The 113,774-nt window shown below is 64.0% G+C and carries 100 protein-coding genes, 7 tRNA genes, 1 other RNA gene, 2 pseudogenes and 1 riboswitch (1 of these 111 running past the window's edge); of the genes and pseudogenes, 37 read left to right on the top strand and 73 right to left on the bottom strand.

From position 1 onward, the window contains the following. The 3 genes from ACIP90_RS00550 to ACIP90_RS00540 all read left to right on the top strand — a co-directional run. Nucleotides 1-233: the final stretch of a haloacid dehalogenase type II gene (locus tag ACIP90_RS00550; protein WP_400575807.1), read on the top strand. It extends 442 nt beyond the left edge of the window; 233 of the gene's 675 nt are visible here — the last part of the coding sequence; its start codon lies off the left edge, out of view; it ends in the stop codon at nt 231-233. Between the two features lie 406 nt (nt 234-639). Further along, nucleotides 640-927, top strand: coding sequence for a hypothetical protein (locus ACIP90_RS00545; RefSeq protein WP_400575806.1), 288 nt, complete (start codon nt 640-642; stop codon nt 925-927). Nucleotides 928-938: 11 nt separating this feature from the next. Next, on the top strand, nt 939-1,865 hold the full coding sequence (locus ACIP90_RS00540) for an ABC transporter substrate-binding protein (RefSeq protein WP_400575804.1): 927 nt from the start codon (nt 939-941) through the stop codon (nt 1,863-1,865). Nucleotides 1,866-2,124: 259 nt separating this feature from the next. Here ACIP90_RS00540 and ACIP90_RS00535 read toward each other — a convergent pair whose 3' ends face one another. Further along, nucleotides 2,125-3,471: an aspartate aminotransferase family protein gene (locus tag ACIP90_RS00535; protein WP_400575802.1), complete on the bottom strand. Its 1,347-nt coding sequence runs from the start codon at nt 3,469-3,471 to the stop codon at nt 2,125-2,127. 128 nt (nt 3,472-3,599) lie between these two features. Between ACIP90_RS00535 and ACIP90_RS00530 the strand changes: the two genes are divergently transcribed. After that, complete coding sequence (locus tag ACIP90_RS00530; protein ID WP_400575800.1) at nt 3,600-5,180, top strand: PucR family transcriptional regulator; 1,581 nt, start codon at nt 3,600-3,602, stop codon at nt 5,178-5,180. A gap of 66 nt (nt 5,181-5,246) precedes the next feature. On the opposite strand, the gene ACIP90_RS00525 is transcribed toward ACIP90_RS00530, so the two are convergent. Beyond that, a complete protein-coding gene (locus ACIP90_RS00525; RefSeq protein ID WP_400575799.1) occupies nt 5,247-6,752 on the bottom strand; it encodes a CoA-acylating methylmalonate-semialdehyde dehydrogenase in 1,506 nt (501 codons plus the stop codon). A 572-nt stretch (nt 6,753-7,324) separates the two neighbouring features. Between ACIP90_RS00525 and ACIP90_RS00520 the strand changes: the two genes are divergently transcribed. Continuing rightward, the gene (locus ACIP90_RS00520; RefSeq protein WP_400575797.1) at nt 7,325-8,200 is read left to right on the top strand and encodes an ATP-dependent DNA ligase; all 876 of its coding nucleotides are present in this window, start codon (nt 7,325-7,327) and stop codon (nt 8,198-8,200) included. 730 nt (nt 8,201-8,930) lie between these two features. Here ACIP90_RS00520 and ACIP90_RS00515 read toward each other — a convergent pair. The 4 genes from ACIP90_RS00515 to ACIP90_RS00500 form a co-directional block, all read right to left on the bottom strand. Next, entirely contained in the window at nt 8,931-10,310 is a 1,380-nt protein-coding gene (locus ACIP90_RS00515) for a zinc-ribbon domain-containing protein (RefSeq protein WP_400576754.1), read from the bottom strand. 785 nt (nt 10,311-11,095) lie between these two features. Then, nucleotides 11,096-12,148 carry a TniB family NTP-binding protein gene (locus tag ACIP90_RS00510; protein ID WP_400575796.1) on the bottom strand — a complete coding sequence of 351 codons (1,053 nt, stop codon included), beginning with the start codon at nt 12,146-12,148 and terminating at the stop codon, nt 11,096-11,098. Further along, nucleotides 12,148-14,166: a Mu transposase C-terminal domain-containing protein gene (locus tag ACIP90_RS00505; protein WP_400575795.1), complete on the bottom strand. Its 2,019-nt coding sequence runs from the start codon at nt 14,164-14,166 to the stop codon at nt 12,148-12,150. Before ACIP90_RS00505 ends, ACIP90_RS00510 begins: the two co-directional genes overlap by 1 nt. Continuing rightward, nucleotides 14,159-14,929, bottom strand: coding sequence for a TnsA-like heteromeric transposase endonuclease subunit (locus ACIP90_RS00500; protein WP_400575793.1), 771 nt, complete (start codon nt 14,927-14,929; stop codon nt 14,159-14,161). Before ACIP90_RS00500 ends, ACIP90_RS00505 begins: the two co-directional genes overlap by 8 nt. Before the next feature lie 517 nt (nt 14,930-15,446). Here ACIP90_RS00500 and ACIP90_RS00495 point away from each other — a divergent pair. From ACIP90_RS00495 to ACIP90_RS00480, 4 genes are all read left to right on the top strand, one after another. Further along, entirely contained in the window at nt 15,447-15,938 is a 492-nt protein-coding gene (locus tag ACIP90_RS00495) for a helix-turn-helix domain-containing protein (RefSeq protein WP_400575791.1), read from the top strand. Nucleotides 15,939-16,216: 278 nt separating this feature from the next. Next, entirely contained in the window at nt 16,217-16,990 is a 774-nt protein-coding gene (locus tag ACIP90_RS00490; RefSeq protein WP_400575789.1) for a metallophosphoesterase, read from the top strand. Between the two features lie 694 nt (nt 16,991-17,684). Further along, nucleotides 17,685-18,149 carry a hypothetical protein gene (locus ACIP90_RS00485; protein ID WP_400575787.1) on the top strand — a complete coding sequence of 155 codons (465 nt, stop codon included), beginning with the start codon at nt 17,685-17,687 and terminating at the stop codon, nt 18,147-18,149. After that, a complete protein-coding gene (locus ACIP90_RS00480; RefSeq protein ID WP_400575785.1) occupies nt 18,150-18,530 on the top strand; it encodes a hypothetical protein in 381 nt (126 codons plus the stop codon). Nucleotides 18,531-19,770: 1,240 nt separating this feature from the next. On the opposite strand, the gene ACIP90_RS00475 is transcribed toward ACIP90_RS00480, so the two are convergent. Further along, on the bottom strand, nt 19,771-21,459 hold the full coding sequence (locus tag ACIP90_RS00475) for a UvrD-helicase domain-containing protein (RefSeq protein WP_400575783.1): 1,689 nt from the start codon (nt 21,457-21,459) through the stop codon (nt 19,771-19,773). Then, the gene (locus ACIP90_RS00470; protein WP_400575781.1) at nt 21,456-23,063 is read right to left on the bottom strand and encodes an ATP-dependent nuclease; all 1,608 of its coding nucleotides are present in this window, start codon (nt 23,061-23,063) and stop codon (nt 21,456-21,458) included. The genes ACIP90_RS00475 and ACIP90_RS00470 overlap by 4 nt, the downstream gene beginning before the upstream one ends. A gap of 160 nt (nt 23,064-23,223) precedes the next feature. On the opposite strand from ACIP90_RS00470, the gene ACIP90_RS00465 reads away from it, so the two are divergent. Together ACIP90_RS00465 and ACIP90_RS00460 are read left to right on the top strand one after the other, a co-directional pair. Further along, complete coding sequence (locus ACIP90_RS00465) at nt 23,224-24,441, top strand: ATP-binding protein (protein WP_400575779.1); 1,218 nt, start codon at nt 23,224-23,226, stop codon at nt 24,439-24,441. 81 nt (nt 24,442-24,522) lie between these two features. Continuing rightward, nucleotides 24,523-24,831: a hypothetical protein gene (locus ACIP90_RS00460; protein WP_400575777.1), complete on the top strand. Its 309-nt coding sequence runs from the start codon at nt 24,523-24,525 to the stop codon at nt 24,829-24,831. A 228-nt stretch (nt 24,832-25,059) separates the two neighbouring features. Here ACIP90_RS00460 and ACIP90_RS00455 read toward each other — a convergent pair whose 3' ends face one another. The 7 genes and pseudogenes from ACIP90_RS00455 to ACIP90_RS00425 all read right to left on the bottom strand — a co-directional run. Continuing rightward, complete coding sequence (locus ACIP90_RS00455) at nt 25,060-25,479, bottom strand: hypothetical protein (RefSeq protein WP_400575775.1); 420 nt, start codon at nt 25,477-25,479, stop codon at nt 25,060-25,062. Beyond that, nucleotides 25,469-26,296, bottom strand: a complete 828-nt coding sequence (locus ACIP90_RS00450) for a toll/interleukin-1 receptor domain-containing protein (RefSeq protein ID WP_400575773.1) — start codon at nt 26,294-26,296, stop codon at nt 25,469-25,471. Before ACIP90_RS00450 ends, ACIP90_RS00455 begins: the two co-directional genes overlap by 11 nt. A 339-nt stretch (nt 26,297-26,635) precedes the next feature. Beyond that, on the bottom strand, nt 26,636-27,610 hold the full coding sequence (gene nrdF / locus ACIP90_RS00445) for a class 1b ribonucleoside-diphosphate reductase subunit beta (RefSeq protein ID WP_400575771.1): 975 nt from the start codon (nt 27,608-27,610) through the stop codon (nt 26,636-26,638). A 91-nt stretch (nt 27,611-27,701) separates the two neighbouring features. Continuing rightward, nucleotides 27,702-29,858, bottom strand: a complete 2,157-nt coding sequence (nrdE, locus tag ACIP90_RS00440; RefSeq protein ID WP_400575769.1) for a class 1b ribonucleoside-diphosphate reductase subunit alpha — start codon at nt 29,856-29,858, stop codon at nt 27,702-27,704. 26 nt (nt 29,859-29,884) lie between these two features. Next, on the bottom strand, nt 29,885-30,403 hold the full coding sequence (gene nrdI, locus ACIP90_RS00435; RefSeq protein ID WP_400576752.1) for a class Ib ribonucleoside-diphosphate reductase assembly flavoprotein NrdI: 519 nt from the start codon (nt 30,401-30,403) through the stop codon (nt 29,885-29,887). A gap of 77 nt (nt 30,404-30,480) precedes the next feature. Further along, complete coding sequence (gene nrdH, locus ACIP90_RS00430; RefSeq protein WP_056625338.1) at nt 30,481-30,726, bottom strand: glutaredoxin-like protein NrdH; 246 nt, start codon at nt 30,724-30,726, stop codon at nt 30,481-30,483. Nucleotides 30,727-31,192: 466 nt separating this feature from the next. Then, nucleotides 31,193-31,330: pseudogene (locus ACIP90_RS00425) on the bottom strand (SAM-dependent methyltransferase); the annotation flags it as partial. A gap of 87 nt (nt 31,331-31,417) precedes the next feature. Between ACIP90_RS00425 and ACIP90_RS00420 the strand changes: the two are divergent. Next, complete coding sequence (locus tag ACIP90_RS00420; protein ID WP_400575768.1) at nt 31,418-32,335, top strand: LysR family transcriptional regulator; 918 nt, start codon at nt 31,418-31,420, stop codon at nt 32,333-32,335. A gap of 45 nt (nt 32,336-32,380) precedes the next feature. Further along, nucleotides 32,381-32,887 (top strand): DUF2004 domain-containing protein, encoded by a 507-nt coding sequence (locus tag ACIP90_RS00415; RefSeq protein WP_400575766.1) that lies wholly within the window; start codon nt 32,381-32,383, stop codon nt 32,885-32,887. A 105-nt stretch (nt 32,888-32,992) separates the two neighbouring features. Here ACIP90_RS00415 and metE read toward each other — a convergent pair whose 3' ends face one another. Continuing rightward, the gene (gene metE / locus ACIP90_RS00410; RefSeq protein ID WP_400575765.1) at nt 32,993-35,323 is read right to left on the bottom strand and encodes a 5-methyltetrahydropteroyltriglutamate--homocysteine S-methyltransferase; all 2,331 of its coding nucleotides are present in this window, start codon (nt 35,321-35,323) and stop codon (nt 32,993-32,995) included. A gap of 106 nt (nt 35,324-35,429) precedes the next feature. Further along, on the bottom strand, nt 35,430-36,395 hold the full coding sequence (locus tag ACIP90_RS00405; RefSeq protein ID WP_400575763.1) for a methylenetetrahydrofolate reductase: 966 nt from the start codon (nt 36,393-36,395) through the stop codon (nt 35,430-35,432). A 407-nt stretch (nt 36,396-36,802) separates the two neighbouring features. Here ACIP90_RS00405 and ACIP90_RS00400 point away from each other — a divergent pair, with 407 nt between their 5' ends. Then, nucleotides 36,803-37,000, top strand: a complete 198-nt coding sequence (locus ACIP90_RS00400; protein ID WP_400575762.1) for a hypothetical protein — start codon at nt 36,803-36,805, stop codon at nt 36,998-37,000. A 1-nt stretch (nt 37,001) separates the two neighbouring features. Here ACIP90_RS00400 and ACIP90_RS00395 read toward each other — a convergent pair whose 3' ends face one another. The 3 genes from ACIP90_RS00395 to ACIP90_RS00385 all read right to left on the bottom strand — a co-directional run bounded on the left by ACIP90_RS00395 (nt 37,002) and on the right by ACIP90_RS00385 (nt 39,712). Continuing rightward, nucleotides 37,002-38,204: an ROK family transcriptional regulator gene (locus ACIP90_RS00395; RefSeq protein WP_400575761.1), complete on the bottom strand. Its 1,203-nt coding sequence runs from the start codon at nt 38,202-38,204 to the stop codon at nt 37,002-37,004. 173 nt (nt 38,205-38,377) lie between these two features. Beyond that, a complete protein-coding gene (locus ACIP90_RS00390) occupies nt 38,378-39,493 on the bottom strand; it encodes a class I SAM-dependent methyltransferase (protein WP_400575759.1) in 1,116 nt (371 codons plus the stop codon). Between the two features lie 146 nt (nt 39,494-39,639). Next, a tRNA-Ala gene (locus ACIP90_RS00385) sits at nt 39,640-39,712 on the bottom strand. 248 nt (nt 39,713-39,960) lie between these two features. Here ACIP90_RS00385 and ACIP90_RS00380 point away from each other — a divergent pair. Beyond that, on the top strand, nt 39,961-40,350 hold the full coding sequence (locus tag ACIP90_RS00380; protein ID WP_400575758.1) for a hypothetical protein: 390 nt from the start codon (nt 39,961-39,963) through the stop codon (nt 40,348-40,350). 90 nt (nt 40,351-40,440) lie between these two features. Here ACIP90_RS00380 and ACIP90_RS00375 read toward each other — a convergent pair. From ACIP90_RS00375 to ACIP90_RS00320, 12 genes are all read right to left on the bottom strand, one after another. Beyond that, nucleotides 40,441-40,516 (bottom strand) — tRNA-Ala (locus tag ACIP90_RS00375). Nucleotides 40,517-40,670: 154 nt separating this feature from the next. Continuing rightward, entirely contained in the window at nt 40,671-41,072 is a 402-nt protein-coding gene (gene rsfS / locus ACIP90_RS00370; RefSeq protein WP_400575756.1) for a ribosome silencing factor, read from the bottom strand. Nucleotides 41,073-41,115: 43 nt separating this feature from the next. Then, nucleotides 41,116-42,483, bottom strand: coding sequence for a hypothetical protein (locus tag ACIP90_RS00365; RefSeq protein ID WP_400575754.1), 1,368 nt, complete (start codon nt 42,481-42,483; stop codon nt 41,116-41,118). Between the two features lie 7 nt (nt 42,484-42,490). Further along, a complete protein-coding gene (gene nadD / locus ACIP90_RS00360) occupies nt 42,491-43,219 on the bottom strand; it encodes a nicotinate-nucleotide adenylyltransferase (RefSeq protein ID WP_400575752.1) in 729 nt (242 codons plus the stop codon). Then, entirely contained in the window at nt 43,164-43,388 is a 225-nt protein-coding gene (locus ACIP90_RS00355; protein WP_400575750.1) for a hypothetical protein, read from the bottom strand. Before ACIP90_RS00355 ends, nadD begins: the two co-directional genes overlap by 56 nt. Before the next feature lie 99 nt (nt 43,389-43,487). Further along, entirely contained in the window at nt 43,488-44,837 is a 1,350-nt protein-coding gene (locus ACIP90_RS00350; RefSeq protein ID WP_400575749.1) for a glutamate-5-semialdehyde dehydrogenase, read from the bottom strand. 26 nt (nt 44,838-44,863) lie between these two features. Beyond that, on the bottom strand, nt 44,864-45,961 hold the full coding sequence (proB, locus tag ACIP90_RS00345) for a glutamate 5-kinase (protein WP_400576749.1): 1,098 nt from the start codon (nt 45,959-45,961) through the stop codon (nt 44,864-44,866). A gap of 64 nt (nt 45,962-46,025) precedes the next feature. Beyond that, nucleotides 46,026-47,615, bottom strand: a complete 1,590-nt coding sequence (gene obgE, locus ACIP90_RS00340) for a GTPase ObgE (RefSeq protein WP_400575747.1) — start codon at nt 47,613-47,615, stop codon at nt 46,026-46,028. Between the two features lie 117 nt (nt 47,616-47,732). Beyond that, nucleotides 47,733-47,996 carry a 50S ribosomal protein L27 gene (gene rpmA / locus ACIP90_RS00335; protein ID WP_003803426.1) on the bottom strand — a complete coding sequence of 88 codons (264 nt, stop codon included), beginning with the start codon at nt 47,994-47,996 and terminating at the stop codon, nt 47,733-47,735. A gap of 60 nt (nt 47,997-48,056) precedes the next feature. After that, nucleotides 48,057-48,365, bottom strand: a complete 309-nt coding sequence (gene rplU, locus ACIP90_RS00330; protein ID WP_003803420.1) for a 50S ribosomal protein L21 — start codon at nt 48,363-48,365, stop codon at nt 48,057-48,059. 344 nt (nt 48,366-48,709) lie between these two features. Further along, a complete protein-coding gene (gene thiD / locus ACIP90_RS00325) occupies nt 48,710-50,260 on the bottom strand; it encodes a bifunctional hydroxymethylpyrimidine kinase/phosphomethylpyrimidine kinase (protein ID WP_400575745.1) in 1,551 nt (516 codons plus the stop codon). After that, a riboswitch (TPP riboswitch) is annotated at nt 50,243-50,340 on the bottom strand. Its footprint overlaps the gene before it by 18 nt. A gap of 176 nt (nt 50,341-50,516) precedes the next feature. Beyond that, entirely contained in the window at nt 50,517-53,945 is a 3,429-nt protein-coding gene (locus ACIP90_RS00320) for an Rne/Rng family ribonuclease (RefSeq protein WP_400575743.1), read from the bottom strand. A 461-nt stretch (nt 53,946-54,406) separates the two neighbouring features. On the opposite strand from ACIP90_RS00320, the gene ACIP90_RS00315 reads away from it, so the two are divergent. After that, nucleotides 54,407-55,090 carry a vitamin K epoxide reductase family protein gene (locus ACIP90_RS00315; RefSeq protein ID WP_400575741.1) on the top strand — a complete coding sequence of 228 codons (684 nt, stop codon included), beginning with the start codon at nt 54,407-54,409 and terminating at the stop codon, nt 55,088-55,090. 88 nt (nt 55,091-55,178) lie between these two features. Here the strand turns inward: ACIP90_RS00315 and ndk are convergent, their stop codons facing one another. From ndk to ileS, 4 genes are read right to left on the bottom strand one after another with little or no spacing between them, the layout of a single operon-like run. Then, a complete protein-coding gene (gene ndk, locus ACIP90_RS00310) occupies nt 55,179-55,598 on the bottom strand; it encodes a nucleoside-diphosphate kinase (RefSeq protein ID WP_400575739.1) in 420 nt (139 codons plus the stop codon). A 40-nt stretch (nt 55,599-55,638) separates the two neighbouring features. Then, nucleotides 55,639-56,103, bottom strand: a complete 465-nt coding sequence (locus ACIP90_RS00305; protein ID WP_400575737.1) for a DUF4233 domain-containing protein — start codon at nt 56,101-56,103, stop codon at nt 55,639-55,641. Then, nucleotides 56,103-57,464, bottom strand: coding sequence for a bifunctional folylpolyglutamate synthase/dihydrofolate synthase (locus tag ACIP90_RS00300; protein ID WP_400575735.1), 1,362 nt, complete (start codon nt 57,462-57,464; stop codon nt 56,103-56,105). Before ACIP90_RS00300 ends, ACIP90_RS00305 begins: the two co-directional genes overlap by 1 nt. A 5-nt stretch (nt 57,465-57,469) precedes the next feature. Continuing rightward, entirely contained in the window at nt 57,470-60,823 is a 3,354-nt protein-coding gene (gene ileS, locus ACIP90_RS00295; protein ID WP_400575733.1) for an isoleucine--tRNA ligase, read from the bottom strand. Nucleotides 60,824-61,211: 388 nt separating this feature from the next. Here ileS and ACIP90_RS00290 point away from each other — a divergent pair, with 388 nt between their 5' ends. Then, nucleotides 61,212-62,339: an endonuclease/exonuclease/phosphatase family protein gene (locus ACIP90_RS00290; protein WP_400575732.1), complete on the top strand. Its 1,128-nt coding sequence runs from the start codon at nt 61,212-61,214 to the stop codon at nt 62,337-62,339. A gap of 16 nt (nt 62,340-62,355) precedes the next feature. Here ACIP90_RS00290 and ACIP90_RS00285 read toward each other — a convergent pair whose 3' ends face one another. Further along, nucleotides 62,356-63,117, bottom strand: a complete 762-nt coding sequence (locus ACIP90_RS00285; protein WP_400575730.1) for an SDR family oxidoreductase — start codon at nt 63,115-63,117, stop codon at nt 62,356-62,358. Between the two features lie 30 nt (nt 63,118-63,147). Continuing rightward, entirely contained in the window at nt 63,148-63,516 is a 369-nt protein-coding gene (locus ACIP90_RS00280; protein ID WP_400575729.1) for a DUF488 domain-containing protein, read from the bottom strand. Nucleotides 63,517-63,591: 75 nt separating this feature from the next. Between ACIP90_RS00280 and valS the strand changes: the two genes are divergently transcribed. After that, entirely contained in the window at nt 63,592-66,213 is a 2,622-nt protein-coding gene (valS, locus tag ACIP90_RS00275; RefSeq protein WP_400575727.1) for a valine--tRNA ligase, read from the top strand. Between the two features lie 436 nt (nt 66,214-66,649). On the opposite strand, the gene ACIP90_RS00270 is transcribed toward valS, so the two are convergent. The 6 genes from ACIP90_RS00270 to ACIP90_RS00245 all read right to left on the bottom strand — a co-directional run bounded on the left by ACIP90_RS00270 (nt 66,650) and on the right by ACIP90_RS00245 (nt 71,966). Next, entirely contained in the window at nt 66,650-67,264 is a 615-nt protein-coding gene (locus ACIP90_RS00270; RefSeq protein WP_400575725.1) for a disulfide bond formation protein DsbA, read from the bottom strand. Nucleotides 67,265-67,391: 127 nt separating this feature from the next. Then, on the bottom strand, nt 67,392-68,681 hold the full coding sequence (gene clpX / locus ACIP90_RS00265; protein WP_400575723.1) for an ATP-dependent Clp protease ATP-binding subunit ClpX: 1,290 nt from the start codon (nt 68,679-68,681) through the stop codon (nt 67,392-67,394). A gap of 183 nt (nt 68,682-68,864) precedes the next feature. Next, nucleotides 68,865-69,524 (bottom strand): ATP-dependent Clp protease proteolytic subunit, encoded by a 660-nt coding sequence (locus ACIP90_RS00260; RefSeq protein WP_400575721.1) that lies wholly within the window; start codon nt 69,522-69,524, stop codon nt 68,865-68,867. 39 nt (nt 69,525-69,563) lie between these two features. Further along, complete coding sequence (locus ACIP90_RS00255; RefSeq protein ID WP_230119726.1) at nt 69,564-70,160, bottom strand: ATP-dependent Clp protease proteolytic subunit; 597 nt, start codon at nt 70,158-70,160, stop codon at nt 69,564-69,566. Nucleotides 70,161-70,428: 268 nt separating this feature from the next. Continuing rightward, a complete protein-coding gene (tig, locus tag ACIP90_RS00250) occupies nt 70,429-71,811 on the bottom strand; it encodes a trigger factor (RefSeq protein ID WP_400575720.1) in 1,383 nt (460 codons plus the stop codon). 80 nt (nt 71,812-71,891) lie between these two features. Next, nucleotides 71,892-71,966: transfer RNA gene (locus ACIP90_RS00245), tRNA-Pro, on the bottom strand. A 132-nt stretch (nt 71,967-72,098) separates the two neighbouring features. On the opposite strand from ACIP90_RS00245, the gene ACIP90_RS00240 reads away from it, so the two are divergent. Then, nucleotides 72,099-72,169: transfer RNA gene (locus ACIP90_RS00240), tRNA-Gly, on the top strand. An 85-nt stretch (nt 72,170-72,254) separates the two neighbouring features. Here ACIP90_RS00240 and ACIP90_RS00235 read toward each other — a convergent pair. The 3 genes from ACIP90_RS00235 to ACIP90_RS00225 all read right to left on the bottom strand — a co-directional run bounded on the left by ACIP90_RS00235 (nt 72,255) and on the right by ACIP90_RS00225 (nt 74,772). Continuing rightward, nucleotides 72,255-73,157 (bottom strand): Fpg/Nei family DNA glycosylase, encoded by a 903-nt coding sequence (locus ACIP90_RS00235; protein WP_400575718.1) that lies wholly within the window; start codon nt 73,155-73,157, stop codon nt 72,255-72,257. After that, on the bottom strand, nt 73,157-73,651 hold the full coding sequence (locus ACIP90_RS00230) for a ribose-5-phosphate isomerase (RefSeq protein WP_400575716.1): 495 nt from the start codon (nt 73,649-73,651) through the stop codon (nt 73,157-73,159). The genes ACIP90_RS00235 and ACIP90_RS00230 overlap by 1 nt, the downstream gene beginning before the upstream one ends. A gap of 104 nt (nt 73,652-73,755) precedes the next feature. Next, nucleotides 73,756-74,772 carry a hypothetical protein gene (locus ACIP90_RS00225; RefSeq protein ID WP_400575715.1) on the bottom strand — a complete coding sequence of 339 codons (1,017 nt, stop codon included), beginning with the start codon at nt 74,770-74,772 and terminating at the stop codon, nt 73,756-73,758. Nucleotides 74,773-74,906: 134 nt separating this feature from the next. On the opposite strand from ACIP90_RS00225, the gene pepN reads away from it, so the two are divergent. The 4 genes from pepN (at nt 74,907) to ACIP90_RS00205 (ending at nt 79,247) form a co-directional block, all read left to right on the top strand. After that, nucleotides 74,907-77,459: an aminopeptidase N gene (gene pepN / locus ACIP90_RS00220; RefSeq protein WP_400575713.1), complete on the top strand. Its 2,553-nt coding sequence runs from the start codon at nt 74,907-74,909 to the stop codon at nt 77,457-77,459. Between the two features lie 22 nt (nt 77,460-77,481). Further along, entirely contained in the window at nt 77,482-77,982 is a 501-nt protein-coding gene (locus ACIP90_RS00215) for an OsmC family protein (protein WP_400575711.1), read from the top strand. 129 nt (nt 77,983-78,111) lie between these two features. Further along, nucleotides 78,112-78,783, top strand: coding sequence for a mechanosensitive ion channel family protein (locus tag ACIP90_RS00210; RefSeq protein ID WP_400575709.1), 672 nt, complete (start codon nt 78,112-78,114; stop codon nt 78,781-78,783). Nucleotides 78,784-78,785: 2 nt separating this feature from the next. Continuing rightward, nucleotides 78,786-79,247, top strand: a complete 462-nt coding sequence (locus ACIP90_RS00205; protein ID WP_400575707.1) for a globin — start codon at nt 78,786-78,788, stop codon at nt 79,245-79,247. A gap of 50 nt (nt 79,248-79,297) precedes the next feature. On the opposite strand, the gene ACIP90_RS00200 is transcribed toward ACIP90_RS00205, so the two are convergent. Further along, nucleotides 79,298-79,960, bottom strand: coding sequence for a hypothetical protein (locus ACIP90_RS00200; protein ID WP_400575705.1), 663 nt, complete (start codon nt 79,958-79,960; stop codon nt 79,298-79,300). Between the two features lie 62 nt (nt 79,961-80,022). Here ACIP90_RS00200 and ACIP90_RS00195 point away from each other — a divergent pair, with 62 nt between their 5' ends. Further along, nucleotides 80,023-80,994, top strand: coding sequence for an acyl-CoA thioesterase (locus ACIP90_RS00195; protein ID WP_400575704.1), 972 nt, complete (start codon nt 80,023-80,025; stop codon nt 80,992-80,994). A gap of 74 nt (nt 80,995-81,068) precedes the next feature. On the opposite strand, the gene ettA is transcribed toward ACIP90_RS00195, so the two are convergent. From ettA to ACIP90_RS00180, 3 genes are read right to left on the bottom strand one after another with little or no spacing between them, the layout of a single operon-like run. Continuing rightward, nucleotides 81,069-82,751, bottom strand: a complete 1,683-nt coding sequence (gene ettA / locus ACIP90_RS00190) for an energy-dependent translational throttle protein EttA (RefSeq protein ID WP_400479930.1) — start codon at nt 82,749-82,751, stop codon at nt 81,069-81,071. A gap of 46 nt (nt 82,752-82,797) precedes the next feature. Then, complete coding sequence (locus ACIP90_RS00185) at nt 82,798-83,316, bottom strand: DUF6993 domain-containing protein (protein ID WP_400575702.1); 519 nt, start codon at nt 83,314-83,316, stop codon at nt 82,798-82,800. Between the two features lie 58 nt (nt 83,317-83,374). Next, complete coding sequence (locus ACIP90_RS00180) at nt 83,375-83,947, bottom strand: single-stranded DNA-binding protein (protein WP_400575700.1); 573 nt, start codon at nt 83,945-83,947, stop codon at nt 83,375-83,377. A gap of 216 nt (nt 83,948-84,163) precedes the next feature. Here ACIP90_RS00180 and ACIP90_RS00175 point away from each other — a divergent pair. After that, nucleotides 84,164-84,236 (top strand) — tRNA-Arg (locus tag ACIP90_RS00175). A 1,443-nt stretch (nt 84,237-85,679) separates the two neighbouring features. Beyond that, nucleotides 85,680-86,150 (top strand): lipopolysaccharide assembly LapA domain-containing protein, encoded by a 471-nt coding sequence (locus tag ACIP90_RS00170; RefSeq protein WP_400575699.1) that lies wholly within the window; start codon nt 85,680-85,682, stop codon nt 86,148-86,150. Nucleotides 86,151-86,208: 58 nt separating this feature from the next. On the opposite strand, the gene ACIP90_RS00165 is transcribed toward ACIP90_RS00170, so the two are convergent. Together ACIP90_RS00165 and map are read right to left on the bottom strand one after the other, a co-directional pair. After that, entirely contained in the window at nt 86,209-86,640 is a 432-nt protein-coding gene (locus tag ACIP90_RS00165; RefSeq protein ID WP_400575698.1) for an SRPBCC domain-containing protein, read from the bottom strand. Between the two features lie 127 nt (nt 86,641-86,767). Then, a complete protein-coding gene (gene map, locus ACIP90_RS00160; protein WP_400575696.1) occupies nt 86,768-87,535 on the bottom strand; it encodes a type I methionyl aminopeptidase in 768 nt (255 codons plus the stop codon). 192 nt (nt 87,536-87,727) lie between these two features. Between map and ACIP90_RS00155 the strand changes: the two genes are divergently transcribed. Continuing rightward, nucleotides 87,728-88,414, top strand: coding sequence for a DNA alkylation repair protein (locus ACIP90_RS00155; protein ID WP_400575694.1), 687 nt, complete (start codon nt 87,728-87,730; stop codon nt 88,412-88,414). On the opposite strand, the gene mptB is transcribed toward ACIP90_RS00155, so the two are convergent. Next, entirely contained in the window at nt 88,407-89,963 is a 1,557-nt protein-coding gene (mptB, locus tag ACIP90_RS00150; RefSeq protein ID WP_400575693.1) for a polyprenol phosphomannose-dependent alpha 1,6 mannosyltransferase MptB, read from the bottom strand. The genes ACIP90_RS00155 and mptB overlap by 8 nt on opposite strands. A 156-nt stretch (nt 89,964-90,119) precedes the next feature. On the opposite strand from mptB, the gene orn reads away from it, so the two are divergent. The 3 genes from orn to def all read left to right on the top strand — a co-directional run bounded on the left by orn (nt 90,120) and on the right by def (nt 91,757). Continuing rightward, nucleotides 90,120-90,830 (top strand): oligoribonuclease, encoded by a 711-nt coding sequence (gene orn, locus ACIP90_RS00145; RefSeq protein ID WP_400575691.1) that lies wholly within the window; start codon nt 90,120-90,122, stop codon nt 90,828-90,830. 137 nt (nt 90,831-90,967) lie between these two features. After that, nucleotides 90,968-91,040, top strand: a tRNA-His gene (locus ACIP90_RS00140). A gap of 144 nt (nt 91,041-91,184) precedes the next feature. Beyond that, nucleotides 91,185-91,757 carry a peptide deformylase gene (def, locus tag ACIP90_RS00135; RefSeq protein WP_400575689.1) on the top strand — a complete coding sequence of 191 codons (573 nt, stop codon included), beginning with the start codon at nt 91,185-91,187 and terminating at the stop codon, nt 91,755-91,757. Nucleotides 91,758-91,788: 31 nt separating this feature from the next. Here def and ACIP90_RS00130 read toward each other — a convergent pair whose 3' ends face one another. From ACIP90_RS00130 to rnpB, 4 genes are all read right to left on the bottom strand, one after another. Next, complete coding sequence (locus ACIP90_RS00130; RefSeq protein WP_400576745.1) at nt 91,789-92,586, bottom strand: HNH endonuclease family protein; 798 nt, start codon at nt 92,584-92,586, stop codon at nt 91,789-91,791. Between the two features lie 121 nt (nt 92,587-92,707). Further along, nucleotides 92,708-92,929: a hypothetical protein gene (locus ACIP90_RS00125; RefSeq protein WP_400575687.1), complete on the bottom strand. Its 222-nt coding sequence runs from the start codon at nt 92,927-92,929 to the stop codon at nt 92,708-92,710. Between the two features lie 107 nt (nt 92,930-93,036). Then, nucleotides 93,037-94,530, bottom strand: coding sequence for a glyceraldehyde-3-phosphate dehydrogenase (locus ACIP90_RS00120; protein ID WP_400575685.1), 1,494 nt, complete (start codon nt 94,528-94,530; stop codon nt 93,037-93,039). A 292-nt stretch (nt 94,531-94,822) separates the two neighbouring features. Further along, an RNA gene (rnpB, locus tag ACIP90_RS00115) (RNase P RNA component class A) lies at nt 94,823-95,214 on the bottom strand. 86 nt (nt 95,215-95,300) lie between these two features. On the opposite strand from rnpB, the gene ACIP90_RS00110 reads away from it, so the two are divergent. Together ACIP90_RS00110 and ACIP90_RS00105 are read left to right on the top strand one after the other, a co-directional pair. Continuing rightward, nucleotides 95,301-96,158: an alpha/beta hydrolase gene (locus ACIP90_RS00110; RefSeq protein ID WP_400575684.1), complete on the top strand. Its 858-nt coding sequence runs from the start codon at nt 95,301-95,303 to the stop codon at nt 96,156-96,158. 50 nt (nt 96,159-96,208) lie between these two features. Continuing rightward, nucleotides 96,209-96,973, top strand: a complete 765-nt coding sequence (locus tag ACIP90_RS00105; protein ID WP_400575682.1) for a YaaA family protein — start codon at nt 96,209-96,211, stop codon at nt 96,971-96,973. Nucleotides 96,974-97,001: 28 nt separating this feature from the next. On the opposite strand, the gene ACIP90_RS00100 is transcribed toward ACIP90_RS00105, so the two are convergent. Next, on the bottom strand, nt 97,002-97,739 hold the full coding sequence (locus ACIP90_RS00100) for a zinc ribbon domain-containing protein (RefSeq protein ID WP_400575680.1): 738 nt from the start codon (nt 97,737-97,739) through the stop codon (nt 97,002-97,004). A gap of 62 nt (nt 97,740-97,801) precedes the next feature. Beyond that, nucleotides 97,802-98,719, bottom strand: coding sequence for a Nif3-like dinuclear metal center hexameric protein (locus ACIP90_RS00095; protein WP_400576742.1), 918 nt, complete (start codon nt 98,717-98,719; stop codon nt 97,802-97,804). A 100-nt stretch (nt 98,720-98,819) separates the two neighbouring features. Between ACIP90_RS00095 and msrA the strand changes: the two genes are divergently transcribed. From msrA to epsC, 3 genes are all read left to right on the top strand, one after another. After that, the gene (gene msrA / locus ACIP90_RS00090; RefSeq protein ID WP_400575679.1) at nt 98,820-99,344 is read left to right on the top strand and encodes a peptide-methionine (S)-S-oxide reductase MsrA; all 525 of its coding nucleotides are present in this window, start codon (nt 98,820-98,822) and stop codon (nt 99,342-99,344) included. 65 nt (nt 99,345-99,409) lie between these two features. After that, nucleotides 99,410-100,345, top strand: a complete 936-nt coding sequence (gene cysK / locus ACIP90_RS00085; protein WP_400575677.1) for a cysteine synthase A — start codon at nt 99,410-99,412, stop codon at nt 100,343-100,345. 41 nt (nt 100,346-100,386) lie between these two features. Continuing rightward, nucleotides 100,387-100,971, top strand: a complete 585-nt coding sequence (epsC, locus tag ACIP90_RS00080; protein ID WP_400575675.1) for a serine O-acetyltransferase EpsC — start codon at nt 100,387-100,389, stop codon at nt 100,969-100,971. Nucleotides 100,972-101,078: 107 nt separating this feature from the next. Here the strand turns inward: epsC and ACIP90_RS00075 are convergent. Together ACIP90_RS00075 and gndA are read right to left on the bottom strand one after the other, a co-directional pair. Further along, a pseudogene (locus tag ACIP90_RS00075) lies at nt 101,079-101,338 on the bottom strand (SDR family NAD(P)-dependent oxidoreductase); the annotation flags it as partial. A gap of 146 nt (nt 101,339-101,484) precedes the next feature. Continuing rightward, entirely contained in the window at nt 101,485-102,921 is a 1,437-nt protein-coding gene (gene gndA / locus ACIP90_RS00070; protein WP_400575674.1) for an NADP-dependent phosphogluconate dehydrogenase, read from the bottom strand. 231 nt (nt 102,922-103,152) lie between these two features. Here gndA and ACIP90_RS00065 point away from each other — a divergent pair, with 231 nt between their 5' ends. Next, the gene (locus ACIP90_RS00065) at nt 103,153-103,893 is read left to right on the top strand and encodes a FadR/GntR family transcriptional regulator (RefSeq protein ID WP_400575672.1); all 741 of its coding nucleotides are present in this window, start codon (nt 103,153-103,155) and stop codon (nt 103,891-103,893) included. On the opposite strand, the gene ACIP90_RS00060 is transcribed toward ACIP90_RS00065, so the two are convergent. From ACIP90_RS00060 to ACIP90_RS00050, 3 genes are read right to left on the bottom strand one after another with little or no spacing between them, the layout of a single operon-like run. Further along, entirely contained in the window at nt 103,890-104,999 is a 1,110-nt protein-coding gene (locus tag ACIP90_RS00060; protein ID WP_400576739.1) for an L-idonate 5-dehydrogenase, read from the bottom strand. The two genes, ACIP90_RS00065 and ACIP90_RS00060, sit on opposite strands and share 4 nt — an antisense overlap. A gap of 8 nt (nt 105,000-105,007) precedes the next feature. Then, entirely contained in the window at nt 105,008-105,778 is a 771-nt protein-coding gene (locus ACIP90_RS00055) for an SDR family oxidoreductase (RefSeq protein ID WP_400575670.1), read from the bottom strand. After that, nucleotides 105,775-106,707, bottom strand: a complete 933-nt coding sequence (locus tag ACIP90_RS00050; RefSeq protein WP_400575669.1) for an NAD(P)-dependent oxidoreductase — start codon at nt 106,705-106,707, stop codon at nt 105,775-105,777. The genes ACIP90_RS00055 and ACIP90_RS00050 overlap by 4 nt, the downstream gene beginning before the upstream one ends. A 70-nt stretch (nt 106,708-106,777) precedes the next feature. Between ACIP90_RS00050 and ACIP90_RS00045 the strand changes: the two genes are divergently transcribed. Beyond that, nucleotides 106,778-107,842 carry a D-2-hydroxyacid dehydrogenase gene (locus ACIP90_RS00045; protein ID WP_400575667.1) on the top strand — a complete coding sequence of 355 codons (1,065 nt, stop codon included), beginning with the start codon at nt 106,778-106,780 and terminating at the stop codon, nt 107,840-107,842. A 144-nt stretch (nt 107,843-107,986) separates the two neighbouring features. Here the strand turns inward: ACIP90_RS00045 and ACIP90_RS00040 are convergent, their stop codons facing one another. The 8 genes from ACIP90_RS00040 to ACIP90_RS00005 form a co-directional block, all read right to left on the bottom strand. Next, the gene (locus ACIP90_RS00040) at nt 107,987-108,196 is read right to left on the bottom strand and encodes a hypothetical protein (protein ID WP_400575665.1); all 210 of its coding nucleotides are present in this window, start codon (nt 108,194-108,196) and stop codon (nt 107,987-107,989) included. A gap of 151 nt (nt 108,197-108,347) precedes the next feature. Beyond that, nucleotides 108,348-109,697: an MFS transporter gene (locus ACIP90_RS00035; RefSeq protein ID WP_400575663.1), complete on the bottom strand. Its 1,350-nt coding sequence runs from the start codon at nt 109,695-109,697 to the stop codon at nt 108,348-108,350. A 168-nt stretch (nt 109,698-109,865) separates the two neighbouring features. Then, nucleotides 109,866-110,663: an IclR family transcriptional regulator gene (locus ACIP90_RS00030; protein ID WP_400575661.1), complete on the bottom strand. Its 798-nt coding sequence runs from the start codon at nt 110,661-110,663 to the stop codon at nt 109,866-109,868. Between the two features lie 209 nt (nt 110,664-110,872). Beyond that, nucleotides 110,873-111,163: a hypothetical protein gene (locus tag ACIP90_RS00025; RefSeq protein ID WP_400575660.1), complete on the bottom strand. Its 291-nt coding sequence runs from the start codon at nt 111,161-111,163 to the stop codon at nt 110,873-110,875. A 143-nt stretch (nt 111,164-111,306) separates the two neighbouring features. Next, a tRNA-Val gene (locus ACIP90_RS00020) sits at nt 111,307-111,379 on the bottom strand. A gap of 81 nt (nt 111,380-111,460) precedes the next feature. Next, nucleotides 111,461-112,390, bottom strand: a complete 930-nt coding sequence (locus tag ACIP90_RS00015) for an NAD-dependent protein deacetylase (protein WP_400575659.1) — start codon at nt 112,388-112,390, stop codon at nt 111,461-111,463. A gap of 4 nt (nt 112,391-112,394) precedes the next feature. Continuing rightward, complete coding sequence (locus ACIP90_RS00010; RefSeq protein WP_400576738.1) at nt 112,395-112,892, bottom strand: peroxiredoxin; 498 nt, start codon at nt 112,890-112,892, stop codon at nt 112,395-112,397. 2 nt (nt 112,893-112,894) lie between these two features. Further along, on the bottom strand, nt 112,895-113,314 hold the full coding sequence (locus ACIP90_RS00005) for a DUF3052 domain-containing protein (RefSeq protein ID WP_400575657.1): 420 nt from the start codon (nt 113,312-113,314) through the stop codon (nt 112,895-112,897). Nucleotides 113,315-113,774 lie beyond the last annotated feature (460 nt).

Below are 113,774 nucleotides of genomic sequence, written 5' to 3'. Positions count from 1 at the left end.
GGGCCTACAAGCCGCGCTACCAGGCGTTTGAGTACATGCTGGACACCCTGAACGCCAACCCGGAGGACTTCCTGCACGTCTCCTCGCACACCAGGTACGACCACATGCCGATGCACGACATGGGATTCCGGAACCTCATCCTGCTGGACCGTGGCTTCGACCCCATTACCGATGGCTACGACTACGTCACTATGAACTCCCTGGATGAGCTCAACAAGCACCTCGGTCTCTAAACCGGTTCCTGAGGCGAAGCGTCTTTGAACATGAAAAGGTGATCCACATGACCGATGGCAGACTCGCCGTTATTGGATGGGGCAGCATCGGCAGCAGGGCGTTGTGGCAGGCATCGTGCCTGTCCGGCCGTCACCGGGTTCGAAGCCGCCTTTCCCGCCCACGGCCGTAGCGCCGTGGGCGGGAACACCCGCCTTATCCGCATGCTCAACCGGCTACCCCGACTACTAGCCCGCCCTGGAAGGCTTCCGCAGCCTCTGGGCCGAACTCAAAGCCCAAACGGGCCAGAACATCCTCACCCGCAGCGGCCGACTCTCCATCCACACAGCCAACAACCCCTGCATCCCCAGCCTCCTGGTCACCATCGGCATCAACGGGCCCAGGCGCGTAATCCTCAGCGACTAGGAAATGGCCGAATGGCCACCCCCTCCCAGCGCAACCTCCGCCTCGACGACAACGCCATCTACGACCGGCAGGACAGTGCTCCGCGCACCGACCAGGCAGCTACAGCCGCAGCCCAGGCCCAACTGCGCAACCATCCACACCAACACACCCATCGACAGCATCAACGAAACCAGCGACAGCGTCGTCGTCACCTCCTGCGAGAAGTCTCGGACTTTCGAGGACGCCATCATCTCCTCCGGCGGCTGGTCCCAGCGGCATATGGCCCGGACCATTCCAGCTGAAACCATTTGAAAGGAAGCACCATGAAGACCAGAAACAAGATCCAGACCGCCGCTGCGGGGGTTGCCGTCCTGCTGGCCCTGACCGCTTGCGGCGGCACGGCAGCGGGCACTCAAGCGACGGAAATCCCCAAGACACAGAACACCCGTGACATCTCAGAGGGCATCCAGCCGGATCCCGCCGCGGTGGCACTGCTGCCGCAGTCCTTCAAGGACAAGGGTGAATTGACCGTGGCGATGGATCTGAGCTCCCCGCCGACCACGTTCCTTGCCGAGGACAACGTCACGCCGATCGGCGTGAACCCGGACCTCGCCCGCCTGGTGGCCAAGAAACTGGGCCTGAAGCTGAAGTTCGAGAACACGGCGTTCGACACAATCGTTCCCGGAATCGACGGCGGCCGGTACGACTTCACCGCCACCACCATGTGGGCCACGCCCGAGCGGCTGAAGGTTCTGGACATGATCGACTACCTTAAGGACGGTTCATCCGTGTTGGTAGCCGCAGGAAATCCGCTCAATCTGACCAATGACACGCTGTGCGGCAAAAATATTGCCGTGACCAAGGGCTCCGCGCAGCAACTGGAGTACCTGCCGAACGTCTCGAAGTGGACTTGCACCTCCCAAGGCAAGCCGGCCATTAACGGCGTGACCCTTCCCAACGTCCAGGATGCCCTGACCCAGCTGCACTCCAAGCGGGTCGACGGTGTCTTCTATGACGCCGGTGCTCTGGCCTGGGCCCAGATCCAGCAGCCCAACTCCTTCACCGTCCTGACCCCACAGGTGGATACGCGCACGAACACCAACGCCGCCATGGGTCTGAAGAAGGGATCACCCTTGACCCCGGCCCTGCAGAAGGCCATCCAGTCCGTTCTGGAAACCCCGGAATACAAGAAGTCCCTGGACTACTGGGGCCTGGGAGCATCAGCCATCACTACTGCTACGATCCGCTAGCACCAGTCGGTACGCCAATGCACCAAACGACGCCCCAAGGGAGTAGAAGCGCGCTGCACGATATCTATTCGAGACCCTGGCCAAGGCTGCGACGGCCACAGTCCAATTGACCAGCCCGCCCCGGCAGCTTGATGCCCTGCCGGGGCGGGCTATCTGGGTGGACCATGGTGAATTGGGACCGGGCGGCCGCTGGATCTGCCGGTACTAGGGGACAGCCACGCGAGGGGGCTCTTCGTCTCTTTGCCTGTGGAACCTGTATTCAGATAGTCATTGCGGTGAGGGCCTGGTCATAGATGGACAGTGCCTGCTCCACCTCTTCGGCGGTAACGACGGCGGGCGGCACCACGTGGATGCGGTTGTCCGCAATAAACGGCAACAGCCCGCGTTGGAGCAGTTCGATTTTGAGCCGACCCATGTACTCCGGGGCGACAGGTGTGCGGGTGGTGCGGTCCTGGACGAGTTCGAGCGCCCAGAACACGCCGCGGCCCCGGACTTCGCCGATGACACTGTGCTTCTCAGCCAGCGCCCGCAGGCCCGGTTCGAGGTGGTCGCTGCCGATCCGGGCAGCGTTGCCCACGATGTCCTCTTCCTCGAAGGCTTCGATGGAAGCGACGACGGAGGCGGCGGCAAGCGGGTGGCCGGAGTAGGTCAGGCCGCCGGGGAAGACGCGCTCGTCGAAGGTGGCGGCGATCTCGTCGGAGATGATGACGCCGCCGACGGGGACGTAGCCGGAGTTCACGCCCTTAGCGAAGGTGACCAGGTCCGGGGTGACGTTGAATGCGTCGAGGGCGAACCAGTCGCCGGTGCGTCCGAAGCCGGCCATGACCTCGTCAAGGATCATCACGATGCCGTATTCGTCGCACAGCGCGCGGACGCCTTCGAGGTAGCCGGGCGTCGGGACCAGGATGCCTGCGGTGCCGGGGACGGTTTCGAGCAGGACGGCGGCGACCGTTTGGGGCCCTTCGGCCTGGATGACGCGGCGTAGGTGGTGCAGGGCGCGCTCGGTCTCCTGCTGCGGGCTCTGCGACCAGAACTCGGAGCGGTAGAGGTACGGTCCGAACACGTGGACGTGGCCGCGGGCGTATTCGTTGGAGATGCGGCGCCAGTCGCCGGTGGCCGCAATCGCGGCGCCGGTGTTGCCGTGGTACGAGCGGTAGCGCGAGATGACCTTGTCCCGGCCGGTGTGCAGGCGGGCCATGCGGATGGCGTTTTCGTTCGCGTCCGCGCCGCCGTTGGTGAAGAACACCTTCTCCATGTTCGCGGGGGCGTGGGACAGAATCTTGGCAGCAGCCGTGCCGCGGACGTGGTTGGCGTGCGCCGGAGCCACGGTGGCCAGGCTGGTTGCCTGCTGCGCGATCGCCGCGATGACCTTCGGGTGCTGATGGCCGATGTTGGTGTTCACCAGCTGACTGGAAAAGTCCAGGAACGTGTTGCCGTCGTGGTCCCACACCGTGCTGCCTGAGCCGCCGGCGATCGCCAGGGGGTTGAGGGACTTTTGCGCCGACCAGGAATGGAAGACGTTCGCCCGGTCCAGGGCAACGACGTCGGCGTTGCTAGGGTTTGCGCGGGTGGCTGCGGCGTCCAGGATTGCCCGGCTGGCGACCATGTCGGTTCCTCTCGTTGGATGGATTGGTACGTTCCTTCATCATCCGGTTCCGAGGGGTTGTAGCACCGTATACGTTTGTACAATTAGTCTATTTCTGTTCGACGTTTTTACATCCTTAGGGCCCCGCCATGCCTCCCAGCCTGAACGTCCTCCTCCGCAGCCGCTCGCTAAAGCTCCGGCTCGTTGTGCCCGATCTTGGTGCGCCGCAGCTTGAGAAACCCATCGGCTGGGTACACAGCTCGGACCTGGAGGACCCCACCCCGTTCTTGGACGCGGGCCAGCTGCTGCTCACCGATGGCACCCAGTTTCCGGTGGACGCAGGGTCTGTAACGACGACCACGGACCCGGCCACGCAGCGCCAGGCGCCGGAGGGGCCGCACGGCCAAGGGTATGAAGAGTATGTGCGCCGGCTGGTTGATCACGGCATCGCAGGTCTTGGCTTCGCGACGCAGGTGATCCACGGGACGTTGCCGAGGGGGCTGGAGGAGGCCTGTCGGCAGCAGGGTTTGCCGTTGCTGGAAGTGCCGGACCGCACGCCTTTCATCGCGATCATTCGCATGGTGGCGGACTACCTTGCCAGGGAAGAGCACGCCCGCGCCGAATGGTCCCTGCAGGCACAGCGTGCCATTTCCCGGGCGGCGCTCCGTCCCGACGGTCTGACCTCGATCCTGGGGGAACTTGAGCGGCAATTGCACAGCTGGGTGGCACTTTATGATGCGGCGGGCAACTACGTCCGCATGCCCCGGAACCGCCCGGTTCCCTCCAATATCGCAGGGGAAGTCACGCAACGGGTACGGGACGCGCTGCACCTGGGCACCCGCTCTGCCTCGCACCTGGACATCGGCGGCCAAGCGGTGACGCTGCAGACCCTGGGCCGGAAGGGCAATCTCCGCGGCGCACTGATCCTGGGCGCCATCGAGCCCTTGGACCCTGCCCGGACGGATATCGTCAACAGCGTGATCGGCCTGGCAAGCCTGGCATTGGAACAGGCCCGCAGCCTGGATACCGCACGGCGGCACCTCCGTAGCGGTGTCTTCGAACAGCTGCTGGCAGGCAGCACCGACGTCGCCGTCAGGACAGCGCGGCAGGTCTGGGGCCAGCTCCCCCGCGAACCGCTGCTGGTGACGGCGTCGCGTCAAGAAATTCCAGCACCGAACCTGCTCGAGGCGCTGGAGCTCCTGGCCGACGACCACCACGGCGCGGTGTTCTACGCCCTGCGGGGCGAACTGCTGATAGTTCTGGCAGGACCGGCGCATCAGGACAAGGTCCTGGAACTCCTCCGGCGGCACGGCGCGGTCTGCGGCATTTCGGCTGAGACAGGAATGAGCAGTCTGCCCAATGCCCTTGAAGAAGCCAACCGCGCCCTCCGCCATGCCGTAGAACTCGACCGGGCCGTGGTCGGATTCTCCGAACTGTCCGAGGGCGGAATGCTCGGTCTGCTGAAGGGAGCAGCGGCAGGACCGGTTGCCCGGGGACTGCTGCAGCCGCTGATCGCGCATGACGCGGCGGAGCACACGGAACTGCTGGAGACAATCCGGGAATGGTTTGCCAACAACTGCGTGTGGGATAAGACGGCCCGCAGCCTGGGGGTGCACCGGCATACCCTGCGCAACCGGATCGACGCCGCCGGCCGGATTCTTGGACTCAACCTTGACCGGATCGGGGACCGGTTGGAGCTCTTCGCGGCTGTCCAGTTCCTGGAGGAATAGCAGGACAAGGACAGACAGCAGGCCTCCGGCGAAGGGTCCGGAGGCCTGCTGTCCTGTGCTGGGTCCCTAGTTTTGTGGGAAGCCCAGGTTTATGCCGCCGTGGCTCGGATCGAGCCAGCGGGAGGTGATGGCCTTCTCGCGGGTGAAGAACTGGAAGCCCTGGAGGCCGTAGGCTTTGGAGCTGCCGAAGATGGAGCTCTTGAATCCGCCGAAGGAGTAGTAGCCGACCGGGACCGGGATGGGCACGTTGATGCCCACCATGCCCACCTCAACCTCATTTTGGAAGCGGCGCGCCGCGCCTCCGTCGTTTGTGAAGATGGCCGTGCCGTTGCCGAATGCGCCGGAGTTGATCAGGTCCAGGCCTTCTTCGTAGCTGCGGACGCGGACCACGGACAGCACCGGGCCGAAGATCTCTTCGGAATAGACACGGGACGTGACCGGAACTTCGTCGATCAGAGTGGGGCCCAGCCAGAAGCCGTTCTCGTCCCCGTCGACGTTGATGCCGCGCCCGTCCACTACCACCTTGGCGCCGTCTTCGATGGCCACGTCGATGTAGGAAGCCACTTTGTCACGGTGCTGCCGGGTGACCAGCGGGCCCATGTCGCAGTTACGGCGGCCGTCGCCGATCTTTAGCGTGGCCATGCGGGCGGTGATCTTCTCGATCAGCTCGTCGGCGACGGGCTCGACGGCGACCAGGACGCTGATGGCCATGCAGCGTTCACCGGCGGAACCGAAGCCGGCATTGATGGCGGCGTCGGCGGTCAGTTCAAGATCGGCGTCGGGGAGGACCAGCATGTGGTTCTTGGCGCCGCCCAGGGCCTGGACGCGCTTGCCGTTCCGGGCAGCTGTCTCATAGATGTACTGGGCAATAGGCGTTGATCCGACGAAGGAAATCGCCTTGACGTCCGGGTGTTCCAGCAGGCCGTCCACGGCCTCCTTGTCGCCGTGAAGCACGTTGAGTACGCCGGCGGGCAGGCCTGCCTCGGTGAACAGCTCTGCGAGCCAGTTGGCCGCCGTCGGGTCCTTCTCGCTGGGCTTCAGCACCACGGTGTTGCCGGCGGCTATGGCGATCGGGAAGAACCAAAGCGGGACCATTGCCGGGAAGTTGAAGGGGCTGATGATGCCGACGACCCCCAATGGCGACTTGGTGGAGTAGACGTCCACGCCGCTGGAGACGTTCTCCGAGTGCTCGCCCTTGATCAAGTGCGGGAACCCTGTGGCCAGTTCGACAATTTCCTGGCCTCGGGTGATTTCGCCCAGCGCATCGGAGAGCACTTTGCCGTGTTCGGCCGTGATGATCTGGGCGAGTTCGCCCTTTCGCTCGTTCAGCAGCTCGCGGAAGCGGAAGAGGATTTGCTGGCGCTTGGTGATGGAGAGGTCGCGCCAGGCCGGGAACGCCTTCTGCGCCGAGGAGATGGCGGCTTCGATATCCGCAGGGTTGGCCTGTGCCACGCGTTTGGTTTCGATTCCACGTGCTGGGTCGAAGACAGGTGCTGTGCGGTCACCGGCGGAAGGTGCTTCTTCTCCCCCGATGTAATGGGGCAGCACGGGAAGTTCCTGGTTCGTTGACACGATTCTTCTCGCTTTCGGGTTGTTGATTCCGCTTTGCCTGAAGTGGCCTGCCAGCAACGGTAGCCGGAGGGCGACCCGGAAGGCTCCTGACATGTGTAGCGAAGTTTCGTGGCTGATCGACATATGTACAGGCCCCAGAGGCGCACTGTCTCGAATAACGTTTGGCAATGACCTCACCCCAGGAGTTCTCATGAAAAAGCGCAGGCCAGCCTCCACGTACCATGCCCAGGCGCACACCCTCGCCGTCCGTACCGGCGATCATTGCCCTCAAACCGGCTGGTGGCAGCCTATCCAGCAGCAGGCCTCTGGCGCCACGACGGCTTCACGGTTTGTCGGTCAGGGAAGCGTCATGCCCGCTATAGGAGGCTCACCCTCGCTCTGGGTGCCGAGCCCAAGCCCTGATTGGGTAGGTCCCAGGGCTGATTGAGTGACCTGAACGTCGCCACGGCCAGATCACCCCCGCACCTCATCCCAGAGATGATGCTCATGCGAAGGATGTTCGAATTCGCGACGTGAAGGACGTGCCCGACACACCGACAGTTGCTGTGCCGGACACATATGGCAGTACAGAAATGCGACGTCCGCGACAACCTTTTAAGACCCAACAGAACCGGTACTTCCCCGAATTGGCCGAAGCCATCGCGGCCGCCGTCCCGCCTGGGTGCGTGGTCGACGGCGAAGCCGTGATCTGGTCGGATGACCGGCTGAACTTCTCCGCCTTGCAGCAACGTCTGGGAGCCAGCCCGAATTCACTTCCCGGACTGGTCCGGGAGGTGCCTGCGAACTACGTCGCGTTCGACGTCCTGGCTGTGGCCGGGCACGATGCCCGGGACCTGCCGCTGCACCAGCGGCGGGCGCTGCTGGAAAGACTGGCAACGGGCTGGGAGCCTCCGCTGTCCCTCTCCCCCACCACCACCGACCCCGAAGTGGCCGCACAGTGGTTTGTTGAGCTGCCGCACACAGGGATAGAAGGGCTGATCATCAAAGGCACAGACCAGCCATACACCCCAGGGGTCCGCTCGTGGCTGAAGCTGAAGCACAGGGAAACCGTGGAGGTCGTCTGCGGGGCCGTGATCGGACCAATCACCCGACCCTCAGAGGTCGTGGCCGGGTTGGTCCTGGACGGTGAGCTGCGGATCGTCGGCCGCTCCAGCCCACTGAAGACGGCTGATGCCCGAGAACTAGCCCGATGGCTCAAGCTGCCCCGGGGCGAACATCCTTGGCCCGCCACCGTGAAGGGCACGACCCTGGACAGGTTCAACCGGGACAAGGAACCTGTCGCCCTCACACTCGTCGAACCGGTGGTCGTGGAAGTCTCGGCCGACACGGCCTGGTCAGGCCGGTCGTTTCGGCACGCACTCCGCCTGCTCCGGGCAAGGCCAGAACTCTCCCCCGCCGAGGTTGTCCTCCCGGAGCGACTGACAACACGCCCCGACCTCCGATCGTAGGCGGAGTTGCGGCCACAAAGCAGGACCCGGTTCTTTCGACGCGGTGAAAGTAGCGATATTTCCGGACCTCACGCTGGCACACGAACGAGCTATGTAATCCCTAACCAGGGTCAGGACCGGTGAATTCATGCAGAATCGTGCAACGGCGGTCGCGGCCAGCTCTCTGCGGTGCCCGTCGGGAACATGAGCGCGCAGCCGCTCCATGCGTCGTACCAGGGGCGTGAACGCTGCCACCGCTATTTGGGCTTCTCCACAGATCCGTTACTCTCCGAACTGACGGATGGGGGACGGCGTTGGGATGCTGCAGCCAGCAGGTCTCGATCTTCTTTGTTCAGCCGAAGCCGTGACAGGGAATCTATTGCGAGCCGCCCCATTCTTGCCCTTTGCGGGTCGTTGGACACAGAGGAGTCAAGAGCCCACTGCAGGTGCTCCCAGTCAACTTCGCTGCCCTGCCCGGCCTGGAAGCCTCCATGCCTTCCCCGGAAGCTACGCAGAACCAAGAGGACGATCAGTACTAATTCGATTATTAGGATGAGGACGATGGGGCCCACAGCGGCCACTATCTGCCACCACGGTGCGGGGCCGGTGTGTATCACTACGTCGATCGTCTGAGCTGGGCTCGGATACATGTCATACCACTCCTACTTAAGCGGGCGTTCGGGCTGTCCCCACTGCCAGGACAGATATTTGGACTGGCTCAATCATGGGAAGAACGAGGAACTGCATGCTGTCAGCCGTTTAGCCCGTTCGGGGCTGCGCGCAGGTGCACGGGGCAGTCCGTGCATCCCCCGGCTCGGAGCCGGTTTCGGAACATCATGTGCTGTTCGTGTCCGAAGGGGCACCGCCACCCTCGAAGGCAGCTGCCAGGAAGGACTTCGGAAGCTGTCAGCCCGTCGTTCAGGTCAGGCGCCCAGTCTCGGGCAAGGTCAGGGTACTGAGTGGCGAGGTCGTTATATCCGGGCCAGAGTTTGCGGTGCGAGCAGTAGGGGCAACCGGCTTTTTTGGACCCGGTGCGGTTCATTACCGGAGCTGGATAGTCGTGGCCTTTGGGGCACAGCCAATAGACGAGCATCTCGCTCCCGAACGTCACCTGTTCGGGCGTTGCTTCCCCGTTCTTAGTAGGATGCCATTCAGCCGCGATCGCGGGGTGCGTCGTCCCGAGGTCATTGATTCCTGCTACAACACGCCGGCCCGAGCAGATGGAACACCCCTGGCCGATTTTTCGCTTCTGGATCTTTTTCCAGTAGGTATGGCCGTTGGGGCACAACCAAGCAAACTTATAGCCTGATCCGCTGATGACGTTGTCGGGCCGGACGTCTCCGTTCAGGTCCGGGTGCCATTCCGCGGCCAAGGCAGGGTGGGTCGTTGCTAGATCGTTCGTGCCCGCCAGCACAGCGAAGTTTGCGCACACTGCACAGCCGGACCCGTTGTAGGCACGGTTAGCGACCGTGGCGGGATAGCGATGTCCCTTACGGCAGATCCAGTGCACCATCTTGCCGCTACCGGAAACCACGTCACCTGGTTTCAGTACATTTCGCGTCAGGTCCCATTCGGCGGCCAATCGGGGGTGGGTCTCCGCGAGGGAGTTGTACCCGGCTAACGCCGTCTGCCCTGAACATATTGAACACAGTTCCTTACCAAGGGCAAAGGCGTGGGCCACCTTCGAACAGTGGCGCCTGATGACGTGCCCCGCTGGGCAGATTAGTAGCGCCGGTTGATGGGGGCTTCGGATTGCTGTTCGGGGTGTCGAGAAGCTTCCTGCCACAACATATAGCTCCGAAAGTTCTGGCCATGACGTTCCCCTCGGCAACTCAAGTTGGTCCAGGTATCGGCTGAACGGCTCCAAGGGGCGCTGTATTGGCCGTCCATTTGCCGGGTCCCAGGAGTCAACATGAATGAGCGGGTGAAATTCTCGACCCAGGCGTTCGCCTTGGACCTGCTGCCGAACCCACAAGAAAGTGGGTCGCAGCAGGAGCCACAGCGAGTCTCTGAGACTGGCCTCGGCAGCAGGTACTGCTCGCTGGAGATGGGCGTTCAAGAAGTTGCGGGCTTGGGCATAGGTCCGCCGGGGATTGAGTAGTGCCTGCAGGTATGCAGGTTGGCTCAGCATCCAGGCAATGGACACTACTGCCGGGTAGTTCTCCGCAGTGACGCGGCCAGTGACCGTCCCCGGTATTTGACGACTCACGAGTTCAACAAGTTCGGCCACAAGCGCCGGTGGCGCCGCTCCGCGACGGAGGAGTTCCCGGTAGCGGCGTTCGGCGGCGAGTACTTCGTCCGAGACGTAAACCAGCGGAAGCGGCAGCCGCGGACCGACTTTTCCGCCTTCAGGGCGCCGAAGTGTTACTGCCCCTGTGCCGGGTCCTGTCCAGAGGCGGTGCTTGAGGCAGCAATAATCCAATGCATGTGGACTTTGTTCCACGGCCCAGCCTTGAGCGCAGAAAGGACAAAGGAATCGCGGGGAGTCGGCGTGGCTACCCGCCAGGTCCCTTTGTCGTTCGAAGAAGCCTGATGGCACGCCTGCGCGAGTCTCCAGGAAGACCTCAAGTGCGTTTCTTACGTCCCGGCGTCTTATTGTCCTGGCTTGGGTTCGGGGTGCGAAGGACATTGCGAGTTCTCTTATTGTTCCGGTGCCAAGGAAGTTAGTTTCCTCCAGTCGAGCCGTAAAACTAGCTGCCGTTTCCAGCCGGCGGATCCGTGCGCGGAGAGGCAATCTGCCCCTCATGTCCCCGATCGTCGGGTGGGTCTTTGCCACGTCCAGCGAGGTAGGTATTCCCCCGTCGTCCATTGCGCCGGTCTTTGCCGGTTCTTGCCGATTCCCTGGTCCGGATGCAAGGTGAGTCTCCTCTACGTGACTGTCGGCGTCCTTCGCCTGCAGGCTTCGTTCGATGGACGTCATTTCCCGTCGTCCATGTGGGCGAGATCGGATTGAAGCCAGTTTTCGCTTGCGTCGATGTCCAGGGGGATACTCTCGAGAACCTCACGTGTAATGGTTTCGTCTTCGGAGTCCGCATCGCTCGAGATCAGCCACTGCGCGGCCCCTGTCAGAAGGCGTCCGAGGCTACCGATGGAGCCGCGGGTCCGGTCATGGAGGTATTGCTCGTGCGCGGCAAGGTCCCCTTCGTGGTGGTTGAAGAGAAGCAAATGGTGTTCAAAGGACTGAATGATCCCCTTCCAGAGTGCCTTCTCAGTTGTTGTGGCTCTCATGTACCTGTGCAGCACTTCGGAGGTGAACCGTCCTCGTATCTGCTGTCCACGGTCGCCTGTGAGCAAGGGCCCAAGATGGATGTTGATGCCGGCATACAGGAAGGTTGCCGGAACTCTGTTCGAAAGGGATTTCAGAACGTCGACACTCTCTCCGTTGCCGTTGTTGAGCGTGCTGAGGTTGTGAATTTCGTCAACGACCACCAGGACCGTTCTGCTCTTTTGGAGTTGACCTACAACTGTTGTCAGCAGCGATTCAAGGGTGTCCCGGCTCCTGATGGGCAGCCCGAGGAACTGTGCGAATCGTCCCACGACCGCTTTGCCGGTGCAGCCTGCTGGTACTTCTATGTAGATGACCGGTTTCTGGTCGAGTTCCATGAACTGGGGGTACTGACGGGCATAACGTTCGTAGATCGTCTTCATTGCCGCAAGGCACGCAGTCGTTTTGCCCATGGTCGACTCGCCCGAGACGAGGACCCCGAGGCGCCCTGCCACACGGGATCGGTTTTGCAGGACGGCAAGCTGGGTCTTTCGCACCACGGCTTTGAGCTGAGGCGTTGAAATGACGAGGTCGGCACCCAGATAGTCGAGCCGTCGGTTGTTGAACGCCTCCCGCTCCGTTGGTCCCATCCCAGCCCACGTTGAGGGGTCGGGCAATTCCGGCAATTCACCGGGTTGGCTCAATACGTTGGTGAGTCCTTCCCATTGATCAAGGACCTCAGGAGGGCGTTCGGAGAAAAACATCAGAGGTACTCCTGATTTGGGTCAAAAATACCCACTGTCGGAACTTCGATGTCGGGGCTTTCGGACGGTGCGAGCAGGTCAGGCCGCCGTACAACAAGGTCAGGCATCCCGGCGTCGTGAGCAAGCTTTTGCGCCGCTGCCTGCCGTTGCTCGGCAGCCCTTGTTTTCGCCTTTTCAGTCCGCGTGGCCCTCAGGACCTTTTCGATCACACGCCCGGATTGCAGGTCCCCCTTGACACCCAGTTCCGCGGCGACATCTCGGGCTTTTTGCCTGAATTCAGCGGAGAAGGGCTTTCCGAACGCGTCCTGGTTCATCCAGTCGCACTGAATCCACGACTGGTCCTCGGGGTCCTGAACCCAGACAGCCGCGGGATTGTTCGGATCCGTCCGCACGGCCCATTTGCGCTTATGGCCCGTCACATAGGACGGCGAAAGCCGATAGCGCTGCAGATCCGGGGAGTCGTATCGCCGATATTGAATCTGGATACCATCCATCTGGATGGTCCGGTATTCAATCGGCATCATCGCTATGTAGTCAGCCGCCGTCAACGGGATCGGTACAAATCCCGTGGCGTCGAACATTGCCATGTACATCGAGTTTGGCGTGTGGACGACACCCGGGCATAGGGGGTCCCGGAGTCCATCCTGCGGTCTGTTCTGCCAGATCACCGTGACCCACCGTTCAAAAAGCTCTGCCAGCGTATAGATGTCCAGAAGCCCGGCATCTTTCTCAGGCGATTTGCCGCGCCGGCTGACCTCTCCGCCGGTGTATCCGGGCAGGTACTGGGCGAAGAGGGTTTTGATGGCGTCGAATGCCCGTTCTACGTTCGGCTTGTCCGTCGGCGTCCGGATGGAGCACTCCGTGATGCTGATTCCCAGTCCCTGGCAAGCGGAGCGGAACGTTGTCGAGAGGTAATCCGACCCGTTATCCGTCACGATCCGCGCCGGAACAATGAACGGCCTGGTCGTGTCGTACTTTCCGACCTCCTCGGAGCTCAGGCCGGCTGCCCATGGCATCTCCGCGAGCTCAAATTCATTGAATGCCGCGACCGCGGGGCGCAACGGGCGTGGAACTACGCACTGGGCCAACATGCACGAGAGGTCAAAGCCCTTGGTCGCAACGCGTCTGATGCCGGTCGAGATGATGCTTCGCGTGGCCTTATCCAGGAAGATGACCAGCTTCACCCTTTGCGACTTCCCATCGTCGTCGAGCACAAGGATGTCGAAATCAGACGTGTCGACCTGCACTTCATGGCCAGGCATGATTGGCGGGCGGGAACTGTACATGCGGGCAGGAGCATTGGCGGCGCTGCGCCTGTTCGCAGCATTGCCGAATGCGTATTTGTTCTTCCCAAGAAACGCCTCATATCGCCACAGACTTGTGCGCGGCGGGACCTTGACGTCCTGGCCCGGATAGTCCCTCAGGAGGCGCTTTTCCAGCCGCAGCGAAAACCGCTCGCCTGAACCCGTCGACGAATCCCGCTCGGCGGCAATAACACTGATCAGCGCATCTCTGACTCGCGGATCCAGCTTCCTGAATGGGTCATCGCGGCGTGAGCCGCGGCGGTCGATCAACCCTGCCTCCCCTGCTTCACGGTAGGCGTCGAGTTTTCGCCGAAGCGTCCGCGCAGAACAGGAACAGCCAAGACTGTTCAGTTCCTTAACCTTCAGATCGATACGCTCGGCCAGGGAAAATCGTGCGGGATCATACTCGGGACGGGGTTCCGTGTCGGGGGTGGGGGGCGTGCCGTCGATCAGCTCCCGGAGGTGGAGCGCCAGCAGGTCGATGTGCTTGCGTTCTTTGTCCGAGATTGTGTCCAGTATCGCCGGATCGGCGTAGTCCGTGGTGCCTGCTCCCCCGGGGATGTCCGTCATCCTTTGGACCAGTTCAGTGATGTGGAGTACGCAGTATTCCCGATCATCCACATTCTTCAGTTTCAGATTCCCGCGGTTCAGGCCGGTGATGACGTAGTTTCCGTCATCGAGCCTGATCTCCTGGCCAATTCGGACGCTATACATTTTCGTTCTTTCGGAGAATAGTGTTCCAGGACAACGGGCGTGCTAAGTCAGCGCGGATCTCTCGTGTCCATAAGAGGTTGTAGATAAAGTGGATGCTGAAGGCAGGAGCTGATGAACTTATTGCCCGAGCTACGTCCAGCAACCGGGCGGGCTCGGACAGGAAGTCAACCACGAGTTCCTGAATCTCGTTGGGTGCTTTGTACCGGGGGGGCCGGTAGGCTGCTAGCCATTCCAAGTTGTGGCGCATGGGCAATCCAAGTTCGCCCAGGATCTGATATGGCCAGCCGATGCGCTGGCAAAGGTCTCTGGTCTTGGTGAATGTTTCCGTTGCTTTGGCATCGATGAGATTCTGCGGCCGAACGTCACAAAGGGTTTGAGTCCCGTCCCTTTGAACAGTGAAGAAGTCGGGATAGTGGCTTGTTCCGTCGGCAAAGTAAATACACATCGGCTGGGTAGATATGCCTACGATGTCCTGTGAGAAGTCCAGCCACATCAGTGCTGAGTACTCCGTGAGGGATTCGTACCAGAGATGCTGGCCCGTGCGGGAAAACCAGTAATAGCCTTCATAATTACGCCGGCGGGGATATTTGATGCCTTGCCGGAACACTGCAGCTTTATGAAGCTCCAAACCAGTGGCCCTGCTGTCCGCCAGAGCCATATGTCCGATGCCCTCGGCGTCGATCCAATGAAGGACGTCGCGGCCGTATGTTTCCCTTGGTCCTTGCTGACGGTCTGACCGCCGCCTTTTTTCTAGGAGGCTCATTTCCAGCACTCGCCATACGGAAGGACGGCTGCATGTGATCTCGTTACGCGCGCTGTCGCGGTTCTTTTCTTGGTTGGCTTCATCAAACCACCGCAGATCTTCTCGATCCAGGCGCCCTATTCAAGGAGGACGGCATCGCGGGCGGGCGAACCGCACGAGCAGACACACTCCTGCGCCTACATGGCCTGAATCTGCCGCGTCGAGGTCTTGGATGAACCATCGAGAATCGACCGTCTGAAACGAGTGTAGGCAACACAGGAGGCTTGCCGGCAATCACGACGTCTTGGAACGGATAGGCAGTCATGGCTGCCAGCTTCATCACCCTCAAGGACAGAGGATGCTGGTGTAGAGAGCTGAAGTTATCCGTACGACAAATAAATTATACGGCCCACCACAAAGATTTGTACCGCCCTGCGTTAGAAAAAGATCGTTTCCCGCGTACGGGAGTATGTTCGTTGTCATGGTAGAACCCCGCCGAGAGAGGCCCAGGACGGGTCCGAGGTATGAGCCGCGCGCCATGCTCATCAACCCCCGGGAGTTTGGCAGGAAGCTGCGTCCGGAGTTCGTAAAGGAGACCGAGGCGAACGTTACCCAGGTTTCCGGCGCGATGATCCAGCACGTGTTTGCCAAAGGGATACGCGAGGCCCTTATGGAGCGCGGCATGAGCGTGGTGACGTTGTCCGAAATGACGGGCTTGAACTACCAGAGGCTTACGCGCATGCTGCGCGGGTCCGTCCTCATGCGCTTGGACGACATTGGAATGATTGCGCGCGCATTACCGGAGGCATTCGACTCCGTCGTCGGCAGATACGACCCGCGAGACCGTTTCGACGCCGATAAGAAGTCACGACTGGCACGGATTTACGAAGCAGCTCGACCGATGGGCTACTCACCGACCGAGGAACCCGTTACGCGGAAGTCGAGCCAAGCAACAGACCAGACGCAGACCGCAGAGTCGCTGCCGCCGCCCAGCGCGTTCCGCCCGCCAAGCTACTCGCCTCTCATCTGACGCCCTGCCACTCCCCTGCGCCAGACCCGGAGCTACACTCGTCTTCTTCGGTCCGCCCCGCGCAAGTCCCAGTCACCAATGGCGCGGTTCTCGGACCTCCGCAAACGCTATGTCCCACGGCAAAGTGTCCCGCCAACTTGCTGAGCCGACCACGTCTGCTGCTCTAAGCTTGACCACTGCCTTGCTGCTCTTCCAGACTTGGGGGCCGAAATCGACTGATGGGGTTGCCGCAAACCCGGATTGAACACAGTACTCCGGCATCTCCGTATGCTGGACGGATGTCTTGCTCCTACCCTCTCGCAGTCTTCGGTGACTGGCATGGCAACGCCGGCTGGGCGCTGACCTCCGTCAGGTCAGCTGCCCGCCAAGGTGTCCGAACCGCCATTCACGTTGGAGACTTCGGTCTTGATTGGCCCGGTGCTAAGCGTGGACGTTATGAAGCCAAACTGAACAACTACCTGACGGACGTAGGGATCACGCTTGTCGTCTCCGGGGGAAATCACGACAACTGGGACACTTTGGCAAAGCTCCACGTCGAGGACGACGGCTTGGCCACCATTCGGTCCAATATCCGGGTCCTGCCGAGAGGCGGTCGGACCATCATTGAGGGCCTTGCCATTGGCGGCTTAGGCGGCGCGTTCAGCGTCGACTACGAGCACCGGACCGAGGGGAAGGACTGGTGGCCCAATGAAGAACCCACTCGAGAGGAAGCCGAAGCCCTCATCGCCGGCGGTCCCCTGGACGTCTTGATTACCCACGACGCGCCGGCAGGCGTCCCGCTGACGGGAGACTTCCGGCTCAGCCCAGATTTTATGGATAAAGCGAACAAAACCAGGGCCCTACTCAGAGAGGTGGTAGATGCGATGGCCGTTCCTCATCTCTTCTGTGGCCACTGGCATCAGCGGCGCATACACGAGCTGGAACATTCGAACGGAATGGTCACGAGAGTGGACGTGCTCAATATGGAAAACTCCCGTCACGGGAACGGCGTCCTCGTGTGGCCTGGCCAAGTTCCTCTGCGGATTGACCCGCTTGAAATTCGGAACACATAGATAAGTGCTTCCTCGCATCTATGACTTGCCTGCTAGCAGCAGGTCCGGTGCAAGTAGCGACCGTCAGCAAGGACGGTGCTCCGGGCCCAACGGCAAGGGAGTAAGCCAGCTCGGGCGCCCACTCGGCAGCATCCACGCTTCCTACTCTAGGTCGGCGACTGGAACGGCCAGACGGGTAGTCGGCGAGGCGTCACTCGGCCCGGCTTAGAAAGCCCAGGCCGGGATGTCGACGCAGAGCTTTGATTCCGGCGGGAGACCCTACGATGAGCAGACCGACGGGAAGGTTTCGGCGGATATGCAGTTGGTGGGCGCCGATGAGAACTGGCACCGACGGGGATAACGGTTGGCGAACGTCGCGAAGAATCAGGAAGCCGTTCTCACGCAGGAGGGACGGATCTGGGGCCACCTCGCGGGCGACCAGCTCATAGACGGGCCATCCCGTGGGTGGTACAGAACTAGCGAGAAGGCGTCCGGTACAAACCAACGCTCTTGCCCTCGGATTATGGTCTACCCGCCATCAGATCCGGGCACGGTTATACGCGTCGCATGTGAGGCGCGGAACTACGTCCCAGGCCGCAGCTAGGTACGGTGTTGTGTTACGTGGCCTGGAAAACGCCCAATTACGTGCTGGTCCACGCCTAAAATTAGCGAAGGAACAAACCGGTTGGTTTAGACTGCGGTGGGCTACTGGGTTATGATCGAAAATCGTACAGTCGGTTCCTCCTCGCCTAAAGCGAATGCCCTTAGGGCGGCAAAAGGTATGTCAGAAAATATTCAAAGTTCGGCACCCGCCGACACACCCGTGGTTACTCATGTGAGGCAGTCAAAGGTGATGCGCCGCAGACGACGCATGATGGCGCTGCTGTTAACCCTAAGTGTATTTGTGACTGCTGTATTCGTCGGTGCGCAGTTCCTGAAACCGCTACTCGGAGGAACCCCGAAGGTCGTAGACACTAGCGGATTTCTCATCACGACATTTGTCGGTTTCGCAGTTACAACACTCTTAATCGGCGCTTTCTCCCTTTTCTGGACCAAGACCAAAAGAAAATCAAACCAAGATTCCTCTGCAGCGTGGGCGGCGAAGCTCACTGAAGACGTTTGGGACGAAGAGATGACAGGAAATGCTGGACCAGCTGGAGCCAAAAGAGAAGGGCTTTAGATGGCCACGAGAACCACAGTTGATTGGACCCCCGATGCGGAGCTGGCAGCCAAAAAACACCTTGCAGTACATGTTGAAAACCTTCGCCAAGAGGCGGAAAACGTAGCCCGAAGAAGTGATTCGGTCAGTGTCTCAGAGAGTTATGTGACCTCTGCCGCGACGCACCTGCGACTAGCACCGAAATCTCACAAAGCAGCGGATCTGATGCAAGGTGTCGGCACGACTTTTTTTGGCATCGGCGGCGGTGCGATCATAAACGCCTTCCAAGCCAGTTCCCCCAATCCCGTTCCTTTCGATTCAGCTATGTTGCTCTACGTTCTCTTGAGCGTTTGCGGAGCGGTGTCGGCAGGAGTGGGCTATGCCCTTAAATATGGGAAGTAAGTCCTTTTTCGGCGGTCGTTTTTTCTAAACGTCCCAGCCCCCGTTTTCTGTGTTGATCCGGTCAAGAGTTTCATTACCTTTCCTGATCGGCAGGGAGATCGCGCCTACTTTTCGCTTCCCGATCGGCCAAGCGAACGGTACAAGGCTACGTGGATCGTCGTAGCTTCCGTCGATCACTCGGCAAAGACGAATCTCCTGCCCGGCGGCATGGCAGCCTGCAAAGACGATTAGGACGGCAACATCAGGGATTTCACGAAACGGGCCGGGCCAACTTCTTCTCGGAGTGTCTTGCGGATGCGTCAAGACTTCAACTACAGCAGTTCAGGGAAGAAATTCGACAGCATCAGGCTGCATCTTCCCGGTCCATGCACTCTTGGCCTCGAAATCGGTGCACCTCGTCGCAGTGGAGGTATGCCTGCGGAATCAACGTGGCAAGTCGAATCCATGGGATCCGTAGAGGTTGCAGTATTGCTTGAACAGGAATTCCTCTGCGCCATTCCCGCCCAGCGAAGCTAAAAGCCGATGGTAAAGCGAGTTGGTGGTGGAACGCAACGCATCGGTGCCGCCTGATCGTTGGACCCTGCGGTCTCGGTGACGCACGCTAACTTCGCCCAAGCCGTCATAGGTCGCGGTAAAGGAAAGAGCTGTGCGCGATTGCGGATTGACGTAGACGTAGACGTCGTGCCGGACGAGCGTGCGAATTGCGCTTCGTGGAGCGATCCGCACGTCGGCCAGGTGCGGATGATACGTGTCCAGGGCCGCTGCATCGATGGAACCAGAGACAACGGCGTTAGCGGTAACAAGGGTTGCCCTGAGCTTTTCCTTGGCCCTGCAAGGTCGCCGTCCAGCCAGACAAGGGCGTGCTCGATGGGTCGTCCCCGACGAACGACCGTGCAAGCCTTGTCGGTGACGGTCGAAACTGAGCCATTGTGACGCCCGCGAAATGGCTCACTTTTCGACCATCGCTGACAAAGCCTGACAGCAAGGACCACTGAGGCCTTGTCGCCTGAGAGTATGATCCTTGCCCGTCACTGTTGGCCTGTTGGAGGCGTTCCTTGATGGCATCCCACGTTCCGGTGACAAAGAATATCCCCCATTCGATCGGTGGCAGCCCTATGCCGCGCACATAACTCGAAAAAGACAGCGGCGCCCTGACATTTCCGTTACACACACAGAAACGACAGGGAAGATTTCGTCCCGGCCGGAGCACATCTCTCTCCGCGCCTGTGACTTATCAGGCTCAGCGGGTGGCGATTTCAGCCCAGGAAGCAGTCTGAAACCACTGCACAAGGCCGGCGGTATCCGTCAGCGTTGCCCTTAGTCCGGCTGTCAGGAACCGAGAGGGATCTTTTGCGAAAACGCGCCCGTTCAGCGCGGGGACTTCGGCTGCGTAGGTCAGGACGAGCCCGTGCCGCGCACGCGACATCATGACGGACAGGACTCGTGCCTCTTCCAGAAGCGCTTCCTCACTTTTTGCCTCAAAGAAGGGGACATTTCCTTCTTCGAGGCCGACGACGACAACCCAATCAAACTGCTGCCCCTTGCCGGCGTGGCCCGAGAGCAGATGCACCCCCGCCTTGGTCAACAGCGTCGAATTGTCACCGACTCGAATCCGCTTCGAGATCTCGACCGGTGTCAGCCCCTGAGTGAGCAACTCGAGCACCCAGCCCAATGCATCGGCAAGCGCCATACGATCTGCTGGGTCTTGAATCTGGTGGAATTCGGCGAAATCCCTTAGAAACTCGATCGAGTCATCCGCGGCCAGCACGGCGCGCACATCCATGCTGGCTAAGACTGCCTTAACCCGGCGGGCCGTGGCGGTATCGAGCACGCCATCATCCCACCGGTGGATCTCGAGGCCAGATTCCGCGGCGAAGGCGGCGTCCAGGAAGCGGCGCCGAGAGCCGATACGAGAGATGACTCCGATCCGCTGAGTGGGTGCGTACGAGAGAATCGCCTTCGCTAGTTTCACAACCCAGGCTGCTTCTGAGGCTGCAGTCCGGTGTCCAGCCTTGGCTGCCAGACCACCGGAAGGCCAGGTATGGGGCGCCGCGCAAGTCAGGACAGTGCCCTTGGTAAGCGGCACTAACGCGTTCACCGCGGCGAGCACGGTCGGGGACGAACGATGCGACTCAGTCAGCTCGACGACATCGCCTACTTCATTGGCGATGCGGGCATACACCTCCTCGGGCTTGGCGCCAGTGAAGCCGTAGATGCCTTGGGCGAGATCACCAGCGTAGGTGGTGCGGCCATCACCAATTTGGTTGATGATTCGGAGCTGCTGCGGCGTAAGATCCTGGAACTCGTCAACAACTACCGCGGCGAAGTGGGAGCGGTAAAGGTCGGCTACTTGCTTCCGCGCCAGGATCAGTTCAGCAGCGCGGGGAAGATCGTCGTAAGTGAGTTGTTTCTCCCGCACCCGGAGCTTCTCGATTTCGAGGGCGTCGGGATTCCCGTCTGCCTCGACCAGGCGAAGTACCTCGGCGTCATTCACCGGGTCCTGTTTGATGCGCTGGAGCACTTTGTCGACAGCGGCACTCTGCCCGAAGTTAAGTCCTGAGCGCTGACATTGTTCCCTCACCCAGTCGTTCTCGGGCAAGGTCCACGCGGGGTCGAGACCGATGGCCGCGGCGTGCGACCGATACAGCCGGGCGGAAAGACCGTGGAAGTTAATGACGGTCACCTTGTCCCGCAACTCTGCGGTCGTCAGATAGCTGCGTAGCCGCTCTCGGATGTTGTCTTTTGCACGGTTTGAGAAGGTTGCAACCAGAATACGTCGGGCGCCGGAGGCCACGCCGCGGCGGAGCATCCCCTGCACGCGCAGGGCCAGCGCTTCGCTCTTGCCGCACCCTGCCGGCGCGACGACAAGCATACCCATCTGGTCGCTGTCGCGAATTTGGAGCTGGCCCTTCGAGGGTTCGATCGTCACAGCGAGGCCTCGACCTGGCTAAGCATGCCGTCGATACTGGCAATCGCCCGCGCGGAGGCCTCGTCCAGGAGCGACACCGCAACCAGTGCGGCATTGACTTTGTAACTGCGGCAGAAAGTGGCCAGGTCAGTATCGGTGAACGTACCACTTGGGCTGGTGGGTACCAGCCTGCGCAGATGGTTGGGCCTGAACAGGGTCGAAGCGACGAGCGCCGACTGGAGCTTGGTGGCTCCGATCGCGGCGACGTACTCGTCTTCGAGATCCGCACGCGAAACCCACACGAAGTTGCTGTTGAGGTCCGCAGGCTGCACACCGAGCTTCGCTGCAGTCTCAACTTCGGCATCAGCGTCAATCAGCATGGAAAGCGGCACATTAAATCCGCGGGAGCCGAAGAGGGTGTCGATAGCCCCCATGTCTCCCGCGCCGTTCGTTTCGATGAGCGATACGCCGAGCCGATCGAGCGTCCTATTGGTGAGCTCGGCAGCCCGCTCAACGATGATTCGATCTGCGATTCCCTCAACAGCTATCACGCGGCGAGCGGTCAGTGGCTCAAGCCGGTCACGGACCCACCAGCGGACCGTCAGCCGCTCGTCGCTCGTGAGGAAGCCTGCCTGGGGCTGGACCATGTTGCCCCCTAGCTTGACGACGACGATTGAGTCTGGGTCAAACGCGCTGACGATGTCCGGTGAGTGCGTGGCGATGATTTTCTGGTTGCTGCTGGTTTTGAGCAGTCGCGCGAGGCTCCGTTGGCTCGTTGGGTGGAGGTGGATCTCAGGCTCATCGATTCCGACAACGTTGGCGCCCGAGCTCGTCAGATCGTAGAGCGCAATGGCGTAGAGTGCCCGCATGCCGTCGGACTGTGCGGTGAGATCTCGGAGCTCGCCGTCCTTCTGGATCTGGAGGCGGACATCGTTCAGGAGGTCCTGTTCCGCAGACGAGCCAGGCACAAAAGCTAGGTCGTCGGTGCCGATGACTGACGGCAGCGCCTTGGTCAGTTGTGCGGCCAGATCCGTCCGAACTCCTTTCATGACGGTCGATTCGGAGAGCACTGTTGCAAGCTGCTGCACTGCGTCGTCGAAGTCAGCCCTCTCAGCGCCAAGCTCGACGGCGTCGAGGAGGTCTCGGAGGGCAGAGCGGCGGTCTTCACGGAGCTCACGCGCTTGGCTCGTAGCGCTGAGGAACCGCCAGCCGATCGCTTCGAGCTGGGGTCTCGACAGCTGACGTCGGGTACCGGCGCCGACAGCGATTCGCTCAACGTTCAATGTCTCGTTGCTATCGACGGTTGCGCTAAGGCGAAGGGTCAGGGTTGTGCGACCTGTGGCGGCATTGACATCGATCTCGTCCGGAAACGCGGCCTTCTCGTCGTCCGAAAAGTCGGCGAGCTCGACCTGGACGACGAACTCACTCTCGGCATCGCGGAAGTCTTCGGCCGTGATCTGTGCGTATAGCTGGGCCGTGGACGCTCCGAGAATGAGCTGAAGGCACCGTAGGATGGAGCTCTTCCCGACGTCGTTGGATCCGACCAGTACTAGGTGGTCACGAACCTCGATCTCCACATCGACGATGCGGCTGTGGTTCTGAATGAGGAGGCGCGTGAGCTTCATGGGTTCCTGTTTCCGTTAGCGCGATCGGGCTCTTCGTGCTGTGTGCCAGCTCGTTCTCGTCTTCGTTCGGTCTGGCGTCACCAAATCGTCATCGCTAAATCCGTCGATGAGCGCTGGGCGTCCTGAATGGTTATATCACAAATTATCCGGCAGCATCCCAATGTTTGAAATGCTGCCCGATAATTCGGTTAGGATGAAAGGCATGGAACCTGCCCTCAATCCGTTCTCTCCTGGCTCCGGGGTCAAACCTCCTGCCCTTGTTGGGAGGCAGACGGAGATTGACGCCTTCGACCTTCTGGTGGCCCGGGCAAAAGCCAATGCCGCGGGCGACCGCGGAATTCTGCTTACCGGGCTCAGGGGTGTGGGCAAGACAGTCCTTTTGAACGAGTTCTCTGAAATGGCCCGCCGCAATGGTTGGTTGGTGGTGCAATTCGAGGCCCAGCCCGGAGATGGCGGACCTGAAGCCGTGCGCAAAAAGCTCGCCCGCGAACTACAGCTAGGAGCGCGCCGACTTCGCCAGACACCCGCTTGGTCACATCTTCGTAGTCAAGGCTTGGGAAGCATCTCTAACATCTCCGTTTCCCTCGGGATGCAGGGACTTACCGCCGATCTTAAGTTCGATGCCGGACGTGCAGATTCACGAAACCTAGAGATCGATTTGGAAGAGATGGTTGAGGACGTCTCGGCGTCGATGAGAAAAGCCAGGGCAGGCTTCGCGCTGGTAATCGACGAAATGCAGGACCTCGAGTCCGACCTGCTGGGAGCGCTGCTGACCGTCCAGCACGCCGCTGGCCAAAGGGGCTGGCCGTTCTACATTATCGGCGGAGGGTTGCCGTCGCTGCCGGGCCGGCTCAGCGAGAGCCGATCCTACGCCGAACGGCTCTTCCACTACCGCATGGTCGGCAAGCTCAGCCCGGAGGCGGCAGCTGAAGCGCTCACCGTTCCCATTGGCAGACTCGGGGCATTGCTCGAAGGAGAGGCCCTAACCACCGTGCTGGAAGCAGCTGGCGGCTACGCGTATTTCCTCCAGGCCTACGGGCGCACGCTATGGGAGACAGCGTCCGACAAGGTCATCACGGTCGGCGACGCCCGCCTCGCCGTCGAACTCGGAACAGCCGACCTGGACCATGGTTTCTTCGTGGCACGCTGGCAACGAGCAACACCCGCCGAAAGAAACTACTTGCGTGCGATGAGCCAAGACGGCGAAGGGCCCTCCGCCACAGCGGACCTGAGTGGTCGCCTCGGGAAGGACCATAGTTCCCTTACCAGCCAACGGGCCCGCCTGATCGAGAAGGGCATCATCTTCGCACCCGAACACGGGTATGTGCAGTTCACCGTCCCTGGCATGGGCGCTTTCATTCACCGGCAAAAAGACTGACCCTGTTGGGCGCCCGCTCCCCGCCCTACTTGCATCTTCTACATAGGCGGACCCCTATACAGTTCGGCCTATGCTGGTCACGTGAACCCTGTTCCGTCACCCAGCCGTATCGACGTCATCATTCATACTGGGGATACCGAGTGGCGGCAGATCGTTGCTGGACTCGGGCCGCTCGTCGTGCTCCTTGTTGCAGCATGGTGGTCACGGGCACGATGGGCGCTGGAAGCGACCCTGGATGATGATCCGGTGAGACGTGAGGTGGGCTTCGCTGCTCTGGACCGCCTGGCCACCAGCAATCTCACCGGCACGGAGGAGACACGTTTCATTGCCGAAGCCTGGAAGAGTGCGCTCCACGGCAGAGACAGAACAGGTGCCTTGTCCGAAACATAGTCCACTGTTGACAGCGCTTCACAGACCCGCATCAGCCGCAAGGAAGAGCGTGTGATCGTTCGCGCCGCCCGCCTTCGGCTCTCGACTGACAAGAAGCAAGGCATGCCGAGCCCTCCATGGGTGGAGGAAATCGCCAAGCGGCCTATTTAGACGGTGTCCGCCCTTATGTCGGCTCCTGTCAGGCAGGAGCCGACATAAGAGAAGAGAACGGCACGACAGTTCTAGTTGCTAGTCGTTCCGGACGGGATCTTGTTTGAACAGCGCGAGCTCGGATCGCCATGCTGCTACCGATACGGCGTCGCGCCGACCCTTCTCATAATGAACAAGGCGCGTTGACAACTGATCGACCCACAAGTTGAAGCGTGCGACGATCTGCGCCCGCTCCTGTCGTCCAGCAAGGGTCGCCTTGCCATGCTGCTCGTGGCTCCAGTTCACCTTGGCGGCCGCGAAGAGAACGGAGCCCTTATAGTGCTCGTCGGCCAGCCATTCCAGCAGCCAGGGCTCAAGATCTGTCTTGATGCCATCGATGGCGACCTTGAGTTCTGCTAAGCGCTCCACTACAGCGTCACCTACCTGAAAGTCGCTCTCAAGGAGGGCGAGTGGTCGGAGAACTTCGCGGATCGGCTGCAATTCTGGGCTATCCGTCATCGCCCTCACCTTCAATCTCCTTGTCGGCGGGGAGCACTGCCGCGGCGATCTTCTCAGCGATCGTTCTGATGTCGTCGCGAGCCGTCTCAAACCCGGCAAGGTCAGGAAGGATGCCGCTGTAGTCCGCCACCTCTTGGAACGTGGTTCCATGGAGGACGGGGACTAAAGTGCTCTTGTGAAGAAGCGCGCCGAGCTCTCGTTCTGTCCAAAAGCGGCCTACTAAGTAGGCTGGTGTCAAGAGTACGATCCCAGCTCGTGCCTTCCGGAGTCCCTGATCCATCTGCAGCGACTGGCTCTTGCCAGGAATAATGGCGATCTCGTCGAACCAGACGCGAACGTTGAGCGCCTCCAAGGCATCACGCAGGCTCTCCGCGGTCTGCGCCCCATCTATTCGCGCGTAGCTGAGAAACACATCCCACTCTCGCTCGTCTCGCGAAACAAGTGCATCTTGGACCCGATCTGCCAGCGCCTGCTCTGCAGGCGTGTATCGGGGCCCGCTATCAGCGGAGCGCAGTTGCCTTTGCAAGTCAGCGATGACTCGACCGTTGCGTGTGTTTACCGCGCTCACTTCCCGGTTATGTGCATCAACCCGCCGGTTGAACTGGTTGACGACCTGTTGGTTATGAGCTCGGGCTTTGCGATTATAGTCATCGACCGCCCGTTGATTCTTCCTATTAATTTCGTCAAGCTGTCGCTTCACCTGAGCTTCGGCTTTGCGCTGGGCGGACTGCAAATCGCGTCTCAGCTTGCCAGCATCGAACCTTGCCACTGAATTCCCCCTAAAAAATTTCATTTCGGATGAAAAGTTGTAGTGCACGATCGAAGTCGAGACGTTGCCTGCGGCATTTGAATCTCAGAGCCCGGTACACGTCCTCCAACGAGCGGACGACCGCTACTACGAAGGCCTGAAACTCCGAGGCCGTGCTCCCTTCGAGCTCTCGGCTGGAACCCTTGCTTAAGTACTTTCGAGTGGCCGACGATTTACAATCTGCCCCGACCTCCCACATCCGTCATTCCGCATGGCAGTTAGCAGTTTGTGGCCAGCTACTGAGAAACGTGGCCATCTATAGCCCTGATTTGGCCATGCTCCACGGAACATGGCCATCTAAATTGGAAAATGGCCATGTCCCGTGGAACCTCACACTTCTACAAAGAACTAGAAGTCCCAGTCCTCGTCCTCGGTGTTAACGGCCTTTCCGATGACATAAGAAGACCCGGAACCCGAGAAGAAGTCGTGGTTCTCGTCCGCGTTCGGCGACAGGGCCGACAGGATGGCCGGGTTCACGTCGGTGACCGAAGCCGGGAACATGGCCTCGTAGCCCAGGTTCATCAGAGCTTTGTTGGCGTTGTAGTGCAGGAACTTTTTGACGTCCTCGGCCAGGCCGACGCCGTCGTAGAGGTCGTGCGTGTACTGGACTTCGTTTTCGTACAGCTCAAAGAGCAGCTCGAACGTGTAGTCCTTGATCTCCTGGCGGCGCTCCTCGGAAACCTTCTCCAGGCCCTTCTGGAACTTGTAGCCGATGTAGTAACCGTGCACGGCTTCATCGCGGATGATCAGGCGGATCAGGTCGGCCGTGTTCGTCAGCTTAGCCCGTGAAGACCAGTACATGGGCAGGTAGAAGCCCGAGTAGAACAGGAAGCTCTCCAGGAGAGTCGAGGCCACCTTGCGCTTCAGGGGGTCGTCTCCCTGGTAATAGTCCATGACGATCTGCGCCTTCTTCTGAAGGTTCTCGTTCTCCGTGGACCAGCGGAACGCGTCGTCGATCTCCTTGGTGGAGCACAGCGTCGAGAAGATCGACGAGTAGCTCTTCGCGTGCACAGCCTCCATGAAGGCGATGTTGGTGTACACGGCTTCTTCGTGCGGCGTGAGCGCATCAGGGATCAACGAAACGGCGCCGACTGTGCCCTGGATGGTGTCCAGCAGCGTCAGTCCGGTGAACACCCGCATGGTGAGCTGCTGCTCCGCCGGCGTCAGCGTCGCCCACGACTGGACGTCGTTGGACAGCGGCACCTTCTCCGGCAGCCAGAAGTTGTTGACCAGGCGGTTCCAGACCTCCACGTCCTTGTCGTCCTGGATCCGGTTCCAGTTGATCGCCTCGACGTGCGTCAGCAGCTTGACCCTCTCGGTCATGTCTTCCCCTAAAAAGTTTGGGTTGGTTCTTGGTTAAAGCGTACGACGGCGGGCGGTTGCCCGCCGTCGTACAGGTACGATTTAGTTGAAGCTACAACATGCAGCTGACGCAGCCCTCAACCTCGGTCCCTTCCAGCGCAAGCTGGCGGAGACGGATGTAGTAGATGGTCTTGATGCCCTTGCGCCAGGCGTAGATCTGGGCCTTGTTGATGTCGCGGGTGGTGGCGGTGTCCTTGAAGAACAGCGTCAGCGACAGGCCCTGGTCCACGTGCTGCGTGGCCGCGGCATACGTGTCGATGATCTTCTCGTAGCCGATCTCGTATGCGTCCTGGTAGTACTCCAGGTTGTCGTTGGTCAGGTACGGCGCCGGGTAGTAGACGCGGCCGATCTTGCCTTCCTTGCGGATCTCGATCTTGGACGCCACCGGGTGGATCGAGGAGGTGGAGTTGTTGATGTAGGAGATCGAGCCGGTGGGCGGGACCGCCTGCAGGTTCTGGTTGTAGATGCCGTGCTCCATGACGGAAGCCTTCAGCTCGCGCCAGTCATCCTGTGTGGGGATGTGGACGTTCTTGAACAGTTCCTTGACCTTCTCGGTTTCCGGCACCCACTCCTGCTCCGTGTACTTGTCGAAGAACTCGCCCGAGGCGTATTTGGACTTCTCGAAGCCGCCGAAGGTCTGGCCCGTCTCGATGGCCAGCAGGTTCGAGGCGCGGATGGCGTGGTACACCACGGAGTAGAAGTAGATGTTGGTGAAGTCCAGGCCCTCTTCGGAACCGTAGTGGACCCGCTCACGGGCCAGGTAGCCATGCAGGTTCATCTGGCCGAGGCCGATGGCGTGGCTCTGGTCATTGCCCTTGGCGATAGACGGCACCGAGGTGATGTTGGACATGTCCGAGACTGCCGAGAGCGAACGGATGGCCGTCTCGATGGTCAGGCCGAAGTCCGGCGAATCCATGGTCTTGGCGATGTTCAGCGAGCCCAGGTTGCAGGAGATGTCCTTGCCGGTCTCGTCGTAGGACAGATCGTCGTGGTACGTCGTGGGCTGGGAGACCTGGAGGATCTCGGAGCACAGGTTGGACATGATGATCTTGCCGTCAATCGGGTTGGCCCGGTTCACCGTGTCCTCGAACATGATGTACGGGTAACCGGATTCAAACTGGATCTCGGCGAGGGTCTGGAAGAACTCGCGCGCCTTGATCTTGGTCTTCTTGATCCGGGAATCGTCCACCATCTCGTAGTACTTCTCGGTGACCGAGACGTCGGAGAACGGCATCCCGTAGACGCGTTCAACGTCGTACGGCGAGAACAGGTACATGTCCTCGTCCTTCTTGGCCAGCTCGAAGGTGATGTCCGGGATCACGACGCCGAGGGACAGGGTCTTGATGCGGACCTTCTCGTCCGCGTTCTCCCGCTTGGTGTCCAGGAACCGGTAGATGTCCGGGTGGTGGGCATGCAGGTACACGGCACCGGCGCCCTGGCGGGCACCGAGCTGGTTGGCGTACGAGAAGCTGTCTTCGAGCAGCTTCATCACAGGGATGACGCCGGAGGACTGGTTCTCGATCTGCTTGATCGGCGCGCCGACCTCGCGGATGTTGGTCAGCGCGAACGCCACGCCGCCGCCTCGCTTGGACAGCTGCAGCGCAGAGTTGATGGAGCGGCCGATCGACTCCATGTTGTCCTCGATGCGGAGCAGGAAGCAGGAGACCAGCTCGCCGCGCTGCTTCTTGCCGGCGTTCAGGAACGTCGGGGTGGCGGGCTGGAAGCGGCCCTCGATGATCTCATCCACCATCTGGGTGGCCAGCTGCTCGTTGCCGCGCGCCAGATGCAGGGCAACCATGCAGACCCGGTCTTCATAGCGCTCCAGGAAGCGGTTGCCGTCGAAGGTCTTCAGCGTGTAGGACGTGTAGAACTTGAAGGCGCCCAGGAAGGTCTCAAAGCGGAACTTCTTCTTGTACGCGCGCCTGAAGAGCTCGCGGATGAAGTTCATCGTGTACTGGTCGAGGGTTTCGCGCTCGTAGTACTGGTTCTTCACCAGGTAGTCGAGCTTCTCCTCGAGGTCATGGAAGAAGACCGTGTTGTTGTTCACGTGCTGCAGGAAGTACTGGTGTGCGGCCTCGCGGTCCGCCTCGAACTGGATCTCGCCGTTGGGGCCATACAGGTTCAGCATGGCGTTCAGCTCGTGGTAGCCCAGGCCCTTGTACGCGGCAGGGAGCGCCGGCTTCTCCTGCTTTTCAACAGCCGTGTCCATGGGCTTGTCCCTTCCTTCCGGCCTGGTTACTTCTGTGTCTGCGACAGTCGTGTCCAAAATTCTTCCAATCCTTTTTGTACACGGTCGACGTCTTCCGGCGTCCCCATGAGTTCGAAACGGTATAGATGGGGAACACCGCACTTGGCGGCGATGATGTCCCCCGCCATGCAGTAGTTGTCCCCGAAGTTCGTGTTCCCCGCCCCGATGACGCCCCTGAGCAGGCGGCGGTTCTGCGGGTTGTTCAGGAACCGGATGACCTGTTTGGGCACGGAGCCCTCACCCCCGGTTCCGCCATACGTCGGCACCACCAGCACATACGGTTCGGAGGCAGTGAGTGGCTGGTCCTTCGGATGCAGCGGAATCCGTGCGGCGTCCGTGCCCAGCTTGTCGATGAAGCGCCTGGTGTTCTCGGAGGCCGAAGAAAAATAGATGAGGTGACTGTGTGTCCGATCACCGGGTGTCCTGTCCTCGGATGCCCGGTCCCTCGGCGTCGTGTTGTCAGCTTGCGCTGCAACCGGCACATCGGCAAAAGCCGCCGCGGCCATGGGAGTCACCTCACCTACCTGGTATTCATCGGCCGGAACGGCATTCGGCCCTGCTGCAGGCCTTCGGGCTGCGAAGCCTAGGCCACCGAAGCAGCGGCGCTCAGCGCCAGCTCTTCGATCTTGTCCGGACGGAAGCCGGACCAATGGTCCTGATCCGTGACGACAACCGGAGCCTGCATGTACCCCAGTGACTTCAGGCGCTCAAGGGCGTCCGCGTCTTGGGAGATGTCCACGCTCTGGTAGGTGATGCCTTTCTTGTCCAGCGCGCGGTAGGTTGCGTTGCACTGAACACAGGCCGGCTTCGTGTAAACCGTAACGGTCATGGTCCCTGTCCCCTTTGTTGAAGTCACTGCTTCTGTACTCCTGAAGACTCTGCTTGAAGTCTCTGCGTCTAATTTCACCGATGCGATGGAGACCCTGCCTGGAACTGCAGTCAAACCAGAACCCTACTGCCCGGTACTGGCTTCACCGGTCTCCCGCTCAATCTGTATGTCGATACTACATGTAGTGCAAGGCCCCCAGCGGAACCCCTAGATGATGTATTACAAGTATGTCATTTAATGCACTTTTAATCCACAGGCGGGGGTCCCCAAAATGTCCGGATTTCCGGCATTTCCGCGGACGAAATCCACACCCTGTGGAGTAGTTAGACACATTTAAAGCCCAGCGTGTCGCGCGGAAGACGGCGTGTCGCACCTCCCCGGAGAGGTCCGCGGACGTGGCCCGGGACACGAAGCACGGGCCAGGAAGCATGCTTCAGCACCCCTTCATGTGATTAAGGAAACGTGGCTACAGCTGCGCCTCCCGGCGGTCCAGCACGATCTGCTGCACATCTAGGTAACCTGACCGGAAGCCGGCCCGGGAGTAGCAGAGGTAGAACAGCCACATCCGCTGGAAGACCTCATCGAATCCGAGTTCCCGCACCTGAATACTCACGGGCTATTCGCAACAGGAGAGAGCCCGGATGGGTACCGCTGTTTTCTTGCGGCTGAGCAGCGGGAGTAATGTGGGCTGGTGGTCAATCCCGTACATCTCAGGACCCTGCTGGAAGTGACCAGGCTGGGGTCGTTTGCGGCCGCTGCGAGCCGCCTGGGCTACACCGCCTCCGCCGTGTCCCAGCAGATGTCGGCGCTGGAGCGTGACACTGGCGTCCATCTGTTCACCCGGTCGGCGCGGAGCGTGGTGCCCACTGATGCCGCCGTGGTGATGGCCCGCCATGCGGCCAAGGTGCTGACGGACATCGAGGCGCTGATGGCCGCCGCGTCAAAGACCCAGGACGCCACGAGCCAGGAGCTGAGGCTGGGCATCTTCCCCAGCCTCGCCACCTATGTCCTGCCGAAGATTCTGAAGAACCCGGCCTGGAAGGATCTGGGCATCGACCTCCGTGTTTCCGTTGCCGAGCCGGCCCAGACCATCCAGGGGCTCCGCACCGGCGGAGACGTGGATGTGGCTCTGGTGTACCAGGTAGGCCAGTCAGGGCTCGCCTGGCCGCACACGATCAACCGGCAGTGGATCGGCGACGACAATTTCCGCGTGGTCCTGCCCAGCGGCTGGGGTTTCCGCTCCGAGGCGAAGGTGGCTGCGGACCATCTTTCGGACATGCCCTGGATCATGCACCACCCCGGCACGAGCGACGCCACCGTGATCGAGCGGCTCTTTGCCAGCTGCAACCTCCATCCCCGCGTTGTGGCGTACAGCGACGACTTTCACGCCAGTCTGGAGATGGCCGCTGCGGGCCTGGGCGCCGCACTGGTACCCGAGCTTGCGTTGCTTCACCGGCCGTCCGGCGTCGTGGTGCTGGATGTGCCGGAGATCAGGCTGGCCCGCAACGTCTTTGCGCTGCTGATCAATGAGAAGAAGACCGCCCGCGTACAGCTCTTCGTGGACCTGCTGGCTGACACGTTCGGCAGCCTGGGGTCTTCAGATAAATAATCGCCGAAGCTGGAATGAGCCGCTTTTCGGGTCTATGTTGAAGATATGACCAAGGTAGCGAGTCAGCACTTCGGAGTAATCGAGCTCAACCACGGCCGGGACCGTAACATCGCCACGGAACATGAGCTTGCCGGACAGCGCCTTGAGCTGGACCTGAACATCAACGCGCACGACCACTTCGATGAAGCAGCAATGCACAAGGTGGACTACCGGCTGCGCTACCTGCCCGAGCTCGTGGACGAGGTCCGCGAAATGATCGCTGAAGAGCTGGAGCAGGAAGGCACCAGCCCGCAGGAGTATCTCCGCTTCCACTGCAACGCCATAAAGGACGAGCATCTGCAGAAGGTCTTTGGCGTCCAGGACAAGAGCCAGCTGACGAACGCTGTGTTCCTGAAGGCCCTGAAGCTAGGCCATGTGGGCATCTACCCCGGCCAGCCGGAACGCTACTTTGTCATGGATTTCACCCTCGGCGAGCACTTCACCGATGAGGTGCTCGTGGCCTCCGCGGACGAAGACGGCGTCGTGGACGACGAAATCCTCTGGGAGTCGTGAGGATTCGACGGGTTCAACCACCGGAGCATTAAACGCCGACGGCGGGCGGTCACCCTGAGGTGACCGCCCGCCGTCGCGTCTCAAGCTCGATCAGCGGCTATATTCTTATTTTGCGCTTTCCAGCAGTTCTGCGCGAACCGTCTTGGTGGCCTCGACAAGGTTACGCAGGGACTCTTCGGTCTCGGTGTAGCCGCGGGTCTTCAGGCCGCAGTCCGGGTTGACCCAGAGCTGGCGGGACGGTACGTGCTTGACGGCGGTGCTGAGCAGCTCGGTGACTTCCTGCTCGCCCGGAACGCGCGGCGAGTGGATGTCGTAGACGCCCGGTCCAACGCCGCGGCCGAAGCCGTGGGACTCGAGGTCGTGGACAACCTCCATGCGCGAGCGGGCTGCCTCGATCGAGGTCACGTCGGCGTCCAGTCCGTCGATGGCGTCGATGATGGCGCCAAACTCTGAGTAGCACAGGTGCGTGTGGATCTGGGTTTCGTCAGCAACGCCGGCGGTGGACAGGCGGAAGGAGTTCACGGACCAGTCCAGGTACGCGGGCTGGTCCGCCTTGCGCAGCGGCAGGAGTTCGCGCAGTGCGGGCTCGTCCACCTGGATGATCTTGATGCCGGCAGCCTCGAGGTCGGCGATCTCGTCGCGCAGCGCCAGGGCAACCTGGTTGGCGGTCTCGCCCAGCGGCTGGTCGTCGCGGACGAAGGACCAGGCGAGGATGGTGACCGGGCCGGTGAGCATGCCCTTCATCGGCTTGCTGGTGAGGGACTGGGCGTACTTGGCCCATTCCACCGTGATGGGGGCGCTGCGGGTGACGTCGCCCCAGAGGATGGAGGGACGGGTGCAGCGTGAGCCGTAGGACTGGACCCAGCCGTGGACGGTGACGTCGAAGCCTTCGAGGTTCTCCGCGAAGTACTGGACCATGTCGTTGCGCTCGGGCTCACCGTGCACGAGGACATCGAAGCCGAGCCCTTCCTGGAGCTCCACAACGCGCTTGATCTCGTCTTTCATGAGCTGCTCGTACTGCTCCGTGGTGAGGTCGCCCTTGTTGGCGCGGGCACGGGCGGTGCGGATCTCGGACGTCTGCGGGAACGAACCGATGGTCGTGGTCGGCAGCGGCGGCAGGGCCAGGGCCTGCTCCTGGGCGGCTTCACGGACCGAGTACTCGGAGCGGTTGAAGTCGGCGGGGGTCAGGGCGGCGGTGCGGGCACGGACGTCGGCGCGCTGCACTCCCTCGGCGGCGGCGCGGGACGCGATGATCCGCGTGGCTTCGTCGATGGCCGGCTGCACGGCGACGGCATCGGTCAGCAGACCCGCCAGAGTGACGACCTCGACGGCCTTCTGGTCGGCAAATGCCAGCCAGCTGCGGAGCTGCTCGGACAGCTGGGTCTCTTCCTCGACGTCGTGCGGGACGTGCTGGGTGGAGGTGGAGGTGCTGATGGCCAGCTTGGCGACAGACTTCTGAAGTTCGGCGATTTTGTCCGCCGAAGCCTGCAGGTCGTTGCGCCAGATGTTGTGGCCGTCAACGACACCGGCAACGAGGGTCTTCCCGCCCAGGGCGGCCAGTGCAGCGGCGGAGGGAACGGCACCCTTAAAGACGTCGATGTGCAGGGCGTCGATGTTGGTGGCGGCGAGGGTGCCGAGCTGGCCGTTCAGCGCGCCGTACGGAGTGGAGACGAACAGCTGCGGGCGCTGGCCAACAGCCGAGAGCACCTCGTAGGAGCGGGCAACGGCTGCCTGGATCTCCTGTTCCGGGATGTCCTGGTCAACCACCAGGGCGGGCTCGTCGAGCTGGACCCAGCTGGCGCCGGCAGCGGCCAGCTTCTCGAGCAGCGCGGTGTAGACCGGGAGGACGTCCTCAAGGCGGGACAGCGGGCTGAAGTCTGCCGGGGCGTCGTCGGAAGCCTTGCTCAGGAGCAGGAAGGTGACCGGGCCAACGATGTACGGGCGGGTCTCCACACCGTTGGCGAGGGCGTATTCGAATTCCTCAACGATCCGGTTGGAGGTCAGCGCGAAGTTGGTCTCCGGGCCGATCTCCGGTACGAGGTAGTGGTAGTTGGTGTCGAACCACTTCGTCATCTCCAGCGGCTGCTGTTCCTTGTTGCCGCGGGCCAGGGTGAAGTAACCGTCGATGTCCAGCTGTCCCTCACCATTGAGGAGGTTGCCGAAACGGGCGGGAACGGCGCCGATGTGGGCTGCGGCGTCGAGCACCTGGTCGTAGAAGGAGAAGGTGCCGGGAACGGCGGCAGCCTCGGTCAGGCCCAGGCCCTGCAGGCGCTTCGCGGTGCCCAGCTGGATTTCCTTGGCGGCCGCGTCGAGGGCGGCGGCGTCGATCTTGCCGGCCCAGTAGGCTTCGACGGCCTTCTTCAGTTCGCGGCGGCGGCCGATGCGGGGGTAGCCCAGGATCGAGGCGGACGGGAACGCGGTGTTCTGTTCAGTCATGTGAGATTCCTTGAATGGTTGAGAAAGCGTGAGGGTCGTGGTTGCCTGCCGCGCAATGTCAGCTGACCATGTTGTCAGCTGGCCGTGTTGTTAACCGACCGTGTTGTCAGCTGGCCAGTTGCCGGCGGGCGAGCGCGTTCAGGCGGCTGGCGGAGCGTGTGGGCCTCGCAAGCGACAGCTTGTCGAGGACGTCCATCGCACTCTGGTGTTCATTGAACGTGTACAGGTGGAGCCCGGGGGCTCCGGCATCCAGGGCGGCGTTGGCCAGATCCACGGTGGCGCTGACGCCGATGCGGAGCCGCTCGGCGTCAGAGTCCGCAGCGGCAAGCCGTTCGATGAGTTCCGGGGCGGGCTGAACGCCGGTGAGCTCGCCGAGGCGCTTCAGCCTCCGCAGGCTCGTGAGCGGCATGACGCCCGGAATGATCGGGATGGTGACGCCGGCGCGGCGCGCCCTCGTGATGAGGTCCGCGTACTGCTCGGTGCGGAAGAACACCTGGGTGATGGCGAAGTCCGCCCCGGAGCGCTGCTTGGCCAGCAGCACCTCGACGTCGTGCGCCTCGCTCGGGGATTCCGGATGCCGGGTGGGATAAGCGGCCACTCCAACAGCCACCTTGCCGGCGCACAGCAGAGCGGAACGGCGCTGCTCAACGCGGCGGATGAGCTCGATCAGGTCCTGCGCGTAGCGGAGCGAACCGCTGACCGGCTCTCCCTGGTCCTTGGGCAGGTCGCCGCGGAGGGCGAGGATGCCGCGGACTCCGGCATCCAGGAGCTCCCCGATGATCTCGGCAAGTTCCGCCGGCGTGTTTCCCACGCAGGTCAGGTGGGCGAGCGGCCGGAGGGTGGTTTCCAGGACGAGCCGGTTGATGAGTTCGACGGCGGTGTCCCGGTTGGAGCCGCTGGCACCGTATGTGACGGAGACATAGTCGGGGTCAGTGGTCTCGAGCTCGCGGATGGTGGTCCAGAGTGTCTCTGCGGCCGCGGGAGAGCGCGGCGGGAAGAGCTCGTAGGACAGCGCCACCGGGGCGGCGTCGGAAAGATTTGGATGTGTCTCAATAAGGCTGGGTGGTGACATTTGCGTCCTTGGCTATGGGCCATTGAAGGCGGAACTGCCGTGGCCTGGGCCCGTGCAGTGAGCGGTCAATGAATTGAGTTTGGGGAACACGGAACCAACTTCGGCAGGGCGCAGCCGCGACTGTTACGCCTGAATAAAAGCTGTCCGTGAGCAAATGTCAGGCCCACATGGGGGCACCCACATCCTCCTTGGCGGCTGCCTGGCGGCATATCCGCAGCGGAGGATCGCTGACACGTTACCTCGGTAACTTGTATAGAACTCTAGGAGCCGGGCTGGGCACCGTTCAAGTCGGGCATCGAATTAAGACGCATTCTTACGCCTCCTTGACCGTCCGCCACAGAATTTTCTTCGCTGGCTGCCGCCCAGGAGCCCTCCCTTTGGGGCGGGAACAGGTCTATTCTTTTGCCATGATCCAGCTACCACCCAGCTACCAGGAATATCTTGCCGACAAGGACCCAAGCTTCGTTGACATGGTCCGGCCTGTCCTCTTGCAGTCCGCAGCTGACCAGCTCCATGGTGTCCGCGTGCTGTATGTCCCGCGAGGCCACCAGGCACACCTTGATGACACCATTCCCTACGGAACGATCGTCGAGGACATCGACTGACTCACCCCTCCAGCAGCAGCCGCTGCGCGCGTGGCGCAAGCGTGTGCTCCAGGACCAGGCAGGCAGCTCCCACGGCACCGACGTCTTCCCCCACCCCGGTTCCCACCACCTCGATGGCGTGGATGTTCCGAGCGTCGCTGTTTTCCCTGATCAGATCGGGGACTTGGTCCAGGTAGCGCTTTGACAGTGGACCCCAGAACGGTCCGCCGAATACAACGCGGTCAACGTCGAGCGTGTTGGCCACCACGGCCGCCGCCCGTGCCACCAGGACAGCGGATTTGTCGATGATGGCCGCTGCTGCCTCGTTTCCTGCGTCGGCAGCTTGGCACAGCAGGGCGAACCCTTCCTGCACGGCCGGTCCGTTGGACAGCGGGGCGGCCTCGTCCAGGACCCCGGCGGCATGGGCTTCAGCCACCAGGACCTTGGGAATGCACGATGACTTGACGCAACCCCGCAGGCCGCAGTCACAGAGAGGGCCGTCCGGATCAACAATGATATGGCCGATTTCGCCGGCGTTGCCCGATGAACCGCGCACAACCTCGTCATTGAGCACGATGCCGCAGCCAATGCCCGTGCCCATGTACATGAAGACGAAGCTCCCCGTACCGCTGGGGCCGCCTGCCCAGGTTTCCGCGACGGCGGCGCTGGTGACGTCTTTGTCCATGAGGACTGACATGCCCGTGGCGTCCGCGAGGGCGTCTCGGAGCGGAACGCGGTGCCAACCGGTTAGCAGCGGGGGCTCCACCACGGTTCCGTTGTCATGGTCGATCGGTCCCGGCGCCGCAACGCCCAGGCCGGCGATTTTGTCCTGGTCCACGCCGGAGGCCTGGACCAGCTGTTCGATCTCGCCGGCGATGGCGGCAATGACAGCGTCCGGGCCGCCGTCCGCGGGGGTTTTGATTTGCGAGTGCTGAACCACAGCACCCAGGAGGTCCAACAGCACAAACGTTGCGACGGCGGGGTCCAGGTGCACGCCCACGGCGTACATCCCCGACGGGTTGAGGCGGAGAATCGTTCGGGGTTTTCCCGGCCCGCTCCCCTCCTTTCCGGCTTCGATGATGAGGTTCTGGTCCAGCAGGCGGCGGGAGATGTTTGAGATGGTCTGCGGGGACAGACCGACGATCTGCGCCAGTTCGACGCGGCTCAGGCCTCCGGACGAGCGCCGGATCGCATCCAGGATGACAGTCAGATTGAAGTCACCCATGCGGGGCAAGTTTGTTCCGCGCCTCGGTGAGGGCTGGCGGATCTCGGTCAAGGAATCCCCTAAGCATCGTCGTTGGGCCACTATCGATGTCTGAATCGTACGTTACCTGCCGGTATACGGGTATGTCCCACGCGCGAATGCGGGAGGCCCGTTGCCAGTGCCAACGGCGGGGCCTAGCCGGCCTGCCCCTTGACACTGACAGCCACCGTGAATTTCGGATTTCGGCCCTTGATGCGGGTGGGGCCCACAAGCCGTTCCAGAGCCGGAATATACCGCAGGTGGCTGTTGAAGACAGTCCAGAGCTCACCGCCGGGAGCCAGGACGCGGCCCGCGGCCTCGAACATTTTGATGCCGGCGCCCGCATGCACGCTCGTGCCAAGGTGGAAGGGCGGGTTCAGCAGGATTAGGTCGGCGGTGCCGGCCGGGAGGGAAGCCATGGCGTCCTCCTGCAGCACCGTAATCTGCCCGCCCAGGCCGTTCGCGCTTGCCGTGGCCGCTGCGGACGCTGCGGCGGACGCTGACTGGTCAGTGGCGATGACTGCCGCCCCGGGGTGGGCCCGGGCGTACATGGCTGCCAGGACTCCGGTGCCACAGCCCAGATCCACGGCGGTGGCGGCCTCGGGCATATCAGGGAGGAAGTGCAGCAGGAAACGTGTTCCGATGTCCAGCTTGGTGCCGGCGAAAACGGCGCCGTGGGCGCAGATATCCAGATCGAGCTCCGCGTTGTGCTCCGTCACGGGATAGGGCGGTGGCGGCTGCACGGCTCTGGCGCGCGAGGCCACGAGGACCCGGGATTTTTGGCGAGCCAGCTGGGGCTGGACGGATTCAAAGTACCGCCCGAGCACGGCGTTCATGCCCAAGGACATGTGCTTCACGCGGCCACCGGCCAAGACCACCGCCCCGGCGGACGCGTACCGCGCCACGGCGGCGCTGATTTCCTCAAGTTCGGCGAGGGTCTTGGGAAGTTGCACCAGGACGAGGTCCGCACCGGCCAAAAGCCCTTCCCCCAACGGGAGCTGCTCAAAGCCGACATCAACGCCGAGTGCTGCCGCGTTGTTCCGGAGGGCACGTTCGCCCGTGATGAGATCCTGGTGCACGCGGATCCGGGCCGGCACCCGGGGCGCATTCCCCGAGAGCAGGGCGAGCGTGAGCGCCCCGTAGCGGTCTCCGATGACGGCTACGTCGCTCTCCGGCGTCAGCAGTTCGGCGGCCGTGTCCAGCAGGAGCACGTCTGTGGCGTCCCATGCCTGCAGGTTCGCCGCCTCGACGTCGGGGTATCTCCGGAGCATGCCCAGAACATGCCCTAAACTGTTCTCCGTCACGTACCGCTGCCGCCTGTTCGTCGCTGCTTTCCTCCGCCCACCGGATACACAATGCAGACCCGATGGATAACGCAAAAGGGCCGCCCCATGGGACGACCCTTTCTTGTTCTTAGTGGAGCTGAGGGGACTCGAACCCCTGACCCCCTGCATGCCATGCAGGTGCGCTACCAGCTGCGCCACAGCCCCGAACTGTTGCCGCTGCCGGTCTTTGTGTTTCCCGGAAGCAACCTGAATAGCGTAATGCACAATCTCCCGGAAGCGAAATCGAGGAACCCCACCGCCGGCTGGCGCTTCGCTCGGGCTCACGCCCCGACGGAATCTGCAGTCTTGATCCGAACATGCGGGAACACTTTAACGGCCTTGAGGTCGCCACGGGAGCATTCAAGGAGCCGGGCAGCAGCGCCGCGGCTCTTTGTGGACCCAGGAGGACTGCGGTGGCCGACGATCAGGACTTACCCCCGTTGGACGGCGCCGTGCTGCGGTCCCTGGCAGATGAGGCGGGACGAGCGGTGGCGCAAGCGTTTTTCGAGGAGTACCTGCAACTGCTGCCTGTCCGCGCGGCCGCGATCCTGCGTGGCCTGGCAAGCGAAGAGCCTGCGTCGGCCGTGGAGCCGCTAGTGAGCCTGAGGGTGACGTCGGCCATGGCCGGCGGCCTGAGGCTCGAAGAATACTGCCAGAAGCTTGAGCATGCGGTGAAGCGCGGACACAGGCCGGACCCCGTGGCCGTGAAGGCGGTCCTGTTCGCGAATATACGGCTGCTGGTTCGTGAGGCCACGCGCCAGGGCTACCTGCCCAGCCGGCGTCCAGGAGGGCCGGAGCAGTAGGCCCACCTACTCCTGCCCTGCACGCAGCCCCGTGGTGAAGTGGCAACAAAAAACCGCCGGAACCAGGCTAATCCCGGTTCCAGCGGTTGGTGGTGGAGCTGAGGGGACTCGAACCCCTGACCCCCTGCATGCCATGCAGGTGCGCTACCAGCTGCGCCACAGCCCCAATTTTCGCCGCTTCGACGCCTTCGGCTTTCGCCTGCTGGCCCGTACTACTGTCCGGATCGATCTTTCCTGATCGCTCCGAAGCAACTCAAATATCTTAGAACAGCGTTTCCGAAAATTCCAAATCGGGCATATTCGGCGCTGTTCCGCCCCGGCTACTCGGAATCGGAGCCAGCGGCGGCCTTGGCCGAGGTGTCATCGCCGAGCTGCAAATCCACGACGGGGCAGTCCTTCCAAAGCCGCTCGAGGGCGTAGAAAACGCGGTCTTCCTCATGCTGTACGTGGATCACCACGTCGGAGTAGTCCAGCAGTACCCAGCGTCCCGCCGACCGCCCTTCGCGACGCACCGGACGGCGGTCCTGCTTGATGAGCTCTTCTTCGATCCCGTCAACGATGGCGTTGACCTGGCGTTCGCTGGGAGCGGAGGCGATGAGGAAGACGTCCGCCAAGGCCAGGCGTTCGCTGACATCGAGAGCCACGATGTCCTGGGCAATCTTGTCCGCCGCAGCCCTCGCTGCGTGTCGGGCTGTGGCGATGGATGAATCAGATGCAGTCACGGGACTCCTTGTAGTGGTGTAAAACCTGGTGTGGTGGTGGAAGTCAGCGCGACAGGCCGCTGATGATCATGATGACGCCGGCGATAAGTGCCAGGGCCCCGAGGGCCAGCACTCCCAGCTGAAGAATGCGGAGCCGTTGTGCCCGGGCGAGGCCTGCCGTGGCAGCATCCAGCGGTTCCAGGCCATAGGCGGACTTCGCCGAAACCGGCGGAAGCCCCGTGAACTCCTCGACGGCATCCGCATCCCGGCCCGCGGGCGCCCCGGGCGCGGCGGCCGGTGCAGCGGCAGCCTTGGCGGCAGCTTCAGCACGGGCAATCACCCGTGCCCGCCCCGTGGACGTCGCACTGCCCGGCGCCTTGGATGGGCGGGAACCACGTGCAGGGATGCGTGGCCCGGGATTGGTCACCACGGGAACATACGATGTGGCCGGACGCTTCATGACGGGGCGGTCCACGCCGGGCACCTGGACGAACTCCAGCGGTGTCACCATGGCAAGGTTACTGGCGGTCGATGGATCGTTCTGAGGCGGCGCCGGGGTGTTCTTTTCCGCCAGCTTCTGTTTGGCCAGTGCGCGCTTGTTGAGCACGGCAGCGCGTTCCGCAAGAGCGATCTGCTCGGCCAGGATCTCGGGATCCACAGCTTCAGGATCCGTTGCCGCGATGTGCTCCATCTTCGCGATCTGGTTCTTGGCCTGTTCGGCGATGAGGGCCCGTGCCTCAAGGGCCTGCTCAACGGTCATACCGTCGGGCAGCTCCTGGGAACCCCCTGGGGGCGGTTCCGGGGAAGCTGACTTCGGGGCGGCCTGTGGCTGCGCCGGTGCGGGATGTTGGGCCGGCGCTTGCGGGTGGGCCGGCCCCTTGCCGGAAGCGGGGCCTTGGCCGGAAGCGGGCGGGACCACCGGAATGGCCGACGTGACGGCCTGTTCCAGCTGCTGCAGCCTGAGCTGGCGACGCGTGGGAGGCCCGCCGGCTGACAGCTGTCCTTCCTTCTCCGCAAGTTCCTTGATGGTGCGGAGCGCGGCCCGGTCCCTGGCCCTGATCTGGGAAGAGCGCTCGGCCGCCGAACCCGCCGGAACCGAATCCACGGGACCCGGCGCGACGCGCCGGACACGTCCGGTCGCTGAGGATGGACGCGTTGCCTCCGCGCCCCGGGCAGCGTCCGTCTTGCGGCGGTCCGCCGGCACCTGGGGTGCAGGCTGCTTAGGGGCAGGCCGGGCCGGTTCAGTCTGTTTCGTGGCAGGCTGCTGAGCGTCTGCCTGTTTCGTAACAGGCTGCTTCGCGGCAGGTTGTTTTGTTGCAGGGGTTACCTCACCGGCACCGGCGGTGCTGGCGTCCCGGATCTGACCCTGGGCTGCATCTCTGGCCTTCCGTAATTCACGGCGGCTGCGGATGGGAGGCTGTTCCTGACTCATTGAAAACTCATTCAGTGCTGGCGGGATCGTCTGTCTCGGTAAGCTCAGAGCTGGTTTGTACGGCCGACTGTGCGGCATACAGGCCGTACTTGGCGATGTACTGAACGACGCCGTCCGGAACCAGGTACCAGACCGGGTTGTGCTCGGCCACCCGTGCCCGGCAGTCCGTCGAGGAAATCGCCATGGCCGGCACCGTCAGGAGGCTGACGTCGTCGCGGCCCATGCCGTCGAGTTCGTGCCCGGGGCGCGTGACTCCCACGAAGTGGGCCAGCGACCAGAGCTCGTCGATATCTTTCCACGAGAGAATCTGAGCCAAGGCGTCCGCGCCGGTGATAAAGAACAGATCAGCGTCGGGGCGCTGGCGCCGGAGGTCACGCAGGGTGTCGATGGTGTAGGTGGGACCGGGACGGTCCACATCAACCCTGCTGACGGTGAAGCGCGGATTCGATGCCGTCGCAATCACGGTCATCAGATAGCGGTGCTCCGGCTCGCTGACTTTCTTGCTCGACTTCTGCCACGGCTGGCCGGTCGGGACGAACACAACTTCGTCCAGTCCAAACTTGGCTGCCACTTCACTTGCCGCAACGAGGTGGCCGTGATGGATGGGGTCAAACGTCCCACCCATCACGCCCAGCCTCAGCCGGCCTTGCCGGCCGCCGTGGTGCAATGCGGCGGAAATGTTAGCGGCCCTGGCCGTGGTCGTGCTTGTTGGGGTGCTGGCGGTGCGGGTCTGCATGCTCGTCAACCGGGGTGTGGCGGTTGCCCAGGTTCGTGTAGGACAGGGTGACGAACATCATGACCAAAAGGATGGCAAAGATCGCAATGCCGAAGACCCAGGGTTCAGCCCACAGCGGGGCCCGTTCTTCGTGTTGGGCGGCGGACAAGGCGATCTGCTGGAGCAGCATTTTCTCCCCTAGGGCTGAAAGGATGACGACGGCGGCGTTTTCCCGCCGTTCCGGACTTCTGTATATGTTACCGCGTTGTTTGACGCGGTAATGGCGGTGCTAGCCGCGGACCTGGCCCTCGCCCTGCACGATCCACTTCGTGGTGGTGAGCTCCGTGAGGCCCATCGGACCGCGCGCGTGGAGCTTCTGCGTGGAGATGCCGACCTCGGCGCCCAGGCCCAGCTCGCCGCCGTCGGTAAAGCGCGTGGACGCGTTCACGATCACCGCAGCAGAGTCGATCTCCGCGATGAAACGCTCGGCGTTCCCCAGGTCGTTGGTGAGAATGGCCTCGGTGTGCCCGGTTGTCCACGTGCGGATGTGCTTCACGGCCTCGTCGAGGCTGTCCACCATGGCCACGGCCAGGTCCAGGTCCATGTACTCGGTGGCCCAGTCCTCATCGGTGGCCGGCACGGATTCGACGGATGCAGGGAGCGCCGCGCGGACCCGCTCATCGGCATGGAGCCTGACTCCGGCCTTGCTCAGTGCCGCCGCCACCGCCGGAAGGACCTTGGAGCCGGAGTGGACCAGAAGCGTTTCCACCGTGTTGCAGACGCTGGGACGCTGGGTCTTGGCGTTGAGGAGGATCTCCACGGCCATGTCCTCGCTGGCTGACTCGTCAACGAAGATGTGGACGTTGCCCTCGCCGGTCTCGATAACCGGGACGGAGGAGTTGTTGACCACGGTCTGGATCAGTTCACGCCCGCCGCGGGGAATCAGCACGTCAACGCGGCCCCGGGCGCGCATGAGCACGTTGGCGCCCTCGCGGCCGTACTGGTCCACGGTCTGGACCGCATCGGCGGGGAGGCCGACGGCGGTGAGAGCCTCACGAAGGACGCTGATGAGGGCCTCGTTGGTGGCCGCGGCCGCGGTTCCCCCGCGCAGGATGACAGCGTTGCCGCTCTTGAGCGCGAGTCCTGCGATGTCCACGGTGACGTTGGGGCGTGCTTCATAGATGGCTGCAACGACGCCCATGGGAACATTGACCTGGCGCAGGCGCAGGCCGTTCGGCAGGGTCTGGCCGCGGACGACGTTGCCGACGGGGTCGGGAAGGCCCGCGAGGTTTTCCAGGGCGCCGGCGAGGGCCTCGATGCGGGAGTCGTTGAGGGTCAGCCGGTCCAGCAGGGCGGCCGACGTTCCGTTGGCGCGGCCTGCCTCTACGTCCTTGCTGTTGGCCTCGAGGATTTCAGCCTTGCGCTCGAGGAGGGCGCTCCCGATGGCCCGGAGGCCCTTGTCCTTCAGGGCGCGGTTGGCGCGGGACATGCTGCGGGCAGCCTGGCGGGAACGGTCGGCGATCGCGTACACGGCCGCTTCGACCTCAGCGGGTGAGGGCTGGCTGTTTTCCGGCGTGGAGGGGACCTGCGTAGCGTCGGTGGATGTCTCTGCTGCTTGGTTCATCAGTGCCTCAGTCATCATTCAAGTCTAGGTGAGTCTGGCCGTTAGACCAGAACAAGGTCGTCTACGTGGACAACTTCACGATCGAAACCGCGGCCCAGGGACTCCCCCAGTTCCACGGTGGAACGGCCCAGCATCTGTGGCAGTTCGTCGGCTGAATAGTTGACCAGGCCGCGGGCAATGACGGTGCCGTTGGGCGCAACCATTTCGACGGCGTCGCCCGATTCAAAGTGGCCTTCAACGGAGGTAATACCCGCCGGCAACAGGGAGGCGCCATTGTCCCGGACGGCCCTCACAGCGCCGTCGTCAAGAATCAGGCGGCCCTGCACGTGTGCCAGATGGGCGAGCCACATCATGCGCACGGACTTGCGGCCGCTGTTGACGGAGAACCAGGTTCCCACATCTTCACCGGCCAGGGCGGCGGCCGCGTTGGCCGTTGAGGTGACAAGGGCGGGAATGCCCGAATCGGCGGCCATCGTGGCGGCCTCGACCTTGGTTTGCATGCCGCCGGTACCGACGCCCGCCTTGCCGGGGCTGCCGATGTTCACGCCCTCCAGGTCCTGGGGGCCGTCAACCTGCGGGATCCGCTTGGCGCCTTTGGCGGGCGGGCCGTCATAGAGGGAGTCGACGTCGGAAAGCAGCACCAGCGCATCGGCGCGGACCAGGTGGGCCACAAGGGCCGAGAGCCGGTCGTTGTCGCCGAAGCGGATCTTGTGCGTGGCGACGGTGTCATTCTCGTTGACCACTGGGACCACGCCCAGGTTCAGCAGACGGTTCAATGCCCGGAACGCGTTCTGGTGGTGGCTGCGCCTCATCAGGTCATCCGCGGTCAGCAGTACCTGGCTTACGGTGACGCCGTGCGCCGCAAAGGCGTGCGTGTAGCGGGCCATGAGCAGCCCCTGCCCCACGCTGGCAGCGGCCTGTTGCGTCGCCAGATCGCGCGGACGCTTGACCAGGCCCAGGGGCGCCAGCCCCGCCGAGATGGCACCGGAGGAGACCAGAATGATCTCGGTGCCCTCGTTGCTCTTCGCGGCCAGCGCATTGGAAAGCTCGATCAATGCCTCTTCGGAGATTCCGCCCTTGATGCTCGTGAGCGACGACGATCCGACCTTGACGACAATGCGGCGGGCCCTGGCGAGCATGCTGCGGTCGTCGGTTCTTGGTTCCTCGATGACAATTGCGGAATTATCAGACACGTGTGCGGGTTCACTCCTCATGTTGGGTGTTCAGTCCACTCTCCTTGAGCGGCCGTGCGGCACGGCGCCCGCTGACTGATTCGGTCCAGATGCCCGCCTTGCGCTCGGCTTCCAGCTCGGCGCGTGCCGCTGCTTTGGCCTCACGGCGTTCGATCTGTTCCTCACGCTTCTGACCACGGGTGGGCCGGTCCCCGATGTCTGCAAAGCGGACATCGGTGCCGCGCGGCGACGCCAGCAGTTCGGCGCCTGCCATCATGGTCGGCTCCCAGTCGAACACCACGCCGTCGTCGTCACCGATCACTACGGTGTCGCCGGGCTTGGCGCCCTGCTTGAACAGCTCGGTTTCAACACCAAGCTTGGCCAGCCGGTCCGCGAGGTAGCCAATGGCCTCCTCGTTGGTGAAGTCAGTCTGCTTGACCCAGCGCACGGGCTTCTCACCCAGAACGCGGAACAGCGGCTCCAGGTTCTTTTCCTCGCGGCGGATCTTGAAGCCGGCCTCGTTGACTGCGCGGGGGCGCAGCACAGGCGCGTGCACCTTCGGCGGTGTTGCGGCCACCGAGTCACGGGCGGCCTTGACGATCTCCGCCATGGCAAATCCGAGTTGCCGGAGACCTTCGTGGCTCGTGGCCGAAACCTCGAACACGCGGTAGCCCCTCGACTCCAGCTCCGGGCGGACGAACTCGGCCATGTCCTTGCCATCAGGCAGGTCGACCTTGTTCAAAGCCACCAACCGGGGCCGGTGGTTCAGCGGAACAACCTCGCCGTCGTTGCCGGCATAGCTCATATCAACGGCATACTTTTCGAGTTCAGCTTCGATGATGGCGAGGTCGGAGAGTGGATCTCTGTCAGATTCCAGCGTACCGCAGTCCAAAACGTGAACCAAAGCGGCGCACCGCTCGACGTGGCGCAGGAAGTTGTATCCCAGGCCTTTACCTTCACTCGCGCCTTCAATGAGTCCGGGCACGTCGGCGATGGTGAACCGCACGTCGCCGGCCTGCACGACGCCGAGGTTGGGGATGAGCGTCGTGAAAGGATAATCGGCGATCTTGGGCCTCGCGGCGGACATGGCGGCGATCAGGCTTGACTTGCCGGCGGACGGGAAGCCGACCAGGGCGATATCTGCGATGGACTTCAGTTCCAGCACGATGTCGCTGGACTCGCCCTCGATGCCGAGCAAAGCAAAGCCCGGCGCCCGGCGCTTCTGGGACGACAGCGCCGCATTGCCCAGTCCACCGAGCCCGCCGGCCGCGGCGATGAACTCGGTGCCTTCGCCGACGAGGTCCGCCAGGACCTCGCCGTCCTTGGTCTTGACGACCGTGCCGTCCGGGACCGGAAGGATCAGGGTTTCGCCGTTCTTGCCGCCACGCCAGTCGCCCATGCCGGGCCCGCCGTTGGTGGCATGCCGGTGCGGGGCGTGGTGGTAGTCCAGCAGCGTGGTGGTCTGGGAGTCCACGCGGAGGATGACGTCTCCGCCGTTGCCTCCGTTGCCGCCGTCGGGGCCGCCAAGCGGCTTGAACTTCTCACGGTGCACCGAGACACAGCCGTGGCCGCCGGTACCGCCGGATACGTGCAGTACTACCCGGTCTACAAAGCTCGCCACGGTGAATCTCCTCTGTGCTTAATCCGGACGTTCTGGACGCCCAAATTGATTGTAATGCGGTTAAAAGACCAGTGGAGCGGGCCATCATGGCCCGCTCCACCGGTTCAGATCCTGTTGTTACTCTGCAGCTGCAGCAGCAACGATGTTCACGACTCGACGGCCGCGGCGGGTGCCGAATTCGACAGCGCCTGCCTGCAGTGCGAACAGCGTGTCATCGCCACCGCGGCCAACGCCTGCACCGGGGTGGAAGTGGGTGCCACGCTGGCGGACGATGATTTCGCCTGCGGAAACTACCTGGCCGCCGAAGCGCTTGACGCCGAGGTACTGGGCGTTGGAGTCACGACCGTTGCGAGTGGAGCTCGCGCCTTTTTTATGTGCCATTTGGAATGCCTGCCTTTAAATTCTGGGGAATCTGCTGAAAACCTGAACAGTAACCAGAGGTTACTTGATACCGGTGATCTTGACCTTGGTCAGTTCCTGACGGTGACCCTGGCGCTTCTTGTAACCGGTCTTGTTCTTGAACTTCTGGATGACGATCTTCGGACCACGGAGGTCCTGGAGGATCTCAGCCGTAACAGTTACCTTGGCCAGGTCCGCAGCTGCGGATGTGACCTTGTCACCGTCTACCAGGAGCAGTGCGGGCAGCTCAATGGTGCTGCCGGCTCCACCGGCGACGCGGTTCAGGGTAACGAAGTCTCCAACGGAAACCTTCTCTTGGCGGCCGCCTGCGCGGACAATCGCGTACACCACTTGGGAACTCACTTCTCTCGACGTTTATTACTAAATTTGCGTGCGGAACCTGGGTCCAAAGGTGTTTGGTCCGGCTCTCGCTGTGCCTCAACGCCGTGGATTCCCCGGGGGAATCCGTGAGCTATCCCCGGAACAATGCCGTTTGGAATTCCAAAAGGACCGTTCCCGGGGTCATAACCCAAGTGTTGGCGTAAGCACCGAAGATCTAGAATACGCTAATTTCGTCTTCGGCCGCAAATGAGGCTGGTTTCGGCGGGTTGTCCGTGATAACCACCACAGGGCTGTTGCACCGACCTGCCGTCACCGTGCGCGTTTATCTTACCGGCTCCTGCGCCGGAGACCGTTCAGCTGTGGAGCCGCGGCGCGTCGAAAAAATCGACCTCGTAGCGGCAGGACTGCCTGAATGCCGTCAGCATCAGGCTGCGTTCCGCGTCGGACGCCGCGCGGCCCGCGGCGTCGGTGATGGCGATGGCCTGCCGGGTGGCCTCTGCAAAGCCCTCGTCGGCGTAGGTGCGCAACCACTCAGCGTACGGGTGTCCTTCGGGGGCGCCGGCTGCGAGGAATTCGGAGTGCAGGGTCTCCCCGACTTCGGCGTAAAGCCAGAAGCACGGGAGCACCGCGGCTACCAGCACGGCATAGCTCCCCGAGGCAGACGCCGCCACCAGGTGGTCCACATAAGCCTTGGTGACCGGCCCGAGGTCAGGCAGCACCATCCGGGTGCTGAGCCAGCTGCGGTGCAGCTCGGACTCCACTTCGAGGCACTGCTGCGCAGAACGGGCCCAGAAGAGCTGCTCGGCCTCGGTGGGAGCCAGCGCGCTGGCCCGTGCCAGGACGCGCGAGTATCCGTTGAGGTAGATGGCATCCTGTGCGAGGTAATAGGCGAACTCGCTTTCGGGAAGCGTGCCTTCAGCCAGCCCGCGGATAAAGCCCAGGCCGTAGATCGCGTCGAGATCCGCGGCGGCCTCCGCATGGAGCAGGTCGGCGAAACTGCCCTCAGCGCCAGCACCCGGGGACGCCAAGTGGTGGAAGTGGTGGACCGGCCCGTTGCCGTGTCCCACCTCAAGCTGCCCGGAGGAGCGGAGGGCCTCTTCCAGCCAGGGCTTGACGGTGCGGAGTGACTGTTCCCAGTCGCCCACACGGGCCTGCATAGTGGCCATCGCCGAGGACAGGGAGCATCCGGTCCCGTGGCTGTTGCGGGTCGGCACCCGCTGGCCGTCCACCACGACGACATCGGCCGACAGGGCGCCGCCCGTATTCACCAGGGCGTCGGGGCAGTCGGCACCGTCCAGGTGCCCCCCTTTGACGAGGACGGTGGCCCCCGTTTCGGCGGCCAGCCGTTTGCCCTGCTCCAGCGCGTCCGGCCAGGTGGAGGCCACCGGCTCCCCGAGCAGCATCGCAAGCTCGGCGAGGTTGGGCGTGATCAGGTCGGCCAGCGGCAGGAGTTCCTGCAGTGCCGCCTCGGCGGACTCCTGCAGAAGCCGGTCCCCGCTGGTTGCCACCATCACGGGATCAAGAACGACGACGCCGGGGCGCACCTTCTCCAGCCAGACCCGCACCGCGGCAATCACCTGTGCGTCGCCCAGCATGCCGATCTTTACGGCGTCCACGGCGATGTCGTCACTGATGGCGGTCAACTGTGCCGTCAGGAACTCGGCCGGGGGGAGATGGACGGCGCTGACGCCCCGGGTGTTCTGGGCGGTCAGTGCCGTGATGGCCGCCATTCCGTAGCCACCCGTGGCCGCGATGCTTTTCAGGTCCGCCTGGATGCCGGCTCCGCCGGACGGGTCCGAGCCGGCAATGGCCAGGACGCGGGGAATCCTGCGGATGGGCGGCACAGCCTCAGGCGTTGCAGGCTGGACAAGGTTCAGGGCAGATAGTGAAGACAAAGGAGACATCCCTTCGCCGGTGCTAACCGGTCAGGTTCAACGGGTTTGGATCTCAGCCGGCTCCGTGCGCGGCACCCCGTGTCAGTCCCCCAGCCTAGCGGTTTGCTGCCCTGCGGGCACTGCGTTGCAGTTTGCGACCGGCAGCCCCGCAATTGCCGGGGCAACAGCCCGCGGCCGCTCTGGCGCTGAAGCACAACGGGCCGGTGTCGCAGTTGCGGCACCGGCCCGTTGCATCAGATCAGCTTAAAGCGGGAACCCGTCCAGCTCAGAGCTCGGACGCAGGCACGCCGACGCCGAGAATGATCGGTTCGCTGGCAGGCTTCGGGGCAGCGGCGCTCCCTGAAACCGGCGCCTTGGCTTCGTGCGAGTGCCCGGCTGCTGATGCCGGGGCGGTCTCGTGGTGTTCCACGGACGTCTCATTGGCTGCGCCCTGAGCCCGGCTGGCACTGCGGTTGCGGCGCGGCCGGCGCGTGCGGGTCTGCACCGCCGAGTGGTCAGCGAACCGGTCGGCGTCGTGGTCCGCACCTGCCGGGGCAGGTCGCGTTCCGGCCGGCGCTGCCGGCTCGGCAGCAGGCGTCTCCCCCGCGGCAGGTGCGCGGTCCGCCGTCGGCTGCTCCTCAGCGGGAACGGCCGGCGCGCCGAGGTGCGCGAACGCCTCCTCCAGCCGGTCCAGCGTCAGGGCAGGAGTTTCGGAGGCCGGCTCGCCGGCGTGCTCGACGAAAGGAAGCACGACTTTCTCGCCGCCAAAGGTCAGCACGGCGCCGGGACGGCCTGAAACGCTCTCCGTCTCCGGGGTACGGTGCACCGCCGGGCTTTCCGGACCGGACGGCGCCGGGGCAGGGACGGAGCGCTGTGCTCCGGCGGACGCGGCCTGGTGCGCGGCGTCCTCATGGAGATGCGCTGCATGGGCCGCGGCCGCGATGTTGGCGAGTGCGGCCCGTGTCGCCTCAGCCTTGGCGTGGCGCTCAGCCTCCGACGGCTCATGGTGGACCGCGGCGGGTGCGGCGGGGCCCGTTTCCGCAGGAACCTGACCACCCTTGCCGCGCCGGCGGCTCTTGCGTTCGGTCCGCACGGCGGGCTGGTGCTCCGCCCGCGGAACGTGGTGCTCGGCCGCAACAACGTTCGCCCGCCGGTGTTCCACGGGCTCGTCGTGCGTCACCACGCCGCGGCCGGCGCATACCTCGCACTGTTCGCCAAAGACTTCCAGCAGGCCGGTGCCCATGCGCTTGCGGGTCATCTGGACGAGACCCAGTGAGGTCACTTCCGCCACCTGGTGCTTGGTGCGGTCGCGGCCCAGGCACTCCACCATACGGCGCAGCACGAGGTCACGGTTGGACTCCAGAACCATGTCGATGAAGTCGATCACGATGATTCCGCCGATGTCCCGCAGGCGCAGCTGGCGGACAACTTCCTCTGCCGCCTCCAGGTTGTTCTTCGTAACGGTTTCCTCGAGGTTGCCGCCGCTGCCGGTGAACTTGCCGGTGTTGACGTCCACCACGGTCATAGCCTCCGTGCGGTCAATGACTAGTGAACCGCCGGAGGGCAGGAACACCTTGCGGTCCAGGGCCTTGTGGATCTGCTCGTCAATGCGCCAGGCCGAGAAGATGTCCTGGTCCTTGGTCCACTTCTCAAGCCGCCCGACAAGGTCCGGGGCAACGTAGGTGACGTAGGCCTCGATCGTGTCCCAGGCTTCGTCGCCGGAGACGATCAGCTTGGAGAAATCCTCGTTGAAGACGTCGCGGACAACCTTGATGGTCAGGTCCGGTTCGCCGTACAGCAGCTCGGGAGCGAGGACCTTGGTGGACTTCGCCTGGCTTTCGATGCCCTCCCACTGCGCCCGGAGGCGGTTGATGTCATGCGTCAGCTCTTCCTCCGACGCGCCCTCGGCCGCTGTGCGGACGATGACGCCGGCATCCTCGGGCAGGCGGTCCTTGAGGATCCGCTTCAGGCGGTTGCGTTCGACGTCGGGCAGCTTGCGGGAGATGCCCGTCATGGAACCGCCGGGCACGTACACCAGGTAGCGCCCGGGCAGGGAGATCTGGCTTGTCAGGCGTGCACCCTTGTGGCCCACGGGGTCCTTGGTGACCTGGACGAGGACGGAGTCCCCCGACTTCAGGGCGTTCTCGATCCGGCGCTGCTTGCCCTCGAGGTTAACGGCTTCCCAGTTCACTTCACCGGCGTAGAGCACAGCATTGCGGCCGCGGCCGATATCAACGAAGGCCGCTTCCATCGACGGCAGGACGTTCTGGACCTTGCCCAGGTAGACGTTGCCGATCAGCGAGTCCTGCTGTGTCTTGGACACGAAGTGCTCGGCCAGCACGCCGTCCTCGAGGACACCGATCTGAATTCTGTCGTCGCGCTGGCGCACGATCATCTGCCGGTCCACTGATTCGCGGCGGGCCAGGAATTCGGCCTCGGTGATGACGGTGCGGCGGCGGCCGGTGTCGCGGGATTCACGGCGGCGCTGCTTCTTCGCTTCGAGCCTCGTGGAGCCCTTGACGCTGGTCACCCGGTTACTGACAACAGGCTCGCTGGGAACGCGCGGGGCCCGGACGCGGGTCACCGTGTTGGGGGGATCGTCGTCTCCCCCGCCGGTGAGCTCGAGGTCCTGGTCACCGCGGCGGCGGCGGCGCCGGCGGCGGGACGTCACACCTTCGTCGCCCTGGCCCACGGTCTCTTCGTCTGCATCCTCGGACGCGTCTGCGCCCTCGGTGTCGGCTCCGGAATCGTCGCGCTCCGAGACGTCACGGTCAGCGCGATTCCGCCCCCGGCGGCCGCGGCTGCGGCGGCGGCGGCGTCCGCCCTCGTCCTCCTGCTCGTCCTCGCCGCCTTCGGCCTCGGTGTCCTCCGCGGCGGGAGTGGCAGCCGGGCGGATCACGGTGTTGAGGTCGGGCGCCTGGAAGATGATCGACGTGACCGATGCCGGCTCCAGGAAGAGGGATCCTGCCGGAGCGGCCGGCGACGGCTCCTCCTCGGTCTCGGCTGCATCCTCGGCGCCTTCAGCTTCGGCGGCCTGCGCGGCGGCTGTCTCCGCCTGGATTTTTGCGACCGGCGTTTCTTCGACCCGAGTTTCCACGGCAGAAGTTTCAGCAGGGGACCCGGCCGCTGCGGCTTCGGCGGCTTCTGCGGAGGCGGGCGCCGCTGACGCGGGCGCTGCCTGCTCCTCAGTGGCGGGCTGTTCGGTGGCGAGCTCCGCAGTCTGGGGCTCTGCGGTCTTGGGCTTGGCAACGCGGCGGCGGCGCGCTGGCTTCGCTTCAGGTTCTCCGGCCGGCTCGGCACTGGCGGGCTCGACGGCGGCCGCTTCAGCGGGTGCCCCGGCGGCTGCCTCGGCGGGTGCCCCGGCGGCTGCCTCGGCGCCCGCCTCTTCGGCGAACGCGGGGAGCGGCTCGTCCGCGGCCTTCTTGCGGGAACGCGTGCGACGCACCGGGGCTTTGGCCTCCGCAACGGCAGCTTCCACCGCCGTCACTTCAGAATGCGCTGCATCCACGGGTTCCGACACTACGGACTCAGCCGACAGCGCGGGCTCGCCGAGGACAGGCTCCTGCAGCGCCGGTTCCGGCAGCGACGCCTGGGTCTCGGATTCCTTTACCTTCGGCGCTGCCTTGCGCCGTGTGCGGGTGGCCTTCTTGGGAGCTTCCGCTTCCCCGCTGGCGGCCGGATCTTCGTTAACGGCGTTTACCTGGTCATTATCCATATGTGGCGACACTCCTGCCCCTGACATGCCGCCACATCCGGCACCCGTTGGGGCACATATTGTCAAAACCCGCAGGCGTTGACAGAAGTCAATTGGATACCCTCAGGTTCGCACCGGCAGTGGGGTGCGGCAGCCCTGAAAGGCCGGCGGGAATGTTACTGGAACCCGTTGTTTCTGCAATCCACAACCAGGTGCCGTCCAATGGAATGCGGAGGCAGGATTTCCGTTATCCGGGCCTCCGCTGCGTCTCATTGGCGGTCTTGGGAACAAGCCACCGGACTGGAACCCGAATGTGGTTCGCGTTCCAGCCACGTTCATTCTCTCACACAGCAGTTCAAAAACGCCGTCATTGTGTGACAAACACAGTCAAGGGAGCCGGGAGCGCCCGCCGCACCAAGCTTGCACCCAGACTGCGGCGATACAATCTGGGCAGGAGCACCCCAGACAAAGGACGCCACCCCATGCCCAGCATTCCGTCTTCCACCGGCACGGATTCCGCGCACGACTACGCCGACGAGACCCTGCGTCACCCGGCAGCTGCCGAGGCCGCAGGACCGGCCATGACGCGTGACCGCCCGTTCGGTTGGCTGCTGGTCATCACCGGCATCGTGGGATGGATCGCTTCCGGCATACTGGTGCTGGAAAAGCTCGAGGTTCTCAAGGATCCCAACCACACCACCGTCTGCGACGTGAACCCGTGGATCTCCTGCGGCCAGGTGATGCAAACGCCGCAAAGTTCGGTCTTCGGCTTCCCCAACATGTTCATCGGCATAGTGGCCTTCGCCGTGATCATCACCGTCGGCATGGCGCTGTTGTCCGGCGCCCGCTTCAGCCGCTGGTACTGGCTGGGACTGCAGACCGGCGTCACGCTCGGTTTCGCCTTCGTTGTGTGGCTGTGGTTCCAGGCGCTCTACGAGATCCGCATCCTGTGCCCGTTCTGCATGGTGGTGTGGGCTGCCATGATTCCCCTCTTCGTCTGGGTCACCGTCCGCAACGTTGTTCGCGGGGCCATCCCGGCGCCGGCGGGTGTGGCCAAAATTCTCGGCGACGCCGGATGGATCATCACAGCGCTGCTCTATGTGGCAGTCATCGCCACGATCTTCTTCGCCTTCATCCAGGTGTTCATCGGCACGTCGGGTTTCTAGGCCAAAAAGAAAAAGCGCGAACTGGCAGTTGATGCCCTCAAAAGCTGATTTTGGGGGCATCAGATGCCAGTTCGCGCTTAGGCGCTGTCTAGGCCTGGAACCAGATCTTGATTTCGCGCTCAGCCGAGTCGACGGAATCCGAGCCGTGGACCAGGTTCTGCTGGACCTTCAGGCCCCAGTCCCGGCCGAAGTCACCGCGGATGGTTCCGGGCGCCGCCGTCGTGGGGTCGGTGGTGCCGGCCAGCGAGCGGAAGCCCTCGATGACGCGGTGGCCTTCGAAGATCGCAGCGACGACAGGGCCGCTGAGCATGAAGTCAACCAGCGGCTCGTAGAACGGCTTGCCCACGTGCTCTTCATAGTGCTGCTCCAGCAGCTCCCGGGTGGCGTTGACCTTCTTGAGCTCGGCCAGCGTGTAGCCCTTTGCCTCGATGCGGCCAAGGATTTCGCCGGTCAGGTTCCGGGTGACGCCGTCAGGCTTGATCAGGACGAGGGTGCGCTCAATGCTCACAGCTGCTCCAATGCGGTTGGTTGTGGGTTTCCGGGTAATTCTACGGGTTCTGGCCGGCGCCTTCATCGCGGCGTCCGTCCGAATGCCCTGCTTCCCATTCCGCCTGTTCCCGGGCCCTTTGCGCGGATTCCCGGTCGATCCGGATGCCGGTCCGGATCCCGTACCACCAGGCCAGCGTAAACAGGGCGCCGACGAGGAACATCATCGGCTCCACGAATCCGGCGAGGATGAGCACCAGCTGCAGGATCCAGCCGAGGCCAACGCCCCACGGCTTGGACAGGACGGCGCAGGCCAGCACCAAAACCACGCTCAGTCCGATGCCCACCGACAGAATCAGGACCGGGGACACCTCGCTGCGGCGCAGGCCGAACACGGCCAGTGTGGCGAAGAACGCCACGAAGGCTTCCAGCAGGAGCACAGTGGAGGCGAACATGACCTTGGTGGACCGGCGTTTCTTGGGCATGCCCGGCCGCCACTCGCGCTGGGCCTTGGTGAGCCGTGCCATCAGGCTGCCGTCTTCCCGAGAAGGATGCGTGCATCAGCCACCAGCGTGATGGAACCCGTCACCAGCACGCCGCCGGCCAGGTCCTCGTTGGCCTCCGCGCGTTCCACGGCCCATTCCAGCGCATCGTCCAGCTTCTCGGCGATGTGGATGTTGTCCTCGCCAAAGCCAAGGTCGACGGCGATTTCCGCCAGTTCCGCGGCGGGAACCGCCCGCGGGGAGTTGGACTGGGTGAAGCAGAATTCCTCCGCAAGGCCGCCGAGTGACTCCTTGAGCTGGCGCAGGATCTCCTCGGCGTCCTTTTCCTTGAGGACACCGACCACAACCACCAGTTTGCTGAAGCTGAAGGCTTCCTCGATGGCTTCTGCCGTGACCCGGATGCCTTCCGGATTGTGCGCCGCGTCCACAATGATGGTGGGTGCAGTCCGCATGACTTCCAGGCGCCCCGGGGACGAGACGGTGGCGAAGGCCTCCTGCAGGACTTCTGCGGAAAGCTCCTTCTCTCCCCCGCCCAGGAAGGCCTCCAGCGCAGCAACAGCCACGGCCGCATTCTCGGCCTGGTGGGATCCGTGCAGCGGCACCATCAGCTCCGGGTAGCGTCCGGCGATGCCCTGGACGGTCACCACCTGCCCGCCGACAGCAACCTGCCGGGATTCGACGCCGAATTCCACGCCTTCGAACTTGAACGGCACCTGGACTTCCCGGGCTTTCTCAAGCAGCACCTGGGCGGCGTCCACCGGCTGGGCGGCGCTGATGAGGAAGCCGCCGGGTTTGATGATGCCGGCCTTTTCGTAGGCGATGTCTTCCGTGGTGTCGCCGAGCAGGTCGGTGTGGTCCAGGGAAATGGGCGTCACCACGGCCACCTGGCCGTCGCCCACGTTGGTGGCATCCGTGATGCCGCCAAGGCCCACCTCCATGACCGCCACGTTGACCGGCTGGTCGGCAAAGACCGCGAAAGCGAGGATCGTGAGGCACTCGAAGTAGGTCAGCCTGGGCTGGCCCTCTGCGATGAGTTCGTTGTCCACGATTTCCAGGTAGGGCCGGATCTCGTCCCAGATGCGCACGAACGTTTCGTCCGACACCGGGGCGCCGTCCACGCTGATCCGCTCGGTGACCTTGGACAGGTGCGGACTGGTGTAACGGCCGGTGCTGAGGCCGTGGGCCCGCAGGCCGGCCTCGATCATCCGGGCCGTGGACGTTTTTCCGTTGGTGCCGGTGATGTGGATGATCGGAAAGGCCTTGTTCGGCTCCCCCAGCACGTCCATGGCCCGGTACAGCGGTGCGAGCCGGGGCTCCATCTTGTTTTCCGGCGCACGGCCCAGCAGCTCGGCGTAGACGCTCTCCACTGAGAATTCGTCGGTCATATGTTTCAGGCCTCTGCTTTTTCGACGGTGACTTTTTCGACACCGATGCGGGGTTCCCCGGAGTCGGCAGGAACGGTGTCCAGCTCCAACGTCAGGGTTTCTGTTTTGACGAGTTCTGCGTTGGCCAGCAGGGCGTCCAGCACGCTCGGCACTGCGGTGACCGAGGTCCGGATCCGGTCGCTCACGTTAAGTCCGGCGTCCTTGCGGGCCTGCTGGATGGAGCGCACCATGTCCCGCGCCAGCCCTTCGGCCTCGAGTTCGGGCGTGACCTCGGTGTTGAGCACGACGAAGCCTCCGGTGGGCAGAACTGCGGCAGCAGAAGACGCGGAGGCCGAACCGCCGTCGGACTCGGCAACCACCGTCTCCAGCGTGTATTCCTGCGGCTCCAACTCAAGCCCGCCGGCTGTCACCACACCGGCGTCGGAGACGGACCAGTCACCGGACTTTGAGCCCTTGATGGCGAGCTGCACGTTCTTGCCCAGGCGCGGGCCCGCCGCGCGGGCGTTCACCACGAGCTTTTGTTCGATGCCGAATTCCTCCGGGGAGGCGCTGGCGGCGTCAAGGAGACGCACGGAGCGCAGGTTCAGCTCATCGGCGACGACGGCGGCGAACCCTTCCAGCGCATCCGCGCCGGGTGCCACGACAGTGAGTTCCTGCAGCGGCAGGCGCACGCGAAGGTTCGCTGCCTTGCGCAGGGATGATCCGGTGGAGCAGATCTGCTGCACCCGGTCCATCGCTTCCACGAGCGTGGTGTTGGCCGGGAACAGCTCGGCGTCCGGCCAGTCGGCCAGGTGCACGGAGCGCCCGCCGGTGAGGCCGCGCCAGATCTCCTCGGAGACCAGCGGCAGCAGCGAAGCTGACACGCGGCAGACGGCTTCCAGAGCCGTGTACAGGGCGTCGAAGGCGTCGACATTCTCGTCAAAGAAGCGCTGACGGCTGCGGCGTACGTACCAGTTGGTGAGCATGTCCAGGTAGCTGCGGAGTTCATCGCAGGCCCCGGAGATGTCGTAGCTGTCCAGCTGGGCGGTCATGTTGCGGACCAGATCCCCCGTATTGGCCAGCAGGTACTGGTCCAAGGTGTCGGAGTAGCCGTCGTAGCGCAATTTCGCGTCGTAGCCGGCACCACCATTGGCAGCGTTGGTGTACAGCGTGAAGAAGCTGTAGACATTCCAGAGCGGCAGGATGACTTGGCGGACGCCGTCGCGGATTCCCTGTTCGGTAACCACAAGGTTACCGCCGCGCAGGATGGGACTGGACATGAGGAACCAGCGCATAGCGTCGGAGCCGTCCCGGTCCAGCACCTCGGACACGTCAGGGTAGTTGCGCAGGCTCTTGGACATCTTCTGGCCGTCAGAGCCCAACACGATGCCATGGCTGATCACGTTGCGGAAGGCGGGCCGGTCGAACAGCGCCGTGGACAGGATGTGCAGCATGTAGAACCAGCCGCGTGTCTGCCCGATGTATTCCACGATGAAATCGGCCGGGTTATGGGTGTTGAACCACGCCTCGTTCTGGAACGGGTAATGGACCTGGCCGTAGGGCATGGAGCCGGAGTCGAACCAGACATCGAGCACGTCCTCCACGCGGCGCATGACGGACTGGCCCTCTTCCGGGGTGCGCGGGTCATCCGGGTTCGGCCGGGTCAGCTCGTCGATGAACGGGCGGTGCAGGTCAACCTCGCCGTCCTTGTTCAGCGGAAGCCGGCCAAAGTCGGCCTCGATCTCGGCGAGCGAGCCGTAAACGTCCGTGCGGGGGTATTCGGGGTCCGTGGACTGCCAGACGGGGATGGGGCTGCCCCAGTAGCGGTTGCGGCTGATGGACCAGTCGCGCGCGTTGGCGAGCCACTTGCCGAACTGGCCGTCCTTGACGTTCCCGGGGATCCAATTGATCTCCTGGTTCAGTTCGGACATGCGGTCCCGGAACTTGGTGACCTCGACGTACCAGGAGGAGACGGCCCGGTAGATCAAGGGGTTACGGCAGCGCCAGCAGTGCGGGTAGCTGTGCTCGTAGCTGGCCTGGCGGACCAGGCGCCCCTGGGCGCGCAGCACCTGGGTGATGGGCTTGTTGGCCTCGAAAACCTGCAGCCCGGCGATGTCGTGCAGGTCGCCATGGGCGAACAGGTGCAGGAACTTGGCGCCCTCGTCGACGGAGAGGATGACCGGGATCCCGGCTTCCTCGCACACCTTCTGGTCATCTTCACCGAAGGCGGGTGCCTGGTGGACGATGCCCGTACCGTCGGTGGTGGTGACGTAGTCGGCCACGAGGAACTGCCAAGCGTTCTCAGTGCCGTACTTCTCGGTGTCGCTGAAATCGTGCCACAGCGGCTCGTAGCGGAGGCCCGCAAGCTCGGCGCCGGTGTGGGTGGACGTCACGGCAGCGGCAGCGGCAGCAGCGCCGTCGGCACCATCACCGTAGCCCAGGTCCTTGGCATAGGTGCCAAGCAGGTCGGCGGCCAGCAGGAAGCTGCCGGTGACAGGGGCATCAGCAGATGCTGCCTTGATGCCATTGGGACCGGCGGGGAGCACGGCGTAGGTGATGTCGGGCCCGACGGCGAGCGCCAGGTTGGTGGGCAGCGTCCAGGGAGTGGTGGTCCAGGCGAGGGCCTGCACGCCGGCCAGCTGCCGGGAGAGCTCCGACTCCCCCGCCTTCACGGGGAACGTCACGGTGACCGTCTGGTCCTGGCGGTTCTTGTAGACGTCGTCATCCATGCGCAGCTCATGGTTGGACAGCGGGGTCTCGTCCTTCCAGCAGTACGGCAGGACCCGGTAGCCGTTGTACGTGAGGCCCTTCTCGTGCAGCTGCTTGAAGGCCCACAGTACAGATTCCATGTACTCGACGTTGAGCGTCTTGTAGTCGTTGTCGAAGTCCACCCAGCGGGCCTGCCTGGTGACGTAGCTCTGCCACTCGTCGGCGTACTTCATGACTGAAGCCCGGCAGGCGTCGTTGAACTTGTCGATGCCCATGGCCTCGATCTGGGTCTTGTCCGTCATGCCCAGCTGTTTCATCGCTTCCAGCTCGGCGGGCAGGCCGTGGGTGTCCCAGCCGAAGCGGCGCTCAACGCGCTTGCCGCGCTGGGTCTGGTAGCGGCCCACCAGGTCCTTGGCGTAGCCGGTCAGCAGGTGGCCGTAGTGCGGCAGGCCGTTGGCGAAGGGAGGGCCGTCGTAGAAGACGAACTCATTGCTGCCAGGGGTGCCGCCGGGAAGGTCCGCGCTGCGCTGGTCGATGCTCGCCTGGAAGGTGCCGTCCTCGTCCCAGTATTTGAGGATCCGCTCTTCGATCTCCGGAAACTTCACGGAGGCGGATACGCCTGAGGCGTAGGCGCCCGACGGTGCGGCAGAGGCCTTGGGGTAATAGGTCATCTCGACATCCTGGGTTGAGCTGGTGAACAAGTGGATCATTCAGGATGCGAGGACGGCCCGTGCACTGCCGGCCGGCTTTCACCGTCCAACGCACCGGTACCGCGGTACCACCTCACTTACCGGGACTGGGACCGCCCCCTGGGGGCAGTTCCGGCACCGGCCGCTCAATTACTGCTGTGACGGGCTTACCCGTCCGGTTCTAGTAGCCCTGGCACGCGGAGGCGCACCGGGTGTTCTTCCGGAAGCTCGCCGGTGATGGCCGGGTCAAAGCTGTTGGTACAAGTCTAACGGCTGCGCTCGCGGACTCCCTAACCGGTCGGCACTGCAGAAAACCCGCCCGGCCCGGCAGTGCGGGCATCCTGCGTCCTTTCCTGCCTAGACTCGAGCCATGACCGCCCCCTCCCCCGGACCGGCCCAAAGCGGCCCCGCCCTCCCGCAACCTGCCGCGCTCCCGCACGGCGCGCTCTTCGTGTGGCGGGTGCTGGCGCTGGCCGTTATGGTGCCGGTGGCGTCCCTGTCGATCTTTCGGGCCGTGCCGGGGCAGTGGCCGACGCCGGTGGTCCAGCTGCTGTCCTTCACCCCATGGCTGGTGGTCCCGGCAGTTCTGGGGCTTGGCCTGGCGCTGGCAGGCCGCCGCACCTGGATCACCGTTGTGGCCGCACTCCTGCTGTCCGCCCAGCTGTTCTGGCTCTTCCCGCTCGACGCCGGCCGCGCAATTCCCGATGCCTCCCGTCCCAGCACCGAGCTCACGGCCATGAACATCAACTCACAGTTCGGCGAAGCGGATGCTGCGGAGGTCGTCCGGCTGGTCCGGGAGAACGGCGTGGAACTGCTCGCAGTCCAGGAACACACGCAGGGATTTGAGGACCGGCTGGCGGCCGAGGGGCTCGGAAGCCTGCTGCCCAACAGGGTCAGCAGCCCTACGGACGACGGCGCCGGCAGCGCACTGTATGCGGCCTACCCGATGGAGCCCGTGGGGCTCCTACCCGACACGCCATTTCAGATGCCGACGGTCCGCCTCACTGTTCAGGCCGCGGGCCGCACCAGCAGCGTGGAGGTCACCAACGTGCATGCGCTGCCCCCTGTGGGCGTCCGGATCGCACAGTGGCGCAGCGACCTCGCGGCGCTGGGACGCCTGGCCCAGGACGGTTCGGTAGCCCAGGAAGGTCGTGTGGCCGAGGACGGTTCGGTCTCCCGGGGCGGCACAACGGTGCCCGATGGTGCACCAGCGGTCAACCGCCTGCTCATTGGCGACTTCAACGCCACCTACGACCACTCCGAGTTCAGGGCGCTGCTCGACGGCGGCCCGGGCGCGAAGCTGGTGGACGTGGGGACCGCGGCCGGCCGGCGACTGACGCCCACCTGGCCGATGGAAGGCGTGCCGCTGCCGGGCATTGCCATCGACCATCTCGTCACAAGCCCACAGATCGTGAACTCCGGCTACGCGGCGCACCGGGTCCCGGGAACCGACCATGCCGCGGTCCTGGCCACCCTGGGCATTCCGGCCGGAGATTAGGTTTGGCGCCAGTCCGTCAGGCCTGCTTGCGGATCAGCTTGTGGTTGGCCGCCTGCGCAACGGGGCGCATCACGATCTGGTCCAGGTTCACGTGGTGCGGCGCGCTGACGGCGTACCGCACCACATCCGCCACGTCCTCGGCGGTCAGCGGCTTTTCAACCCCCTGGTAGACGTTTTGGGCCGCCTGCTCATCGCCCAGCCGCATGAGCGCGAATTCCTCGGTGCGCACCAGCCCCGGTGCCACTTCAATCACGCGGACATTGTTTTCGGCCTCCTCCAGCCGCAGGGCGTTGGTCATGGCGTGCTGGGCGAACTTGGCCGCGTTATAGCCGGCCCCGCCCTCATAGGCCACGAGCCCGGCCGTGGAAGTCAGGTTCAGGACGGTGCCTTCGCCGTGTTCGCGCAGCATCGGCAGGAAAGCACGGGTCAGTTTCATGGTGCCCAGGACGTTGACCCGGTACATCCACTCCCAGTCATCCGTCTGTGCCTGTCCCACAGGATCTGCGCCGCGGGCTCCACCGGCGATGTTGATCAGGGTGTCGATTCCTCCGCCGGCGGTCACTTCAGCCAGGAGTCTGGCGACGTCAGCGTCCTCGGCGATGTCGGCAGGAACAGCGACGGCGCCCGTCTCGGCTGCCAGCGCGGCCAGCCGCTCCTGGCGCCGTGCCACGGCGTAAACGGTCCATCCCTCAGCCCTCAGCGCACGGACTGTCGCTTCGCCAATGCCGGTGCTCGCACCGGTTACTACAGCTGCCTTAGTGTTCGATGCCTCAGTCATGGCACCACCCTAACGGAATCGGGAAATGCGTCAGGGCTGCCGTGACTGCAGGAACTCCAGCAGCACCCGGGCGTGGTTCACTTCCGGATCCCTGGCACCGTACAGCAGGGTCACCTTGCCCTCCCGCGCCGCCAGGTCCAGCAACTGCCCCACGGCGGGGTTCTGCTCCAGTTCCGCTTCATACTGTTCCCGGAAGTCGGCGAAGCGCTCCTGCATGTGGGCGAATTTCCGCCGCAGGGGCGGGGACGGCGCGATCTCCTTGAGCCACAGCTCAAGGGCCGCACGCTCCTTGCTGACCCCGCGCGGCCAGAGCCTGTCCACCAAAACCCGGCAGCCGTCGTCGTCCGCGGGTTCGTCGTAGATCCGCTTGATCGCGAAACGACCGTGTGCGTTGCCCATACCGGGCATGCTACTGCAGGCGTCACTGACAGCGCCGCTGCAAGAACCCGGCGGCAGCCATGAAACAATTGCTGCATGGCTCAAGCAAATCAGGGTACAGACACGCCCACCACCGCCCCTATCAACGTTCCGGACAAGCCCGCCCTCGAAGGGCTCGAAGCTGCCCTGACGCAGCGCTGGCTCGAGGAAGGGACCTACAGGTTCAACCCGGACACCACCCGGGAGCAGGTCTACTCGATCGACACTCCCCCGCCGACTGCATCCGGTTCCCTGCACGTGGGCCACATGTTCTCCTTCACGCAGACGGACGTCCAGGCCCGTTACATGCGCATGACCGGCAAGAACGTCTTCTACCCGATGGGCTGGGACGACAACGGCCTCCCCACGGAGCGCCGCGTCCAGAACTACTACGGTGTCCGCTGCGATCCTGCCATCCCGTACAACCCGGATTACCAGCCGCCGGCACAGCCGGCGAAGAACCAGCGGGATTTCGACGTCGTCTCCCGGCAGAACTTCATCGAACTCTGCGAGGAACTCGCCGTCGAGGACGAGAAGGTCTTCGAGAACCTGTTCCAGACTCTCGGCCTGTCCGTCGACTGGAACCTCACCTACCGCACGATTGACGACACCTCCCGTGCCGTGTCCCAGCGCGCGTTCCTTGCCAACCTGGCCGCAGGCGACGCCTACATGGCCGAAGCCCCCACGCTGTGGGACGTCACGTTCCGCACCGCCGTGGCCCAGGCCGAGCTCGAAGACCGCGAGGTGCCGGGCGCTTACTATCGCTACCCGTTCTTCACCGCAGACGGCGAGAAGATCTTCGTGGAGACCACGCGTCCCGAGCTCCTGGCCGCGTGTGCCGCGCTGGTGGCAAACCCCGACGACGAGCGCTACCAGCCGCTGTTCGGCAAGACCGTAAAGTCCCCGATCTTCGATGTCGAACTGGAAGTCAAAGCCCACCCGCTGGCCAAGGCGGACAAGGGCTCGGGCATCGCGATGGTCTGCACCTTCGGCGACCTGACCGACGTCACCTGGTGGCGCGAACTCCAGCTGCCCACCCGCGCCATCGTAGGACTCGACGGCCGCATCCTCGCCGAGACCCCGGACTGGATCACCACCGACGCCGGCCGCGAGGCATACGCAGCCATCGCCGGAAAGACCGTCTTCTCCGCGAAGGAAGCCGTGGTGGAGCTCCTCACCGCGGCCAACCTGCTGGACGGCGAGCCCAAGAAGATCACGCACCCGGTGAACTTCTTCGAAAAGGGCGACAAGCCGCTCGAGGTTGTCACGTCCCGCCAGTGGTACATCCGCAACGGCGGCCGTGACGAGGACCGCCGCGTGCGCCTGATTGCCCGCGGGCACGAGATCGACTTCCACCCGTCCTTCATGCGTTCCCGGTACGAGAACTGGATTGCAGGCCTCAACGGTGACTGGCTGGTCTCCCGCCAGCGGTTCTTCGGCGTGCCGATCCCGGTCTGGTACCCGCTGGACGCCCAGGGCAACCCTGACTACGACGCCCCCATCCTGCCTTCCGACGAGCAGTTGCCGGTCGACCCTGCCGCGGATGCGGCGCCTGGCTTCGACGAGTCCCAGCGCGACCAGCCCAACGGGTTCACGGGCGACGCCGATGTGCTGGACACCTGGGCCACGTCCTCCCTGACGCCGCAAATCGTGGGCGGCTGGAGCCGGGACGAGGACTTGTTCAGCAAGGTTTATCCGTTCGACCTCCGCCCGCAGGGCCACGACATCATCCGGACCTGGCTGTTCTCCTCGGCAGTCCGTGCGGATGCCTTGCAGGACTGCGCCCCGTGGAAACATGCCGCCATTTCCGGCTGGATCCTGGACCCGGACCGTAAGAAGATGTCCAAGTCCAAGGGCAACGTCGTTGTGCCGACCGATGTCCTGAACGAGTACGGCTCCGACGCCGTGCGGTACTGGGCGGCTTCCGCCAAGCTGGGCGCCGATACGGCCTACGAGATCGCGCAGATGAAGATTGGCCGCCGCCTGGCCATCAAACTGCTGAACGCCTCGAAGTTCGTGCTGAACCTCGGCGCCACCGAGAACTCCGTGGTCTCCACGGACCTGTCCGTGCTGACCAATCCCCTGGACCGGGCACTCCTGGCCCAGCTCTCGGATGTGGTGGCGCAAGCCACCAAGGCGTTCGACAACTACGACTACGCCCGGGCACTGCAGATCACCGAGAGCTTCTTCTGGCAGTTCACGGACGATTATGTGGAGCTCATCAAGGACCGTGCCTACGGGGCCGCCGGCGAAACCGAGCAGGCCTCCGTGCTGGCCGCACTGGCCACCGCCCTGGACTCGCTGCTCCGCCTCTTCGCCCCGTTCCTGCCCTTCGCTACGGAGGAAGTGTGGAGCTGGTGGCGCACTGGGTCCGTGCACCGGGCCGCGTGGCCGGCTGCGGTGCAGATCGCCGACGGCGACACCGCCATGCTGGGAACAGTGGGCGTTGCGCTCAGCGGCATCCGCAAGGCCAAGTCCGAGGCCAAGGTCAAGCAGCGCACCGAGGTGCTCACCGCGACGATTACGGCAACGGCCCCGCTCGTAGCCCAACTCCGGGCCGGCCTCAATGACCTGAAGGCTGCGGCGAACGCCCAGGAAATCACGCTGGAGACCGGCGAGGGAGAGCTCACCGTCAGCGACGTCGTGCTGGTTCCCGCCGAGGAGAACGCGCCGGCCTGATCGGCACCCCAACAACAGTAAAACGGCAACAGCAAAGCCCCATCAGCGTCCAGCTGGTGGGGCTTCTGTTTTCGGAAACACTTCCGGGTCAAACCTGTTTTAGCGCCCACCTGTTTCAGGGCAAAGGGGAAGCCCCATCAGCTTTTTGCGGTTGGTGGGGCTTCGACTTTTCGGCTGTCTGGTGACATCTTTGACAGTCTGGCAAGATCCTCAGAATTTTCAGGTCTTCCTACCTTGTCACTGGTAGCCTGCTTCTAACTTTGCCGAAGGCTGCGTTAGATGCATGTCACTGAATCTTTGGTTCTTGCGTCCCTCTTCTTTCGAAGTGGGTAACAACTATTCTTGTCCCCCGCTTTTAGATGCGCAAGGCCCCCGGGAGAACTACTCTGATGTAGTTCTCCCGGGGCCCACGGCATCGGAAACGCTGCGGACAGCTCTAGGTGAAGGCCGGGCTTTCCGTCCGGCTGCGCTTGATCTCGAAAAAGTGCGGGTAGGACGCCAGGGTGATGGTGGCATCCCACAGGCGGCCGGCTTCTTCGCCCCGCGGAATGCGCGTCAGCACCGGGCCAAAAAACGCGGTGCCGTTGAAGGCGACCACGGGGGTCCCGACGTCCTGGCCCACCAGCGAAATCCCCTGCTCGTGGCTGGCGCGGAGCTGGGGGTCGAAGGCATCGGACTCCGCGGCCTGCGCCAGACCGGCAGGAAGTCCGCACTCAGCGAGTGCCTTGCTGATGACGATCGAAAAGTCCTTCTCGCCGCCGTCGTGGATCTGCGTACCCATGGCGTCGTACAGCGGCTTGACCACCTGGTCGCCATGCTGTTCCTGGGCGGCGATAATCACGCGGACCGGGCCCCACCCCTTGTCCATGGCTTCACGGTACTTGGGGTCCAGTTCACGGCCTTCGTTGAGCACGGAAAGGCTCATGACGTGCCAGTCGGTGGTGATGTCGCGGACACCTTCCACCTCCCCGATCCAGCGCGAGGTGATCCAGGCGAAAGGGCACAGGGGGTCGAACCAGAAGTCTGCCTTGTTCGGGAGGGTCTCAGTCATGGATGAATTCCTTCACTGTTCGTGGCGGCAAGGCTGTTCGCAGTGATCCGGCATCAGCGCGCGCGGATGCATTACGTGAGGTCAGCGGGGACGGCGCGACAGGCGCGCCGTTAATGACAGCGGGTAACTACGCGGATTTATTCCGCCGCTTGGCCACGACGTCGTGCGCGATCATGGTGGGCTGTGCCTTCTTGGCTACGACGTCGGCGGTGATCACCACGCTGGCGATGTCGTCCCTGCTGGGCAGGTCGAACATGACCGGGAGGAGGACTTCCTCCATGATGGCGCGCAGCCCGCGGGCTCCGGTCCCCCGATCCAGGGCCTGGTCCGCGATCAGTTCCAGTGCGGCCTCATCGAACACGAGCTCAACGCCGTCCAGCTGGAACATTTTCTGGTACTGCTTGACCAGCGCGTTCTTGGGGGTGGAGAGGATCTGGATCAGCGCCGGCCGGTCCAGGTTCGAGACCGTGGTGATTACCGGGAGGCGCCCGATGAATTCGGGGATGAGGCCGAACTTCAGCAGGTCCTCCGGCATCACTTCGCCGTAGGAGTCGGTGTTGTTCTTGACCTCGTTCAGCGGTGCGCCGAAGCCGATGCCCTTGCGGCCGGACCGGGAACCGATGATCTCTTCGAGCCCGGCAAAGGCGCCGGCCACGATGAACAGCACGTTGGTGGTGTCGATCTGGATGAATTCCTGGTGCGGGTGCTTGCGTCCGCCCTGCGGGGGTACCGAGGCCACCGTTCCTTCAAGGATCTTGAGCAGTGCCTGCTGCACACCCTCACCCGAGACGTCGCGGGTGATGGACGGGTTCTCGCTCTTGCGCGAGATCTTGTCGATCTCGTCGATGTAGATGATGCCCTGCTCGGCCTTCTTCACATCATAGTCGGCCGCCTGGATGAGCTTCAGCAGGATGTTTTCGACGTCCTCGCCGACGTACCCGGCTTCGGTCAGGGCGGTCGCATCGGCGACCGCGAACGGGACGTTGAGCCGGCGGGCAAGGGTCTGTGCTAGGTAGGTCTTGCCGCAGCCGGTCGGACCGATCAGGAGGATGTTGGACTTGGCGATCTCGACGTCGTCGTGGTGGACGCCGTCCGCGAGGCTGCCGCTCTTCGGGGCATGGCCGGCCTGGATCCGCTTGTAGTGGTTGTAGACCGCGACGGCGAGGGACCGTTTGGCGGGTTCCTGACCGATGACGTATTCCTGCAGGAAGTCAAAGATTTCGCGCGGCTTGGGGAGTTCAAAACTGCCCAGATCGGCTACTTCGGCGAGCTCCTCTTCAATGATCTCGTTGCAGAGTTCAATGCACTCGTCGCAGATATAGACGCCGGGCCCGGCAATGAGCTTGCGCACCTGCTTCTGGCTCTTTCCGCAGAAAGAGCACTTGAGCAGATCCGTGCTCTCGCCAATCCGAGCCATATGTGAACCCCTTAGTATCTTGCTGCGAGTGCAGCTTTGCACCGGTTGTTTGAGTCCCGGCCATCCTCTCGCAGTCTGGCCGTGATTACATCCACTCTAGGTTACATTCGGCCCGAGAGGTGGAAACAAGACGCCGGTGCGGTTCAAAAATCTGAACCGCACCGGCGTCTGGGTCAGCCGCTGCTATCTGGCAATTGCCTGCGGCTTGATCTTGCGCGAATCGAGTACCTGGTCGATCAGGCCGTAATTCTGGGCCTCGGCCGCGGTGAGGATCTTGTCCCGCTCGATGTCGTTGTTGACCTGCTCCGGGGTCCGGCCGGAGTGCTTGGCCAGCGTGTCCTCCAGCCAGGAGCGCATTCGCATGACCTCGGCCGCCTGGATCTCCAGGTCGGAGGCCTGGCCGCCCTGGCCGCCGGACAGCGAGGGCTGGTGGATCAGCACGCGGGCGTTGGGCAGGGCAAGCCGCTTTCCGGGCGTTCCTGCTGCAAGCAGCACGGCGGCGGCGCTGGCCGCCTGGCCAAGGCAGACGGTCTGGATCTCCGGGCGGATGTACGTCATGGTGTCGTAGATCGCGGTCATGGCGGTGAAGGAACCGCCCGGGGAGTTGATGTAGAGGGTGATGTCGCGGTCCGGGTCCGTGGATTCCAGCACCAGCAGCTGCGCCATGACGTCGTCGGCCGAAGCGTCATCAACCTGGACGCCGAGGAAGATGATCCGGTCCTCGAACAGCTTGGTGTACGGGTCCTGGCGCTTGAAGCCATACGGCGTGCGCTCTTCAAACTGGGGCAGCACATAGCGGCTGGTCGGCAGATTGCCGGCAGTCGAGCCGAAATTGTAGTTCATGTTCTTTACTCCTGGATTCAGTTCGCTCTGCGTGCCGGTTTAGTTCTGGGCCGTTCCGCCGCCGCCGGCTACCGAGCCGGCGTGCGCGGAGATCTTGTCGAAGAAGCCGTATTCGAGTGCTTCGGTTGCGGTGAACCACTTGTCGCGGTCGTTGTCCTTCAGGATCGTGTCCACCGTCTGGCCGGTCTGCTCAGCGGTCAGCTCAGCCATGACCTTCTTCATGTGCAGGATGAGCTCCGCCTGGATCTTGATGTCGGAGGCCGTGCCACCGATGCCGCCCGAGGGCTGGTGCATCAGGATGCGGGCGTTCGGGGTGGCGTACCGCTTGCCCTTGGTCCCGGAGGATAGCAGGAACTGGCCCATGGAGGCAGCAAGCCCGGTGGCGACGGTGACGACGTCGTTGGGGATGAACTGCATGGTGTCGTAGATCGCCATGCCGGCCGTCACGGAACCGCCGGGAGAGTTGATGTAAAGGTAGATGTCCTTGTTCGGGTCCTCTGCGGACAGGAGCAGCAGCTGCGAGCAGATGGCGTTCGCGTTTTCATCGCGCACCTCGGAGCCAAGCCAGATGATGCGCTCTTTCAGCAGTCGGTTGTAGATGTAGTTGTCCTGGGCTGCCGGATCGACAGTTGCCATGCGGGGCGCCCCTGCTTGCTGTGACATATGTACTTACCTCTCGCTGGTGACGGTGACATCACTGAACTTCACTACTTGGACACTAACCGCTTTCGCAGCCGTTTTGTTCGCCGAAATCGCGCTGTTCGCTGACGGCGCACGATCGCCGGGGCCCGCGGCTGCGGCGTCGCTGGCCGTACAGCGGGGTTAAACGAAGCAGCCCCCGGATCAACGGATCCGGGGGCCGCCCTCACGCTGTCAGAGCGCAGCTGCTGGGACGCGGCAGCGGTTAGAACTTCGCGGCTGCGGGATCGTCGCTGGGGGTGACCTCGGCTGCCTCTTCGGCGGCTTCGCCCTCGGCGCCGGTGGCCTCGTCCTGGCCTGCAGGGCGCACGAAATCGCTCAGGTCAACCTTGTTGCCTTCGGAGTCCGTGACCTCGGCCTGGCCGAGGACGACTGCCAGTGCCTTGCGGCGGCGGACCTCGGAAACCATCATGGGAACCTGGCCGCTCTGATCGATGATCTGGGCGAACTGGTTCGGGTCCATGCCGTACTGGCTGGCCGTGGTGACGATGTAGTCGATCAGCTCGTTCTGGCTGACGCCCACTTCCTCCTTCTCGGCGATGGCGTCGAGGATGATTTCGTTCTGGAAGGCGCGCTCGGTGTTGGCCTTGACCTCGGCACGGTGCTCCTCGGTGTCGTGCTCACCTTCACCGTGGGAGTTCTCGGCCTTGAAGTGCTGCTCGATCTGCTCTTCGACGACGGAGTCCGGAACCGGAACCTCGACGAGTTCGACGAGCTTGTCCAGGACCTTGTCGCGGGCTTCGACGCCCTGCTCCACGATCTTGGAGTCGGAGGCCTGCTTGGCGAGGTCCTCGCGCAGTTCGGCGAGGGTGTCGAACTCGGATGCCAGCTGGGCAAAGTCGTCGTTGGCCTCGGGAAGCTCGCGCTCCTTTACGGACTTGACCACGACCTTGACCTGGGCTGCTTCACCGGCGTGGTCGCCGCCCACGAGCGTGGTGTCGAAGATGGCGTCTTCGTCGGCGCTGAGTCCGGTGACTGCCTCGTCCATGCCTTCGAGCATGGTTCCGGCACCGACCTGGTAGGACAGGCCGGAAGCGGAGTCCACCTCGGCGCCGTCGATGGTCGCGGTGATGTCGATGGTGAGGAAGTCGCCGTCGGCTGCCGGGCGGTCCACGGACTTCAGGGTGCCGAAGCGGCCGCGCAGCTCATCAAGTGCCTTGTCGACATCGGCGTCGGAGGACTTGGCAGCGGCGACCTCAACCTTGATGCCGGCGTAGTCCGGCAGTTCGATCTCCGGGCGGACGTCGACCTCGGCGTGGAACTTGAGTTCGCCGTCAGTTGCGGACGGGTCAGGAACCTCGGTGATCTCAACCTCCGGACGGCTCAGCGGACGGATGCCTGATTCCTGGACGGCAGCCTGGTACCAGCCGTTGAGGCCCTCGTTGATGGCCGTCTCGAGCACGTAGCCGCGGCCGACGCGCTGATCGATCAGCTTGGAGGGAACCTTGCCCTTGCGGAAGCCAGGGACCGAGATCTGCGAAGCAACGGTCTTGTATGCCTCGTCGATGCTGGGCTTCAATTCCTCAAAGGGGACCTCAACATTGAGCTTGACCCGCGTGGGGGTGAGGTTCTCGACAGCGCTCTTCACGGTCTAAGTACTCCTGGTTTTGTTGGATGGGGTTCTGCAAACGCGATTCTCTGCCCAGGCCATCGGCCAGGGCCACAGAGTCGGGGTGACAGGATTTGAACCTGCGACTTCCTGCTCCCAAAGCAGGTGCTCTAGCCAAGCTGAGCTACACCCCGTAATGCACAGGACAGTCTACGTTCATACCTGCCGGCTTTGCACATTTGACACCGGGGGCATGAATTAGGTTTAGTTATATGCGGCTTGAACAGCCATCCCGAAGATCTGCAGTGGAAACACCGCCTTCTTCCGGGGACGTAGCTTAATGGTAAAGCCTCAGTCTTCCAAACTGATTACGCGGGTTCGATTCCCGTCGTCCCCTCCGCGAAGGGCCCCTCTGATGAGGGGCCCTTATTCGTGTCCAGACCAATGCCGGGCCTGATCAGGCTGCTGCCTGATTAAGCCCGCTAGGAGCGCTGGCAGGTGGGGCACCAGTAGAGTTTGCGGGCAGCGTGCTCTGCCAGTGCGACAGCAGTGCCGCACAGCCGGCACGGTTGGCCGTGCCGGCGGTAGACAAAGTGCGCTTCCTCGTTCGGCGGCAGCGTAGCCGGGTCACTCCAGTACCCCGCTGTCGTGGTGATGATCCGGCCGTCGCGGACGCCGTCGGCCATGACCGCTGCCGTATCGTCCCAGACCCGCCCGGCAGCGGAGGCTGAGAGCGACCGGCCCGGAAGCAGCGGATCGATGCCCTGGCGGAAGAGCACTTCAGCCCGGTACACGTTCCCGACGCCGGCAATCACCTTTTGATCCATCAGCAGTGACGCCAGCGGCGTGCTGCGCGCCGTAAGCCGCTGGATGAAGATGTCGCGGGCGCCTTGCGCATCGTGCAGCGGATCCGGTCCCAGCCGCCGGAGGACCGCCTCGGCTTCGGCTTCCGTGATGGCTGCACAGGTCGTCGCGCCGCGTAAATCGGCCCAGCCGTGGTCGGAGGCCAGCCGCACCCGCACGGCGCCGACCGGCTCCGGAGGGCCGGCGTAGCCTGGCGTGCCGGCGTCCGTCCCGGCGTCGGCCGGCACCTCCCGCTCCCCTACCCTGCGCGGGGCGCCGATGCTTGACGCGCCGCGGAACTCGCTGTCGCCGCCGAAGTCCCACGCGCCATACAGGCCCAGATGGACGTGGAGGACTATCCCGTGCTCAAAATGCAGGAACAGATGCTTGCCGTGCGCCTCCGCGCGTACCACCGCGTGGCCGTCCAGCACGGCTGCACCGGCAGCGAAACGGCCCTGGGGGCTGGAGACGGCCAGCCGCCGGCCGGCAAAGACGTCCCGGAACTGCCGGGCCAGCCGGTGGATGGAATGCCCTTCGGGCACTACTCGACGACCTCGCCCGTGTTTTCGTAGGTTGCGATTTTTCCGATCCGGCGGATGTGGCGCTCGTCGTTGCTGAAAGGCTCCTGCAGGAACGCCTCGATGAGTGCGGTGGCCTCGTCGACGCTGTGCTGCCGGCCGCCAACAGCCACCACGTTGGCATCGTTGTGCTGCCGGGCCAGGGTTGCGGTGGAGTGGTTCCAAGCGAGTGCCGCACGGACACCCTTGACCTTGTTGGCCGCGATCTGCTCGCCGTTCCCGGAGCCGCCCAGCACGATACCCAGGGCGTGCACGCCGGCCTGCTGGTCCGCCACGACGGCGAGTGCCGCGTTGATGCAGAAGGACGGGTAGTCATCCAGGGCATCGTATTCCTTGGGCCCGTGGTCCACGACGTCATAGCCCTTGGCCGTCAGGTGGCTGACCAGGTGGGCGCTCAGTTCCATGCCGGCGTGGTCGGTGGCGATGTGGACCCGCGGGAATGCAGGAGTTGTGGTCACGGGGGCTTCCGTTCAGTCGTGAGCACCGGGGCGCAGCCGGGCTGTACAGGTCAAAATCAACAGCTCCCAGAGTACTAGGTGGCACTCCGGTCATGACGCGCGGGTTACGCGTCTGTGTCCCCCTGGAGCGGCGGACGGCCTTCCCGCCGTGCCCGCGCGGCAACGCGCGTCAGCAGGTCGGCCAGGCGTGCCGCAGCGTCGGGGTTCCCGCCGCTGACCGCGAGCCGGTGGCCGTCGGTTTTCCGCACGACGACGGCGGGTCCGCTGCTCACAAGCACGGCTGCGGTTCCGCCGTGGTTGCGGTAGCCCCAGCCGCCATAGTCAGCGGCGCGGACATCCGCCGGAGCGGCAGCGGAGATGGCCTCGGCGGGGACATCCACCACGCGCAGTATCCCGGCAACGAAAACCCGCAGCCCGCTGCGGTCCGCCGTGACCCGGGCGAAGAGAAAGGCAGCGCCGACGATGGCCGCGGCAACCAGCAGGACCCCGAGCCAGGGAACGGCGATGGAAATGAGGGAGGCCGGAAACAGGCTGGCGACGCCGATCATGACGAAGACCGAGCTGCGGGCGTGGACCCACATCCTGATCGAGTCAGTGGCCAGTTCGGGGTCAAGTTCCAGCTCCAGGGCCCGCTGCAGCGCCTGGTCGTCCTCCGGAGTCCACTGCTGGTCCGCCTTGAAGACGAAACCCATGATGACGCCGAGCGAGAGGGCGGCGCCGCTGCCCGTGGCCAGAACGATCAGGTCCACATGGGAGTCCCGGGCATCGGCCACCCCCGCCTGCCCCACAAGGCCCGCGGCCAGCACGGTGGTCACAAACAGGCTTACCGTCAGGCCGGCACCCATCATGATGCGGCGCATCACCGTGGGCCTGGAAAGGGGCACGGCCTGCAGCAGCACCAGCCAGCCGGCGGCGACGATCAGGGCAGCCCCGGCGCTTACGTAGGCGGCAAACGGCGCAAAGCTGGCGCCGCCGCCGTCGTCCCAGCGAACCGCCAGGGGGTCCGGCAGGTCAGGCTGCAGCAACATGGCGCTGAGGGCGAAGGCTGCAGCGAGCAGTACGGGAAACCCGATTGCGAAGCGCAGCGCCTTGGTGTCCACCGAATCGAGGAACTTTCCCATGCCTTAACGCTACCCCTGCGACGCCGCCGGGGGGACCGGAGAGGTGATCCACGCAACTTGCCAAAGACCCGCTGAATGAAACAATGACTTCACAGTAATACCCACCACTCTCTGGAGGCACAACCTTGCCAGGTATGAACTTGACGCGCGCCGAAGCCCGCGAACGCGCCGCACTGATCTCCGTCGATTCCTACGACGTCAGCCTGGACCTGACCAGGGGCGAGAAAGTCTTCGGTGCCACCACCACCGTTAAGTTCAGCGCCGCGCCCGGGTCCTCCAGCTTCATCGACGCCGTAACCGACGCCGTACACAGCGTGACGCTCAACGGCCGGGAACTGAACCCGGCGGAGGTCTCCGACGGTGTCCGCATCCAGTTGCCGGACCTGGCAGGCCAGAACGAACTCACCGTGGTGGCGGACACGCCGTACATGAACACGGGCGAGGGGCTGCACCGTTTCGTTGATCCGGTGGACGGCGAGGTGTACCTGTACACGCAGTTCGAGGTGCCGGACTCCCGCCGCATGTTTGCCGTCTTCGAGCAGCCGGACCTCAAGGCCACGTTCAAGTTCACCGTCACGGCGCCGTCGCACTGGGATGTCGTCTCCAACTCCCCCACACCGGCGCCTGTGGCAACGTCCCCGGGAGCTGACGGCCGCGCCCGTTCCGTCTGGGAGTTTGCGCCGACGCCGAGGCTCTCTTCCTACGTCACCGCCCTGATTGCGGGCCCCTACCAGTCGGTGCGCAGCGACGTTACCGGCTCGGACGGACGCGTCATTCCTCTGGGCGTGTTCGCCCGGAAGTCCCTGATGCAGTACCTGGACGCCGACAACATTTTTGAACTCACCCGCCAGGGATTCGAGTTCTTCGAGGCGCAGTTCGGCTGCCCGTATCCCTTTGAAAAGTACGACCAGCTGTTCGTGCCCGAATTCAATGCCGGCGCCATGGAAAACGCCGGGGCAGTGACCATCTTGGAGGGCTATGTCTTCCGCGGCAAGGTCCCGGAGGCCCAGGTGGAACGGCGCGCCATCACCGTGCTGCACGAGCTGGCGCACATGTGGTTCGGCGACCTCGTGACCATGCGCTGGTGGAACGACCTCTGGCTGAATGAATCCTTCGCCGAATACATGTCCCACCTCGCCGCCGTGGAAAACACCAAATTCCAGAGTGCCTGGACCACGTTCGCCTCGGTCGAAAAGTCCTGGGCCTACCGCCAGGACCAGCTGCCCACCACGCACCCCATCTTCGCCGAGATCAACGACCTTCAGGATGTGGAGGTCAACTTCGACGGCATCACCTACGCCAAGGGCGCGTCCGTGCTGCGCCAGCTCGTGGCGTGGGTGGGGCCGGAGCAGTTCATGGCCGGCGTCCGTGAGTACTTCGCCAAGCACGCGTGGAGCAACACCGAGCTGGGCGACCTCATGATCGAACTGGAAAAGGCCAGCGGGCGTGACCTGGACCAGTGGGGACGCCTCTGGCTGGAAACGGCCGGGGTGAACACCCTGCAGCCCGAACTGGCGGTGGACGGGGACGGCACGATCACCGGTTTCGGCATTCGGCAGTCGGCCGTCCCCGAGCAGCCGACCCTGCGCCCGCACCGCCTCGCCGTCGGGTTCTACGACGTAACGGACGAGGGAAAGCTGGAGCGGACACACCGTGAGGAGCTCGACGTCGACGGGGAGCACACGGACGTTCCGGCCTTGGTGGGACTGCGCCAGCCTGACCTGGTCCTCCTCAACGACGATGACCTCGCGTACGCCAAGGTCCGGCTGGATGAGAGGTCGCTGGCCACGGCCAAGGCCCATCTGAAGGACTTCAGGGAGAGCCTGCCCCGCACGCTGGTGTGGGGATCAGCCTGGGACGCCGCCCGCGACGGCGAGACCCCGGCCCGCGGCTACGTGGACCTGATCCTGGCCAACATCGCCGCCGAAAGCGATTCCTCGGTGATCCTGGTCCAGCTGCGGCAGCTGGCCACGACCCTGACCTTCTACGTTGCAGAGGAACACCGTGAAGCCACGACTGTGGCGGCGGGCGACCGGCTGTGGGACCTCGCCTCGGCCGTGCCCGGCGGCTCAGATGCGCAGTTGCAGTTCATCAAGTCCTATGCTCTGCTGGCCCGGAGCGGGCAGCAGCTGGACAACGTGGCCGGGCTGCTGGACGGCTCCCTCACGCTGGGCGGCCTGACGGTGGACCAGGACCTGCGCTGGGAACTTGTGGCCTCTCTCGTGGTGGGCGGACGGATGGGCCAGGAGCAGATCGACGCCGAACTGGCTCGGGACAACACCTCCAGCGGGCAGAATGCGGCCGCCCTGGCGCAAGCGGCCATCCCCACGCCGGAGGCCAAAGCCGCCGCGTGGGAGTCGATCGTCGTGAAGGGCGAGCTGTCCAACGCCATTCAAGCATCGGTCGTCGCCGGATTCACGCGTGTGCTGGACACCCGGCTGCTGGAGCCGTACTCGGAGAAGTACTTCGAGGCGGTTCCCGGAATCGTTGCAGAGCGGACCCACGCGCTTGCCCAGCAGATCGTCGTCGGACTTTACCCCGCGCAGCTGACCAGCCAGGAGACTGTGGACCGGACAGATGCCTTCCTGGCGGCGCTCCCGGATGAAAGTGCGGCGCTGCGCCGCATGATGCTGGAGAACCGCGACGGCGTGGCCCGTGCCCTGCGGGCACGCGCAGCGGACGTCTAGGAACGGCGTCTAAACTGGCGGCATGGCCCTCGACCAGCATCATTATTCGCTGACTGTCCGCTGGACCGGCAACCGCGGCAGCGGAACGTCCTCGTATCGGGAATACTCCCGGGACCACGACGTCGAAATTCCGGGGCTGCCGGTCCTCAAAGGCTCGGCCGATCCGACGTTCCACGGCGACCGGTCGCGGTACAACCCGGAGCAGCTCCTGCTCACGGCTCTGGCGCAGTGCCACATGCTGTCCTTCCTGCATGTGGCGGTGCGGCACCGAGTCGTTGTCCTGTCCTATGAGGACCACGCCAGCGGACTGATGCGCCTCAACCGTGACGGCAGCGGCCAGTTCGAAACCGTGACCCTCCGCCCCCACGTGACGGTGGCCGACCCGGTCCACGTCGCGCTTGCCGAGCAGATGCACCGCGAGGCCAATGCGGTGTGTTTCATCGCCCGCAGCGTAAATTTCCCCGTGGTGCACGTTCCCGTTACCACAACAGCTGAAGGCGAACCACCGGCTCAGTCCGGCTAGGCTTAATAGGGAACATCCCAGCCGCCGCGGCAACGCCGGCGGAACCGCCGGCCGCGCCGGACAGCAACTGGCTGGAAAGTAACTGGCCGGACAGCAACTGGCCGGAAAGTACAAGGAGCATCCCTACTGATGTACAGCATGTTTACAACGCCTACGGCGTCGCTTGAGCCCGCGGGGTTAAACGTCCCCGGAATAGCGATCAGCCTCGGGGCAGGCATTCTCCTGTGGCTGTTGGCAACCTACCTGATCTCCCGGATCACCAAGCGGGTTGCCACCGGAACAACACTGTTCAAGAAGCCCCACTTCCGGTGGGTCGCCCCCGCTCTGCGTGCCCTGGACCATGAACGCCGTGTCCAGCGGGCCAGGACCATCGGCTCGCTGCTGAACAGCCTGGTGGGTGTGGTCCTCGCCGTCATTACCAGCATCTACGTGCTGAAGAACCTGGACGTGGACGTCGCGCCGCTGCTGACCAGCGTCGGTATCCTCGGTATCGCCATCGGTTTCGGTGCCCAGCAGCTCATCCGCGACTTCCTTGCCGGCATCTTCATCACCATCGAGGACCAGTACGGCATCGGGGACATCATCGAGACCAGCGAAGTGGTTGGCGTGGTGGAATCCATCGGGCTCAGGATCACCCGGGTCAGGGACGAAAACGGGGCAATCTGGTACCTGCGGAACGGCGAAATCCTCCGCGTGGGCAACCGGTCGCAGGGCAATTACGTGCCGCCGGCAGAGGAGCCGGAGGCCGGGCCGCTTGAGGCCGAGGCCCAGCACGGACCGCAGCAGAAGGCAGGAGAGTAGCCATGACCCTCCCGACACCTTCGGAACCCAACGCGCCCCGGCAGCTGATGCGCAATGATCCATTCAGCCAGCCGGGCTACACGGACAACTTCTATGACGCCGTGGGCGGCCACGAGACGTTCGTGAAGCTGATCGATGTGTTTTACGACGGCGTGGCTACCGACCCGCTGCTGCGGCCCATGTACCCGGAAGAGGACCTGGAGCCAGCCAAGCGGCGGTTCCTGATGTTCCTCGAACAGTACTGGGGCGGACCCACCACCTACGGCGAGGAGCGCGGCCATCCCCGACTGCGCATGCGCCACATGCCGTTCCAGGTGACGCCTGAGGCGAAGGACCGCTGGCTGCACCACATGCGCGCGGCCGTGGACTCGCTGGAACTGCCGCCGCTGTACGAGGGCACCCTGTGGGACTACATGGAGCGGGCTGCGCTATCCATGGTCAACAGCCCGTCCTCGGGGGCCTAGGTTCCCGCCGGATTCCGCCGATTCCGCTGAGGGCCTGAGCCAGGTCCCCGCTAGAGCAGGCCGGCACCTGTCCTGGCCAGGACGTGCCCGCGGCTGCCGCTGAGGCGGAACCAGCGCCCTGCCCGGAAGAGCTGCTGGTCACCGCTGCCGAGGAAGCCGAGCGTGAGGGCGGCAAACGCCGCGCCTGCCGGAAGCCCCGAGCGCCCCTCCAGTTCGCGGCCCCAGACCGCCGCGCGGGCGTTGTTGACGATGTGGGCGCCGGGATTGTCCGGCATGATTCCCGCGACCTCGGTGATCCCGGCCTCGGCGGCCTCGCGCAGCTCGGAGTCCGGAACGGAACCGATCAGCTCCCAGCCTCCCCGCGGCGCTCCCACGCCGGCCCAGGATTCAGTGACGGTCGACGGCGGGACCGGCAGCTCGGCGTCGTTCTCCCCCGCGCGGGCGAGCCGGTCGAGGACGGCCGCCAGCGGCACGGTCACGTCCGTGGTGGACGGCTCCGCGAGGCCCATCGTCCGCAGGCCGAGGATCGTTGGCGTGGACTCCCCCAGGATCCTGGGCCGGAGCACGCAGACATACGCGGCCAGGACCGGACCCGCGGCCTGGAGGCGGATGGCGCCGTCGTCGACGGCCTTGGCACGGGTGACGTAGGTGCGGAGATCCGCTAGATCGCGGGGATCCGCGAAGCGGAAGGACTGGGTGAGGAGATCAGACACATCTAAAACACTACCGGCTGGGCTCGGTTGAGCGCTGCCGGGGCGACGTCTAGAGTCAAACCATGACTGAAGCGGACGCCGGATTGCAGGAACTGCCCACGAACGATCCCACAACTTCCCTGATCGAACTGCTGGACCTCGGCGAGCTTGAGGGTGCCCGCACCGATGAGGACATCTTCATGGGCCCTTCCCAACGGCAGCCGCACCAGCGGGTCTTTGGCGGCCAGGTGCTGGCGCAGTCCCTGATCGCCGGAATGCGCACCGTGGACGCGGAGCGGACGGTGCATTCCATGCACGGTTACTTCCTCCGGCCCGGCGACGCAGACAAGCCCATCACCTTCGGGGTGCAGCGGCTGCGGGACGGGCGCTCGTTCTCGGCACGCCGGGTGCATGCGTACCAGGAAGGAAAGCCGATCCTGTCCATGATCGCCTCGTTCCAGGCCGGGGACGAGGGCATCGAACACCAGTCCGAGATGCCGGCCGGAATCCCTGATCCTGAGTCACTCCCCAGCACAGCCGACCTGCTGGGGAAGTATGACCATCCAGTCGCTCGGCACTGGGCGTATGAGCGGCCGTTCGACATCCGGCACGTGGATCCGGCCCTCTATGTGGCAGCCACGGGCAAGAAGGAAGCCCGGAATGCCGTCTGGATGAAGACGTTCAGCCGCATGCCGGACAACGCCAACACCCACCGGGCGGCTTTGGCCTATGCGAGCGACTACACGCTGCTGGAGTCGATCCTCCGCAAGCACGGGCTGAGCTGGATCACACCGGGAATGAGCGTGGCCAGCCTGGACCACGCCATGTGGTGGCACCGGCCTGTCCGGGTTGACGAGTGGCTGCTCTATGTCCAGGAATCGCCCAGCGCCCAGGGTGCCCGGGGACTGGCCACGGGGAAGATCTTCAACCGCGACGGCCTGCACGTGGCGTCGGTGGCCCAGGAAGGAATGGTCCGTGTGCCGACGGACCTGAAGAGCAAGGTTGCGGGGGCGTTCCAGTCCAAAGTCCTCCAGCACCAGATGCGAAAGGGCTGACCGGGCTATCCGTTCACTCCTGTCCGGGCATGCGAAGGGCCGGTTCCTTGGGAACCGGCCCTTGCAGTTGGTGCTTAGTCGCGGGTGAGGCGGCGGTGGGTGACGCGGTGCGGCTTCGCGGCGTCGGGGCCCAGCCGCTCCACCTTGTTCTCCTCGTAGGATTCGAAGTTGCCCTCGAACCAGTACCACTTCGAGGGGTTCTCGTCATCGCCTTCATAGGCCAGGATGTGGGTGGCCACCCGGTCCAGGAACCAGCGGTCGTGTGAAACCACCACGGCGCAGCCCGGGAATTCGAGCAGGGCGTTTTCGAGGCTGCTGAGGGTTTCGACGTCGAGGTCGTTGGTGGGTTCGTCGAGGAGCAGCAGGTTGCCGCCCTGCTTGAGGGTCAGTGCGAGGTTCAGGCGGTTGCGTTCACCACCGGAAAGCACACCGGCCTTTTTCTGCTGGTCCGGGCCCTTGAAGCCGAACGCGGCAACGTAGGCGCGGGACGGCATTTCGACGTGGCCGACCTGGATGAAGTCCAGACCGTCGGAGACAACCTCCCACAGCGTCTTGTTGGGGTCGATGCCGCCGCGGCTCTGATCGGCGTAGGAGATCTTGACGGAGTCACCGATCTTCAGTTCGCCGCCGTCGAGCGGCTCGAGGCCGACGATGGTCTTGAACAACGTGGACTTGCCGACGCCGTTCGGGCCGATGACGCCGACAATGCCGTTGCGGGGCAGGGAGAAGGACAGCCCGTCGATCAGGACACGGTCATCGAAGCCCTTCTGCAGGTTCTTGGCCTCCAGGACCAGTCCGCCCAGGCGCGGTCCCGGCGGGATCTGGATTTCCTCGAAGTCCAGCTTCCGGGTCCGGTCAGCCTCCGCCGCCATTTCCTCGTAGCGGGCCAGGCGGGCCTTGGACTTGGTCTGGCGGCCCTTGGCGTTGGAGCGCACCCATTCCAGTTCCTCGGACAGGCGCTTGGCCTGCTTGGCGTCCTTCTTGCCCTGGATTTCCAGACGGGCACGCTTCTTCTCCAGGTACGTGGAGTAGTTGCCCTCATACGGGTAGAGGTGCCCGCGGTCCACTTCGGCGATCCATTCAGCGACGTGGTCCAGGAAGTACCGGTCGTGGGTGACGGCCAGGACGGCGCCGGCGTAGGTGGAGAGGTGCTGTTCCAGCCACAGCACGCTCTCGGCGTCGAGGTGGTTGGTGGGCTCGTCGAGGAGCAGGAGGTCCGGCTTCTGCAGCAGCAGCTTGCAGAGCGCCACACGCCGGCGCTCACCGCCGGAGAGCAGGGTGACATCGGCATCGGCAGGCGGGCAGCGGAGCGCATCCATCGCCTGTTCGAGCTGGGAATCGAGATCCCAGGCGTCGGCGGCGTCAATGGCTTCCTGCAGATGGCCCATTTCCTCCAGCAGCGCGTCATAGTCGGCGTCGGGGCTGGCCATCTCCTCGGAGATTTCGTTAAAGCGCTGGATCTTGCCGTAGATCTCGCCAACACCTTCTTGGACGTTGCCCAGGACGGTCTTTTCCTCGTTCAGCGGCGGCTCCTGAAGCAGGATGCCCACGGTATATCCGGGGCTCAGCCGCGCCTCGCCGTTGGAGGGCGTGTCCAGGCCTGCCATGATCTTGAGGATGGTGGACTTACCGGCACCGTTGGGGCCAACGACACCGATCTTGGCGCCCGGGAAGAACGACATGCTGACGTCGTCGAGAATGAGTTTTTCGCCAACAGCCTTACGGGCCTTGGTCATTGTGTAGATAAATTCCGCCATGGTTCCAAATCTAGTGGGTTGACGGGCATAACTCACATTCGGAGTGTCAGGCAGGAGCTCCCACGAAGCACTTGCCGCTCGCGAGGACCGGCAGCACTGTCACGGTCACTTTGCCGTTGCGGATCTGGCCTATGACGCATTCCCTGCCCTGGACCGAGGCCGCCTCGATGGAATCCACGTCCAGGCCGGTGGGCGTGCGGTCGGCTGACACCTCGAGGGTGGCGGCAGGAACACCAGCGGCGGCGAGTGCCTGCCTGATCTGCGCGGTGCCGGGTTTTGGGGCAGCGGCGGCCACAGCTCCCAACGTATCTGTCATGATCTTCTGCAGTTTCGCGGTGGCGCTGCCGGGTCCTGTCCCCGAGGCTGCCGTCGGCCGGGGAGACGGCGAACCGGACGCTACAGAACCTGCTGTTGCCGCCGGCGTGGCGGCGGAGTCGGGGCCGGACACGGCGGTGCACGCGGACAGCGACCACAGCACCAGCCCGGCGACCGCGATCCTGGCCGGCATCCCGGCCAGGGATTCCCGAATTGCAGTGGCCGGTTGGAGCGCGTTGGGTCTTGTCACGGTGCCATTCTGCCATGCGGCACCGCGGGGGAACGGTGCCGCATGACCCCGGCGGCGGTCAGGCCGCCGCCCCGGTGAGCTCGCCCGTTTCGGAATCGAGCTGAAGGGTATCTCCTGAAGCATCGTCGATAAACACGGCGGACTCCGCGGCATCGTTGTCCTCGTCGTCTTCCTCCCCTTCCCCGGCAGGGCCGCTCCGGCCTGACGTGTCGGCGTCAGAGCCGTGCCCGCCGGTGACTTCATCAGCAGCAGCCGCGGCGGACTGGGGAGCATTGCCTGCCGTCCGCGTGAAGTTGGCCGAACCCCACATGAGGTCGTGCCCCACGGATTCTGCATCTATCTCCGCCGAATGGTAGGTCCGGCCGTCCTTTTCCCAGCTGCGCATCTTCAGCCGGCCAACGATGATGACCCGCTGGCCTTTCTTGATGCTGCACCCCATGTTTCCTGCCAGCTGCCGGTAGCCCTGCACTGTAAACCAGTTGGTGTTGCCATCCACCCAGGTGCTGTTTGCCCGGTCGTACCGGCGGTCCGTCGACCCAAGGCGGAAGGAAGCCGTTGCCACGCCGCCCGGGGTGGTGGAACTCCTGATCTCCGAGGCAACGAAGCCTCGGACAGTAATGTTGTCGGTCATCTTGGTGTCCTGTCTCGATGTGTCTTGCCCTAGCAGGCATTTCCAGCATCAACCGCCCAGGCCGCTCCCGGGAGGGCCGAAGTCGCGTATGTGGATAACCCGGCCGCAGCCTCCTGAAGAATGGCCCCGGCCGAAACGTTCCCGGCCCTGCCACCGTCCGGCCGGAAGGCAATGTAGACTTTTTGAGGCACCCGGGAACTAGCCGGGCACCCACTTGCCTCAGTAGCTCAGGGGATAGAGCAGCGGCCTTCTAATCCGCCGGTCGGGGGTTCGATTCCCTCCTGGGGCACAAGAAAAGCGGTCCTGACGTGCGGAAACGCGTGTCAGGACCGCTTCTTCGTTTGGCCGACCATCAGCCTAAGTTCCCCTGGTAAGGGACGGCGGCCCGCCCGTTTGGGGGTTAGAGCGGGCCACCTACCGAAGCCACAAAAGGCGTGCGTCATTGCGGCATCGCTTGCGCTGGACTATACGCAGCTCAAATCAAGGAATCATCAAGATTCGCCAATAAGGCCAGCCTTGTCCTATACGTGGGTGACGGTTTCGCGCCGAATTTGCCCCCATCCTCCCCCGAGAGTGGGGCGTTTCGTACGCCTGGAACTAAGCTGCCCCCACGGAGCTCTGCCCATGGGCTTGGGCCCCCAATTTCCTTGGCGTTGGGCAAGGCTGTCGCGGATATACGCCAACCGGCGCCGTGAGGGTGTATCTGTGAGCCGAAGTGGGATGGCTTCCGCCTGGCCATTGTGGTCGGATCGGACAGGGTGTCGTTAGGGTCGCTCCAGGGCAAGAACCTGACCCGATACTTCCTGAACGTCTATGCGGAGGCCACGCGTCGGGCTCCGGATTCGATCCTCAGGCGCGGGCAGGACGGGGGGGCACTAACTTAGCCTGGCTGCCGAAGGCAACGTCCGGCGGCTCACGGCGTCAGAGTGGGACATCATCGAATACCACGCTTGCCCGCCCGCGCTGCACTCTATCCGCTGAGGAAAGTGCCTCCCCGGATTCCTGCCGGAGTAGCCGCGTTATCAGCCGTGCGGCTGGCCGAGGTCGAGCAATCAGTTAGCAAAGTTGTTCTCCCCTTGGCCGGGAGCTTTCGACTCTAGTCGTAGGGGGTGACAACGCGGTCGGATTCAAGGACAGTCCACCCGGGCCGTTCGGCCAGAGCCTTCTTCTCGGCTTCCGCCTTGCTGGCTGCCATCCCAAACCATACTGCGGTGCGGTCATGGCCATTTGTAACCACGACCCGCCACCGAAACTTCCTCGCCATACTTCCTAGTCGAACGCGTCCGCTGCCGCTAGTCCACTGGTCTCTCCCGATTCGATCGTAGATTTTCAGCGTAACCATCTCACTCCCATGCCGGCAGTTGATTCCGACAGAGCAGGCGCTACGAATCGGGCTCCGTGAGGATGACATCTAGTGCCTTGTGGAGTGGGTCCGGCAGCGGAAGGACAAGGGGGACGGCTGGTGGAGCGAACATGAGCATGGCCCGTTTGAGTAGCTCTAGACCACCGCTTAGCCAGCGAAAACAACAAATATCGGGCGCCAAGGGCCAGAATCGCCGGAATCTGGTCGTTCCGGCGCTGCCGACACGCTCGGCACTGCAGAATGCAAAGCATGCTTACTAAATGCGGGAAACATGCTTATGATCGAAGTGGGCTCCCGGCTGGTATGGCGCCGGCGCCCCGCATCCGCACCTCGCACTGATGGAGCGAACACCGGAAGGATTCACTCAACATGCCGCAGAGCCGTTCTGATCGTGACCCGTCCGAGCAGCAATCCTCACGCCCTCCGGCGCAGACTCCCGGACCTGCCGCACCACCCCCGCCTTTGGAAGAACCTCGTCCTGCCGCGGAGATAGGGCGGACCCCGCCAGGGACAGACGCCCTGCCGGGCTATGACGGAACCTCCACCCCTGCTGCGGGTATAGAGGAACCAAAACGCCAGGTGACCCGCGCCGGCATGATCTGGGCCGCGGTTGCGTCGGCACTGGTGGTCCTTGTGCTGCTGATCGTTTTCATCCTGCAGAACCAGGAACTGGTTCAGGTGAAGTTCTTCGGGCTGGAAGGTGCTGTGGCCCTTGGCATCGCGCTGTTCATCGCCGCAGTGGGCGGCGGCGTCCTCGTGGCGATGGCCGGCGCTGCGCGGATCATCCAGCTCCGGGCCGCTGAACACCGCCGCCGAGTATCCGCCACGCGCCGGCGTTAGGAACTGAAGTCAACGTCCCAAGACGCGATTTGCCAGGAATCTGAGCCTGCTCGCCCGCTCAGCGCTCCAGATACTCCTTGAGGTTACTAAGCACGAGGTCCCACAGCTTGGCAGATTCCTCGGCTTCGGCGTCGTCCCGGTTATTGCTCTGAACGATGGTGACTCCAGTGCCTTCGGCCCTTGCTGACAGGCGGTACTCCACCGTGTGATAGTTCTCGGGGAGGTCGGGCAGACCGCTCAGCGGACTGTAATGGCTGATGCGAAGGAGCACATTGGGCCTGCACTCCAGAACGGTGCCCTTGTCCTCGTAGGCCTTCCCCTTCCACTCCCCGGTGTATGTCACCGGATCACCTTCGCGCCACGTCGACGTGACGTTGGTGCCCAGAGAGTACTCTTTGACTTCCGCGGGGTCAGTGAGTGCCTTCCAGACTCTTTTCGGCGAGCACGCCACAACAATGGACGAGACGGCGTCCCTCCCCCGGTGATCCATCAGCCTGCCTCCTGAGCGACGATTCCTGCGTCAGCATCACCCTACGCGTTGCGGGAGAGCCCGGGTAAGGGGACGGGTCAACAACAACCGGGGGCGGCCGCCTTGGGGAGCCGTCAGCGGTGCAGCGTCATGGCAGTGTTAGGATGACCGGGCCGTCGGCGGTCACTGCCACCGTGTGCTCGCTGTGCGCCGCGCGGCGGCCGTTCGCGGACCGCAGGGTCCATTCGTCGTCGTCGTGGTAGTAGTCCCCGTCGCCGCCGAGAATGAGCATTGGCTCGATGGCGATCACGAGCCCTTCGGTGAGCTTGAGCCCCCTGCCGGGACGCCCGTCGTTGGGTACAGGCGGCTCGGCGTGCATGGTGCGGCCGATGCCGTGCCCGCCGTGATCGGCCAGCAGCCCGTAGCCGGCACGCCGCGCGGCACCGCCGATGGCATAGGCGAGGTCACCCATCTTGTTTCCGACGCGGGCCGCCTCGATCCCCCGGGCCAGGGCAGCATCCGTCGCAGCGATGAGTTCCTGGTCAACGGGATCGGGCGTGCCCACAATGAAGCTGACCGCGGCATCTCCGCACCAGCCCTCCAGGAAGGCGCCGCAGTCCACGCTGAGCAGGTCCCCGTCCTGCAGCCGGTACCCGTTGGGGATTCCGTGGACGACGGCGTCGTTAACGCTGGTGCAGATGACTCCCGGGAACGGAACCGAAGCCCAGCGCGGCCGGTAGTTGAGAAATGCCGGGGTGGCGCCGGCGTCGGAAATGGAGGCGGCTGCCACATCGTCGAGTTCCTTGAGGGAAACGCCGACGGCGGCAGCTTCGCGGACGGCTTCCAGGGCATTGGCCACCACCCGCCCGGCTTCGCGCATCAGGGCTATCTCGTCGGGGCTCTTGATCATGTTCATCTGATGCCCTCCGGGCTTTAGGCGATTCGGCTGGACGCTGGTGCCGCTGCGGCTGACGGAAGTGCGTGCATCGCATCGGTACCATGCCTACTTTAGGACCCGGCGCGACCCAGAACCACGGGGTACGGCAGGCGCAGGGCATTCATAGCCGCGCCCCCGCCCGCCGACCGCCGCAGCAGCTATCTTGGCTGCATGGTGAACGACGACGTCCTGGCCGCTATCCGCTCCGCGCTGCAGTCCGCCGCCGATCCTCTCCGGGGTGCGGGCGCGCAGGCCTACATGAAGTCCTCAATGCCGTCCCTGGGCGTGCGGGTTCCGGAGGTGCGCCGCACCGTGAAGGCTGCCGCGGCGGCTCACCCCTTTGCGTCCGCCGATGAACTGCGGGCAACAGTCCTCAGCCTATGGCGGGGGGCGGCCTACCGCGAGGAACGCTACGCGGCCATCGACCTTACCGGACTGCGTCTGGTGGCGGCCGATCTGGGAATGCTGCCCGTCTATGCAGAGATTATCCGCAGCGGGGCATCCTGGGACCTCGTGGACGGCGTGGCCCACCGCCTCTGCGCACTGCTCCAGGCGCACCGCCAGGAGGTCACCCCTGTGCTGCTTGGGTGGGCGGAAGATGAGGACTTCTGGTTTCGGCGGGCATCGATCACAGCCCAACTCGCCGCCAAGGCCCACACCGATACGGTGTTGCTTGCCCGTGTCATTGAAGCCAACCTGGCCGACCGGGAGTTTTTCATCAGAAAGGCGATTGGCTGGGCTCTGCGCGAATACGCCAAGACGGACCCGGGCTGGGTGGTCGGTTTCGTGGAACGCCACGGCCAGTCCCTGAGCCCCCTGTCCCGCAGGGAGGCCTTGAAGAACCTGCCCCTCAGATAACGGGCCGTGTGGTCACCGGCTGGTCGGACTTGCTGAACAGGTGCTTTGTCCGTGGGTCCATGAAGATCAGATACAGGGCGAACATCAGGGCGATGATGGCCGCCGCGTTCCTGGCAAGGGCAAGTGCGAGTCCGAGGTCCTCGGACTGCAGGTACGGGAAGACCTCCAGCTGGTCCGAGATGGCGTAGACCATGAAGAAGGACACGATGAAGTAGAGCGCCTTGACCTGCCAGTCATCCCGGATGCCCGTCACGGCAAACAGCGGGATCAGCCAGACGACGTACCAGGACTGGATCATCGGGGCCAGGACGACGACGGCGGCAAAGGCCAGCGTCAGCCGGCGCATGAGGCGGTCGTGGTCACCTTTGAAAATCTGCCAGGCGACGATGCCGACGGCAAGCAGCTTCCCGGCGTCGTAAACCCATTTGGCCAGGCCCCACCCGTCCAGACTGAAGGCATTGGCGATGGACGCCACCACAAGGCCGAGGAGCCCCACCGGGGCGTACCAAATCCAGACGCTGCCCGGGGCTGACAGTCCGTTGATCCAGCCGAACCCGAAGCCGTTCACCATGCTCATGAGGTACAACAAGGCGAAGCTGATTCCTGCCGTAAGGCCCCAAAACACAAATTTCCGCAGCCAGCCGGCCTCCTTGCCCGCCCAAAGCAGCCCGATGAACGGGAGGAAGACCACCGTGATTGGCTTGACGGAGATGGACAGCGTGACGAGCACTATTCCGAGGATCACGCGCCGCGTGGCACTGTAATACAGGCCGGCAAGTGCAAGCCCGATCATGAGGGCGTCGTTGTGGACGCTGGCGATGAAGTTTGTCAGGAACAGGGGGTTCGCTGCGGTGAGCCACAGCGCCCTGTGCGGATTGACCCCGTGGAGTTCAGCGAGCTTGGGGACGTAGATGATGCAGAGCAGCACGCCCACCAGCGCAACAAGGCGGAAGAGCATGATGCACGCCTCGGGGTGGACATTGGTGGACCAGACAACGAACTGCTCGATCCAAAGAAACAACTGCCCGTACGGCACGGGCGCCTCGGTCCACATCTTGTCCGCGCCGAGCTGGAAGTAATTCGACAGCGCGGAAATGCCGTTCTCGTAGGGGTTGAAGCCCTCAACCATGAGCCGGCCCTGCCCAATGTAGGCGTAGACGTCACGGCTGAACAGCGGAACCGTGAACATCATGGGCAGTCCCCACGCCGCCACGGCCTGGAGCGTTGCCTTGCGGGCCGCGGGCCCCCAGACCCTGACACGCTGCCCCAGCCTGAGCCATGCCCGCACCAGCAGCATGCCGCCGATCGCGATCAGCACGATGGAAAGAGCTACCCCGACTGCTTCTGTGCGCATCCAGATGAACAGCGGCATCCGGCGCAGCTCCGACGCCGGTGCGAGCCAGCCCACGCCGAGCGAACCGATCACAAGGAAAACCGAACCGACGAATCCGGAAAGGATGGGCGACCACGGGTTGTCCACCTCCGCCGGAGCCAAGTCCGTGGAAGCGCCGGTGACCTCTTCCTCCGTCTCGGGCACAGGCGACGTCATGTCAGGACTGTCCAATCTTTTGTGGGCGTGCTCCAGTGTCTCCTGCCGGAAATGCCCGGCCAGAAAGGGGCCGCGGCGGCTGGTCACAGCGGCGCCACGTACCCCGAAATCTTAGCACCGGACAGCTCCTCGACCACGAAACGGTAGGCTGATCGGGTGCCTATATCTAACGAACGCATCGTCTGGATCGACTGCGAAATGACCGGTCTCGACACTGTCAACGACGCCCTGATCGAAGTCGCCGCGCTGGTGACCGATTCCGAGCTCAACATCCTCGGGGACGGCGTGGACGTGGTCATCAAGCCCGACGAGTCTGCCCTCGCCCAGATGAACGACTTCGTCCGCGACATGCACACCCGGTCCGGGCTGCTGAAGGAACTCCCGGCCGGGAAGACCCTGGCCGAGGCCGAGGAAGCAGTCATGGACTACATCCGCAAGTGGGTTCCGGATCCGCGCAAGGCGCCGCTCGCCGGCAACTCGGTAGGGACGGACCGGGTCTTCCTCGCCCGCGACATGCCCACTGTGGTGGAGCACCTGCACTACCGGATCATCGACGTGAGCACCATCAAGGAACTGGCCCGGCGCTGGTTCGCCCGGGCATACTTCCAGGCCCCCGCCAAGCTGGGCGGACACCGCGCGCTCGGAGACATCAAGGACTCCATCGACGAGCTCCGTTACTACCGGGAGGCGGTCTTCGTGCCTGCGCCGGGTCCGGACAGCGCCACCTCACTGCAGATCTCGAAGCGGATTTCCGCCGAGCCCTCCGCCGTTGAGCGGCTGATTCAGGAACACTCCGAGCGGCAGGGACTGCCCGGCGAAACTCTGTCCGCACAGGCCGACGCCGGACCCACAGTGCGCGAGCCCTGAAAGTAATCTGCGCCACGTTTGAGGGAAATTTTGCCGAAACAGCCAAAAGTGGCAAAAGCATCCCCGAACAGCAGGTAAACTATTTGACGTTGCCTTTCAAGCCAGCCGGTGAAACCGGAAGGCCGCGGAGGCACATGGTGGGCGTAGCTCAGTTGGCAGAGCGCCTGGTTGTGGTCCAGGAGGTCGCGGGTTCAACCCCCGTCGCTCACCCTCACGAAGGATGGCATTAAGAATGCGGTCCCATCACAAAGGCTGCACCGGTTATCCGGTGCAGCCTTTGTTCGTTTTCGCCGTAGCGGCACTCTCCGGCCTCCGCGGCACTTGCCACTCGAAGCACCAGAGGAATCATCCGACATGACCGTTCTGCCGATCACCATCTGGGGTGAACCCGTCCTGCACCGCCGGGCTGCCGAAGTTGAGGTCTTCGATGACGGGCTCCGCGAGCTGATTGCCGACATGTTTGAAACGAACGACAAGGCGAACGGCGCCGGCCTGGCCGCTCCCCAGATCGGCGTGGGCAAGCGGATCTTCGTCTACAAATACGACAACGAGGACGGCGTCCCGCCGAGCGGCGTGCTGGTCAACCCGGTCCTCACGCTGTCAAAGGTGTCCGGTGCCCTGCCTGATCCGGACGAGGAAGTGGAGGGCTGCCTCTCCTTTCCGGGCTGCCAGTATCCCCTCAAGCGGGCGGAGTGGGCGCGGGTCAAGGGCTTCGACGGCTATGGCCAGCCCGTTGAGTTCGAGGCCACGGGATGGTTCGCCCGGGTGATCCAGCATGAGTATGACCATCTCGACGGAAAGCTCTACGTCAACCGCCTCATCGACCGCTATGCGCGCAAAGCAATGAAGCAGGCCAAGAAAAGCGGCTGGGGCATTCCGGGTCTGACGTGGATGCCCGGCGTGGATCCGGACCCGTTCGGGCACTGAGGCCTGGCACTGACACCGGCTCTGTGCCGCCCTAGCGCGCCACGATGGTGCGTTGCCCGGGACAGGAACTCAGAACACGGCCCATGGCATCCCTTTCGGCCTGGGTCACCCAAAGCCCATAGGCTGCCTTCACGGAGATCTGCCGTGCGACGTAGTGGCAGCGGAGCGCTTTGTTCCCGGGAAGCCAGCTCGCTGCGTCCGACGCGCTCTTCTCCTGGTTCGCGGGACCGTCTGCCGCAATCAGATTAAGCGGATCATTGGCGAGATTCTGTCGCTGCTTCGGGGTGAGCTCCGCGGCTCCCTTTTGCCAGGCATCCCCGAGTGCCACGACATGGTCAATCTGAACGGCCTTGCTGGAGTCGGCACCGCGGGTGAACGTGGTTACCCGGCCTGCATACGGTTCGTGGAAGGTGCCTGACGAGACTTTGCACCGCGAGCCCGTGGAGTAGGCAACGTCGCTGAGGTCGCGGCGGAGGATGTCGTTACGGGTGTCACAGCCGTTGCGGTCGGCGTCGAACCAAGCCTGGCCGAAGGCCGACCGGTCATAGTCGTTTTTGGGTGCCCTGCCCTTAACGGGCAACGAGTCCAGTGCCGATATCGCCGTGCCTTCCGGCACAGGCCGGGGCGGCACCACCGGCTTCATCCAGGTGGCGTCGAAGACGGGGACCTCGTTGGGGCCGGACACTGCCGGTTCAACGGCCAGGAACTGCCCGGCCGTGAAAAACCACGCTATGCCTGCCGCAACCAGGACCGCGAGAAAGGCAAGCACGGCCCATGCCTGGCGGGAGCGCCGGCGGGCACGCCTATACGCGGACCAGCTGAGGGTCATCGCGTGGCGCCCTTCGGGGCGTGGCTTGTGCACACACCACGAGACTAGGGCAGCTCCAGTGCCTCCGGGCAGATGTCCACACTGTTGAGGACCGGTGCCCTGGGGAGGACGGGTTGAGGGACTACTGCTCCCTCATCACCCGGCGGAGATCCTCGTTGGCCAGGTCGAGCAGGCGCTGCAACTGTGCCACCCGCTCTTCGCCGACCTCGCCGGCGGCACGTGCGGCGGCGGCTTGGTCCAGGAGGCGCTGCGCCTCTTTCTGGTTTGCACGCGCTACATCAAGTGCGTGTTCCAGTGTTGTGTCATGTGATGTGTCACGCTGGAGGGTCGAGTCGTGTTCCATGAGAACAGTGTGGTCCCCTTTCCCGGCTGATTCCAGAGAACCAGCCGGGAAGTTGGGAAAGAGGGGCGCCCGCGGCTTTGGGCCGCGGGCTCACCCGAGGGCCGGGGCTAGACGGATCCCGCTGCGGCCAGGACGGGGGCTGCGTCCTTGACGGAGTCCTTGGCGGGGAACGAGGGAGGGTTCACGCCTGCCATTTCCTCCATGACCCGGACAACCTGGCAGCTGTAGCCGAACTCGTTGTCGTACCAGACGTAGAGAACCAGGTTCTTGTCGGTGGAAACAGTGGCCAGACCGTCCACGATCCCGGTGCGGCGGGAGCCGACGAAGTCCGTGGAGACGACCTCCGGGGAGTCGATGTAGTCGATCTGCTTGCGCAGGACCGAGTGCAGCGACATTTCCCGCAGGTAATCGTTGACCTCGTCCTTGGTGGTGCCCTGTTCCAGGGTCAGGTTCAGGATCGCCAGGGAGACATCCGGCGTGGGGACGCGGATGGAGCTGCCGGTGAGCTTGCCCTGCAGTTCCGGGAGCGCCTTGGCCACGGCCTTGGCCGCACCGGTTTCGGTGATCACCATGTTCAGCGCGGCCGAGCGGCCACGGCGGTCGCCCTTGTGGAAGTTGTCGATCAGGTTCTGGTCGTTCGTGAACGAGTGAACGGTCTCCACGTGGCCGTGGATGACGCCGTACTTGTCGTTGATCGCCTTCAGTACCGGCGTGATGGCATTAGTGGTGCACGATGCCGCCGTGACGATCTTGTCCGAATCCAGGATGGTGCCGTGGTTGATGCCGTGAACGATGTTCTTCAGCTCACCCTTGCCCGGAGCCGTCAGCAGCACGCGCCCCACACCCTTGCTCAGCAGGTGCTGGGACAGGCCTTCGCTGTCGCGCCAGCGGCCCGTGTTGTCCACGACCAGGGCATTGGTGATGCCGTACGCCGTGTAGTCAATCGTGGCGGGGTTGTCCGAGTAGATGACCTGGACCTGGACGCCGTTGGCCGTGATGGTGTTCGCTTCCTCGTCCACCTTGATGGTGCCTTCGAAGGAACCGTGGACCGAGTCGCGGCGCAAGAGGCTCGCACGCTTGGAAAGGTCGTTGTGGGAACCGCGCCGCACGACGATGGCGCGCAGGCGCAGGCCGTGGCCGCCGCCGGCCTTTTCGATGAGGAGCCGGGCGACAAGGCGGCCGATCCGGCCAAACCCATAAAGGACGACGTCGGTGCTGGTGCGGTCATCGGCGCCGCGCTTGCCAACGATCTCGGCCAGCTCGGCGCGGAGGAATTCTTCCAAGGTGGCGTCTCCGCCGTCGGACTTGAACTTCTGGTTCAGGCGCGCGATGTCGATCGCGGCGGCACCCAGGTCCAGCTTTGCGAGCGTATCGAGCAGGGGTGCCGTTTCCTCCAGGAGCAGCTCGTCCTTGCTCATCCGGCGTGCGAAGCGGTGCGCCTTGAGGATGTTCATGGTGGACTTGTTGATCAGGCTGCGGCCGTGGATCGAGGTGACCACGTTATTTTCCCGGTACAGCCGGCCGATCACAGGGATCATGGCCTCGGCGAGTGCCTCGCGGCCCATCCACGTATCGAGACAAGAATCTGACGTCTGGCTCACAGAACTACCTTCCTTGGTTCGACCGGCTACGTCCTCGTAACCGGAAGTCGGCCACCCGAAGTATCCAGGGGCGCTGGCACCGGCAGGGTTTCGGTCCGCCCCGGATGCCTTTGACGTTGCAAAGAAAAACCGCCGGTTGCGAACGCAGATCCGGCGGTAGAACTTCTACGTTCAAGGTCTATTCTAGGGCTGGCCACGCGCCGCGGATGACCGGGGGGCACGTGAAATCTCTCACACCGGGCCGGCGCGGTCAGGCACGCCCGGTGCGCGGCAGGAACGGCCGCAGAATAAGTGGATGGGCTGACCGATACGCCGGGTTCTGTGTTCCCGCGCCGTTGCCGGGGCGGGAGTAGCGGCCATCCATCTACGAACGCCGTTGCCGACGCCCTCCAGCGGCCTACCCGGGCACTCGGGCGAGCAGCCCTCAAACGTGCCCTGTCTGGCCTTGCTCCGGGTGGGGTTTACCTAGCCTTCCCGGTCACCCGGGAAGCTGGTGGTCTCTTACACCACCGTTTCACCCTTACCTGCATCGTGCCGCTTTCAAATCGGCGCGAGGCAGGCGGTCTGTTTTCTGTGGCACTGGCCTGCGGGTTACCCCGAGTGGGCGTTACCCACCACCCTGCTCTGCGGAGCCCGGACGTTCCTCGAGCCACTTGCGTGACGCGCGGCCGCCTGGTCAACCCATCCGCAGTCCATTCTACGGTCAGTGCGGGCAGGCCCCGCCACACAGGGCCACTGCCACACATGCGCGCCGAGCCTATGATCGGATCATGGACGCGTCCGAAGTGACCCGCCGCCGCCTGCTTCAGCTGGCAGGGCTGGGCGTTGGCGCCTACGCGGCCAGCGGGTGCACCGCCAGCCATCCGCCGCCCTCCCCGTTGCCCAACCCACCGGTGGGGCCTCCCTCGGTGGCCATGCGCGGCGGTTCCTTTGTTTCGAGGTTCCGGCCTGCGGCAACAACCCACTGGTCCATTGCCACGCCGGTGCTTCCCGGCAGGAGCGGGACGGACTTCCCGCTGGCGCTGTTCCTCCACGGCCTGGGCGGCGACAACGAGGGGATCTTCGATGTGCTCAAAGCCCACGAAGTCCTGAGACGCCACCTCTTTATCGGCGGGGCACCGTTCGCCATTGCGTCGGTGGACGGCGGCGACACCTGGTGGCATCCCAGGGCCGACGGCAGCGACAGCCAGTCAATGCTGGCGGATGAGTTTGTTCCCTTCCTGGGCTCGCAGGGCTACGACCTCGGCCGGATCGGCCTGTTCGGTCTGTCCATGGGCGGATTCGGCGTCCTGCTTCTCGCCTCGCAGGCCCGCCTGCCCGGCATCCGGGCCGTGGCAGCCATGAGCCCGGCAGTCTGGGACCGCTATGACGAGCGAATCGAAGGCGCCTTCGACAGCCCGTCCGATTTTGCGGCCCATAACGTGTTCTCGCTGCGGCCCAGGCTGGCAGCGATACCCAAGCGGGTCGACTGCGGAACCGAGGATGAATTGTTCCCCTGGGTCAAGAAGTATGCCAGCGGCCTCCCCGGAGTAGTGGAGGGCGGCTTCCGGACGGGAGGTCACGATGCGGACTACTGGCGGGCCATCCTGCCTGACGTGGTGTCGTTCCTGGGCAGGCACCTCCGCTGAGCGCGCAGCCGCCGAGGAACAGGGCCGGCGGGCACCGGTAAGATCGTACGGTGCTGATCCTGCTTCCCCCGTCCGAAGGTAAGACCCCTGCCGTCCGCGGCGACGCCATGGACTGGACGTCCCTGAGTTTCCCTGAACTGAACCCCTGCCGGGCCAAGGTGCTCGATGCACTGGGGACGGTGAGCGCGCACGAGGATGCCTTGGCACTGCTGGGCGTCGGAGCGTCGCTGGCGTCCGACGTCGAACGCAACACCCGGCTGCACGCGGAACCGGCGGCACCGGCCCACCAGGTGTATTCAGGCGTCCTGTACGACGCGCTGGGCTACAAGTCGATGACGGCGGCGCAAAAGCGGCGGGCGGACGACGCGGTGCTCGTGATTTCGGCGCTGTGGGGAGCCATCCGTTTCGCCGACTCCGTGCCCGCCTATCGACTGTCGATGTCGACGGCACTGCCCGACGTCGGACGCCTTGCGTCGTTCTGGAAGCCGCAGCTCACGGACGCACTCGCCTCCGCCACGGCCGGGCAGCTGCTGGTGGACTGCCGTTCCAGCACCTATGCCGCGGCGTGGGCTCCCCCGCCGGCGTCAACGGTGACGGTGAATGTCTTCACGGAGGTGAACGGCGTCCGCAAGGTGGTCAGCCACTTCGCGAAGCACACCCGGGGTGAGCTGGCGCGGCATCTGCTGACCCGGGCGGGGAAGGCCCCCGGGACGCCGGCCCAGCTGCACAAGGCCGCCACTGAAAAGTGGAATGCCGAACTCGTCCCGGGGACAGCGCGGAAGGCCCACGCCCTGAACATCATCCTTCCCGGCTAGCTAACGCTGCGGTTGGGCCTTACTGGGCTCAGACCCATTCGGGGGAGCGCACCAGGATGCAGCCGGAGTCCGGGCAGAAGACGATGTCGTCGTCGGCAGCGGCCTTGATATCGGCAAGGTCCCCAGGGCTCAGCTGCATGCCGGACCCTTCGGACGTGCCGTGGAACAGCCGCGCAGCACCCACCCCGCGGCGGGCCAGGGTCTTCTCATAGACAGCCAACATTCCGGCATCCAACCCCGCGGCGAACTCTGCCCGGCGGCCCCGCACCACCGTTTCTTCAGCGGCAATCTCCGCCAGCTGCCCGTCCAGCTCCGCCCGGATCGCGCCGAAGGAACCCTGGATGTCATCGACGATCTTCTGCTGGGCCGCCTGCCGCTCGCGCAGCGAATCCAGCCGCTCCATGACTTCGAGTTCAACGTCTTCGAGGTCTGACCGGCGCTTATTGAGCGAGGCGATGTCCTTCTGCAGGGCCACCAGGTCCTTGGACAGGCCGGTTCCGCTATTCAGCCTCGCTTCGTCGCGTTCGATCCTGCCGGCCACCTGTTCGACGTCAGCCTCGGCGCGCTTTAGCTCCGCCTCTGCGTCATGGACTGCCATCTTTGCTGCACCCAGCTCGCCGTTGGCAATGTTCAGCGCCGCCTGGAGGTCTTCGATGCGGGGGTCTGTTTCAAGGCTGCGGCGGCGGCTGGCCAGTGATTTGAGTTTCGCGTCCAGCCCCTGGAGCTCGAGCAACTTCAACTGTTCCGCCGGTGCTGCCTTGGCCACGATTACCTCCGCTTGATCCCATCCGGCCTGCGCCGGGCACCCCTGCAGGGGCTTTATAGACTCTAGTCCCCGCCGGGAGTCAGAATGAAGTCCCACGGATCGCTGTTGGTGGCGCTGACACGGATGTCGACGACATGGCCCTGGTCAGCAAGGACATTGCCCAGCGCATCTGCAGCAGCCGGAAGCCACAGCCATTCGCTGGCGAAATGGGACACGTCGACAAGATAAGGGCGCCCGTTAACGGCGGCCTCGCGGGCCTCGGAAGCGGAGTGGTGCCGAAGGTCGGCCGTGACATACAGATCGGCGCCGCTGGCCCGGACCTCGTCAAACAGTGAGTCCCCTGCGCCGCCGCAGACCGCGACCCGGCGGACCAGGCCGTCCTTGTCGCCGGAAACCCTGACGCCGCCCGCGACCGAGGGCAGGATCCCAAACACCCTCGCCGCGAAGTCGCCCAGCGTCATTGCCTCGGCAAGATCGCCGACCCTGCCGATGCCTTCCTCCGGAAGACCGTTGGCTGCACGGGTCAGGGGAGACACGTTGTCCAGCCCCAGGGCGTCGGCCAGGACATCGGAGACACCTCCGACGGCGGAATCCCCGTTCGTGTGGACGGTCAGGAGAGCGGTTCCCGACTCGATCAGGCGGTGGACGGCCTTGCCTTTGGGGGTGTTGGCCGCGACTGACGTCACTCCTTTGAGCAGCAACGGGTGGTGCGTGATCAGCAGCTCTGCGCCCCATTCAATGGCTTCCTCGATGACGTCAAGCGTGGGATCCACGGCAAACATGACCCTTGTGATTTCCGCCGACGGGTGCCCGGCAACAAGGCCCACCTCGTCCCACTCCTCGGCGAGCGACTCGGGCCAGAGCTCTTCGACGGCCAGCATGAGCTGTCCGAGCGTCGGCGCCCCTGGCGCCTCCTCGGCAGCTGCCGCGTCCGGAGATTCTGCCGGCTCTGCTGCAACACCACTGTTCACAGGTTCCATACTCATATTTTTACTCTATAGGCGCCGCTGGCCCGTCCCGGGTTCGGACCCGTAGTGTGGCTGGGGGAATCATCGGCGCCCCTCAACCATTGAAGAGGACATGAGAACTTTTGTGCTTGGCGGAGGCTGCTTCTGGTGCCTGGACGCCGTCTACCAGAAAACCATCGGCGTCAGCGCGGTGGTGTCAGGCTACACGGGCGGCCACGAACGCCACCCGGACTACTACTCCGTCTGTTCAGGCACCACGGGTCACGCGGAGGTCGTGGCAGTCACCTTCGACGAGGAGATCATCCCGCCCGAGGTCATCCTGGACATGTTCTTCGCGCTGCACGACCCCACCACGCTGAACCGCCAGGGATACGACGTCGGAACGCAGTACCGCTCGTCCATGTTCTATGAGACGACAGAGGAAAAGATCCTCTTCGAGGAAGCGATCCAACGGAACCAGGCCCTGTGGTCTCGGCCCATCGTGACGGAGGTAAGCCGGCTCCCGGAGTTCTACCGGGCCGAGGAGATCCACCAGGACTATTACGCAAAGTTCCCGGAACAGGGCTACTGCCAGGTCATCATCAACCCGAAACTGGCCAAGGCGCGGAAATATTACTCTGCATGGCTTAATGCTTAGCGGCGGCGCTTACGCCCTCGTTAGGCTGACCACAGTATTCCCTCCTCAAAGATAGGCGTAAGTACATGGCACGGATCTACGACGATGTAACACAGCTTGTAGGCGGCACCCCCCTGGTCAGGCTCAACCGGCTGAGTGAGGGCCTGGGCGCCACCGTGGCCGTGAAGCTCGAGTTCTACAACCCGGCCAACAGCGTGAAGGACCGAATCGGCGTCGCCATCATCGACGCTGCCGAAAAGTCCGGCGCGCTCAAGCCTGGCGGAACCATCGTCGAGGGCACCTCCGGCAACACCGGGATCGCGCTGGCCATGGTGGGCGCGGCACGCGGCTACAAGGTCATCCTCACCATGCCGGAAACCATGTCCACGGAACGCCGTGTCATGCTGCGTGCCTTCGGTGCTGAGATCGTCCTGACCCCGGGTTCCGAGGGCATGCGCGGCGCCGTAGAGAAGGCCCAGGAAATCGTGGCCAATACCGAAAACTCCATCTGGGCACAGCAGTTCGCCAACGAGGCGAACCCGGAGGTCCACCGCAAGACCACCGCCGAGGAAATCTGGGAAGACACCGACGGCAAGGTGGACATCTTTGTCTCCGGCATCGGCACCGGCGGAACCATCACCGGCGTCGGCCAGGTCCTGAAAGAGCGCAAGCCCGGCGTCCAGATCGTTGCTGTGGAGCCCAAGGACTCCCCCATTCTCAACGGCGGCACTCCCGGCCCGCACAAGATCCAGGGCCTGGGCGCCAACTTCATTCCGGAACTGCTCGACACGAACGTGTACGACGAGGTCCTGGACGCCACCCTGGAGGACTCGGTGGCCGTCGCCCGCGACCTGGGCATCAAGGAAGGCATCCTGGGCGGCATTTCCTCGGGTGCCATCGTGTGGGGCGCGCTGGAACTGGCCAAGCGCCCGGAGAACGCCGGCAAGCTGATCGTGGCCGTCGTGTGCGACTTCGGCGAGCGTTACATCTCCACCGTTCTCTATGACGACATCCGGGGCTAAGCCTTACCCTGCCCCTCCTCGTTTCCTGTAGAAAGATCTTTGTGGGCTTTTTCGCAAGACTTAAGGAAGACCTCGACGCCGCCCGGTCCCACGACCCGGCGGCTCGAGGTTCTTTTGAGAACTTTTTCGCCTATTCCGGGCTGCATGCCATCTGGGCACACCGGCTGACACACAAGCTGTGGCGCAACCCGGGGCTGCGGTTCCCTGCGCGCCTGATTTCCCAGCTGGCCCGGTTCCTGACCGGCATCGAAATCCATCCGGGTGCCACGATCGGCCGGCGGTTCTTCATCGACCACGGCATGGGCGTGGTCATTGGTGAAACAGCTGAAATCGGCGAAGACGTCATGATCTACCACGGCGTGACACTCGGCGGACGCTCACTGGCAAAAGTAAAGCGGCACCCCACCATCGGGGACCGCGTGACCATCGGAGCCGGGGCAAAGATCCTCGGCCCCATCACCATCGGCCGGGACAGCGCCGTCGGCGCCAACGCCGTCGTCGTCAAAGACGCCCCGCCGGAGTCAATCATCACGGGCGTTCCGGCCACCTGGCGCCACCGCGACGCGCAGCGGGAAACCTCCCCCGCCGTCGATCCTGCCGAGTACTACATCGAGTACCGGATCTGAGGATCCGGACCTGAGAATTCCGGGCTGCCGGCTCAGCGCGCCAGTCGTTTGAGGACACCCGTCACCGCCGCATCGAACAGGCGGTCCGGGAGGATCCGGCGCAGCACCAGAGGCTCATAGAACTTCCCTCCGACGGAGGAGATGTTGATGATCCGCCCCCGCCGTGCGGCCCGCATTCCGGGCAGGACCGGCAGCTGGGTCATCCTCGCGAGGCCGAAGACGTTGACACCGTGTGCCTTCAGCGGCTCCATCCTGTCCGCCCGCCGCGCTCCGCGAAGACGGTGAATCCTTTATTGCTGAGCTTCTAGGCTGCCTCGAATCCGATGCCGGTGAAGGCTCCGGTGACAAACGCGACGGGCGGGGACAAGCGGGACTCCTTAATCAGTGACGGAAACGGGTCAGATAAGGAAACGGCCGGCGCCTCCCACAGTATCGGGAAGCGCCGGCCGTTTGCCGTAGCAGGGTGTTTGAGGAACCAGTCTGCCGTATCAGGGCAGTGCCGGTCGGCCGGGGCTAGTGGGTGTCCACTGCCTCGATTTCAGACTTGTCCTCGCCCCACAGGGTGTGGAACGTGCCCTCGGCGTCAACACGGCCGTACGTGTGCGCGCCGAAGAGGTCCCGCTGGCCCTGGATCACCGCGGCCGGCAGGCGCTTGCGGCGCAGGCCGTCGTAGTAGGCCAGCGAGGAGGAGAAGACCGGGACCGGGATTCCAAGCTGGACAGCCGTGGACACAACGCGGCGCCAGGCCGGCAGGACTTCAGCGATGGCCTTGGTGAAGGCCGGGGCGAACAGCAGGTTTGCGGGCTTCTCCTCGGCGGCGTAGGCCTTGGTGATTTCCTTCAGGAGTTCTGCACGGATGATGCATCCGCCGCGCCACAGCGATGCGATCTCGTCCAGCTTCAGGTCCCAGCCGTATTCCTTGGCTGCCGAGGTCAGCATGTCCAGGCCCTGCGCGTAGGAAACGAGCTTGGAGGCGTAAAGCGCCTGGCGGACATCCTCGACGAAGGTCTCCGGGATCTCAACGTTGACTTCCTCGCCGGCGAGGAGTTCCTGGGCCAGCTTCCGCTGGTCAGCCTGGGAGGAGAGGGCGCGGGCGAAGACCGACTCGGCGATGCCCGACGTCGGGGAGCCCAGCTCGAGTGCCGAGATGACGGTCCAGCGGCCGGTGCCCTTCTGGCCCGCGGCGTCCACCACGACGTCGACGAACGGCTTGCCCGTGCGGCCGTCCACGTGGCCCAGAACCTCGGCTGAGATTTCGATGAGGAAGGAAGCGAGTTCGCCCTTGTTCCACTCGGCGAAGATCTTGGACTGTTCCGCGGGCTCGATACCGGCGCCCGAGCGCAGCAGGTCGAAGGCTTCGCCGATAACCTGCATGTCGGCGTATTCGATGCCGTTGTGGACCATCTTGACGAAGTGGCCGGCGCCGTCGGTGCCGATCCAGGCGCAGCAGGGCTGGCCCTCGACGTTGGCCGCGATCTTTTCCAGCAGCGGTCCGAGGGCGTCGTAGGACTCCTTGGAACCGCCGGGCATGATGGAGGGGCCGTTCAGCGCGCCTTCCTCACCGCCGGAGACGCCGATGCCCACGAAGTGCAGATCCTTCTTCGCCAGTGCGGCTTCGCGGCGGCGGGTGTCCTCGTAGTGGGAGTTGCCGGCGTCGATGATGATGTCGCCCGCCTCCAGCAGGGGTTCGAGCTGCTCGATCACCGAGTCGACCGGCTTGCCGGCCTTGACCATGATCAGGACGCGGCGCGGCTTCTCGAGGGAGTTGACCAGCTCCTCAAGGGACTCGGTCCGGACGAAATCGCCCTCGGAGCCGTGCTTCTCGAGCAGCGCGTCGGTCTTTTCCACCGAGCGGTTGTGCAGGGCGACAGTGAAGCCGTTCCGGGCGAGGTTGCGGGCCAGGTTGGCACCCATTACCGCAAGGCCGGTGACACCGATGTGTGCAGACATCAATTCTCCAATTCGTTTCTGTGCAGCGTGTGCAGCGAGCGTTCCGCACGTCCTGCGGAGCGCGCTTTGGGAGGTGGCTGTGAATAAAGCATATATATTCCGGGCCACGGGGAAAAGTGGCACACCCTTAATGGCAGCGGAACGCGTCACAAAGAGTCTATGACGCCGGGGAGAACGGCAGCCTGCCCCGCGGCGCCGGCCACAGGTGGCCGCCCCACTATGCTTACCAATATGTCGACCAGTCTCCATCACCGTGCCGTCGAGAATCTGGGAACCCGGATAGTGGGCGGCAGCCTTCCCGCGGGCCACATCATGCTCGCGGAACAGCTGGAGGACGAACTGAAGGTTTCCCGCTCGGTGGTTCGCGAAGCGGTGCGCGTACTGCAGTCCCTTGGACTCGTGGAAACCACCAAGCGGGTGGGAATTCGGGTACTTCCGCCCGAGCGCTGGAATCCGTTCGACCCGCTCGTGATTCGCTGGCGGCTCGCCGGCGAGGGCCGGGGCGCCCAGTTGCGATCGCTCGCGGAGCTGCGCTCCGCCGTCGAACCCGTTGCCGCCGAACTCGCGGCCGCCAATTCCCCCGCCGAGCTCCGGCAGGAACTGCTCGACGTAGCCCTGGCCATGCGCGACGCCGGCAAGGCCGGGGACGTACCCCGCTTCCTGGAGCTGGACATCCAGTTCCATTCCCTCCTGCTGAGCGGATCCGGCAACGAAATGTTCGCCAACCTGGTGGGGCAGGTCGCCGAAACCCTGACCGGCCGCACGGTTCACGGGCTGATGCCCGATCGCCCCAGGGACCTCACACTGCAGTGGCACCTGGATGTGGCCGAGGCCATCTTCGCCGGCAACGCAGAGGAAGCCCGGGACGCCGCCAGCAGAATCATGCGGCGGACGATCTCTGAGATGGAGCCGGTCTGGGTTGAGCAGCCGCGGGTTTTTGTCCCGGTGCAACGGCACCGGCACTCTGCCTAGGCCTGTGCGGGTCGCGCTGGTCTTGCCGGTCGCGGCGGTTCGGTAGGTCCTGGCGTCCGGAAGTCCAGGAGCACTTTTCCTGATTCGGCCGAATTGCGCGCCACACCGAAGGCTTCAAGGGCCTGTTCAACGGGGTACTCGTGCGTGATCACGGGACCGATCTCCAGCGAGCCGTCTGCCAGCGCTGCGATCACCTCGTCAATTTCGTCGTTGAACCGGAAGGACCCGAGGAGCTCAAGCTCCCGCGTGATGGCCAGCGAAACCGGAACGGGCTGGGGACCCGACGGCAACAGCCCCACCATCACCACGGTGCCGCCCCGGACCGCACCCCTGATGGCGGACGCCAGTCCCTGGTGACTGCCGGAGGACTCGATGACCACGTCCGCCTCCACAGCAGCAATGGCGTCGGTTTCGCCTGCAGCCAAGACGTCAGTGGCGCCCACAGCTGCCGCGATCTCCAGCGGCTTGGCGTGCATGTCCACGGCAACGATCCGGCGCGCCCCGGCCCGCTTCAATACCGCCACAGTCAGGGCGCCTATGGGGCCGCACCCAATGACCAGGGCCGTCTTCCCGGCAACGTCCCCGGCGCGGGCGACGGCATGCCAGGCGACGCTGGCGGGTTCGATCAGGGCCGCCGTCCTCAGATCAAGGTCCCCGGGAAGGACCCGGAGCATGCGCGTGGGAAGGTTCACGTAGCGGCTGAAGGCTCCGTCGGTGTGCGGGAACCGCGCGGCACTGCCCAGGTAGGTGCAGCCGGGCGACAGATTGGGCCGGTCCTCCGGATACCTGGCGGTGCCGGGCGCGGGAGTAGCGGGGTGCACGGCCACGGCGTCGCCGGGCGCAGGTCCGCTGCCGTCCGCCGCTGCCCGGACCACGGTGCCCACCACCTCGTGGCCGAGGACCAGCGGCGCTTTGAGGACCGACTCCCCCGCCGCACCGTGTAGCCAGTAATGCAGGTCGGAGCCACAAATGCCGCCGAAGGCCACTTCCACCACGGCCTGGTCCACTGCCGCAGCGGCGAGTGCCACGTCGTCGAGGCGCAGGTCACCCGCGGCGTGGGCCACCACGGCCGGCGAGACCGCCGGAAGTTCTGGACCCACAGGCATAGGCGCCATCAGACCACCACCGTCATTCCGCCGTCTATGAAGATCGTCTGGCCGTTCACGAAGTCCGAGCCGCTTGAGGCAAGCCAGACTGCCGGCCCGGCCAGGTCCTGGACGGTGCCCCACCGGTTCGCCGGCGTCCGCCCAAGAATCCAAGCGTTGAACTCCTCGTCGTCCACCAGGTTCTGCGTCATCTCGGTATGGATGTAGCCCGGGGCGATGCCGTTGATCTGCAGCCCGGAGCCGGCCCATTCGGCCGTCATGGCACGGGTCAGGTTCCGGAGTCCGCCCTTGGCCGCGACGTAGGGCGCGATGGTGGGGCGGGCGAGGTCGGCCTGCACGGAGCAGATGTTGATGATCTTGCCCCGTCCCCGGGAAATCATTCGCCGGGCCGCCTCCCGGCCCACCAGGAACGCGCTCGTCAGGTCGGTGGAAAGGACTCGCTCCCAGTCGCTGACGTCCAGTTCGAGCATGGGCACGCGGTGTTGGATGCCGGCGTTGTTCACCAGGATGTCCAGCGGGCCCACGTTGGCCTCGATCCAGGCGATACCCTCCGCGGCCGCCGTGTCGCTGGTGACGTCGAAGGCGCAGCTGCGGATCCGGCCTTCAGGATAGCCGGCGGCCATGGCGTCCTCCGCGGCCTTCAGCCGGTCAGGGGTGATTCCGTTGAGCACCACGGTGGCACCGGCGTCCGCAAGGGCGCGGGCCAGGGCGTTTCCGATGCCCCGGCTGGAGCCGGTCACCAGGGCGGTGCGCCCGGTCAGGTCAAATAGTGCGGTCATGCTGTGATGATCCCTTCGTCCGCGGCAGCCGAGGCCCTGGTGCTGAGGTTGGAAATTGTTTGCCGCACAGCGGCCAGGTCCTGGTCGCCCAGTCCCTGCCGCTTAAGTTCGGCATAGAGTTCGACGCCGGCCGCCGCCATGGGGACGGCCGCACCGGCAGCCTCGGCTGCCTCGACGACGAAGGAAAGATCCTTGTGCATGAACTTGGCCGGACCGGTAGGTGTGTAGTCCCGCTCCACGAGCCGCGGTCCCACGATGTCCAGCACCCTGCTGCCCGCCAGCCCGCCGGAGAGGACCTCGTAGAGGGCCGCCACATCCAGTCCCGAGCGCTCGGCGAGTTCGGCCGCTTCGGCGAGTGCCGCCGTCGTGGTTCCCACGACGAGCTGGTTGCATGCCTTCGCCAGCGACCCGGCACCCAGCGGGCCCAGCAGCCGCACCGTGGTGCCCATCGCCGCCAACAGCGGCCGTAGCCTGTTGAAGGCCGGCTCATCATCCGCCCCGGCCATGATGGCCAGGGTCCCGTCCACTGCGCCCTTGGTGCCGCCGCTCACAGGAGCGTCAACCACGAATGCGTTGCCTGCGCTCGCTTCCCTGACGCGGTCCCCGAAGCCGCGGACACCGGACGGTGAGACGCTGCTCATGACCACCACCGCAGTTCCGGGAGCGGGCGGAGCGTCCGCCCAACTGGCAAGCAGCCCTGCCGCAGTCTCTTCGATGAAGCCGAGGTCCGGCAGCATGAACACGATCACGGGCTGGTCGCGGAGCGACGCCACATCATCAGCACGCGATCCGCCCAGCTCTTCGAAACGGTCGAGGGCTGAGGCCGATCGGTTCCAGGCGGTAACAACCCAGCCCTTCCTCACGAGGTTGGCGGCCATCGGCGCGCCCATTAGCCCGAGGCCCACAAAACCTACATTCCGTATATTCATGTGCAGCACTGCCTCACTTCGACGTGGTTAATCTTCGGAAACCTGTTCAGTATTCTATCCACTATTCAGTATGATGAACAGCATGACGACTCAAACCACCGTCGCAATCGCCGTCCCGCTCGAAGCAGAGCTGGTGGAGTGCATTCGCGCCGTAAACCCCTCCGTGACCGTTCTCTATGAACCGGACCTCCTGCCCCCGGAGCGCTTTCCGGCCGACCATTCCGGCGACCCGGGCTTCAAACGCACGCCCAGGCAGGAAGAGCGCTACTGGGACATGCTGGGCCAGGCACAGGTCCTGTTCGGATTTCCCAACGAGAGCCCGGCAGGCCTCGCGAGAATCGCCCGCGAAAACCCGCACCTGCAGTGGATCCACGCCATGGCGGCGGGCGCCGGCGGAGCGGTCAAGGCCTCCGGCCTCGACACCGAAACGCTGGACAAGTTCCACATCACCACCTCGGCCGGGGTGCATGCCCTGCCGCTGGCCGAGTTTGCTGCGCTGGGAATCCTCAACGGCTTCAAGCGGAGCGCTGAACTAGCCCAGGACCAGGCCGCCAAGCTATGGCCGGAGCTGCGGACTCCGACGCGGCTCGTCAATGGCTCAACCCTGGTGGTGGCCGGACTCGGGGAGATCGGACTGGAAACCGCGCGCATTGCGCGGGCGCTCGGCATGAAGGTCAGCGGCACCAAGCGGAACGTGGAACCGATTGAAGGAATTGAGGAAGTGGCCGGCAACGACGGGCTGCCCGCACTGCTGGCCTCGGCCGATGCCGTGGTCAACACCCTGCCGGGCACGCCGTACACGGAGAAGCTCTTCAACCGCGAGGTCTTCTCCGCCATGAAACCCGGCACCGTTTTCGTGAACGTGGGCCGCGGCACCGTGGTGGACGAGGACGCGCTGCTGGAGGCGCTCGAGGGCGGACAGGTCTCGTACGCGTGTCTGGACGTTTTCGCCGTCGAGCCGCTTCCCCAGGACAGCCCGCTCTGGAGCCACCCACGCGTTATGGTGTCGCCGCACACCTCCGCGCTCAGCGCCGCCGAGAACCGGCTCATCACCGAGCGCTTTTGCAGCAACCTGCGCACATTCCTCGACGGCGGCGAACTCCCCCATCTCGTGGACACGGCGCACTTCTACTAAGACGCAGGAGATCCAGAGAGCCAGAGACCCAGAGAGCCGGGGAGCCAGGTTGGCTGCCCGGCTCTCTTGCGTTCTGCGGGGCGTCTGTCCTGTCCTGCTTGGGGGCACGAACACTTCAAGCCCCGGCCCGCCGCCCGCGCGACGTTACTCGACGCGGTTCACGCCGTCCCATCCCCGCTGCCGCATCCGCCGGCCGGCAACCATGGACAGGGCACCACACACCACCCCAAGGACAACGGCGACGACCCCGCCGGTGAACCATCCACCCTGCCCGAAGATCATCATCACAACACCGACGAAACACAGACCCTTCGCAGCGATGTCCAGGTACAAAGGACCCTTCAGGTACTCCATGCATCCACGGTAACCCCGGGACCGCGCCACACAACCCCGCCACACGCATTCCCCGTCCCGCGGCGCAACGCCACCTGCGCCTGAAGCGCGAACGGACACTTGTGGCTTCGTCGAGGGCACAAGTGACCGTTCGCGCTTTGCTGGCGGAGTGCTAGCTCGCGTCCTCGATCAGCAGGAGGTCACGCCCGTTGGTTTCCGGCGTGAAGAAGGTGGTGATGAACGAGATCAGTGCCAGCACGAAGGAGTAGATCGCCAGGACGAGCCAGGAGTATCCGGAGGCGGCGAGCAGTGCCGCGCCGACCAGCGGCACGAGTCCGCCGGCGAGCACTGCGGAGAGTTCGCGGCTCATGGCGACTCCCGTGAAGCGGTACTGGGAACCGAACAGTTCGGGCAGGAGCGGGCACTGCGGGCCCAGCATGGACTGCACGCCGAGGGCGATGCCCACCACCATGACCGCCCAGACGAGCGTGGCATTGCCCAGCGTAACGAGATAGAACGCCGGGAAGGCAATCAGTGCCTGGAAGAGGGCCCCGTAGCGGTAGACGGGGACGCGTCCAAAGCGGTCGGACAGCGCGCCGAAGGTGATCACCATGACGGCGGCGAAACCGGCAGCGATGAGCAGGCCTACGGGACCGATGAATTTGTCGCCGGGAAAGATGCCGGCCGGAGCTGCCAGGAAGGCTACCAGGAGCGCGGAGTAGATGGAGGAGTTGCCGTTTTCGCCCATGCGCAGGCCGATACCGACCAGGACGTTCTTCTTGGAGTGCTTCCAGAGTTCGCCGACAGGGTTCTTCACAACGTTCTTGTGCTTCTCCAGCTCCTGGAACACCGGAGTTTCCTTGAGTTTCAGCCGGATGAAGACGGCCACCGCAATCAGGAGAATGCTCGCGAGGAAAGGAACCCGCCAGAGCCAGCCCTCCAGGACCGCTTTGTCGGCCATTGCGATCAGTGCAAAGGTGCCGGCGCCGAGGAGGGTGCCCAGCTGGATTCCCACAAAGGGAAGGGAAGCGAAGAACCCGCGACGGCGGCGCGGCGCGACTTCGGAGATCAGCGTGGTCGCGCCGGCCTGCTCCGCTCCCGCGCCGAGGCCCTGGACAATGCGGAGGATCACCAGCAGCACGGCACCGAGCATGCCCGCCTGCTCGAAGGTCGGCAGCAGGCCGATGGCGAAGCTTGCCGTTCCCATCAGTCCGATGGTGAGGATCAGAACCATTTTCCGGCCGAAGCGGTCCCCGATGTAGCCAAAGACCACGCCGCCGAAGGGCCGGGCTGCGAAGCCGACGCCGTACGTGGCGAACGAGGCGATCAGTGCACCCTCTTCGCCCAGCGGCTTGAAGAACAACGGTCCAAAGATCAGCGCAGAAGCGAGACCGTAAATATAGAAGTCGTAGTACTCCAGGGCGGAGCCTACGGAACTGGCAAGAGTCGCCTTTCGCAGCTGGTCTGGTTCGACGACGGCGCCGTCCACATCAGCCAGCGGTATATCAGTACGAGTTGTCACAAGCACTCCCTCAAAAACACTCCAGGCCCCCGTTGGCCTTGGTGGGATAGTGACAACACCTATGGCGTCGATCACTATGCTGAACAGCGTACAACAAGTTGAACGACTCGCCAATAGGTGGGGTTTCGCCGGGCCATGGAGCGCCAATGCGACGCCCCAGAACCGGCCTCACCCCATCGGATTACCCAGGGACCTGGCCAGTTCCTTCAGTTCCTTGACCATCTGGGCCCCCTGCTCAGCGGTATATGTGGCTTTCAAGGCAGTGACGGACAGTCCCAGGCTGGGGCCGTGGGCGCCGTGGGTGGGCACCGATACGGCCAGGCAAACAACGCCGGTGGTGGATTCCTCATCTTCAAAGGCATAGCCCTGTTGCCGGATGGTGCGGATCTGCGCTTTGAGTTCGGCACCAGTGCGGATCGACTTTGGCGTGAGTACCGGCAGTTCAGCATCGTCCGGGAACATGGCTTCGATGTCATGGTCATGCAGACGCGCGATCAGGACCTTGCCCACGGCGCAAAGGGACACAGGCATCTTGTCCCCAATGTTGGACGTCAGCCGGACCGCAGGATGCCCTTCATAGCGGGCCAGGTAAATGACATTGGTACCGTCCAGCATGGCGATGCGGACAGTTTCCCCGGACAGGGTGGGGGCCTGCTCACAAAACCGGTAGAACTCCTGGACTTCATCCAGCCGGCTCAGATAGGCCGCGCCGAGTTCAACAAGCTTGCGGCCCAGGGTGAACTCGGCGCCCTGCCTGCTGATCAGGCGAGCCTCCTCGAGGGCAAGGAGCAGGTTGGATGTTGAGGATTTCGGAATGCCGAGTTCCCGGGCGAGGTCACTCAGGGTAAGCCGGCCGGTAGCCGACGCGGCCAGTGCCTCCAACACAGCGGCCGCCCGGGTGACGGCCGGGGCCGGGGACGTGCTGCCTAATCCATCATTGGAGCGGGCGGCGCGGGAATCGACCATGATTCTCCTTCAATCAGTACGCACTGGGGCGGGGGCAGCATATCTGCCAGCCAACGGCCAGCGGCAGTGGTCTGCAACTGTTCATGTGGCTGAACACTTACCATCATAATGGCCCGAAATAATTTCGTGTTTCAGAATGTTCACGGTATATTCGTTTTAGGCCTTCCACCGCGGCATCCCCCAATAGTCGCGGTGGAAGGCTGTTCCAATTAAGCGGCGTCGGCAACTGCCTCCCTCAGCTTCCAGCCACCACCCAGGCCATCCCGAAGGATTTCCATGGTGGTGAACGCAGAGTTTTCGTTCCTGCCCAGCCTCGCCTGGAGGCGCCAGACTTCGACGTCCACCCGGCTCCAACCGAGCGGCATCCGGCGTTCAGCTTCCCACCAGCTGACGCGTTCAAACCATCTGACAGGCTCCGCGCCGACAGTCCATTCGCGTCCACCACGGATGACGGCGGCCGGGCGGCCGTCCGCAGCTGTTCTCACCAGTACGTGTTCCATGCCGCAAGGCTACGAACGGGCCCTGACATTTTTCCGGACCAAAGACTGTGGCCTCTGAGGATGCAGCAACCACACAAAAACGCCCAACACAAAAAACCCCGCCTTGCCGGCATCTGCTGCCGGGAAGACGGGGTTCTTCCTTGTGGGTCCTACCGGGATCGAACCGATGACATCCACGGTGTAAACGTGGCGCTCTACCAGCTGAGCTAAAGACCCAAACCGCCGGTTCCGCTTCGAAGCTCGCGAACCAACGAACATAGACTCTACCCGACGACAGGCCGTAATGACCAATCCTGATCAGGCCTGCGGCGCGCCGGGCAGCTCCTCGGCAAGCCAGGAAAGCGCTTCACTGACGCCTGCGGCCAGTTTGACGGTCGCCAGGTCATCGCCGCGGGTCTCTCCGCGATTGATGATGACCACGGGTTTGCCCTGCTTGGCGGCGTGGCGGACGAAACGCAGGCCACTCATGACGCTGAGGGATGAACCCGCGACGAGCAGCGCTCCCGCCTCATCCACCATCGAGTAGGCCCGCTCCACCCGGTCCTTTGGGACGTTCTCGCCGAAGTACACAAAGTCCGGCTTCAGCACACCGCCGCACGCAGGGCACTTGGCCACGACGAAGCTGCTGATGAGCTCCGAATCCTCGACAGTCGCGTCGGCATCGGGCGCTATTTCAACAACCCCCGATTCCAGAGCACGCTTTAGAAACGACGGGTTCAGTTCCTCCAAAACCCCTGCGAGCAGACCACGGGAGTACGTCCGGCGGCAGTCCAGGCAGATGACTTGGTCGAAGCGGCCGTGCAGGTCCACGACGTTGACGCTTCCGGCATCCTCGTGCAGGCGGTCCAAGTTCTGGGTGATCAGTCCCGTCAGGAGCCCCCGGCGTTCCAGCTGCACGACGGCGGCGTGGCCGGCATTGGGGTCAGCCCGCCGGAGATGGGACCAGCCGATATGGTTCCGGGCCCAGTACCGCTGCCGGTTCCCCGCGTCGCGCACGAACTCCTGATAGGTCATGGGCGCCCGCGGCGGTGAGTCCGGGCCCCGGTAGTCAGGTATCCCGGAGTCCGTGCTCAAGCCTGCTCCGGTGAGGAGCGCCAGACGCAGCCCGGACACGACGTCCCGGATGTGCCGCAGGACCTCCAGTTCCGAGGGCGACGGCTCGGTCCGTGGCACCGGCGGGAAGCTGGCAAACCCTGTCAGGCCGATGCCGGCGCGCCGCTGGTCCACGGGTTCAGCCTTGCGTCAGTCCTGCCAGCGCGCGGCGGTACTCGTCCAGGTCGCGTGCCTGCCCGCGGGGATTGACCACGACATACCTGACGATGCCCTCGGCGTCGATGATGAACGTCCCCCGGGTCGCCATGCCGCTCTCCGCGTCAAAGACGCCGTACCGCATGGCCACGTCCCCGTGAGGCCAGAAGTCAGCAAGCAGACTGAATTCGTAGCCTTCCTGCCCGGCATAGGCCCGAAGGGCAAACTTGCTGTCCACTGAGACGGCAAGCACTTCGGCGCCGGCGTGCTCGAAAACGGAAAGGTTGTCCCGGATCTCACACAGTTCGCCCGTGCAGATGCCGGAGAAGGCGAAAGGGTAAAAGACCAGCACAACATTGCGTCCGCGGAAGTCTGCCAGCCGGACCGGCTCGCCGTACTGGTTGGCGAGCGTGAAGTCCGGAGCCTGCTGCCCAACCTCAGGAACGGCCGCAACACCGGTGGAGTCCAGGGTGTTTGTTATGGTCACTTATTCTTCCTGGTCACCAGGCGGGTGGCACTCCAGTCCTTGGACACTCCCACAGACGTGGTGCAGTGCAACCCGGCGGTAGGGGCCGCGTCCTGGATGTCAGAGGGTGAAACGTAGCCCGGGCGGCCGGACTTGGGGGTCAGGACCCAGACCACACCGCCTTCGGTCAGCGTCGTAAGCGAGTCGACAAGGGTGTCAACAAGGTCGCCGTCGCCGTCGCGCCACCAGAAGATGACTGCGTCCACAACGTCATGATCGTCCTCGTCCAGGAGCTCTGACCCCGTCAGATCTTCAATGTCATCACGCAAGTCGAAGTCGACGTCGTCGTCGTAACCGAACTCCTGAATCAGATCCCCGTTCTTGAAACCCAATTTTTCCGCCACATTTACCGAAGTGGCGGCGTCGGCCTCACTCACGCGTTCCTCCTATGAATAGTGATATCGATTACTCCAAGCCAACACCCTTTGGGCGTGTGCTTCAAGCTGCCAGTGCCGCGGTGCGGCTTATTATGCGTCACACAACCAGTATGACGGTCAAATACGGCAGGGGCGCCAGACGCGGCTACGCATCGGCAAGCCGTCAGAGCTAGAGTGGCTGGTGACAGCCATGCCGCGGGGCGACCGCCCTGGACGGATTTAGGCAGTCTTAGACGAGATAGAACCCTGCCCGGCGCACCTGACCGGGCTGTTGTAACCGATATGTCGCACACGTCGCGTTCACGCCAGGCAGCTACCCTGCCGGACCTGAGTGCGCCGATGAATGCGCGCAAAGAGAGGTTGGACGTGGCTGCAGGAGAAGATACCTCCCATATCCTCAGCGGGTTGACTAACCAGCTGCCTGATCGTGATCCGGAAGAGACCGCCGAATGGGTTGAGT

This window comes from Arthrobacter sp. NPDC093139 (genome assembly GCF_044754165.1).
GTDB lineage: Bacteria > Actinomycetota > Actinomycetes > Actinomycetales > Micrococcaceae > Arthrobacter.
The sequence above is the reverse complement of the archived record's forward strand: the minus strand, read 5'-3'. Positions and strand labels throughout refer to the sequence as shown.

What these genes read in the sequence shown, in the direction of transcription:
- ACIP90_RS00480 (WP_400575785.1), top strand. Translation starts at nt 18,150, where the DNA reads ATGGCCACGAGAACCACAGTTGATTGGACCCCCGATGCGGAGCTGGCA.
- mptB (WP_400575693.1), bottom strand. Translation starts at nt 89,963, where the DNA reads ATGACGTCGCCTGTGCCCGAGACGGAGGAAGAGGTCACCGGCGCTTCC.
- nrdF (WP_400575771.1), bottom strand. Translation starts at nt 27,610, where the DNA reads ATGACCGAGAGGGTCAAGCTGCTGACGCACGTCGAGGCGATCAACTGG.
- ACIP90_RS00155 (WP_400575694.1), top strand. Translation starts at nt 87,728, where the DNA reads ATGGTGAACGACGACGTCCTGGCCGCTATCCGCTCCGCGCTGCAGTCC.
- ACIP90_RS00210 (WP_400575709.1), top strand. Translation starts at nt 78,112, where the DNA reads ATGTACAGCATGTTTACAACGCCTACGGCGTCGCTTGAGCCCGCGGGG.
- msrA (WP_400575679.1), top strand. Translation starts at nt 98,820, where the DNA reads ATGAGAACTTTTGTGCTTGGCGGAGGCTGCTTCTGGTGCCTGGACGCC.
- ACIP90_RS00025 (WP_400575660.1), bottom strand. Translation starts at nt 111,163, where the DNA reads ATGGAACACGTACTGGTGAGAACAGCTGCGGACGGCCGCCCGGCCGCC.
- ACIP90_RS00125 (WP_400575687.1), bottom strand. Translation starts at nt 92,929, where the DNA reads ATGGAACACGACTCGACCCTCCAGCGTGACACATCACATGACACAACA.
- def (WP_400575689.1), top strand. Translation starts at nt 91,185, where the DNA reads ATGACCGTTCTGCCGATCACCATCTGGGGTGAACCCGTCCTGCACCGC.
- valS (WP_400575727.1), top strand. Translation starts at nt 63,592, where the DNA reads ATGGCTCAAGCAAATCAGGGTACAGACACGCCCACCACCGCCCCTATC.
- ACIP90_RS00170 (WP_400575699.1), top strand. Translation starts at nt 85,680, where the DNA reads ATGCCGCAGAGCCGTTCTGATCGTGACCCGTCCGAGCAGCAATCCTCA.
- ACIP90_RS00405 (WP_400575763.1), bottom strand. Translation starts at nt 36,395, where the DNA reads ATGTCACCACCCAGCCTTATTGAGACACATCCAAATCTTTCCGACGCC.
- ACIP90_RS00545 (WP_400575806.1), top strand. Translation starts at nt 640, where the DNA reads ATGGCCGAATGGCCACCCCCTCCCAGCGCAACCTCCGCCTCGACGACA.
- ACIP90_RS00260 (WP_400575721.1), bottom strand. Translation starts at nt 69,524, where the DNA reads ATGAACTACAATTTCGGCTCGACTGCCGGCAATCTGCCGACCAGCCGC.
- clpX (WP_400575723.1), bottom strand. Translation starts at nt 68,681, where the DNA reads ATGGCTCGGATTGGCGAGAGCACGGATCTGCTCAAGTGCTCTTTCTGC.
- proB (WP_400576749.1), bottom strand. Translation starts at nt 45,961, where the DNA reads ATGCTCGCCAGGGCCCGCCGCATTGTCGTCAAGGTCGGATCGTCGTCG.
- ACIP90_RS00490 (WP_400575789.1), top strand. Translation starts at nt 16,217, where the DNA reads ATGTCTTGCTCCTACCCTCTCGCAGTCTTCGGTGACTGGCATGGCAAC.
- ACIP90_RS00520 (WP_400575797.1), top strand. Translation starts at nt 7,325, where the DNA reads ATGCGACGTCCGCGACAACCTTTTAAGACCCAACAGAACCGGTACTTC.
- cysK (WP_400575677.1), top strand. Translation starts at nt 99,410, where the DNA reads ATGGCACGGATCTACGACGATGTAACACAGCTTGTAGGCGGCACCCCC.
- rpmA (WP_003803426.1), bottom strand. Translation starts at nt 47,996, where the DNA reads ATGGCACATAAAAAAGGCGCGAGCTCCACTCGCAACGGTCGTGACTCC.
- ACIP90_RS00055 (WP_400575670.1), bottom strand. Translation starts at nt 105,778, where the DNA reads ATGACCGCACTATTTGACCTGACCGGGCGCACCGCCCTGGTGACCGGC.
- ACIP90_RS00350 (WP_400575749.1), bottom strand. Translation starts at nt 44,837, where the DNA reads ATGACTGAGGCACTGATGAACCAAGCAGCAGAGACATCCACCGACGCT.
- nrdH (WP_056625338.1), bottom strand. Translation starts at nt 30,726, where the DNA reads ATGACCGTTACGGTTTACACGAAGCCGGCCTGTGTTCAGTGCAACGCA.
- ACIP90_RS00500 (WP_400575793.1), bottom strand. Translation starts at nt 14,929, where the DNA reads ATGAGCCTCCTAGAAAAAAGGCGGCGGTCAGACCGTCAGCAAGGACCA.
- ACIP90_RS00300 (WP_400575735.1), bottom strand. Translation starts at nt 57,464, where the DNA reads ATGACCGACGAATTCTCAGTGGAGAGCGTCTACGCCGAGCTGCTGGGC.
- ACIP90_RS00215 (WP_400575711.1), top strand. Translation starts at nt 77,482, where the DNA reads ATGGCCCTCGACCAGCATCATTATTCGCTGACTGTCCGCTGGACCGGC.
- nrdE (WP_400575769.1), bottom strand. Translation starts at nt 29,858, where the DNA reads ATGGACACGGCTGTTGAAAAGCAGGAGAAGCCGGCGCTCCCTGCCGCG.
- ACIP90_RS00305 (WP_400575737.1), bottom strand. Translation starts at nt 56,103, where the DNA reads ATGGCACGGCTCACCAAGGCCCAGCGCGAGTGGCGGCCGGGCATGCCC.
- ACIP90_RS00470 (WP_400575781.1), bottom strand. Translation starts at nt 23,063, where the DNA reads ATGAAGCTCACGCGCCTCCTCATTCAGAACCACAGCCGCATCGTCGAT.
- ACIP90_RS00225 (WP_400575715.1), bottom strand. Translation starts at nt 74,772, where the DNA reads ATGGGAAAGTTCCTCGATTCGGTGGACACCAAGGCGCTGCGCTTCGCA.
- ACIP90_RS00290 (WP_400575732.1), top strand. Translation starts at nt 61,212, where the DNA reads ATGACCGCCCCCTCCCCCGGACCGGCCCAAAGCGGCCCCGCCCTCCCG.
- ACIP90_RS00400 (WP_400575762.1), top strand. Translation starts at nt 36,803, where the DNA reads ATGATCCAGCTACCACCCAGCTACCAGGAATATCTTGCCGACAAGGAC.
- ACIP90_RS00030 (WP_400575661.1), bottom strand. Translation starts at nt 110,663, where the DNA reads ATGGTCGATTCCCGCGCCGCCCGCTCCAATGATGGATTAGGCAGCACG.
- ACIP90_RS00540 (WP_400575804.1), top strand. Translation starts at nt 939, where the DNA reads ATGAAGACCAGAAACAAGATCCAGACCGCCGCTGCGGGGGTTGCCGTC.
- ACIP90_RS00205 (WP_400575707.1), top strand. Translation starts at nt 78,786, where the DNA reads ATGACCCTCCCGACACCTTCGGAACCCAACGCGCCCCGGCAGCTGATG.
- ACIP90_RS00530 (WP_400575800.1), top strand. Translation starts at nt 3,600, where the DNA reads ATGCCTCCCAGCCTGAACGTCCTCCTCCGCAGCCGCTCGCTAAAGCTC.
- gndA (WP_400575674.1), bottom strand. Translation starts at nt 102,921, where the DNA reads ATGTCTGCACACATCGGTGTCACCGGCCTTGCGGTAATGGGTGCCAAC.
- ACIP90_RS00315 (WP_400575741.1), top strand. Translation starts at nt 54,407, where the DNA reads ATGCCCAGCATTCCGTCTTCCACCGGCACGGATTCCGCGCACGACTAC.
- ACIP90_RS00110 (WP_400575684.1), top strand. Translation starts at nt 95,301, where the DNA reads ATGGACGCGTCCGAAGTGACCCGCCGCCGCCTGCTTCAGCTGGCAGGG.
- ACIP90_RS00515 (WP_400576754.1), bottom strand. Translation starts at nt 10,310, where the DNA reads ATGCTGAGCCAACCTGCATACCTGCAGGCACTACTCAATCCCCGGCGG.
- metE (WP_400575765.1), bottom strand. Translation starts at nt 35,323, where the DNA reads ATGACTGAACAGAACACCGCGTTCCCGTCCGCCTCGATCCTGGGCTAC.
- nrdI (WP_400576752.1), bottom strand. Translation starts at nt 30,403, where the DNA reads ATGGCCGCGGCGGCTTTTGCCGATGTGCCGGTTGCAGCGCAAGCTGAC.
- pepN (WP_400575713.1), top strand. Translation starts at nt 74,907, where the DNA reads ATGAACTTGACGCGCGCCGAAGCCCGCGAACGCGCCGCACTGATCTCC.
- ACIP90_RS00285 (WP_400575730.1), bottom strand. Translation starts at nt 63,117, where the DNA reads ATGACTGAGGCATCGAACACTAAGGCAGCTGTAGTAACCGGTGCGAGC.
- ACIP90_RS00455 (WP_400575775.1), bottom strand. Translation starts at nt 25,479, where the DNA reads ATGACGGATAGCCCAGAATTGCAGCCGATCCGCGAAGTTCTCCGACCA.
- ettA (WP_400479930.1), bottom strand. Translation starts at nt 82,751, where the DNA reads ATGGCGGAATTTATCTACACAATGACCAAGGCCCGTAAGGCTGTTGGC.
- ACIP90_RS00510 (WP_400575796.1), bottom strand. Translation starts at nt 12,148, where the DNA reads ATGTTTTTCTCCGAACGCCCTCCTGAGGTCCTTGATCAATGGGAAGGA.
- ACIP90_RS00050 (WP_400575669.1), bottom strand. Translation starts at nt 106,707, where the DNA reads ATGAATATACGGAATGTAGGTTTTGTGGGCCTCGGGCTAATGGGCGCG.
- ACIP90_RS00165 (WP_400575698.1), bottom strand. Translation starts at nt 86,640, where the DNA reads ATGGATCACCGGGGGAGGGACGCCGTCTCGTCCATTGTTGTGGCGTGC.
- ACIP90_RS00365 (WP_400575754.1), bottom strand. Translation starts at nt 42,483, where the DNA reads ATGAGTCAGGAACAGCCTCCCATCCGCAGCCGCCGTGAATTACGGAAG.
- ACIP90_RS00045 (WP_400575667.1), top strand. Translation starts at nt 106,778, where the DNA reads ATGATGAACAGCATGACGACTCAAACCACCGTCGCAATCGCCGTCCCG.
- ACIP90_RS00535 (WP_400575802.1), bottom strand. Translation starts at nt 3,471, where the DNA reads ATGGTCGCCAGCCGGGCAATCCTGGACGCCGCAGCCACCCGCGCAAAC.
- map (WP_400575696.1), bottom strand. Translation starts at nt 87,535, where the DNA reads ATGAACATGATCAAGAGCCCCGACGAGATAGCCCTGATGCGCGAAGCC.
- thiD (WP_400575745.1), bottom strand. Translation starts at nt 50,260, where the DNA reads ATGTCTCCTTTGTCTTCACTATCTGCCCTGAACCTTGTCCAGCCTGCA.
- ACIP90_RS00060 (WP_400576739.1), bottom strand. Translation starts at nt 104,999, where the DNA reads ATGCCTGTGGGTCCAGAACTTCCGGCGGTCTCGCCGGCCGTGGTGGCC.
- ACIP90_RS00505 (WP_400575795.1), bottom strand. Translation starts at nt 14,166, where the DNA reads ATGTATAGCGTCCGAATTGGCCAGGAGATCAGGCTCGATGACGGAAAC.
- ACIP90_RS00355 (WP_400575750.1), bottom strand. Translation starts at nt 43,388, where the DNA reads ATGCTGCTCCAGCAGATCGCCTTGTCCGCCGCCCAACACGAAGAACGG.
- ACIP90_RS00485 (WP_400575787.1), top strand. Translation starts at nt 17,685, where the DNA reads ATGATCGAAAATCGTACAGTCGGTTCCTCCTCGCCTAAAGCGAATGCC.
- ACIP90_RS00495 (WP_400575791.1), top strand. Translation starts at nt 15,447, where the DNA reads ATGCTCATCAACCCCCGGGAGTTTGGCAGGAAGCTGCGTCCGGAGTTC.
- ACIP90_RS00465 (WP_400575779.1), top strand. Translation starts at nt 23,224, where the DNA reads ATGTTTGAAATGCTGCCCGATAATTCGGTTAGGATGAAAGGCATGGAA.
- ACIP90_RS00065 (WP_400575672.1), top strand. Translation starts at nt 103,153, where the DNA reads ATGTCGACCAGTCTCCATCACCGTGCCGTCGAGAATCTGGGAACCCGG.
- nadD (WP_400575752.1), bottom strand. Translation starts at nt 43,219, where the DNA reads ATGCAGACCCGCACCGCCAGCACCCCAACAAGCACGACCACGGCCAGG.
- ACIP90_RS00390 (WP_400575759.1), bottom strand. Translation starts at nt 39,493, where the DNA reads ATGCTCCGGAGATACCCCGACGTCGAGGCGGCGAACCTGCAGGCATGG.
- ACIP90_RS00095 (WP_400576742.1), bottom strand. Translation starts at nt 98,719, where the DNA reads ATGGAACCTGTGAACAGTGGTGTTGCAGCAGAGCCGGCAGAATCTCCG.
- ACIP90_RS00180 (WP_400575700.1), bottom strand. Translation starts at nt 83,947, where the DNA reads ATGACCGACAACATTACTGTCCGAGGCTTCGTTGCCTCGGAGATCAGG.
- ACIP90_RS00415 (WP_400575766.1), top strand. Translation starts at nt 32,381, where the DNA reads ATGACCAAGGTAGCGAGTCAGCACTTCGGAGTAATCGAGCTCAACCAC.
- ACIP90_RS00130 (WP_400576745.1), bottom strand. Translation starts at nt 92,586, where the DNA reads ATGACCCTCAGCTGGTCCGCGTATAGGCGTGCCCGCCGGCGCTCCCGC.
- ACIP90_RS00395 (WP_400575761.1), bottom strand. Translation starts at nt 38,204, where the DNA reads ATGGGTGACTTCAATCTGACTGTCATCCTGGATGCGATCCGGCGCTCG.
- ACIP90_RS00270 (WP_400575725.1), bottom strand. Translation starts at nt 67,264, where the DNA reads ATGACTGAGACCCTCCCGAACAAGGCAGACTTCTGGTTCGACCCCCTG.
- ACIP90_RS00320 (WP_400575743.1), bottom strand. Translation starts at nt 53,945, where the DNA reads ATGGATAATGACCAGGTAAACGCCGTTAACGAAGATCCGGCCGCCAGC.
- ACIP90_RS00040 (WP_400575665.1), bottom strand. Translation starts at nt 108,196, where the DNA reads ATGGAGTACCTGAAGGGTCCTTTGTACCTGGACATCGCTGCGAAGGGT.
- ileS (WP_400575733.1), bottom strand. Translation starts at nt 60,823, where the DNA reads ATGACCTATTACCCCAAGGCCTCTGCCGCACCGTCGGGCGCCTACGCC.
- ACIP90_RS00280 (WP_400575729.1), bottom strand. Translation starts at nt 63,516, where the DNA reads ATGGGCAACGCACACGGTCGTTTCGCGATCAAGCGGATCTACGACGAA.
- ACIP90_RS00195 (WP_400575704.1), top strand. Translation starts at nt 80,023, where the DNA reads ATGACTGAAGCGGACGCCGGATTGCAGGAACTGCCCACGAACGATCCC.
- ACIP90_RS00255 (WP_230119726.1), bottom strand. Translation starts at nt 70,160, where the DNA reads ATGGCAACTGTCGATCCGGCAGCCCAGGACAACTACATCTACAACCGA.